This window comes from Sphingomonas yantingensis (assembly GCF_014199325.1).
Classification (GTDB): domain Bacteria; phylum Pseudomonadota; class Alphaproteobacteria; order Sphingomonadales; family Sphingomonadaceae; genus Sphingomonas; species Sphingomonas yantingensis.
The window spans coordinates 220,852-332,316 of record NZ_JACIJJ010000003.1 but is presented as its reverse complement, the minus strand read 5'-3'; the positions used below and the strand labels follow the sequence as shown (position 1 = coordinate 332,316).

At 68.4% G+C, this 111,465-nt stretch carries 110 protein-coding genes and 1 tRNA gene (1 of these 111 only partly in view); 55 read left to right on the top strand and 56 right to left on the bottom strand.

What is annotated here, in order from left to right; all coding sequences use genetic code 11:
- Window positions 1-16: 16 nt before the first annotated feature.
- Window positions 17-451 (top strand): MerR family transcriptional regulator, encoded by a 435-nt coding sequence (locus FHR19_RS11495; RefSeq protein WP_184028427.1) that lies wholly within the window; start codon window positions 17-19, stop codon window positions 449-451.
- 10 nt (window positions 452-461) lie between these two features.
- On the top strand, window positions 462-2,264 hold the full coding sequence (locus FHR19_RS11490; RefSeq protein ID WP_184028424.1) for an acyl-CoA dehydrogenase C-terminal domain-containing protein: 1,803 nt from the start codon (window positions 462-464) through the stop codon (window positions 2,262-2,264).
- 43 nt (window positions 2,265-2,307) lie between these two features.
- Here FHR19_RS11490 and FHR19_RS11485 read toward each other — a convergent pair whose 3' ends face one another.
- From FHR19_RS11485 to FHR19_RS11455, 7 genes are all read right to left on the bottom strand, one after another.
- Window positions 2,308-3,687 carry a cell wall hydrolase gene (locus FHR19_RS11485; RefSeq protein ID WP_184028421.1) on the bottom strand — a complete coding sequence of 460 codons (1,380 nt, stop codon included), beginning with the start codon at window positions 3,685-3,687 and terminating at the stop codon, window positions 2,308-2,310.
- A 70-nt stretch (window positions 3,688-3,757) separates the two neighbouring features.
- Complete coding sequence (gene cysK, locus FHR19_RS11480; protein ID WP_184028418.1) at window positions 3,758-4,678, bottom strand: cysteine synthase A; 921 nt, start codon at window positions 4,676-4,678, stop codon at window positions 3,758-3,760.
- Window positions 4,675-6,003 carry an MFS transporter gene (locus FHR19_RS11475; protein WP_184028415.1) on the bottom strand — a complete coding sequence of 443 codons (1,329 nt, stop codon included), beginning with the start codon at window positions 6,001-6,003 and terminating at the stop codon, window positions 4,675-4,677. Before FHR19_RS11475 ends, cysK begins: the two co-directional genes overlap by 4 nt.
- 88 nt (window positions 6,004-6,091) lie before the next feature.
- On the bottom strand, window positions 6,092-6,472 hold the full coding sequence (locus FHR19_RS11470) for an MmcQ/YjbR family DNA-binding protein (protein ID WP_184028412.1): 381 nt from the start codon (window positions 6,470-6,472) through the stop codon (window positions 6,092-6,094).
- A 37-nt stretch (window positions 6,473-6,509) separates the two neighbouring features.
- On the bottom strand, window positions 6,510-7,082 hold the full coding sequence (gene purN / locus FHR19_RS11465; protein ID WP_184028410.1) for a phosphoribosylglycinamide formyltransferase: 573 nt from the start codon (window positions 7,080-7,082) through the stop codon (window positions 6,510-6,512).
- On the bottom strand, window positions 7,075-8,172 hold the full coding sequence (purM, locus tag FHR19_RS11460) for a phosphoribosylformylglycinamidine cyclo-ligase (protein ID WP_184028408.1): 1,098 nt from the start codon (window positions 8,170-8,172) through the stop codon (window positions 7,075-7,077). The genes purN and purM overlap by 8 nt, the downstream gene beginning before the upstream one ends.
- Before the next feature lie 45 nt (window positions 8,173-8,217).
- Entirely contained in the window at window positions 8,218-8,403 is a 186-nt protein-coding gene (locus FHR19_RS11455; protein ID WP_184028405.1) for a hypothetical protein, read from the bottom strand.
- Between FHR19_RS11455 and FHR19_RS11450 the strand changes: the two genes are divergently transcribed.
- From FHR19_RS11450 to FHR19_RS11415, 8 genes are all read left to right on the top strand, one after another.
- Complete coding sequence (locus FHR19_RS11450; protein ID WP_246359473.1) at window positions 8,402-9,586, top strand: heavy-metal-associated domain-containing protein; 1,185 nt, start codon at window positions 8,402-8,404, stop codon at window positions 9,584-9,586. The genes FHR19_RS11455 and FHR19_RS11450 overlap by 2 nt on opposite strands.
- Complete coding sequence (locus FHR19_RS11445; RefSeq protein WP_184028401.1) at window positions 9,583-10,221, top strand: HdaA/DnaA family protein; 639 nt, start codon at window positions 9,583-9,585, stop codon at window positions 10,219-10,221. Before FHR19_RS11450 ends, FHR19_RS11445 begins: the two co-directional genes overlap by 4 nt.
- The gene (locus FHR19_RS11440) at window positions 10,218-12,446 is read left to right on the top strand and encodes an RNA degradosome polyphosphate kinase (RefSeq protein WP_184028398.1); all 2,229 of its coding nucleotides are present in this window, start codon (window positions 10,218-10,220) and stop codon (window positions 12,444-12,446) included. Before FHR19_RS11445 ends, FHR19_RS11440 begins: the two co-directional genes overlap by 4 nt.
- Entirely contained in the window at window positions 12,443-13,945 is a 1,503-nt protein-coding gene (locus FHR19_RS11435; protein ID WP_184028395.1) for a Ppx/GppA phosphatase family protein, read from the top strand. The genes FHR19_RS11440 and FHR19_RS11435 overlap by 4 nt, the downstream gene beginning before the upstream one ends.
- Window positions 13,945-14,952, top strand: a complete 1,008-nt coding sequence (locus FHR19_RS11430; RefSeq protein ID WP_425505965.1) for an aldo/keto reductase — start codon at window positions 13,945-13,947, stop codon at window positions 14,950-14,952. The genes FHR19_RS11435 and FHR19_RS11430 overlap by 1 nt, the downstream gene beginning before the upstream one ends.
- Before the next feature lie 97 nt (window positions 14,953-15,049).
- Window positions 15,050-15,847 (top strand): hypothetical protein, encoded by a 798-nt coding sequence (locus tag FHR19_RS11425; RefSeq protein WP_246359472.1) that lies wholly within the window; start codon window positions 15,050-15,052, stop codon window positions 15,845-15,847.
- 65 nt (window positions 15,848-15,912) lie between these two features.
- The gene (locus tag FHR19_RS11420; RefSeq protein ID WP_184028386.1) at window positions 15,913-17,586 is read left to right on the top strand and encodes an MFS transporter; all 1,674 of its coding nucleotides are present in this window, start codon (window positions 15,913-15,915) and stop codon (window positions 17,584-17,586) included.
- A gap of 5 nt (window positions 17,587-17,591) precedes the next feature.
- On the top strand, window positions 17,592-17,939 hold the full coding sequence (locus tag FHR19_RS11415) for an energy transducer TonB (protein WP_184028383.1): 348 nt from the start codon (window positions 17,592-17,594) through the stop codon (window positions 17,937-17,939).
- Between the two features lie 45 nt (window positions 17,940-17,984).
- Here the strand turns inward: FHR19_RS11415 and FHR19_RS11410 are convergent.
- From FHR19_RS11410 to FHR19_RS17995, 13 genes are all read right to left on the bottom strand, one after another.
- A tRNA-Val gene (locus tag FHR19_RS11410) sits at window positions 17,985-18,059 on the bottom strand.
- A 56-nt stretch (window positions 18,060-18,115) separates the two neighbouring features.
- The gene (locus FHR19_RS11405) at window positions 18,116-18,715 is read right to left on the bottom strand and encodes a hypothetical protein (protein ID WP_184028380.1); all 600 of its coding nucleotides are present in this window, start codon (window positions 18,713-18,715) and stop codon (window positions 18,116-18,118) included.
- Window positions 18,712-19,152 carry a hypothetical protein gene (locus FHR19_RS11400; RefSeq protein ID WP_184028378.1) on the bottom strand — a complete coding sequence of 147 codons (441 nt, stop codon included), beginning with the start codon at window positions 19,150-19,152 and terminating at the stop codon, window positions 18,712-18,714. The genes FHR19_RS11405 and FHR19_RS11400 overlap by 4 nt, the downstream gene beginning before the upstream one ends.
- Window positions 19,149-20,459 carry a FliI/YscN family ATPase gene (locus FHR19_RS11395; RefSeq protein WP_184028376.1) on the bottom strand — a complete coding sequence of 437 codons (1,311 nt, stop codon included), beginning with the start codon at window positions 20,457-20,459 and terminating at the stop codon, window positions 19,149-19,151. Before FHR19_RS11395 ends, FHR19_RS11400 begins: the two co-directional genes overlap by 4 nt.
- On the bottom strand, window positions 20,449-21,051 hold the full coding sequence (locus FHR19_RS11390) for a FliH/SctL family protein (RefSeq protein ID WP_184028373.1): 603 nt from the start codon (window positions 21,049-21,051) through the stop codon (window positions 20,449-20,451). The genes FHR19_RS11395 and FHR19_RS11390 overlap by 11 nt, the downstream gene beginning before the upstream one ends.
- Entirely contained in the window at window positions 21,048-21,503 is a 456-nt protein-coding gene (locus FHR19_RS11385; protein ID WP_184028371.1) for a hypothetical protein, read from the bottom strand. Before FHR19_RS11385 ends, FHR19_RS11390 begins: the two co-directional genes overlap by 4 nt.
- The gene (gene sctJ / locus FHR19_RS11380) at window positions 21,500-22,243 is read right to left on the bottom strand and encodes a type III secretion system inner membrane ring lipoprotein SctJ (RefSeq protein ID WP_246359471.1); all 744 of its coding nucleotides are present in this window, start codon (window positions 22,241-22,243) and stop codon (window positions 21,500-21,502) included. The genes FHR19_RS11385 and sctJ overlap by 4 nt, the downstream gene beginning before the upstream one ends.
- Before the next feature lie 18 nt (window positions 22,244-22,261).
- Entirely contained in the window at window positions 22,262-22,663 is a 402-nt protein-coding gene (locus FHR19_RS11375; protein ID WP_184028369.1) for a hypothetical protein, read from the bottom strand.
- Window positions 22,664-22,668: 5 nt separating this feature from the next.
- Window positions 22,669-22,989 carry a hypothetical protein gene (locus FHR19_RS11370; protein ID WP_343053247.1) on the bottom strand — a complete coding sequence of 107 codons (321 nt, stop codon included), beginning with the start codon at window positions 22,987-22,989 and terminating at the stop codon, window positions 22,669-22,671.
- A 20-nt stretch (window positions 22,990-23,009) separates the two neighbouring features.
- Window positions 23,010-24,149: a hypothetical protein gene (locus FHR19_RS11365; protein WP_184028366.1), complete on the bottom strand. Its 1,140-nt coding sequence runs from the start codon at window positions 24,147-24,149 to the stop codon at window positions 23,010-23,012.
- Window positions 24,146-26,023: a type III secretion system outer membrane ring subunit SctC gene (gene sctC, locus FHR19_RS11360; protein WP_184028363.1), complete on the bottom strand. Its 1,878-nt coding sequence runs from the start codon at window positions 26,021-26,023 to the stop codon at window positions 24,146-24,148. Before sctC ends, FHR19_RS11365 begins: the two co-directional genes overlap by 4 nt.
- Window positions 26,020-27,984, bottom strand: coding sequence for an FHIPEP family type III secretion protein (locus FHR19_RS11355; RefSeq protein ID WP_343053245.1), 1,965 nt, complete (start codon window positions 27,982-27,984; stop codon window positions 26,020-26,022). The genes sctC and FHR19_RS11355 overlap by 4 nt, the downstream gene beginning before the upstream one ends.
- Window positions 27,981-28,769 (bottom strand): transglycosylase SLT domain-containing protein, encoded by a 789-nt coding sequence (locus FHR19_RS17995; RefSeq protein ID WP_221228496.1) that lies wholly within the window; start codon window positions 28,767-28,769, stop codon window positions 27,981-27,983. Before FHR19_RS17995 ends, FHR19_RS11355 begins: the two co-directional genes overlap by 4 nt.
- 436 nt (window positions 28,770-29,205) lie before the next feature.
- Between FHR19_RS17995 and FHR19_RS11345 the strand changes: the two genes are divergently transcribed.
- The 14 genes from FHR19_RS11345 (at window position 29,206) to FHR19_RS11280 (ending at window position 36,869) form a co-directional block, all read left to right on the top strand.
- Window positions 29,206-30,345: an EscU/YscU/HrcU family type III secretion system export apparatus switch protein gene (locus FHR19_RS11345; RefSeq protein WP_184028360.1), complete on the top strand. Its 1,140-nt coding sequence runs from the start codon at window positions 29,206-29,208 to the stop codon at window positions 30,343-30,345.
- Complete coding sequence (gene fliO / locus FHR19_RS11340) at window positions 30,342-30,632, top strand: flagellar biosynthetic protein FliO (RefSeq protein WP_184028357.1); 291 nt, start codon at window positions 30,342-30,344, stop codon at window positions 30,630-30,632. Before FHR19_RS11345 ends, fliO begins: the two co-directional genes overlap by 4 nt.
- On the top strand, window positions 30,629-31,270 hold the full coding sequence (locus FHR19_RS11335) for a hypothetical protein (protein ID WP_184028353.1): 642 nt from the start codon (window positions 30,629-30,631) through the stop codon (window positions 31,268-31,270). The genes fliO and FHR19_RS11335 overlap by 4 nt, the downstream gene beginning before the upstream one ends.
- Window positions 31,271-31,537, top strand: coding sequence for a FliM/FliN family flagellar motor switch protein (locus FHR19_RS11330; RefSeq protein ID WP_184028350.1), 267 nt, complete (start codon window positions 31,271-31,273; stop codon window positions 31,535-31,537). It begins immediately after the preceding gene.
- Window positions 31,538-31,541: 4 nt separating this feature from the next.
- Entirely contained in the window at window positions 31,542-32,192 is a 651-nt protein-coding gene (gene sctR, locus FHR19_RS11325) for a type III secretion system export apparatus subunit SctR (RefSeq protein WP_184028347.1), read from the top strand.
- 12 nt (window positions 32,193-32,204) lie between these two features.
- On the top strand, window positions 32,205-32,474 hold the full coding sequence (sctS, locus tag FHR19_RS11320; RefSeq protein WP_096343020.1) for a type III secretion system export apparatus subunit SctS: 270 nt from the start codon (window positions 32,205-32,207) through the stop codon (window positions 32,472-32,474).
- Window positions 32,474-33,268, top strand: a complete 795-nt coding sequence (gene sctT, locus FHR19_RS11315; RefSeq protein ID WP_184028344.1) for a type III secretion system export apparatus subunit SctT — start codon at window positions 32,474-32,476, stop codon at window positions 33,266-33,268. The genes sctS and sctT overlap by 1 nt, the downstream gene beginning before the upstream one ends.
- Window positions 33,265-33,621 (top strand): helix-turn-helix domain-containing protein, encoded by a 357-nt coding sequence (locus FHR19_RS11310; RefSeq protein ID WP_184028342.1) that lies wholly within the window; start codon window positions 33,265-33,267, stop codon window positions 33,619-33,621. The genes sctT and FHR19_RS11310 overlap by 4 nt, the downstream gene beginning before the upstream one ends.
- Window positions 33,622-33,739: 118 nt before the next feature.
- Entirely contained in the window at window positions 33,740-34,342 is a 603-nt protein-coding gene (locus FHR19_RS11305) for a hypothetical protein (RefSeq protein WP_184028339.1), read from the top strand.
- A gap of 424 nt (window positions 34,343-34,766) precedes the next feature.
- Complete coding sequence (locus tag FHR19_RS11300) at window positions 34,767-35,030, top strand: hypothetical protein (RefSeq protein ID WP_184028336.1); 264 nt, start codon at window positions 34,767-34,769, stop codon at window positions 35,028-35,030.
- 381 nt (window positions 35,031-35,411) lie between these two features.
- On the top strand, window positions 35,412-35,666 hold the full coding sequence (locus FHR19_RS11295) for a hypothetical protein (protein WP_184028332.1): 255 nt from the start codon (window positions 35,412-35,414) through the stop codon (window positions 35,664-35,666).
- Between the two features lie 16 nt (window positions 35,667-35,682).
- Window positions 35,683-35,982 (top strand): hypothetical protein, encoded by a 300-nt coding sequence (locus FHR19_RS11290; protein ID WP_184028330.1) that lies wholly within the window; start codon window positions 35,683-35,685, stop codon window positions 35,980-35,982.
- Window positions 35,979-36,254 (top strand): hypothetical protein, encoded by a 276-nt coding sequence (locus tag FHR19_RS11285; RefSeq protein ID WP_184028327.1) that lies wholly within the window; start codon window positions 35,979-35,981, stop codon window positions 36,252-36,254. The genes FHR19_RS11290 and FHR19_RS11285 overlap by 4 nt, the downstream gene beginning before the upstream one ends.
- 177 nt (window positions 36,255-36,431) lie before the next feature.
- Window positions 36,432-36,869: a hypothetical protein gene (locus FHR19_RS11280; protein WP_184028324.1), complete on the top strand. Its 438-nt coding sequence runs from the start codon at window positions 36,432-36,434 to the stop codon at window positions 36,867-36,869.
- Window positions 36,870-36,873: 4 nt separating this feature from the next.
- Here the strand turns inward: FHR19_RS11280 and FHR19_RS11275 are convergent, their stop codons facing one another.
- Complete coding sequence (locus tag FHR19_RS11275; RefSeq protein ID WP_184028321.1) at window positions 36,874-37,656, bottom strand: ankyrin repeat domain-containing protein; 783 nt, start codon at window positions 37,654-37,656, stop codon at window positions 36,874-36,876.
- A gap of 88 nt (window positions 37,657-37,744) precedes the next feature.
- Window positions 37,745-38,575, bottom strand: a complete 831-nt coding sequence (locus tag FHR19_RS11270; protein ID WP_184028318.1) for a Tle-like phospholipase domain-containing protein — start codon at window positions 38,573-38,575, stop codon at window positions 37,745-37,747.
- Between the two features lie 157 nt (window positions 38,576-38,732).
- Here FHR19_RS11270 and FHR19_RS11265 point away from each other — a divergent pair, with 157 nt between their 5' ends.
- Genes FHR19_RS11265 through FHR19_RS11255 form a run of 3 tightly spaced genes read left to right on the top strand, consistent with a single transcriptional unit; the run spans window position 38,733 to window position 41,060 of the window.
- Window positions 38,733-40,046, top strand: a complete 1,314-nt coding sequence (locus FHR19_RS11265) for a phage tail tip lysozyme (protein ID WP_184028314.1) — start codon at window positions 38,733-38,735, stop codon at window positions 40,044-40,046.
- Window positions 40,046-40,378, top strand: coding sequence for an SH3 domain-containing protein (locus tag FHR19_RS11260; protein WP_184028311.1), 333 nt, complete (start codon window positions 40,046-40,048; stop codon window positions 40,376-40,378). The genes FHR19_RS11265 and FHR19_RS11260 overlap by 1 nt, the downstream gene beginning before the upstream one ends.
- A 25-nt stretch (window positions 40,379-40,403) precedes the next feature.
- On the top strand, window positions 40,404-41,060 hold the full coding sequence (locus FHR19_RS11255; protein ID WP_184028308.1) for a hypothetical protein: 657 nt from the start codon (window positions 40,404-40,406) through the stop codon (window positions 41,058-41,060).
- Between the two features lie 4 nt (window positions 41,061-41,064).
- On the opposite strand, the gene map is transcribed toward FHR19_RS11255, so the two are convergent.
- The 11 genes from map to FHR19_RS11200 all read right to left on the bottom strand — a co-directional run bounded on the left by map (window position 41,065) and on the right by FHR19_RS11200 (window position 51,553).
- Window positions 41,065-41,832 carry a type I methionyl aminopeptidase gene (map, locus tag FHR19_RS11250; protein ID WP_184028306.1) on the bottom strand — a complete coding sequence of 256 codons (768 nt, stop codon included), beginning with the start codon at window positions 41,830-41,832 and terminating at the stop codon, window positions 41,065-41,067.
- Window position 41,833: 1 nt separating this feature from the next.
- Complete coding sequence (locus FHR19_RS11245) at window positions 41,834-42,040, bottom strand: ParD-like family protein (RefSeq protein WP_184028304.1); 207 nt, start codon at window positions 42,038-42,040, stop codon at window positions 41,834-41,836.
- Window positions 42,041-42,073: 33 nt separating this feature from the next.
- Window positions 42,074-42,448 (bottom strand): hypothetical protein, encoded by a 375-nt coding sequence (locus FHR19_RS11240; protein WP_184028302.1) that lies wholly within the window; start codon window positions 42,446-42,448, stop codon window positions 42,074-42,076.
- Between the two features lie 127 nt (window positions 42,449-42,575).
- Entirely contained in the window at window positions 42,576-44,606 is a 2,031-nt protein-coding gene (rpoD, locus tag FHR19_RS11235) for an RNA polymerase sigma factor RpoD (protein WP_184028299.1), read from the bottom strand.
- 158 nt (window positions 44,607-44,764) lie between these two features.
- Window positions 44,765-46,642, bottom strand: a complete 1,878-nt coding sequence (dnaG, locus tag FHR19_RS11230; protein WP_184028297.1) for a DNA primase — start codon at window positions 46,640-46,642, stop codon at window positions 44,765-44,767.
- A 147-nt stretch (window positions 46,643-46,789) separates the two neighbouring features.
- Window positions 46,790-47,461, bottom strand: a complete 672-nt coding sequence (gene lexA / locus FHR19_RS11225; protein ID WP_184028294.1) for a transcriptional repressor LexA — start codon at window positions 47,459-47,461, stop codon at window positions 46,790-46,792.
- A 55-nt stretch (window positions 47,462-47,516) separates the two neighbouring features.
- Window positions 47,517-48,698 carry a molybdopterin molybdotransferase MoeA gene (locus FHR19_RS11220; RefSeq protein ID WP_184028292.1) on the bottom strand — a complete coding sequence of 394 codons (1,182 nt, stop codon included), beginning with the start codon at window positions 48,696-48,698 and terminating at the stop codon, window positions 47,517-47,519.
- The gene (moaC, locus tag FHR19_RS11215; protein WP_184028290.1) at window positions 48,698-49,171 is read right to left on the bottom strand and encodes a cyclic pyranopterin monophosphate synthase MoaC; all 474 of its coding nucleotides are present in this window, start codon (window positions 49,169-49,171) and stop codon (window positions 48,698-48,700) included. Before moaC ends, FHR19_RS11220 begins: the two co-directional genes overlap by 1 nt.
- Entirely contained in the window at window positions 49,168-49,956 is a 789-nt protein-coding gene (trpC, locus tag FHR19_RS11210) for an indole-3-glycerol phosphate synthase TrpC (RefSeq protein WP_184028288.1), read from the bottom strand. The genes moaC and trpC overlap by 4 nt, the downstream gene beginning before the upstream one ends.
- Window positions 49,953-50,948 (bottom strand): anthranilate phosphoribosyltransferase, encoded by a 996-nt coding sequence (gene trpD / locus FHR19_RS11205; protein ID WP_184028286.1) that lies wholly within the window; start codon window positions 50,946-50,948, stop codon window positions 49,953-49,955. The genes trpC and trpD overlap by 4 nt, the downstream gene beginning before the upstream one ends.
- The gene (locus FHR19_RS11200) at window positions 50,945-51,553 is read right to left on the bottom strand and encodes an anthranilate synthase component II (protein ID WP_184028938.1); all 609 of its coding nucleotides are present in this window, start codon (window positions 51,551-51,553) and stop codon (window positions 50,945-50,947) included. The genes trpD and FHR19_RS11200 overlap by 4 nt, the downstream gene beginning before the upstream one ends.
- Before the next feature lie 79 nt (window positions 51,554-51,632).
- Here FHR19_RS11200 and FHR19_RS11195 point away from each other — a divergent pair, with 79 nt between their 5' ends.
- The gene (locus FHR19_RS11195; RefSeq protein ID WP_184028284.1) at window positions 51,633-52,043 is read left to right on the top strand and encodes a hypothetical protein; all 411 of its coding nucleotides are present in this window, start codon (window positions 51,633-51,635) and stop codon (window positions 52,041-52,043) included.
- A gap of 18 nt (window positions 52,044-52,061) precedes the next feature.
- Here the strand turns inward: FHR19_RS11195 and FHR19_RS11190 are convergent, their stop codons facing one another.
- Both FHR19_RS11190 and FHR19_RS11185 read right to left on the bottom strand, forming a co-directional pair.
- Window positions 52,062-53,558 carry a chorismate-binding protein gene (locus FHR19_RS11190; RefSeq protein WP_184028282.1) on the bottom strand — a complete coding sequence of 499 codons (1,497 nt, stop codon included), beginning with the start codon at window positions 53,556-53,558 and terminating at the stop codon, window positions 52,062-52,064.
- Entirely contained in the window at window positions 53,555-55,501 is a 1,947-nt protein-coding gene (locus FHR19_RS11185) for a peptidylprolyl isomerase (protein WP_184028278.1), read from the bottom strand. The genes FHR19_RS11190 and FHR19_RS11185 overlap by 4 nt, the downstream gene beginning before the upstream one ends.
- Window positions 55,502-55,642: 141 nt before the next feature.
- On the opposite strand from FHR19_RS11185, the gene tpiA reads away from it, so the two are divergent.
- Together tpiA and FHR19_RS11175 are read left to right on the top strand one after the other, a co-directional pair.
- The gene (gene tpiA / locus FHR19_RS11180) at window positions 55,643-56,392 is read left to right on the top strand and encodes a triose-phosphate isomerase (protein WP_184028276.1); all 750 of its coding nucleotides are present in this window, start codon (window positions 55,643-55,645) and stop codon (window positions 56,390-56,392) included.
- Window positions 56,393-56,423: 31 nt separating this feature from the next.
- The gene (locus FHR19_RS11175) at window positions 56,424-57,359 is read left to right on the top strand and encodes a phosphoglycerate mutase family protein (protein WP_184028274.1); all 936 of its coding nucleotides are present in this window, start codon (window positions 56,424-56,426) and stop codon (window positions 57,357-57,359) included.
- A 93-nt stretch (window positions 57,360-57,452) separates the two neighbouring features.
- Here FHR19_RS11175 and FHR19_RS11170 read toward each other — a convergent pair whose 3' ends face one another.
- Both FHR19_RS11170 and FHR19_RS11165 read right to left on the bottom strand, forming a co-directional pair.
- Window positions 57,453-57,749: a YciI-like protein gene (locus FHR19_RS11170; protein ID WP_184028272.1), complete on the bottom strand. Its 297-nt coding sequence runs from the start codon at window positions 57,747-57,749 to the stop codon at window positions 57,453-57,455.
- On the bottom strand, window positions 57,746-59,134 hold the full coding sequence (locus FHR19_RS11165; RefSeq protein ID WP_184028270.1) for a leucyl aminopeptidase family protein: 1,389 nt from the start codon (window positions 59,132-59,134) through the stop codon (window positions 57,746-57,748). Before FHR19_RS11165 ends, FHR19_RS11170 begins: the two co-directional genes overlap by 4 nt.
- A gap of 84 nt (window positions 59,135-59,218) precedes the next feature.
- Between FHR19_RS11165 and rimO the strand changes: the two genes are divergently transcribed.
- The 3 genes from rimO to FHR19_RS11150 all read left to right on the top strand — a co-directional run bounded on the left by rimO (window position 59,219) and on the right by FHR19_RS11150 (window position 65,989).
- Entirely contained in the window at window positions 59,219-60,547 is a 1,329-nt protein-coding gene (gene rimO, locus FHR19_RS11160) for a 30S ribosomal protein S12 methylthiotransferase RimO (RefSeq protein ID WP_184028267.1), read from the top strand.
- Window positions 60,548-60,757: 210 nt separating this feature from the next.
- Window positions 60,758-64,321, top strand: a complete 3,564-nt coding sequence (dnaE, locus tag FHR19_RS11155) for a DNA polymerase III subunit alpha (protein WP_184028265.1) — start codon at window positions 60,758-60,760, stop codon at window positions 64,319-64,321.
- Window positions 64,322-64,393: 72 nt separating this feature from the next.
- Window positions 64,394-65,989 carry a long-chain fatty acid--CoA ligase gene (locus tag FHR19_RS11150; RefSeq protein WP_184028263.1) on the top strand — a complete coding sequence of 532 codons (1,596 nt, stop codon included), beginning with the start codon at window positions 64,394-64,396 and terminating at the stop codon, window positions 65,987-65,989.
- On the opposite strand, the gene FHR19_RS11145 is transcribed toward FHR19_RS11150, so the two are convergent.
- Window positions 65,976-66,800, bottom strand: coding sequence for an endonuclease/exonuclease/phosphatase family protein (locus FHR19_RS11145; RefSeq protein ID WP_184028261.1), 825 nt, complete (start codon window positions 66,798-66,800; stop codon window positions 65,976-65,978). The genes FHR19_RS11150 and FHR19_RS11145 overlap by 14 nt on opposite strands.
- A 26-nt stretch (window positions 66,801-66,826) precedes the next feature.
- Entirely contained in the window at window positions 66,827-67,897 is a 1,071-nt protein-coding gene (locus FHR19_RS11140) for a PA0069 family radical SAM protein (protein ID WP_184028259.1), read from the bottom strand.
- A gap of 185 nt (window positions 67,898-68,082) precedes the next feature.
- Here FHR19_RS11140 and FHR19_RS11135 point away from each other — a divergent pair, with 185 nt between their 5' ends.
- The 5 genes from FHR19_RS11135 to FHR19_RS11115 all read left to right on the top strand — a co-directional run bounded on the left by FHR19_RS11135 (window position 68,083) and on the right by FHR19_RS11115 (window position 73,073).
- Entirely contained in the window at window positions 68,083-69,696 is a 1,614-nt protein-coding gene (locus FHR19_RS11135; RefSeq protein WP_184028257.1) for a phosphoenolpyruvate carboxykinase, read from the top strand.
- Between the two features lie 91 nt (window positions 69,697-69,787).
- On the top strand, window positions 69,788-70,663 hold the full coding sequence (locus tag FHR19_RS11130; RefSeq protein ID WP_184028254.1) for an NAD(P)-dependent oxidoreductase: 876 nt from the start codon (window positions 69,788-69,790) through the stop codon (window positions 70,661-70,663).
- A gap of 16 nt (window positions 70,664-70,679) precedes the next feature.
- On the top strand, window positions 70,680-71,090 hold the full coding sequence (gene ligA / locus FHR19_RS11125) for a protocatechuate 4,5-dioxygenase subunit alpha (protein ID WP_184028252.1): 411 nt from the start codon (window positions 70,680-70,682) through the stop codon (window positions 71,088-71,090).
- A 1-nt stretch (window position 71,091) separates the two neighbouring features.
- On the top strand, window positions 71,092-71,988 hold the full coding sequence (locus FHR19_RS11120) for a class III extradiol dioxygenase subunit beta (RefSeq protein WP_184028250.1): 897 nt from the start codon (window positions 71,092-71,094) through the stop codon (window positions 71,986-71,988).
- Window positions 71,989-72,131: 143 nt separating this feature from the next.
- Window positions 72,132-73,073: a Gfo/Idh/MocA family oxidoreductase gene (locus tag FHR19_RS11115; RefSeq protein WP_184028248.1), complete on the top strand. Its 942-nt coding sequence runs from the start codon at window positions 72,132-72,134 to the stop codon at window positions 73,071-73,073.
- A 44-nt stretch (window positions 73,074-73,117) separates the two neighbouring features.
- Here the strand turns inward: FHR19_RS11115 and FHR19_RS11110 are convergent, their stop codons facing one another.
- A complete protein-coding gene (locus tag FHR19_RS11110) occupies window positions 73,118-73,663 on the bottom strand; it encodes a hypothetical protein (RefSeq protein ID WP_184028246.1) in 546 nt (181 codons plus the stop codon).
- Between the two features lie 224 nt (window positions 73,664-73,887).
- Between FHR19_RS11110 and FHR19_RS11105 the strand changes: the two genes are divergently transcribed.
- Entirely contained in the window at window positions 73,888-77,091 is a 3,204-nt protein-coding gene (locus tag FHR19_RS11105; RefSeq protein ID WP_184028243.1) for a TonB-dependent receptor domain-containing protein, read from the top strand.
- 57 nt (window positions 77,092-77,148) lie between these two features.
- Here FHR19_RS11105 and FHR19_RS11100 read toward each other — a convergent pair whose 3' ends face one another.
- Window positions 77,149-78,174, bottom strand: coding sequence for a hypothetical protein (locus FHR19_RS11100; RefSeq protein WP_184028241.1), 1,026 nt, complete (start codon window positions 78,172-78,174; stop codon window positions 77,149-77,151).
- Window positions 78,175-78,283: 109 nt separating this feature from the next.
- Between FHR19_RS11100 and FHR19_RS11095 the strand changes: the two genes are divergently transcribed.
- The 4 genes from FHR19_RS11095 to FHR19_RS11080 all read left to right on the top strand — a co-directional run bounded on the left by FHR19_RS11095 (window position 78,284) and on the right by FHR19_RS11080 (window position 81,565).
- Complete coding sequence (locus tag FHR19_RS11095; RefSeq protein WP_184028239.1) at window positions 78,284-78,535, top strand: hypothetical protein; 252 nt, start codon at window positions 78,284-78,286, stop codon at window positions 78,533-78,535.
- A 79-nt stretch (window positions 78,536-78,614) separates the two neighbouring features.
- Complete coding sequence (locus FHR19_RS11090; RefSeq protein ID WP_184028237.1) at window positions 78,615-79,916, top strand: aspartyl/asparaginyl beta-hydroxylase domain-containing protein; 1,302 nt, start codon at window positions 78,615-78,617, stop codon at window positions 79,914-79,916.
- 74 nt (window positions 79,917-79,990) lie between these two features.
- Window positions 79,991-81,154 carry a hypothetical protein gene (locus FHR19_RS11085; protein WP_184028235.1) on the top strand — a complete coding sequence of 388 codons (1,164 nt, stop codon included), beginning with the start codon at window positions 79,991-79,993 and terminating at the stop codon, window positions 81,152-81,154.
- Between the two features lie 39 nt (window positions 81,155-81,193).
- Window positions 81,194-81,565: a tRNA-binding protein gene (locus FHR19_RS11080; protein WP_184028233.1), complete on the top strand. Its 372-nt coding sequence runs from the start codon at window positions 81,194-81,196 to the stop codon at window positions 81,563-81,565.
- Between the two features lie 3 nt (window positions 81,566-81,568).
- Here FHR19_RS11080 and ubiG read toward each other — a convergent pair whose 3' ends face one another.
- Window positions 81,569-82,294, bottom strand: a complete 726-nt coding sequence (gene ubiG, locus FHR19_RS11075; protein WP_184028231.1) for a bifunctional 2-polyprenyl-6-hydroxyphenol methylase/3-demethylubiquinol 3-O-methyltransferase UbiG — start codon at window positions 82,292-82,294, stop codon at window positions 81,569-81,571.
- Between the two features lie 52 nt (window positions 82,295-82,346).
- Between ubiG and FHR19_RS11070 the strand changes: the two genes are divergently transcribed.
- A complete protein-coding gene (locus tag FHR19_RS11070; protein ID WP_184028229.1) occupies window positions 82,347-83,606 on the top strand; it encodes an aspartate kinase in 1,260 nt (419 codons plus the stop codon).
- On the opposite strand, the gene FHR19_RS11065 is transcribed toward FHR19_RS11070, so the two are convergent.
- Window positions 83,603-84,208 (bottom strand): DedA family protein, encoded by a 606-nt coding sequence (locus FHR19_RS11065; protein ID WP_184028227.1) that lies wholly within the window; start codon window positions 84,206-84,208, stop codon window positions 83,603-83,605. The genes FHR19_RS11070 and FHR19_RS11065 overlap by 4 nt on opposite strands.
- Before the next feature lie 91 nt (window positions 84,209-84,299).
- Between FHR19_RS11065 and coxB the strand changes: the two genes are divergently transcribed.
- Genes coxB through FHR19_RS11040 form a run of 5 tightly spaced genes read left to right on the top strand, consistent with a single transcriptional unit; the run spans window position 84,300 to window position 89,788 of the window.
- On the top strand, window positions 84,300-85,265 hold the full coding sequence (coxB, locus tag FHR19_RS11060; protein WP_184028225.1) for a cytochrome c oxidase subunit II: 966 nt from the start codon (window positions 84,300-84,302) through the stop codon (window positions 85,263-85,265).
- A complete protein-coding gene (gene ctaD, locus FHR19_RS11055) occupies window positions 85,262-87,787 on the top strand; it encodes a cytochrome c oxidase subunit I (protein ID WP_184028222.1) in 2,526 nt (841 codons plus the stop codon). The genes coxB and ctaD overlap by 4 nt, the downstream gene beginning before the upstream one ends.
- Window positions 87,784-88,164, top strand: coding sequence for a hypothetical protein (locus FHR19_RS11050; RefSeq protein ID WP_184028220.1), 381 nt, complete (start codon window positions 87,784-87,786; stop codon window positions 88,162-88,164). Before ctaD ends, FHR19_RS11050 begins: the two co-directional genes overlap by 4 nt.
- Window positions 88,161-88,754, top strand: coding sequence for a cytochrome c oxidase assembly protein (locus tag FHR19_RS11045; RefSeq protein WP_184028217.1), 594 nt, complete (start codon window positions 88,161-88,163; stop codon window positions 88,752-88,754). Before FHR19_RS11050 ends, FHR19_RS11045 begins: the two co-directional genes overlap by 4 nt.
- Window positions 88,751-89,788: a c-type cytochrome gene (locus FHR19_RS11040; protein ID WP_184028215.1), complete on the top strand. Its 1,038-nt coding sequence runs from the start codon at window positions 88,751-88,753 to the stop codon at window positions 89,786-89,788. Before FHR19_RS11045 ends, FHR19_RS11040 begins: the two co-directional genes overlap by 4 nt.
- Window positions 89,789-89,807: 19 nt before the next feature.
- On the opposite strand, the gene FHR19_RS11035 is transcribed toward FHR19_RS11040, so the two are convergent.
- The 4 genes from FHR19_RS11035 to FHR19_RS11020 form a co-directional block, all read right to left on the bottom strand.
- Window positions 89,808-92,093, bottom strand: coding sequence for an FdhF/YdeP family oxidoreductase (locus tag FHR19_RS11035; RefSeq protein WP_184028213.1), 2,286 nt, complete (start codon window positions 92,091-92,093; stop codon window positions 89,808-89,810).
- A gap of 54 nt (window positions 92,094-92,147) precedes the next feature.
- The gene (locus tag FHR19_RS11030; RefSeq protein ID WP_246359499.1) at window positions 92,148-92,999 is read right to left on the bottom strand and encodes an oxygenase MpaB family protein; all 852 of its coding nucleotides are present in this window, start codon (window positions 92,997-92,999) and stop codon (window positions 92,148-92,150) included.
- 97 nt (window positions 93,000-93,096) lie between these two features.
- On the bottom strand, window positions 93,097-93,375 hold the full coding sequence (locus FHR19_RS11025; protein WP_184028211.1) for an SWIB/MDM2 domain-containing protein: 279 nt from the start codon (window positions 93,373-93,375) through the stop codon (window positions 93,097-93,099).
- A 157-nt stretch (window positions 93,376-93,532) separates the two neighbouring features.
- A complete protein-coding gene (locus tag FHR19_RS11020) occupies window positions 93,533-96,205 on the bottom strand; it encodes a TonB-dependent receptor (RefSeq protein WP_246359470.1) in 2,673 nt (890 codons plus the stop codon).
- A gap of 218 nt (window positions 96,206-96,423) precedes the next feature.
- Here FHR19_RS11020 and folE point away from each other — a divergent pair, with 218 nt between their 5' ends.
- The gene (gene folE / locus FHR19_RS11015; RefSeq protein ID WP_184028209.1) at window positions 96,424-97,047 is read left to right on the top strand and encodes a GTP cyclohydrolase I FolE; all 624 of its coding nucleotides are present in this window, start codon (window positions 96,424-96,426) and stop codon (window positions 97,045-97,047) included.
- Window positions 97,048-97,446: 399 nt separating this feature from the next.
- Here folE and leuA read toward each other — a convergent pair whose 3' ends face one another.
- Window positions 97,447-99,114, bottom strand: coding sequence for a 2-isopropylmalate synthase (gene leuA / locus FHR19_RS11010; protein WP_184028207.1), 1,668 nt, complete (start codon window positions 99,112-99,114; stop codon window positions 97,447-97,449).
- Window positions 99,115-99,390: 276 nt separating this feature from the next.
- Between leuA and FHR19_RS11005 the strand changes: the two genes are divergently transcribed.
- On the top strand, window positions 99,391-99,786 hold the full coding sequence (locus FHR19_RS11005; RefSeq protein WP_184028204.1) for a BLUF domain-containing protein: 396 nt from the start codon (window positions 99,391-99,393) through the stop codon (window positions 99,784-99,786).
- A 22-nt stretch (window positions 99,787-99,808) separates the two neighbouring features.
- Here FHR19_RS11005 and FHR19_RS11000 read toward each other — a convergent pair whose 3' ends face one another.
- The 5 genes from FHR19_RS11000 to miaA all read right to left on the bottom strand — a co-directional run bounded on the left by FHR19_RS11000 (window position 99,809) and on the right by miaA (window position 105,026).
- Window positions 99,809-100,438 carry a YceI family protein gene (locus FHR19_RS11000; RefSeq protein WP_184028202.1) on the bottom strand — a complete coding sequence of 210 codons (630 nt, stop codon included), beginning with the start codon at window positions 100,436-100,438 and terminating at the stop codon, window positions 99,809-99,811.
- 109 nt (window positions 100,439-100,547) lie between these two features.
- Complete coding sequence (gene ilvC, locus FHR19_RS10995; RefSeq protein WP_184028200.1) at window positions 100,548-101,567, bottom strand: ketol-acid reductoisomerase; 1,020 nt, start codon at window positions 101,565-101,567, stop codon at window positions 100,548-100,550.
- A 122-nt stretch (window positions 101,568-101,689) separates the two neighbouring features.
- Window positions 101,690-102,205 (bottom strand): acetolactate synthase small subunit, encoded by a 516-nt coding sequence (ilvN, locus tag FHR19_RS10990; protein WP_096341543.1) that lies wholly within the window; start codon window positions 102,203-102,205, stop codon window positions 101,690-101,692.
- A gap of 66 nt (window positions 102,206-102,271) precedes the next feature.
- The gene (locus FHR19_RS10985; RefSeq protein WP_184028198.1) at window positions 102,272-104,035 is read right to left on the bottom strand and encodes an acetolactate synthase 3 large subunit; all 1,764 of its coding nucleotides are present in this window, start codon (window positions 104,033-104,035) and stop codon (window positions 102,272-102,274) included.
- A gap of 73 nt (window positions 104,036-104,108) precedes the next feature.
- On the bottom strand, window positions 104,109-105,026 hold the full coding sequence (miaA, locus tag FHR19_RS10980) for a tRNA (adenosine(37)-N6)-dimethylallyltransferase MiaA (RefSeq protein ID WP_184028196.1): 918 nt from the start codon (window positions 105,024-105,026) through the stop codon (window positions 104,109-104,111).
- Between the two features lie 98 nt (window positions 105,027-105,124).
- Here miaA and serB point away from each other — a divergent pair, with 98 nt between their 5' ends.
- Window positions 105,125-106,006 carry a phosphoserine phosphatase SerB gene (serB, locus tag FHR19_RS10975; RefSeq protein WP_184028194.1) on the top strand — a complete coding sequence of 294 codons (882 nt, stop codon included), beginning with the start codon at window positions 105,125-105,127 and terminating at the stop codon, window positions 106,004-106,006.
- An 85-nt stretch (window positions 106,007-106,091) separates the two neighbouring features.
- On the opposite strand, the gene FHR19_RS10970 is transcribed toward serB, so the two are convergent.
- Window positions 106,092-107,096, bottom strand: coding sequence for an SPOR domain-containing protein (locus tag FHR19_RS10970; RefSeq protein ID WP_184028191.1), 1,005 nt, complete (start codon window positions 107,094-107,096; stop codon window positions 106,092-106,094).
- Between the two features lie 171 nt (window positions 107,097-107,267).
- Here FHR19_RS10970 and FHR19_RS10965 point away from each other — a divergent pair, with 171 nt between their 5' ends.
- From FHR19_RS10965 to FHR19_RS10955, 3 genes are read left to right on the top strand one after another with little or no spacing between them, the layout of a single operon-like run.
- Window positions 107,268-107,981, top strand: coding sequence for a ParA family protein (locus FHR19_RS10965; RefSeq protein WP_184028188.1), 714 nt, complete (start codon window positions 107,268-107,270; stop codon window positions 107,979-107,981).
- A 4-nt stretch (window positions 107,982-107,985) separates the two neighbouring features.
- Window positions 107,986-108,507: a hypothetical protein gene (locus FHR19_RS10960; protein WP_184028185.1), complete on the top strand. Its 522-nt coding sequence runs from the start codon at window positions 107,986-107,988 to the stop codon at window positions 108,505-108,507.
- A 15-nt stretch (window positions 108,508-108,522) separates the two neighbouring features.
- On the top strand, window positions 108,523-109,812 hold the full coding sequence (locus tag FHR19_RS10955) for an SPOR domain-containing protein (protein WP_184028182.1): 1,290 nt from the start codon (window positions 108,523-108,525) through the stop codon (window positions 109,810-109,812).
- A 30-nt stretch (window positions 109,813-109,842) separates the two neighbouring features.
- On the opposite strand, the gene FHR19_RS10950 is transcribed toward FHR19_RS10955, so the two are convergent.
- Together FHR19_RS10950 and FHR19_RS10945 are read right to left on the bottom strand one after the other, a co-directional pair.
- A complete protein-coding gene (locus tag FHR19_RS10950; protein WP_184028180.1) occupies window positions 109,843-111,066 on the bottom strand; it encodes an amidohydrolase family protein in 1,224 nt (407 codons plus the stop codon).
- On the bottom strand, window positions 111,063-111,465 hold the end of the coding sequence (locus FHR19_RS10945; protein ID WP_184028178.1) for an aspartate carbamoyltransferase catalytic subunit. 587 nt of this gene lie beyond the right edge of the window; only the last 403 of its 990 coding nucleotides appear in the window; the start codon falls outside the window, past its right edge; it ends in the stop codon at window positions 111,063-111,065. Before FHR19_RS10945 ends, FHR19_RS10950 begins: the two co-directional genes overlap by 4 nt.

Here is a 111,465-nt window from a genome sequence, read left to right as displayed (position 1 = left end):
AAGGTATCTCGGCGACATGCTCAGCACCGTCGCCACCCACGAGGCGCTTGCGCCGATCGAGCCGCGGCACGACCGCGACGCCTTCAGCATCTCGGACCTGTGCGCCGAGTTTGGCGTGACGCCCCGCGCGCTCCGCTTCTACGAGGACGAGGGTCTGATCGGCCCCGAGCGGCGCGGGTTGCAGCGCATCTATTCGCACCGCGACCGTGCGCGGCTGGCCTGGATCCTGCGCGGCAAGCGCGTCGGCTTCAGCCTGTCGGACATTCGCGAGATGATCGACCTGTACGACATCGGCGACGGCCGCCGCGCGCAGCGCCAGGTGACGATCGAGAAGTGCCGCGCGCGCATCGACCTGCTCGAGGCACAGAAGCGCGACATCGATGCCGCCATCACCGAGCTCAACGAATTCCTCGCCGTCGTCGAGTCGGCGAGCGACAACAAGCACGTCTGAGAGGAACCCTATGCCCCAGTACAACCCGCCCGTCCGCGACACCCGCTTCGTGCTCGACCACGTCGTCGGGCTGGAGCGCCATGCCAACCTGCCCGGCTTCGCCAATGCGACCCCCGACATGGTCGACGCGGTGCTGGAAGAGGGCGGCCGCTTCGTCGCCGAGGTGCTGTTCCCGATCAACCATTCGGGCGATCAGGAAGGGTGCACCCGCCATCCCGACGGCAGCGTGACGACGCCCAAGGGCTTCAAGGAAGCCTATGACCAGCTTCGCGAGGCGGGCTGGATGACGCTCGGCGCGCCGGAGGAATTCGGCGGGCAGGGGATGCCGCACACCGTCTCGACCGCGTTCGAGGAATATATGATCTCGGCCAACATGGCGTTCGCCATGTATCCGGGCCTGACCCACGGCGCGATCGCGGCGCTGCTCGCCAAGGGGTCGGACGAGCAGAAGGCGCTCTATGTCCCGCGCATGGTGTCGGGCGAGTGGGGCGGCACGATGAACCTGACCGAACCGCATTGCGGCACCGACCTCGGCCTCATCAAGACCAAGGCCGAGCCGCAGGCGGACGGCAGCTATGCGATCACCGGGACGAAGATCTTCATCTCGTCGGGCGAGCACGACCTCACCTCGAACATCATCCATCTCGTCCTCGCCAAGACGCCGGGCGCGCCCGACAGCTCGAAGGGGATCAGCCTGTTCGTGGTGCCCAAGTTCATGGTGAACGACGACGGCTCGCTGGGAGATCGCAACACGCTGTCCTGCGGCTCGATCGAGCACAAGATGGGCATCCACGGCAACTCGACCTGCGTCATGAACTATGACGGGGCGAAGGGCTGGATGGTCGGCGAGGAGAACAAGGGTCTCGCCGCGATGTTCATCATGATGAACGCCGCGCGCCTGGGCGTCGGTTTGCAGGGCCTCGGCGTTGCCGAGGTCGCGTACCAGAACGCTGTCCAGTACGCGCACGACCGGCGTCAGGGCCGCGCGCTGACCGGCCCGGCCGAGCCCGCTGAAAAGGCCGACACGCTGTTCGTCCACCCCGACGTTCGCCGGATGCTGATGGAGGCCAAGTCGCTGACCGAGGGGCTGCGCGCGCTCTGCCTCTGGGGCGCGCTTCAGGTCGACCTGGCGCACAAGGCGCCCGACGATGCCGAGCGTCAGCTGGCCGACGACCTGATCGGGCTGCTGACCCCGGTCATCAAGGGATACGGCACCGACAAGGGCTATGACATCGCCACCAACGCGCAGCAGGTGTACGGCGGCCATGGCTACATCGCCGAATGGGGCATGGAGCAATATGTCCGCGATGCACGGATCGCCATGATCTACGAGGGCACGAACGGCGTGCAGGCGATGGACCTGGTCGGCCGCAAGCTCGCGCAGAACGGCGGCCGCGCGGTGCAGGCGTTCTTCAAGCTGATCGGCGACGAGATCGCCGCGGCCAAGCAGGAAGAGAGCTCGGCCGACTTCGCCAACCGGCTGGAGCGCGCGCTGAACGAGCTTCAGGCGGCGACGATGTGGTTCCTTCAGAACGGCATGAAGAACCCCGAGAATGTCGGCGCGGGTGCGCACAGCTACATGCACCTGATGGGGATCGTCGCGACCGGCCTGATGTGGCTGCGCATGGCGCGCGCCGCGGCCAAGCTGATCGCGGCGGGCGAGGGGGACGCGAAGTTCCTCAACGCCAAGTTGGTCACCGCGCGCTTCTATGCCGAGCGCATCCTGCCCGATGCCGGCGCGCTCCGCCGCAAGATCGAGGGCGGGGCCGAGAGCGTGATGGCGCTCGAGCCCGAGTTGTTCATGGCGGCGTGAACGCGACCGGGGTGCCGTTCCGGCGGGATCGCCGGGACGGCGCTTACGGTGTTTTCTGCATCTCACCCGCCGGAAACTGGAGCGGCGGGGTGACTGCTGGCCGGGTCGGCGGGGCGAGGGTGCCCGTCTTTCGGCGGATCCCGGATAGCTCAGCCGGCCCCTCCTTCGCCGGCACGGGCGCGGCGGCACCGGCTGCGGGCGCTTCGAGCCGGCGAAGCGCGGGAACGGGCCGCGTCGATTGCATGCATTGCGACAGTTCGCTGCGATTGAAGCGCTTGCAGTTCCAGAGCGGCTTTTCGAACCCGATGCTGCGATCGCGCAGATAGCTGAACGCCATCCGGTCCATCTGCGCAGGTTCGGCCGGCAGCTGGACCGGTGTATCGGCACGGTCGGTCCACGCCAGCAGCTTGCAATAGGCACGGTCGCCGCATGCCCGCGCGGCGACGGCGGGATAGTCGTTGGGTGCGAGCAGCGGGTCGAGCGTCAGCAGGAACACGTTGGCGTCGGCGCCGGTCGGCGCGAACGCTGCGCCGCTGACCGGATCGGAGGTGCCGGGCGCGAGACCGGCTTCCGCCATGGGCGCATCGGGCGCCGCGCCGTGCGACGCGGCGATGCCTTTAAGTTTGGTGACGAACGGCTCGGCGGCAAGATAGCGGCCGCGAAACGCCGGCGGGGTGCCCCACCACCCCGTCCAGCGAAAGAACAGGTGCGTATGCACCTCGCTGATCTTGTCGAGGCTGGCCGACCAATAGGGAACGACCCAGTTGGTATGATAATGCGTCGCCGTGCCGACCGACTTGTCGACCCGGCCCGTGAGTGCGGCGCTTGCGACTTGAGCCGCTCGCTTCCACGCGGCGTCCGAATAGCGGCGTTCGAGCGCGCCGTCACAGGTGAAGGTGAACTGACAGCCCGTGCGCCGCTCCGCTCCCTGAAACACGACCCCGCAGACGGTCTTGGGAAAGGCGGGGTGGCGCACGCGGTTGAGGATGACCTGTGCCACCGCGCGCTGGCCGACGGTGTCGTCGCCGGCTTCGTACAGCACGCCGGCGGTCAGGCAGTCGGTGGCGCGCGCGACGCTTTCGGCGTCGCCCTCGATCCGGAATGGCCGTGCGGGCAGCAGCGGCGCCTTCGAAAAGGGGATTGAGGCGTTGTAGGCGAGCGCGTCCTCGGGCGCCACGGCGACGAACTCGGCGGGTTCGACGGGCGGCAGTTCGGCCGGTGGGATGACCCGCTGCGGGGGGCGTGCCTTTGCCACCTTCTTCGCCGCGGGTACGACCTGCGGCCCACGCGCGACGATCAGCAGCGGCACCGCTATCCCGGCGAGACCCAGAAACGCGAGCAACCACAACAGTCGTCGCGACAGGCCGCTGCGTGGGGGCGCCGCGCCGATGGCGGGCGTGTGGGGGGCGGGGGGCTGGTTCATCGGCAAAACGCCCCGCGCGCACGGAGCGGCGGGGCGTTAGCGGATTTTGCCGGAAACGGCAAAGACCGGATCACTGCTCGGGCAGGAAGTCCGGCACCGACAGATACCGCTCGCCGGTGTCATAGTTGAAACCGAGCACGCGCGCGCCCTCGGGCAATTCGGGTAGCTTTTTGGCGATCGCCGCCAGTGTCCCGCCGGAGGAGATGCCGACCAGCATCCCCTCTTCGCGCGCCGAGCGGCGGGCATGGTCTTTTGCCGCATCGGCGGAAACCTGGATCACGCCGTCGATCGCCTGGGTGTGGAGGTTGGCGGGGACGAAACCCGCGCCGATCCCCTGGATCGGATGCGGGCCGGGCTGGCCGCCGGAAATGACGGGCGACGCCTCGGGCTCGACCGCATAGACCTTGAGGTCGGGCCAGGCCTTCTTCAACTCCTCGGCCACGCCGGTGATGTGACCGCCGGTGCCGACGCCGGTGATGATGACGTCGATCGGCTCGTCGCGGAAATCGTTGAGGATTTCCTGCGCGGTCGTGCGGACATGGACGTCGACGTTGGCGGGGTTCTCGAACTGCTGCGGCATCCACGCGCCGGGCGTCGCCTCGACGATCTCAAGCGCGCGCTCGATCGCACCCTTCATGCCCTTCTCGCGGGGCGTCAGATCGAAGCTGGCGCCGTAGGCGAGCATCAGGCGGCGGCGCTCGATCGACATGCTCTCGGGCATGACGAGAATCAGCTTGTAACCCTTGACCGCCGCGACCATCGCCAGGCCGACGCCGGTATTGCCGCTGGTCGGCTCGACAATCGTCCCGCCGGGCTGGAGCTTGCCGTCCCGCTCCGCGGCCTCGATCATCGCCAGCGCTATGCGGTCCTTGATCGAGCCGCCGGGGTTCGACCGCTCCGACTTGATCCAGACCTCTCGGTCGCCGAACAGGCGCTGGATACGGACGTGCGGCGTATTGCCGATCGTCGCCAGGATCGTCTCTGCCTTCATGCCAACTTCTCCTCTAGCGGGGGATATTCGAGCGTCTCGGGTGGGTCAAAGCTGCGCGCGGCGCGCAGTTCCGGAAAGAGCCGGTCCCAGAAGATCGTGACGAGCACGGCAAGCGCACCGCCGCCCGCGACCGCCACCACCGGCCCGACCGCGGCAGCGAGGAAGCCCGAGCGCGCCTCGCCCAGCTCGTTCGAGCCAGAGATGAACAGCGTCGAGACCGCGCCGACGCGGCCGCGCATCTCGTCCGGCGTATAGAGCTGGATCAGCGACTGGCGGACATAGACCGACACCATGTCGGTGGCCCCGACGACGACCAGCGCCGCGAGCGACAGCGCCACTGCGGGGGCGAAGTCGCTGCCCACCGCCGACTGGCCGAGGATGGGGACCAGCACCGGCGCGGCGAGGCCGAACACGACCGTCGCGACCCCGAAGCCGATGACCGCCGCCAGCATCTTGCCGCCGACATTGGTCTTGAGCGGTCGCCACGCGAACCACGCGCCGACTGCCACTGCGCCCACCGCAGGCGCCGCGCGCAGATGTCCGAGCCCTTCGGCGCCGACCATCAGGATGTCGCGCGCATAGATAGGCAGCATCGCCGTCGCCCCGCCCAGCAACACCGCGAACAGGTCGAGGCTGATCGCGCCCAGCACCAAGCGGTTGCGGCGGACATAATGCAGCCCGTCGACCATCTGCGCCCACGGGTTGGTCGCGCCGGTAATCTTCGCGCGCGGGATCGGCTTGATGAAGAGGAGGCATAGGAAAGCCAGGGCGAACAGCCCGGTCGAGGCGGCATAGGCGCCCCAGTCGGCCCAGGCGTAGAGATAGCCGCCCATCGCCGGCCCGACGATCGACCCCGACTGCCACGCCAGCGACGACAGCGCGATCGCGGTGGGCAGCACCGCAGCGGGGACGAGATTGGGAGCCAGCGCCTGTAGCGCGGGACTGGCAAAGGCGCGCGCGACGCCGAGCAGCGCGGCGACGGTGAACAAAGCGGGCAGCGTGATCGCGTTGGTATAGGTCAGCCACGCGAGTACGCCCGCACACCCCATCTCCAGTGCAACCGACGCGCGCGCGATGAAGCGCCGGTCGACGAGATCCGCCGCCCAGCCAGTAACAAGGCTGAGGAGCAGGAGCGGCACGAACTGTGCGATGCCAATCAGGCCGAGCTGGAACGCGGCGCCCTGTATGCCCATCGTCTCGCGAGCGATGTCGTAGACCTGCCAGCCGATGACGATGACCATCGCCATCTGCGCCAGCGTCGAGGCGAGGCGCGCGATGAAATAGGCGCGGAAACTGGAAATTCGAAAAGGATGGGGAGCCGACATGCGCCGTCAGTTGGAACCTAAAGTCCGACCATGCAACCGGGGATTGGCTTTTGCGGTCGCGAGCGGGGCTATCGGGCGGACGCAATTCCTACCGCCCGCCCATCTCCAGCAATCTTCGCGGGGCGGCGAGTTCCCAGCTGACCGCGATCCGTTCGCCCACGCGCTCCCAGTCTGGCTCAGGCCCGCCGACGCGCATCGCCACCCAGCCCGACGGGCCGAGATAAGCGGGGCGATAGTAAAGGTCGGGGTCGCCCTCGATCAGCATCGCCTGTTCGTCGGTGCCGGTGGTGCGCACCATCACCGCGGTTTCGCCGTCGCCGTGATGGTCGTGCCAGAAATAGGCGAAGAACTTGCCCTTTTCGACATGAAAGCCGGGCGAGCCGTGGCTCACTTTCTCGATCGCGGCCGGGAGGGCGAGGGCGAGGTCGCGCACGCGGGCGAGGGCGGCGTCGGGATCGGGGCTGAGCATCGGCCGAGTGTCGCGCGGCGCCGCGCCCGCGGCAAGGCTATCGCGACAGGAAGCGGTCGAGGGCCTGCGGGTAGAGCCGGTGCTCGGCGGTCAGCACGCGCGCAGCGAGCGTATCGGGGGTGTCGCCGGGTTTGACCGGCACCTCGGCCTGCGCGATGACGGGGCCGTCGTCGAGCGCCTCCGTCACCAGATGCACCGACGCGCCCGCGACCGCATCGCCCGCCGCGATTGCGCGGGCGTGGGTGTCGAGGCCCTTGTACTTGGGCAGCAGCGACGGGTGGATGTTAAGAATGCGACCTGCCCAGCGCTGGACGAAGCTGGGTGACAGCAGGCGCATGTAACCCGCCAGTGCCACGACCTCTACGCCCGCATCGCGCAGAGCCGCGTCGATCTGCGCCTCGTACTCCGCCTTTGGGCGACCCTTAGGCGAGGCAGTGAAGGTTGCGATGCCGTGTTTCGCGGCCCAGGCGAGGCCGGGCGCCTCGGGCTTGTCGCTGGCGACGAGGACAACCTCGTACCGCGAGTCGGCCTCGCGGCTGGCGGCCACGAGCGCCTGCATGTTCGAGCCGCGGCCGGACAGGAGGATGCCGACGCGCGCGCGGTCAGCCATGGTGGTGCGTCACCTCCCATGCGGCACGGGCGGACCAGGTTTCGATGCTGCCGGTGACGGTGCAGCCGCGCGCCCCGCCCTCGATCGTGCCGATGCGGTGCACGCTCTCGCCAGCGGCCGAAAGATCGGCGGCGACGGCATCGGCCGCGTCCGCCGCGACGATCGCGACCATGCCGATGCCGCAATTGAAGGTGCGCGCCATCTCCTCAGGCTCGATCGCGCCCTGCGCCTGAAGGAACGCCATCAGCCGCGGCTGCTCCCACGCATCGGCGTCGATGCGCGCGTGGGTACCTTCGGGCAGAACGCGCGGGATATTTTCCAGGAGCCCGCCGCCGGTGATGTGCGCAAGCCCCTTGATCCGGCGCGCGCGGAGCAGCGGCAACAGGCTGGCGACATAGATGCGCGTGGGGGCCATCAGCGCCTCGACCAGGATCACGTCCTGATCGAACAGCGCCGGGCGGTCGAGCTTCCAGCCCTTGTCGGCGGCGAGCCGGCGGACGAGCGAATAGCCGTTCGAATGAACGCCGGTCGAAGCAAGGCCGAGCACAACGTCGCCGGGAGCGATTTCCTTGCCGGTCAGCAGCGCATCGCGTTCAACCGCGCCGACGCAGAAGCCGGCAAGGTCGTAGTCGCCATCGGCGTACATCCCCGGCATCTCGGCCGTCTCGCCGCCGATCAGCGCGCAGCCCGCTTGACGGCACCCCTCGGCGATCCCGGCGATCACGCGCTGCGCGACCGAATTGTCGAGCTTTCCGCTGGCATAATAGTCGAGGAAGAACAGCGGCTCGGCACCCTGGACGATGAGGTCGTTGGCGCACATCGCGACGAGGTCGATGCCGACGCCGTCATGCGCGTCATGCTCGATCGCCAGCTTCAGTTTCGTGCCGACGCCGTCGTTCGCGGCGACGAGCAGCGGGTCGCTGAACCCCGCGGCCTTGAGGTCGAAGATCCCGCCGAACCCGCCCAGATCGGCATCCGCCCCCGGCCGCCGCGTGGCGCGCGCCAGGGGACCGATCGCGCGGACGAGCGCGTTGCCGGCATCGATCGAGACGCCCGCCTGGGCATAGGTATAGGGCTTGGGATCGGTCATGGCCGCCCGATAAGCCCGGCGCGCGGGCGCGTCCAGCACTCCATCTCACGTCACCCCGGACTTGATCCGGGGTCCCGCTTCTTCTTTTTCATTCCCCGGCGCGAAGAAGAAGTAAGCGGGATCCCGGATCAGGTCCGGGATGACGAGGGCATGGGCTGCTTCCCCCTTGGATTTCCGCCGCACCTTCGCCAAAAGGGCGGCGATGCGGGGCCCTGTCACCAGTTTCGCCATGTTTGCCGCCAGTGCCGCGATGGTGCTGGGCGTGACGTCCAGCCGCGCACAGGACGGCTCGGGCAGCTTCGAGGTGTCGGGCGTCACCGTCGACGTGACCGCGAAGACGGCGGAGGCGGCGCGCACCGGCGGCTGGCGGCTGGCACAGCGCAAGGGCTGGTCGATGCTGTCGCAGCGGCTGACGGGCAAGACGGGCGGTCTGCCCGACGGGACGCTCGACGGGCTGGTGACGGGCATCGTCGTCGAGAACGAACAGATCGGCCCCAACCGCTACATCGCGCGGCTGGGCGTGCTCTTTAATCGCGCGCGGGCGGCGGAGATCCTGGGCGTCACCGGGTTCATGACCCGCTCGCCGCCGCTCCTGCTGATGCCGGTGATCCGCTCGGGCGGGACCGATACGGTGTTCGAGCGCGAGACGCCGTGGCACGCCGCCTGGGGCCGGTTCCGCACGGGCAATACCGCGATCGACTATATCCGACCCGCGGGCAACGGCACCGATGCGCTCCTAATGAACGCAGGGCTGCTCGGGCGGCCCGGGCGCGGGTGGTGGCGCAGCGTCCTCGACCAGTACGGCGCGAACGACGTGCTGATCCCGCAGGTGACGCTCTATCGCCAGTGGCCGGGCGGGCCGGTGATCGGCGTGTTCCGCGCGGGCTACGGCCCCGACAATCGGGACGCGGGCAGCTTCAGTCTGCGCGTGGCGAACGGGGACGGATTGCCCGCGCTGCTCGACACCGGGGTCAAGCGGCTGGACGAGATGTATCAGGCGGCGCTGCGCGGCGGGCTGCTGCGGCCCGATCCGCTGCTCGACTTCGTCGCACCGACCGATCAGCCGGTGGCGGACGAGACGCCCGTCGTGCCCAGCGACGTGCCGCTGATCGACGACAGCGGTGCGATGACGCTACCGGCCGAGCCGGTGGCGACGGTCACGCTTCAGTTCGATACCCCCGGCGTCGTCGCGGTGAGCGCGGCCGAGGCCTCGGTCCGCGGCATTCCCGGCGTCCAGAGCGCGGTGACGAGCAGCCTGGCGCTGGGCGGCGTGTCGCTGATGCGCGTCGACTTCGCGGGCGATCCCGCAGTGCTGGCGGTCGCGCTCAGCCAGCGCGGCTGGAGCGTGGATGGCAGCGGCAACAGCCTGCGCATCCGCCGTGCCGGCCAGCCAGAGGCGCCGCCGCCGCAATGAGCCAGCTTCGCCTGCCGCTCCAACGCCCCGAAGGAGCGCGCAAGGACGAGTTCATCGTCGGCGACGCCAACATGGCCGCCGTCCATCATCTCGAACATTGGGGCACCTGGCCGGTGATGGCGGCGCTGCTGGTGGGACCGCGCAAGTCGGGGCGCAGCCTCTTGGCGCGGCTGTTCACCCGGCGCGCGGGCGGGCGGATGATCGACGATGCCGAGCGCGCGAGCGAGACCGACATCTTTCACGCCTGGAACATCGCGCAGGCCGAGCGAAAGCCGCTCCTCATCGTCGCCGACCATGCGCCGCCCGAATGGACGCCGCGGCTGCCCGACCTTCGCTCGCGTCTCGCCGCGACGCCGGTACTGCGGATCGAGGAGCCCGACGACGAGCTGTTCGCCGCGCTGCTGCGCGACCAGTTCGAGCGGCGCGAGCTCTATGCCGGCGAGGAGCTGGTCGCCTGGCTGCTCAAGCGGGTCGAGCGGACCTATCTGTCGCTCGTGCGTATCGTCGATGCGCTCGACGATGCCGCGAACGAGGCGGACAAACGGCGGATTTCGATTCCGCTGGCACGCCCCGCCTTGTCAGCGCGGGGGCTTCTGGTCCAAGGGGGCGGCGAACTTCGGCACGAGGAAGCATGACCCGTCCCGTTCGCCCCGACTTCGACGCCGCGCCCGAAGAGGCGCCGGCCCCCGAGCTTCCGACAGGACGCTATTTCAATCGCGAGCTGAGCTGGCTGGCGTTCAACAAGCGGGTGATGGAGGAGGCGTGCAACGCCGCCCACCCGCTGCTCGAGCGGCTCCGCTTCCTGTCGATCTCGGGCTCCAACTTCGACGAGTTCTTCATGGTCCGCGTCGCGGGTTTGAAGGGACAGCAGGTGCAGGAGGTCGATTCGCGATCGATCGACGGCCTCAATGCCAACCAGCAGCTAGCCGCGATCGTGGCGGAGGCCGGGCGGCTCGCCGACGAGCAGCAGGCGATCTGGCGCGACCTGTCCGGCCTGATGGCCGAGACTGGCATCCGCGTGCTGGGCGAGGATTCGATCGAGGGCGAGGCCGACGAATGGCTCGACCGGCATTTCCGCGAGCAGATCTTCCCGATCCTGACGCCGCAGGCGCTAGACCCCGCGCACCCGTTCCCGTTCATCCCCAACAAGGGATCGAGCGTGATCTTCGACCTGGTCCGCAAAGCCGACGGACAGGCGATCCGCGAACTCGTCCTGCTGCCGCCGACGCTGCCGCGTTTCGTGCGCGTGCCGGGCGAGCAGGCCTGCTACGTGCCGATGGAAGCGATGCTCAAGCGCTTCGCGCCGCAGCTCTTCCCTGGTTACGAAATCAAGGGGTCGGCGGGTTTCCGCGTCCTGCGCGACAGCGATATCGAGCTGGAGGAGGAGGCCGAGGACCTCGTCCTCTACTTCCGCACCGCGATCAAGCGCCGCCGCCGCGGCCGCGTCATCCGGCTCGAGATGGAGACCGCGATCACCGCCGAGCTCGAGGCGGTGCTGATCGACGAACTGGAGGGCAGCGAGGCGCTGCTCACCGAAAAGGTCGGCTTCCTCGGCATTACCGACCTGTCGGCGCTGGTGGATGAGGATCGCCCCGACCTCAAATTCCCGCCGTTCAGCCCGCGCTTTCCAGAGCGGATCCGCGAATATGGCGGCGACTGCTTCGCGGCGATCCGGGCCAAGGATATCGTTGTCCACCACCCGTACGAGACGTTCGACGTGGTGCTCGCTTTCCTCAAACAGGCCGCCGCCGATCCCGACGTGGTTGCGATCAAGCAGACGCTGTATCGCGCGGGCAAGCAGTCCGCGGTCATTAGCGCGCTGATCGCCGCGGCGGAGGCGGGCAAGTCGGTGACCGCGGTCGTCGAATTGAAGGCGCGGTTCGACGAGGAGCAGAACCTCCTCTGGGCCGACGCGCTGGAGCGGGCAGGCGTACAGGTCGTCTATGGCTTCATCGACTGGAAGACGCACGCCAAGGTGTCGATGGTCGTCCGGCGCGAGGGCGGCGAGTTCCGCAGCTACGTCCATTTCGGCACGGGCAATTATCACCCGATCACCGCGCGCATCTATACCGATCTGAGCTTCTTCACCGCCGACCCGGCGCTGGGCCGCGATGCGGCGCAACTGTTCAACTACATCACCGGCTATGTCGAGCCGCAGGGGCTGGAGCAGCTTCGCATGAGCCCGCGCGACCTGCGCGCCAGCCTGATCGCGCTGATCGACCGCGAGATCGGCTTCGCGCGGGCGGGCAAGCCGGCGAGTCTCTGGGCCAAGATGAATTCGCTAGTCGACCCGGCGATCATCGAGAAACTCTATGAGGCGAGCGGCGCGGGGGTCGAGGTCGACCTGATCGTCCGCGGCATCTGCTGCCTTCGGCCGGGCGTGCCGGGGCTGTCCGATCATATCCGCGTGAAGTCGATCGTCGGGCGGTTCCTGGAGCACAGCCGCATCTGGGCCTTCGGCAACGGCAAGCCGCTGCCCAACGACGATGCGCGCGTCTATATCTCGTCCGCCGACTGGATGCCGCGCAACTTCGACCGCCGCGTCGAGTTCATGCTGCCGATCACCAATCCCACCGTCCACGATCAGGTGCTGGATCAGGTGATGACCGCCAATTTGCTCGACACCGAGCAGAGCTGGGAATTGCAGCCCGATGGAACCTATGATCGCGACGAGCCGGGGTCCAAGCCCTTCAACCTCCATCGCTATTTCATGACCAATCCGTCGCTGTCGGGCCGCGGTGCTGCGCTGGCGAGCCGCGGCGCGGTCCCCAAGCTCAAGCTGCGCCGCGCGGTGCCACTGGGGCCGGTCCAGCCGCTGCCGCCGCCGCCCGAGCCGGCGCAGGACCTCGATCCAGCGTGAGCCTGTTTTTCCGCAAGCCCTCGGCCGAGGGCCGCGCGCGTACCGCGATCATCGACATCGGCTCGAACTCGATCCGCCTCGTCGTCTATGAGGGGCCGGCGCGGCTGCCCGCGACGCTGTTCAATGAAAAGGTGATGGCGGGCCTCGGCCGCGGGCTGGCCGAGACCGGCGCAATCAGTGCCGAGGGGATGGCGATCGCCAAGGCCTCGCTCGCCCGCTTCGCGATGCTGGCCAAGGCGATGGAGGTCGACGAGACGCGCACCGTCGCCACCGCCGCGGTCCGCGATGCCTCGAACGGGCCGGAACTGCTGGCGATCGCAAAGGAGCTCGGCCTCTCGGTCGAGCTGTTGCCGGGGGAGGCGGAGGCGACGGCGTCGGGCCTCGGCGTGCTGTCGGCGATCCCCGATGCCGACGGCATCGTCGGCGATCTGGGCGGCGGCAGCCTCGAACTCGTCCGCGTCTCGAACGGCGAGGTGGGGGAACGCGTTTCGTTTCCACTCGGCGTCCTGCGCATCGCCGCGATCCGTGCCAAGGGGAAGGGGGCGCTCGATCGCCACGTCCACCGCACGCTCGCCGATGCTGGCTGGCTGGGGGCGGGGACCGCGCTGCCGCTCTATCTGGTGGGTGGCTCGTGGCGCGCGCTGGCGCGGCTCGACATGCATCAGACCGCCTATCCGCTGCCGGTGATCCATGGCTATGGGCTGTCGATCGAGACGATCGAGCGGCTGATCCGCCAGCTCGGCACGCTGCCCAAAGCCAAGCTGCGGACGATCCCCAACCTGTCGGGCGGGCGCATCGCGACGCTGGACGATGCCGCGCGGTTGCTGACCGTGCTGATGAAGCATCTGGGCAGCGAGACGGCGATCACCTCCGCCTTCGGCCTGCGCGAGGGGTTGCTGCACGAGCGGCTCGACCCGGCGACGCGTGCGCTCGACCCGCTGATCGTCGCCGCACGCGAGGAGGGGCGGCGGCTGGGCCGGTTCGCCGAGCATGGCGATCTGCTCGACACATGGATCGCGCCGCTGTTCGGGCATGAGGATGCCGGCCTCGCCCGGCTGCGTCATGCGGCTTGCCTGCTCGCCGACGTGGGCTGGCTCGCCAACCCCGAGTTCCGCGCCGAACGCGGGATCGAAATCGCGCTTCACGGCAACTGGGTCGCGATCGACGCCGATGGCCGCGCGATGCTGGCGCAGGCGCTGTTCACCTGTTTCGGCGGCGGCACCGAATCGCCGGACCCGCTCGCCCGTCTCGCCAGCCCGGAGCGTCTGGAGGCGGCCGCGCGCTGGGGCCTTGCCATGCGGCTGGGCCAGCGCCTGTCGGGCGGCGTCGCGGGGCCGCTGAAGCGCACCGCTATCACCCGCGACGGCGACCGGCTGACGCTGCGCACCGAGCGCAAGCAGGCCGCGCTGTACGGCGACGCGGTCGAGCGGCGGCACAAGGCACTGGCCGGCGCCCTCGGCCTGACGCACGCCCACGTCCCCGATTTCGAGAAGGCATGATGACGCTTCCCACCCGCACGATCGGCCCGTTTCAGGTGTCGGCCATCGGCCTCGGCTGCATGAACCTCAGCCACGCCTATGGCGAGAAGCCCGACCCCGCCGATGCAGAGGCGCTGCTCAATCGCGCGCTCGACCTCGGCATCACGCTGCTCGATACCGCCGCACTCTACGGGTTCGGCGAGAACGAGCGGCTGGTCGGCCGCGCGATCGGACATCGGCGCGGCGAATATACGCTGGCGAGCAAGTGCGTGCTCGACGTGATCGACGGCAAGCGCGGCCTCGATGGCTCGCCCGCCGCGATCGCGCGCACGCTGGACGCGGCGCTGGAGCGGCTCGGGACCGATCACATCGACCTCTATTACCTCCACCGCCTCGACCGGAACGTGCCGGTCGAGGAGTCGGTCGGCGCGCTCGTCCGCGCGAAGGAAGCGGGGAAGATCGGCGCGATCGGCCTCTCCGAAATGAGCGCCGCGACGATCCGCCGCGCCCACGCCGTCCATCCGATTGCAGCGGTGCAGACCGAATATTCGCCCGTCGTCCGCAATGCGGAGATCGCGGTGCTCGATACCTGCCGCGAGCTCGGTATTGGTTTCATCGCCTTTTCGCCCGTTGCGCGCGGGCTGCTGGCGGGCGGGGTCGCCGACGATCATTATGTCGAGGGCGATATCCGCGCCGCGATGCCGCGTTTTACTGGCAAGGCGCTGGCGCACAACTTGCGCGCCGTCGCCGCATACGACGCGCTGGCCGCCGAGATCGGCTGCACGTCCGCGCAGCTGTCGCTTGCCTGGGTGCTGTCGCGGGGGGGGCATGTCGTGCCGATCCCCGGCACGCGGTCGATCGTGCACCTCGAGGAAAATGTCGGCGCGGGCGATGTGACGATCACCCCCGAGATCGCAGCCCGGATCGACGCGATCTTCGCCCCCGGCGCTATCCGCGGCCCCCGCTATGCCGCGGCGATGCAGGCGCAGATCGATACCGAGACCTTTGCGGACGAAGAACTCGCCTGACCGCCTCGCTTTGGTCGCAAATCGGGGCTAGTCGCGCGGTGTCGGTTGAAGGTTGAACGTCCGCTTGGCTTTGTCGCTTGCCCCCGTCCTTCACCGATTGCCCGAACGCCTGCGCGGTGATCGCGCGCGCCGGATCGCCGGCTTCGTGCTGGCGCTGCTGGTCGAGGTGCTGCTCGTCCTCGTCCTCTTGACGCTGAAACCCGATCTGGTCGGCCGCAAGGATGCGAAGTCGACGCCCGTGTTCACGATGGCCGCCGCCGACGATGCGGCGCCCGAGGCGGCGACCGACGACCAGCAGAAGAGCGAAGCCCCGCCGAGCGAGACGGAGACGCCGCCGACCGACACGCCCCCGGTCGAGACGCAACCCACGCCGCCGCGACCGCAGCCGCCGAGCGATGCCCCGCCCGCGCCGTCGCCGCCGCCCTATATCCTGTTGCCGCGTCAGGTGCTGGCGCAGGCTGATATCGCACGGCCAAGCGCGCCGCCCGCCGCGCCGGCAGCCCCCGCGGCGCCGGCCCGCCGCCCGACCTACGGCCCCGTCGATCGCGGCCCCGCCGGCCCACCCGACAGCGAAGTCGTCGGCCGCGCCCCCAACGGCCAGCCTCTCTACGCCGCCGCCTGGTACCGCGAGCCCTATCCGGAGGAGCTGCGCGGCTATCTGTCGACGGCCAGCGGGCCGGGATGGGGCCTGATCGCCTGCCGCACCGTGCCGAACTACCGCGTCGAGGACTGCGTCTCGCTCGGCGAATCGCCGGAGGGATCGAATATCGCCCGATCCGTGCTGGCCGCCGCATGGCAGTTCAAGGTGCGCCCGCCGCGCGTCGGCGGCGACTACAAGGTCGGTGAATGGGTACGCATCCGCATCGACTATGGCCTAGAGCGCCGCCGCCCCTGATCGCCCATTGGCATTCCCCTGAAAACATGGCTTGTTAGCGGTAAAGCAAAGCCGGGGAGGATCGAATGGCGGGATCGGCGGGCAGCGTGCCCGGACAGGGACGCGTGGGCCAGAACGAGAAGCTGGTGATCGCCGCCTCGTCGCTCGGCACGGTGTTCGAGTGGTACGACTTCTACCTCTACGGCCTGCTCGCCGCGCATATCTCGGCTCAGTTCTTCTCGGGCGTTAACGAGACGACGGGCTTCATCCTCGCGCTCGCCGCCTTTGCCGCGGGTTTCGCGGTGCGGCCGTTCGGTGCGCTTGTCTTCGGGCGGATCGGCGACCTGGTCGGGCGCAAGAACACGTTCCTCGTCACCATGGGGCTGATGGGCCTGTCGACCTTCGCGGTGGGCCTGCTGCCGTCCTACGCCACGATCGGCGTGGCGGCACCGTTCATCCTCGTCGGCTTGAGGCTGCTTCAGGGCCTAGCACTCGGCGGCGAATATGGCGGTGCGGCGACCTATGTCGCCGAACACGCGCCGGAGGGGAAGCGCGGGCTCTATACCAGCTGGATCCAGACGACCGCGACGATGGGGCTGTTCGCCGCGCTGCTCGTGGTCATCGGGCTGCGCAGCGCAATCGGCGAAGCCGACTTCGCCGCCTGGGGCTGGCGGGTGCCGTTCCTCGTGTCGATCGTGCTGCTGGCGGTCTCGATCTGGATCCGGCTTCAGCTCGCCGAAAGCCCCGTCTTCCAGAAGATGAAGGAGGAGGGGACGACGTCGAAGGCGCCCATCAAGGAGGCGTTCGGCGAGTGGAATAACCTGCGCTGGGTGCTGATCGCGCTGTTCGGGGCAGGCGCGGGACAGGCGGTGGTCTGGTACACCGGGCAATTCTACGCGCTCTTCTATCTGGAAAAGGTGCTGAAGGTCGACGGCGCGACCGCCAACATCCTGATCGCGATCGCGCTGGCGCTCGGCACGCCGTTCTTCGTCATCTTCGGCTGGCTGTCTGACAGGATCGGGCGCAAGCCGATCATCCTGGCGGGCTGTGCGCTGGCGGTCGTCAGCTACTTCCCGTTGTTCCACGCGCTGACCCGCGCGGCCAATCCCGCGCTGGCAGCAGCGTCGGCGACCGCACCGATCGTCGTTCGCACCGATCCGGCGACCTGCTCGCTCCAGTTCGACCCGGTCGGTCGTAACAAGTTCGACAGCACAAGCTGTGACGTCGCCAAGGCCTATCTGGCAAAGGCCGGGCTACCCTATGCCACCGTCGCCGCCGCGCCGGTTGCGGCACGCGGGCTTGCTGGCAGTACCGAGGTGACGGTGGGCACGCAGTCGTTCACTTTCCTGCGGCCCGGCCTTTCCACGCCCGCGCAATCGAGTGCATTTCTTGCCGATCTGGGCCGGGCGCTGGCCGATGCGGGTTATCCGGCTAAGGCAGATCCGGCGCGCATCGACCGGGCGAGCGTCGTTGCCATCCTGTTCGCGCTCGTCCTGCTGGTCACGATGGTTTACGGCCCGATCGCGGCGCTGCTGGTCGAGCTGTTCCCCAGCCGCATCCGCTACACCTCGATGTCGCTGCCGTATCATATCGCCAATGGCTGGTTCGGCGGGTTCCTGCCGACGACGGCGTTCGCGATCGTCGCGGCGACGGGAAACATCTATGACGGGCTCTGGTATCCCGTCATCGTGGCGGGCGCGACGGTGGTGATCGGGGTCACCTTCCTGCCGGAAACCTTCCGCCGCAGGATCGAGGACTGATCGCGATGTGGTGGGCGCTGTTGCTGCTGACGCAAGCTCAGGTCGAGGAGCGGCCGCGCGTCACCGTCGCGCTGGCGGATGGCGGGACGTTGAGCTTCGTCCCGGTGACGGCCGGTGACGAAGACTATCCGCCGGCGGCGAAGCGGGTCGATGCCGAGGGGGTGAGCGACCTCGAACTGACGATCGAGACCGATGGCACGGTTTCGGCCTGTCGGCTCTATGCCACCTCGGGGAACCCCGACCTCGATCGCAAGTCGTGCGAGCTGTATCGCGAGCGGGCGGCGTTCCGGGTGTCGGGCCGGACCAGGCCGGTCGTCGTCCGCGCGCCGGTCAAATGGGTGCTTCAGGAATGAAGAATCAAAAACCCCGCCAACTCGTTGAGCTGGCGGGGTTTTCGATGGTGGGCGTGGCAAGGATTGAACTTGCGACCCCTGCGATGTCAACACAGTGCTCTACCACTGAGCTACACGCCCGCCGGGAGTGGCGCTGTTAGCCGCGCCGGTTGGGGGGCGCAAGCGTAAAAAGCGGCTTATTCGGCAAAATCGATGCGATCGACGCGGTGGCCGCGTGCCTCCAGCCGGGCGCGCAGCTCGGCGCGCTGCGCCTCCGCATCGCCGTCACCGTTGGACGACAGGTCGAGCGACAGGCCACCCGCATTGTCGCGCGCGACGACCGCTTGGCTGGCAAGCCAGCGCGTGTCGGACATCGAAACCTGAAACTCGCCGCCCACTGGGTTCGTCGGCAGGTCGAGCCGTGCGGCGAACTCCGCATGGCCGGGGGAGAGCATCGGTGCGTTCTGTAGCGGGGCCGGCGCTTCGACCGCGGCGGGCGCGGCGACGGTCGGGGCGGGGCGCAGCCCGTCGAGCATCGCCAGTTCCTGATCACGCTTGCCCCGGTCGCGCTGGCCGCTGCCGCCCTGCATCAGGTCGAACGCCTGATGCGCGCCGTGGCCGAGCGGTGCGGGTTCGGGCGTCGGCTTTTCGCCGAGAGGTTCCTTGCCCTCCTGCCTGCCGTCGCGGCGCGACAGCGCATCCTCGAACCGGGAGCGTTGCTCGGGTTCGGGCGGGCGGTCCGCACGTCGGGGCTGGGGCGTGGTGGCAAGCGGGCGGTCGGTCGCGATCTGGGTCATCGGGATACGCCTGTTCGAAGGATGAGGTCGTCTTCGGCGCGCCGTTCGGCGATGCGCTGCGCGTCGCGTCGCTCGTCGTCGGCAAACCCGTGCATCGCGTCGCGGCGCGCTTCCGCGCGTAGCCAGGCGCGGCGGGCAAGCTCGACAGCGTGCTCGGCGGTGGCAAAGGTTCGGCGCGCATCGTCGAGCGCCCGTTCCGCCGCGGCCACGGCAAGGTCGCAGCGTTCGAAATAGAGCGCCACGCACTCGTCGCCGGGCCTCAGCAGGCGGCGGGCGGCGGCGGTCTCTCTAACAGAGATCGCGGTATCGAGCGCGATCCTTGCCGCATGAACCTCCGCGGCGGCGGCTTCGGCGGCTTCGGCCGCGTCGCGGGCCGCGCGCGCGGCGCGATCGACCTCGCGATCGCGCAGAGAGACGAGGGTGGCGAGCGTCGTCATCCGAAGCTCCTGAGCAGCGCCATCGTCGTCGCCGCGGAAACCGGCTGATCGTGCGGCTGCCGCAGGAACGAGTCGATCGCCTCACGCGCGGCGATGGCACGGTCGGCGGCGGTGTCCTGTCCGGGCTTGTAGTCGCCGACCTGGAGCAGGATCTCGATCTCGGCGAGCTTGGCCAGATGCGCGCGAAGCTGCGTCGCGGCGCCTTGCTGGGCGGCATCGGTCAGCTGCGGCATCAGGCGCGACAGGCTGCCGAGCACGTCGATCGCCGGATAATGGCCGCGCGCGCCGAGTTTGCGGGACAGGTGGATATGCCCGTCGAGCAGCGAGCGGACTTCCTCGCCAACGGGATCGTCGACCTCGTCCTCGAGCAGGACGGTGTAGAGCGCGGTGATCGCGCCGGTATCGTCGGCACCCGCCCGCTCGAACAGCCGCGGCAGCTCGGCAAAGACCGAGGGGGGGAAGCCGCGGCGGACGGGCGGCTCGCCGCTCGCCAGCCCGATCTCACGCAGCGCGCGAGCGAAGCGCGTGACCGAGTCCATGAGGAGGAGGACATGGCGCCCTTCAGCGCGCAGTCCCTCGGCGATTGCGGTGGCGGCGTGCGCGGCGCGCGCGCGTTCGAGCGCCGGGCGATCGGAGGTGGCGACAACGACGACCGAGCGGGCGAGCCCCTCCGCGCCCAGATTGTCCTCGACGAACTCGCGCACTTCGCGGCCACGCTCGCCGATGAGGGCGATGACGACGGCATCGGCGCGCGTCTGGCGGGCGAGGGTGGCGAGCAGCGTCGACTTGCCGCCGCCGGCTGCTGCGAACACGCCCATCCGCTGGCCGCGGCCGAGCGGCATCAGGCCGTCGATCGCGCGCACGCCGGTCTCGACCGGCGCGGTGATGCGCGCGCGAGACATCGGGTTCGGGCTGTCGCCGTAAAGCGCGCGGAAACCGTCACCCTCGACCGGCGGCCCGCCGTCGAGAGGCCGCAGCCGCGCATCGACGACGCGGCCGAGCAGGGCGGGGCCGACGGGCACGCGATCCTCGCCCACGCGGACGACGACCTCGGTCTCGCTCGACAACCCGCGCAGATCGCCGAGCGGGGAGAGCAGTACCTCGCCATCGGCAAGTCCCACGACCTCGGCCGACAGCACCTCGGCGCCGTCGCGGTCGAGCAGCGCACAGGTCTGGCCGATCCGTGCCGACAGCCCGGCAACGCGGATCGACGTGCCGATCGCACCGCGGACCCGCCCGCGCTGTTCGAAGGCGGGGGCCTCGCCCAGCGTGCGGACGAGATCCTGGACGCGTGCCTCAAGACTCATCGGCAACTCCCCAGCGTTCGGCGACGCCCGCGATCTGGCGGTCGAGATCGGCGATGATCCGGCTGTCCGGCCCGGTGACGCGGCACTGCCGCTCGCCGAGAGAGGGGTCGGCGCGAACGGTGACTTCGGCGCCGGGGTCGAGGCGGGCGAGGCCGGCTTCCACCTCTGCCGCGATGGCGGGCGCGACCTCGATCGCCACCGGCCCCTGCGGCACGACCGCGCGCGCTGCGCGAAGGGCGACGCCCTGCATGACGGCGGCGTCGCCGAGGTCCCCGGCGATCTGGCGCAGCGCGGTGAGGGCAAGCGCGGCGACTTCGGTTTCCGCCTGAACGCGGTCGGCGGATGCCTGCGCCGCCAGCGCCGCGATCGCCTCGGCGAAGGCGGTTCGGCCGGCGGCATAGCCTGCTTCGTGGCCCCGGCGACGCGCTTCGGCTTCGGCCGTCTCGCGCGCGGTGTCGGCGGCAGCGGACTCGGTGCGCAACCGCTCGATCAGCGCGAGCGCGTCGGTCAGGTGGCCGCGGTCGCGCGCCTTCACGATCGGGCGATCGGTCGCGAGCAGCGCGCCGTCGCTGCGATGAAGGACGAAGCTCATACGGCGATCGCCTCTGCCGCCGCGACGGGCGCCGGATCGCCATGGTCGGCGGGAACGTCCATCCGGGCGGCGAGCGCGGCGGGCAGCGCCGCTTCGGCGATCCGGCGTCCGGTCTCGCCCAGCCCCTCGGCCGGTGGCAATGCCGCATCCCCGCCGGGGGGCAGGTCGAGCACCGCTTCCAGCCGATCCTCGCCCACTGCCGCCGCCAGCCCGCGCAGGGTCGCGCCGTCGATCACCTCGGGCAACGTATCACGCGCGGCGATCAGGGCGGTGAGGCGCCAGACCCGCTCACGCCCCTCGTCGGGCAACGCCGGCCAGAGCGGCCAAGCCAGCAGGTCTTCGAGCGAACCTGCTCGCCCACCGGCGTCCAGCAGACGTGCGGCCCGCGTGGTCGAAACCCCCGCCGCCCGCGCCGTCGCGAGCGAGGCATAGAGGCGGTCGCGATCGCTCAAGGTTTCGGCTCCACCGTGGCGGGAACCCCCGCGGGCTTGCGGCGACGACGCAGCAGCAGGACGACGGGCCACGCGACGACGCCCAGCACCAGCAGGATGCGCATCAAGGGCGTGTCGAACTGCGCCACCGACAGGTCCCGCTGGACGGGTGCGGCCTGGCTGGGGAACATGACGACGGAAACCTTGTCGTATTGCAGCCCCTCGACGGAATTGGTGACGAGGCTCTTGATCGCGCCGGTCTGGCTGCGCAGCTCGAAGCCCGGCTGATACTTGACGAATACCGCCGCGGACGAAGGCTTGGTCTTGTCCGACAGCGGATCGACTTCCGGGATCGCCAGATGCACGCGCGCTTCGACCACGCCGTCGATCGCGCTGACCGTCCGGCTCAGTTCCTGGCTGAGGCCGTAGATCAGCCGTGCGCGCTCCTCGACGGGCGAGGAGACGAAGCCCTTCTTGGCGAACACCTCGCCCAGCGACTGGAACTCGTCGCGGGGCAAGCCCTGTGCCTTCAGCACCTCGACCGCGCGGGCGAACTGGTCCTGGCTGACCGCGATCGACCATTCGCCCTCGCCGGACGCCTGCTTGGTCGCGCTGATGTTGGCGCCGCGCAGTGCGGCGATCATCTCGTTCGCCTGCGGTTCCTTGAGCTTGCCATAGACCTCCTGCTCGCCGCAGCCCGACAGGGTGGCGGCGGCGAGGATCAGGCCGATCGGCATCAGATGGCGCGTTAGGGCGCGCATAGGCTTCTCCCGTCCGCCTCAGCTCTGCTGGCGGAACAGTTGCTGGACGCCATCCGAGCTGCGGTTGGCGATGTTGGAAGTGAGCTGGCAATGGAACATGAATTCCTGGCATCGCATCGTGAGGTTCACGATCTCGCCGGGCGTCAACTCCCCGCCGGAGGTTTCGGCGGTGCGGGCATAGTCCGACACCGACTTGGCCTCGGTATTCACCTTGTCGAGCGTGCCGAGCAGGTCCTTGACTGCGGGCGGCACGTCGCTCGCGCCGCCGACGCGCTGCGCCTGCTGCGCCGCCATGGCGTTCTCGAACTGGGCGGTAGCCTGTGGCCCCACTTGCTGCGGCATGGCGGGGGCGATGTCGAAAGACTTCGCACCCACCATTTCCGGCGATGCCGCCTGCGCGGCGATGGCTTCGATCGACACCGGCGTCAGCCCTTGCGCGCCATCGTCTCGAGCGCTTTCGAGACGCTGTCGAGCGAGGTGTGCGAGCTGTTCGACAGGAAGCTCATCTTCATCGATTCGGCGGTGAGCTGCGTGATCGCAGAGGGCGTGTCGCCGCCGTCATTCGCCATCAGGTCACTACGCTGCTCGATTGCCGACGCCTGTCGGTCGAGCGCATTGCCCCAGGCGGCGGCGAACGCCTCGAACCAGTTGCCCGATCCGTTGCGGGCGGGACGCTGCGTGTTAAGGGGGGCGGCGGCCATGTTGGACAGGTCGGTGGCGACCGGCATGCTGTTGATCTGAGTCACGGGCACTCTCCTTCAGAATTTCAAAGACGAAGTTCTTCGACGCGGCCGTCCTTTTCGAAGCGGACGAGACCGTGTTCGACGGCGATCAGGCGGTGGCCGGTGGGCAGGACCGAACCCGGAAACCAGCGCGAGCCATCGGCGGTGGCGATGTGCGGCGGATCCTCGACCACGGTGGCGAGGCCGGTGCCACTGGAGGCGAAGAGCGTTTGGAGCGGGTTGCCGCCGCGGCTGTCGTCGACGCGGAAGCTCACGCGGCGCAGGCCGGGCAGGTCGCGCGACAGGATCTGGCGAAGCTGGTCCTGCCGGTCGGCGGGCAGGTAGGGCGCCTCGATAGCGATGCCGCCCAGGCCCGAGGGTACCGCGCGCGCGTCGAGGCCCTGCGCGGTCAGGACATCGGTGGCCGCGCTCGCCAGCGACTGGGCGGAGCTCACGTCGACCATGACCGGGCCGTAAGCTTGCTGCGCAATCTCCCGCACGCGGACGATATCGCCCTCGCTCTCGACCGCACCCGCGACGACGAGGCCGCCGCTGGGATTGCGCGTCACCTCGAGCGCGCGATAGCCGGCGTCGCGGTACGCGCTTTCGAGCGCGGCGGGGCCGCCGAACTGTTCCTCGATGAACGCGCCGGTGGGGCCGGCGGCGGCGGCGACGAGCATGATCGCGGCGCTGGCGATCGCGACATGCATTACGCTCACCCGCTCGGCGACGGTGGACAGCGCAGTGCGGCCCATCGCCTCGGCCCGGTCGAGCATCGTCGGAGCGGCGAGCGGCGTGACCGGCGTCGCGATCGGTCCCGATGCCACCTCGGTCGCGTCGGTCCAGCGCGGCGAGGCCCGCTCGCCATGCGCGACCAGATGCTCGCCGAGGCGGAAGGGAAGGTAGGGCGGCAGCCGCGCTTCGTCGCCCGCCGCCAGCGTCCGCCCGAGCAGCTCGACCTGCCCCGACAGGACGCGCAGGTCGGCGGCGCCTTCGCCCAGCGTCAGTTCGACCGCGCATCCCTGACACCCCGCGCCGCGCAACACGACGTCGTTGGCAAGGCCGTGGCCGATGCAGACGCGCCGGTCGCGGGCGAGGGGATAGTCCTTCCCCGCCAGCCGCCCGCCGACGATGCGAAGGACGGCGGCAAGGTCGGTCGCCGGGGTGGCGCGATGCTGGGTCATGGCTTGCCCTTCTTCTCCTGAAGCACCGGCGGCGTTAGCGGATTGCCGGTCGGTAGCCGCGCGGTGACCTCGGCCCCGCCCGGCACCGGCAGCGCGGCCACCGCGCCGCCCGGCTGCACCTGATCGAGGCGGATGATGCGCGGGGTGATGAGGAACAGCCGCTCGGTCTGCTGGCGGTTGCGGTTGCGCGTCTTGAAAAGCTCGCCAAGGATCGGGATGTCGCCGAGAAGCGGAATCTTTGATTCCGCATCGAATTGCGCGTTGACGGTCAGGCCGCCGAGCAGCAGGCCCTCGCCCTCGTTGATCATCGCCTGGGTGTTGACGCTGGCGCGCTCGACCACCGGGATGTCGTCGACTTCCTGGTTGAGGAGCGTGCCGTCCTCGACCCCTACGACCATGCGGATTCGCGGCTGGCCGTTGTCGATCAGCACGTGCGGATTGACGCGCAGCACCGTGCCGGCGGTGATGTTGAACAGATCGACCTGCCGGTCGCCCGCGATGCGGACGTAGAAGGTGCGCGTGCGGTCGAACACCGCCTCGATGTTCGACAGCGTGACGATCTGTGGCCGCGAGACGATCTTCGCCGCGCCCTTGCGCTCTAGCGCGGAGATGCGGCCGATGAACTCGCGGTTCGCACCGATCACGCCCGACAGCGACAGCCCCTCGTTCACCGCGCCCAGCCGACTGATGTCGTTCGCGGGATTGCCCGAACGGCGCAGGATGTCGCCGCCGAACAACGCGTTGAACCCTTGGCTGCGGATGCGCCAGTCGATGCCGAGGTTGCGCAGCTTCTCGATATTGAGGTCGATGATCGTCGCTTCGAGCTCGACGATCTGCGGTGCGATGTCGAGCGCGCGGACCAGCCCTTCATAGGCGGGCATGTTTTCGGGTCGGTCGCGGACGATGACGGCGTTGAGCGACGGGTCGATCGCGATGCGCGGGCCACCCTGCGGCCCCGGCTCACGCGCGGAGGCGACGGGGACGGGCGTCGTTGGCGGCAGGCCGAGATACTCGTCGTCATAGGGGGCAAGCTGTGCCGTCTGACCCGGATCCGGCGCGGTGCTGTTCAGCCCGCGCCCACCGAGGCGCTGCGCGCTCTGGCGGAGCGTCCGGCCGCCATAGCTACCGCTGACGCCCGCGACCGCCGAGCCGTCGCCCATGATCCGGCTGAGCGAGGTGCCGACGCCCGGCACCGTCAGCTCGCGCCCGCCCGCGACCAGCTTGGTATCGTCGGCGCGCGCATAGCGCAGGTAGAAGACGCGCAGCTCGTAGGGCTCGATATAGCTCGGTCCCTGGGCCGCGGCCGGGGCGATCTGCGCCGTGTTCGGCCCGGTGCCGCCCATTCCCGGCATTGACCGGTTGGGCGCGGCGGCGGCAAGCTGCTGCACCTGGTCAAGGAAGCGCGGCACGCCGGTCGCGAGGATCGTCGCGTCGCCGGTCGGGCGCACGCGGTTGGTCGCGTCGGCGAGGCCTGCATCGGACACGCCCGCCGCCAGTTCGGGCGCGCGGCCGGCGGGTACGGACACGGTGCGGCTCTCGACCTGATCGGCCGAATAGACCGTCACCACCGACCCGTCATAATAGGCGATCAGGTTGAACGCGCGCGACACCTGGTTCCAGACCTGCGCCGGTGCACCGGAGAACCGGCCGTTGATCTTGCCCGTGACGCGCGCATCGACATTGACTGTCAGGCCGGCGGCCGAGAAGAACTCGCGGACGAAGGCGCCGACGTCCTGATTGCGGGGGGTGAGCGTCACCGGCCGCGTGCGAAAGGGCGGGTCGGCGGCGATGGTCGGCTGCGGTGCCACCAGCATCAGTGCCGCAACGGCCGCGGTGGCGGTGCCGGTCAGCGTGAAGGTCCGTGCAAGGCTCACTCAGTCGCTCCCATATCGTTGTTCTCCAGGGCGGCAGGGGTCCGGTCGAGCTGTCCCACCACGTCGAGCGGGATCGACGGCGACAGCTCGTTGAAGGCGAGGATCGGCATCTCGAACAGGTCCGGCCCGACGAGGCGGCGCAGCGGCCGGCGAAGCTCGAAAGCGGTCAGCACCGCGCGCGCGCCGGTCGAGGCGACCTGCTCGCGCAGCATCGCGATCATCTGGCGCGCATGGTCGGGCTCCATCGCCAGGCGCGCTACGCCGTCGACGGTGCGGATATTGTCGCGCAGGAACCGCTCCAGCGCAGCGCCGACGACGAGGACGGGGAAGCGCCCATCGACGACATGCGGCAGCGACAGATAGCGCTTGAGCGAATTGCGCGTGAGGTCGGCGATCGGGATCGCGTTCCGCTCCGCCTGACCCGCCTCCGCAATCGCTTCCAGCACGTCGCGCATGTTGCGAAGCGGCACTTCCTCTTCGGCAAGAAGGCGGAGCACCTCGGCGATCTTCGAGGCCGGGACCGCGCGGACGACTTCCTTGACCACGTCGGGGTAATCGGTGCCGACGCGATTGAGCAGCGCGGTCGTTTCCTGAAGGCCGAGGAAGCGGCCGATCTCGCGGCGGAGCATCGCCTCCAGCGCGGGCGCGACGTGGGACAGGTCTTCGCCCTCGATGGCACCGCTGGCGACGGGAGCGTCGTGGACGTACGCCGCCCACTTGCCCGGCTCGCCCGCGGGCAGCGCCTTGGGCTCGATCGCGGCGGTGGGGAGGGGCAGGCCGGTGCGTTCCTGCACGCGCTCGAGCATCGCGGCGATGCCGTCGGCCAGCGCCGCGACGCGCGTCGCGTCGAGACCGGGGGCGGCGACCTCGATCAGCAGCGGGCGCACCTGACGCGGGGCGGGGGCGCGGACTTCGACCTCGGTCGGCATGACCGCGGGACGATTATCGACGCGCGCCCATTTAGCATCGATCCACTTGCGCGTGACGGGATGCTGCATCGCGCCGCCGCCGAGCAGCGCCGAGGCGAGGCCGAGAAACACCAGCGTCGGGAAACCGGGGATCAGGCCCATCAGCACGCAGATGCCGCCGGCGATGAACAGCACGCGGGGCTTGCCGCCCATCTGCGCCGCGATCGCGGGGCCGAGGTCGCGCTCGGCCTCCTCGTCGGTCGTGCGCGTGACCAGCAGGCCCGCGGCCATCGCGCTGAACAGCGCGGGGAGCTGCGCGACGAGGCCGTCGCCGATCGTCAGGATCGAATAGGTCTGGACCGCGTCGCCGATCTCCATGCCCCGAGAGAACATGCCGACGGCAAGCCCGCCGATCAGGTTGACGAGGACGATGACGATCGAGGCGATCGCATCGCCCTTCACGAACTTCATCGCGCCGTCGAGGCTGCCGTGCAGCTTCGATTCGTTCTCCAGCGTGCGGCGGCGTGCCCGCGCTTCGTCCTTGGTGATGAGGCCGGAGCGCAGGTCGCTGTCGATCGACAGCTGCTTGCCCGGCATCGCATCGAGGCTGAAGCGCGCCGCGACTTCGGCCACGCGCTCGGCGCCCTTCGAGATGACAATGAACTGGACGATCGTGATGATGAGGAACACGACCAGCCCGACGACGAGTTCGCCGCCCGCCACCATCTCGCCGAACTGCTGGACGATGTGGCCGGCATGCGCCTGGGTCAGGATCATGCGCGTGGCCGCAATCGACAGCGAAAGGCGGAAGAGGGTGCTCAGCAGGAGCACGGTCGGGAACGTCGAGAAGTCGAGCGGCTTGTGGATGTAGAGCGCGCTCAGCAGCAGCAGCACGCCGATCGTGATGTTCGCCGCGATCAGGATGTCGAGGACGAGCGCCGGCAGCGGCAGGATCAGCAGCGCCACGATCGCCACCACGCCCGCGACGAGCATGACGTCGGCGGGACGCAGCCCCCCGCGCGGCAGGCGGGCCAGGAGCGCGGCGGCGCTCACCGGGTCAATCCCGCGCGGCGATACCCCTCGTACCGGGCCATGACCTTCCGCACATAGGCCTGGGTCTCGGCATAGGGGGGCACGCGATTGCCATAGCGCGCGACCGCGCCCTCACCGGCGTTATAGGCGCCGAGGATCAGGTCGAAGTTGCGGCCGTAGCGGCGTTGCAGCTTCTTGAGATGACGGGCGCCGGCATCGACGTTGACCGCCGGGTCGAACAGCGCGACCGGCTGGACGCCGAGGCCGCGGCCGGTTTCGGGCATAATCTGCATCAACCCGCGCGCGCCGACATAGCTGACCGCGCGCGGGTTGCCCGCCGATTCGGTCGCGATGATCGCGTGAAGGAAGAGCGGATCGACCTTGTAGGCGGCGGCGGTGCGGAAGATGTGCGCGTCATAGGCGCTGACGGGCGCGCGGCCGCCGCTGCGCATCGACAGGCTGACCGGCTGGCGTGCGCGGCGTTCGCGGGCGCGCTTCTTGGCCGGGCTCTCATCCTCGTCCTCGACGCCGATGATCCGCGCGACGCTGGGGTCGGCGGGAAGCGCGACGGGCGGCGCGTGGACGATCTTGTCACCGCAATTGGCGAGCGCGGCATAGCGGTCGCCGGCGCGCGGATTGGCGACGCGCACCTGACCTTCGACCGGACAATCGCCGAAGTAACGTTCGGCCTCACGCTTGATCTTCTGCGCGGTCTTGTCGGTATGCTGCGCCGAAGCGACAGTCGTCGTAAAGAAAACCGACAGCATAACGCCGGCGGCCATCATCCGAAAATCGTTCTTCTTCACGGGCTCGCCCCTCCATCGGACATGGCGTTGCCGCCAGGCCAAGGTTCGATCCGTGCAACGAGGTAGAGCCGAGATACGCCGGTCCACCCAATCCCCGTCTGGCCGCCTAGCGACCATATGTTGCTCAAATGTTGCGGTTTTCGACGAGATGAAAGTGTGGAGCGTCGACCTGATAGGAAAAATCGGACGAACCGATGCAACTGATCGATGAGAGCGATAATGGCGTCACAAGCGCTATTTCGGGTCAACGCGAGCAGGAAACCGTTCGACGCTCACCACACGAAAATGATTGACCGCCGCAATTCTGCCACGTCTTTTAAGGGCCATTACTTGTTCGTGTAGCGAAGTCCCCACTTCCAAGCGCCCCTGTTGGGCGACCCGATCAATCAGCGCCGAGCCCCCGGATCGGGGTCGCGCGGCGCCGTCGGAGTAGCGGATGGCGGACAAAGAACAAGGCGGCGACAAGACCGAGAAGCCGACGCCCAAGCGGCTGCGCGATGCGCGGCTGAAGGGCGATATCGCAAAGTCCAAGGATCTGTCGGCGGCGCTCTCCATGGTCGCCTGGGGCGTTCTGTTCATGGTCGGGGCGGGCTTCGTCGCGGCGCGAATCGCTGATTTCACAGAATTGAGCCTGGCGCATTCGACGGGTGATTCGTTCCGCGCGACGCTCCAGGGGCTTGGCACCAGTGCCTTCGTCCTCGTGCTCGTCGTTGCCGCGATCGTGCTGATCCCCGCCACAATCGCGGGGCTGGCGGGCGAGTTTCTCCAAACCGGCGCGCTCATCACGACCGAGAAGCTGAAGCCGCAGCTCACCAAGCTCGACCCCGTCGAGGGCCTGAAGCGGATGTTCAGCCCCGACAATCTGTTCGAGCTCGCAAAGACGATCCTGAAGGCCGCGCTGGTGATCGCGATCACCGCCGGGGTGCTCTACGCCTCGATCGACAAGTTCGCGGCGCTGATGCACGCGGCGGGCTGGGGGCTGGACAGCCGCGCCGGCCCGCGTCTCGCCGCCGCGGTGCTCGACCTCACCCAGTCGTTGACGCTGCAGCTTGTCGGCTGGACGGTGGCGGTGTTCCTCGTCGTCGCCGCCGCCGACCGCGCCTGGGTCCAGCATCGCTACACCAAGAAGCTGATGATGAGCCGGCGCGACATTCGCCAGGAACACAAGGATAACGAGGGCGATCCGATGCTGAAGCAGCAGCGGCGCCAGATGCACGAGGAATGGGCGAACCAGAACGCCGTCGCGGCGGCGGGGACGGCCAATGTTCTGCTCACTAACCCGACGCACCTTGCGGTCGCGCTCGACTACGACCCCGCCGACTGCCCGGTGCCCGTGATCGCGGCGAAGGGCGAGGGGCCGCTCGCCGCAGCGATGCGCGCGGAGGCGGAGGCGAACGGCGTGCCGATCGTGCGCAACGTGCCGCTCGCCCGCACCGTGTTTGCCACCTCGGGCGTGGGGGATGTCATTCCGGAGGACCAGTTCGACGTGATTGCCGAGATCATCCTGTGGGCCAGACGCGCCCGCGCCGACGAGACACCGCGCCTGCGTGAGGACGGCCATGGGGAATGGGCATGAGCGTGTGGACCGTGCTGTCGAGCCTGCTCGCCGTCGTCATCGCGCTGGCGGTGGTGCTTGGGCTGGCGTTCGTCCTCCTCAAGGGCCTGCGCCGCTGGCAGGACCGCTTCCAGACCGCCGAGAGCGAGGGCGAGCGGCCGATCCGTTTCCTGCGCGCGATGCCGCTCGGCCAAACCGAGCGCGTCGTGCTGATCGAGGCGCGCGGCGAGGTGATGCTGGTCGGCGTGACCGCAGGCGGCATCAGCCTGCTCAAGAGCTGGCCCGCGGGTGAGGAACCGCTGGCGTGAGGGCTATGCCGAACCTGCCCGCGGTCGACCCCGACGAGGCCGAGATGCGCCGTGTCGTCGTCGCGGCGCTCAGCGGCGTTCGATTGAGCGACGGCGTGCTCGCGGCCCGGATCGAGCGCGTGCCCGACCGGCGCGGCGGCTGGCTGTGCTTTGCCAACGGCGCTGCATTGGCGATCGACCGGCTGGACGGCGCGCCGCTGCGCCTCGACGAGGATGCGATCACCGCCGCGACACAGATCGAGCGCGCCGAGCCGCTGATCGCTGCGATCGAGGCGGCGCTTGGCGTCGCGCTGGTACCAGATGCGCTGAGCGCCGAGCCGCCCGCGGGGCTGATCGTCACGATCGAGCAGGGCACGGCGGCGCGGCTGCGGCTGGCGCTGCCCGTCGGCCTGTCGCTGCTGCCCGCCAGACCCTCGTTCGCGCCGGAGATCGCCGGCGCGGTCGCACTGCCAATGACCCTTGCCGTCGATGGGCCGCGCATCGCGCCGCACGATGCCGCCAGCCTTGAGCCGGGCGACCTGCTGCTCGTCGGTGGGGCGATGTTGCCCGCGCGGCTGGCGGTCGCCGGGCGTTCGATCGCCGGCCGCTACGACCCCGCCACGCACCGCTTTCACATTCATTCCATCGGAGCATCCTGAATGCAGGACCTGACCGACCGACCCGTCGCCGAGGCGGCAGCGGGATCATCCCCCGATGCGCGCTTCGCCGTGCCCGTCACGATCGAGATCGACGCGGGCGCGCTGACGCTCGCCGAGATCCAGGGCCTGCGCGAGGGAAGCGTCGTGCCCGTCGACGCGAACGAGGGGGGCGGCATTGCCGTGCGCCTGATGGCCAGCGGCCGGCCGTTCGCGCGCGGCACGCTGGTGTCGGTGGGCGACGCCTACGGCGTGCTGATCGGGGAGTAGGGCCATGGACCTTTCCGCCTTCACGCCGGGCACGGCGCTCGTCACCGTCGTCCTCATCGCGCTCGCGCCGTTCTTCGCGGTGATGGTGACGAGCTTCACCAAGATCGTCGTGGTGCTCAGCCTTGTGCGCAATGCGCTGGGGTTGCAGCAGGTGCCGCCCAATCTCGTCCTCAATGGGCTGGCGCTGATCCTGTCGCTCTACGTCATGTATCCGACGATCCAACAGATGCAGGCCGCCGCCGGGCCGAACCCGACCGGGCAGCAGACCGAGCAGATCTTCGACACCGCCGACCGCGCGAAGGAGCCGCTGCGCGCCTTCCTGATAGAGCATAGCGATCCGGGCGAGCGCGACTTCTTCGTCCGCACGCAGGCGCGTGTCGCATCGAAGACCAATACGCAGGCGGCGGCGCCGACCGACTTCATCGTCGTCATCCCCGCCTTCATCGTGAAGGAGCTGACGACCGCGTTCCAGATCGGCTTCCTATTGTTCCTGCCGTTCCTCGTCATCGATCTCGTCATCTCGAACATCCTCCTGGCGCTCGGCATGATGATGCTGTCGCCGGTGACGATCTCACTGCCGTTCAAGCTTCTGTTGTTCGTGCTGGTCGATGGGTGGGTGAAGATCAGCCACAATCTGGTCTTGAGCTATGTCTGACGGGGGCGCGGCATGACCGATTCGATCCTGTCGGTGACGACGCAGGCGCTGTGGCTGGTGCTGCTCCTGTCGGCCCCGCCGATCGTCGCGGCGTCGGCGGTCGGCCTGCTCGTCGCGATCGTGCAGGCGGCGACGCAGCTTCAGGAACAGACGCTGCAATATACGCTGAAGTTCTTCGCGGTGGTCGCGACGCTGTTCGTCACCGCCGGGCTGCTGGCGGGCAGCCTGTTCACCTTCAGCGACCAGATCTTCTCGGGCTTTGCGGGGATGGTGCGCGGCTGATGGGGGGCGGTATCGCGTCGCAACCCTGGGGGGCGCAGCTCCTGCTCGTCGCGCTGGCGTCGGCGCGGTTCGGCTTCGCTTTCGTACTGGTGCCGGTATTCGCGCGCGACGTCATCCCGCCGACCGTCCGCAACGCGATCATCCTGACGCTGGGCGGCGTCGCCTTCGTCATGCAGCCTTCGGTCGACCCCAATGGCATGGGCGCGATCCAGTGGGCGCGAATGCTGCTCAAGGAAGCCGCTGCCGGCCTCGTGATCGGCTTCTTCTTCGGCACCCTGCTCTGGGCGATCGAGGCCGCGGGCGAGATCATCGATGCCAAGGTGGGCGCGACGATCGGCCAGGTGCTGGAGCCGATGGGCGGCAACATGACCTCATTGAACGGCGCGCTGCTCGGGCGGCTGGCGAACGTCATCTTCTGCGCCAGCGGCGGGCTGCTGCTGCTGGTCGGCACGGTCATCGAGAGCTATGCGATCTGGCCGATCGCCGCCGACTGGCCCAGCCTCGACATGGGTTCGCTTGCCGTGTTCGAGAACGAGTTCGGGCGGCTGATGATGCTCGCCTTCCTCGTTTCCGCGCCGATCCTGATGGTCCTTTATGTCATTGATGCGGGGCTGGGGCTGCTCAACCGCTTCGCGCAGCAGCTCAACGTCTTCTCGCTGTCGCTGTCGCTGAAAAGCTGGGCGGCGACGCTCCTGCTCGTCATGCTGATCCCCGCGATCGCCCAAGCGGTCGTCGACGACCTCGCCGAGCGCGGTGGCGTGGTGAAGGCCGTGATCGGAGCGTTGGCACGATGAGCGACGATGCCTTCGACCCGGCCGAGGAAGCACGCCTGCGCGAGCTGATGCGCCTGCTGCGCAAGGCCGATGCGGTCGCGGCCGAGGAAGAGGAGCTGATCGGCGAGTTCCGCATTCCCAAAAGCCGCATCCCCGCGCGCCACATCGACGGTATCCAGACGCTGACCCGGACGGAGGCGGCGGTGCTGCGCTTCCTCGGCTGGGGGCGCGCCAATGCCGATATCGCGACGCTCCTGGTCATCAGCGAGAACACCGTGCGCGTCCACCTTAACAACATGTGCCGCAAGCTGGAGCTAGACGGCGTGCGCGAGCTGATCGCGCTGGCGGGCGTGCTTTTCCACCCGCTCAACTAAGCGATTCGACTAGGTGGCTAGTCGGATCGGTGAGTGTGGCGGCCGGGCGGATCGGCCAGAAGGATCGACGAAGGCGGAGGCGATCACCGCCGAGACAGATCAAGCAAGGAGACAGACGATGTTCGGTATCGGCGGTTTCAATCCGGTTTCGCTTCTCGCCACCGCGGCGCTCGGCCCAGTGGGCGGGATCGTCGCGCAGCTTGCCAGCCAGGTCATGTCGCAGGTGGGTCAGCAGATCATCCAGCAGCTTGGCCAGAACATGGGCCTTCCGCAGTCGTCGATCGACATGGCGCAGGGCGCGCTGGCCGGGCGCTACGGTGACGTGCGGGGTCAGGCGCAGAACCTGGACGAGGCGATCGCCGCGTTCGGCCAGGAAACCAACGCACAGCCGCAGGACGTCGGCAATGCGCAGCGCGAACTGCAGAGCGCGATCGACGATATCGTGCGCGACCTGTCCGATAGCCGCGAGGCCAAGGAAGCACGGGCGAGCGGGGGCAAGGGCGGCGGCTGGCTGCGCGCCATGGCCGAGGTCCTCGGGGGCAAGCTCGACGATCTGGCTCACGAGATGGAAGATCTGGCGAACCGGGTCACCAAGGACGATCCCAGCACCACGACCGATTTTTCGGTGGTTTCGAACCAGTTCAACATGCTGATGAATGCCACCTCGACCGCGATCAAGACGATCGGCGAGGCCCTCGCGGGTGCAGCCCGCAAGCAGTAACGCTCTGCCCTGAAACGAGCACGACTGGGGGAGATGCCATTGCGCATCTCCCCCAACTTGTTGCAACCTCCTGATTTGATGGAGGAGTATTATGCGAAAGTCGTCTCTCGCAATCGCTGCGTTACTCTTGTCCCTGTCGAATGCCGCATCTGCGCAGGATTACCTGTCATGGGGCTCGTCTTACGCGACGAATGTGGGCGTAAATGGCGCGGCGGAGCGCAGCGCCCGATCGACCGCGCGACGCGGCGCGCCGGCGGTTCGCACCCGATCTGCAGCACAGGCGCAGGCATGCGCGGGTCGCGGACGGTTCCGTGCGCAGTATGGCGCCCAGCATCCAAAGGTTCGGCAGCTCGAGGCGCTTTGTGCCCGCGCCGGGCTTTGAAAGAGCGATGCGCGACATCGCGTCGACAGCGGAGGTCCGATCATGATCGGGGGACTGCAACAGCGCGATATTGCTTACGTCATCAACCGGCTACCCGTCGAAACGCCGGCAGGTCATGCCTCGGAGCAACGCGGAGCAGAATTGCTCACCGATGCCTCGTTCGGCCTGGTCGACGCTGGCAATGACGCGGCGACGAAGGCTGACGATCGGGAGGCAGGACAGCAGTCAGTCGAGAAGTTCGCCAAAGTCGCCCATATCGATGAAGACGAGGCTGCTGGACGGCGACAGGCTGGTTGTGTTCGCTAGTCTTGCCGACTGGCCGTCAACCCCTAGGTACGCCGCCTGTCTGCTCTGTGCAGGGCAATCGGCTATTGACTTCGGCGGGGGAGCAACCGACACGGCCGTAAGCTCAGCGTACGGCGTCAGCGCCATTCGATAGCAACTTGATGTCCGTCCCCCGCGGGGTGCTGAGACCGAAAACCGGACGGCAAACCAGTTGAACGACGCACTATCTGGCATTGAGCGCGACCGGCGTGCGTCTGATCCGTCCGCTCGTGCGATGGTCACGGCGGGCAAGCGCGAGGAGCGTTTGGCGCTGGCGGCGGCTAGCATCTTCGCCCTGTCATGAAGCGGTCAATCGGCGACGAGTCAGGGAAGCGTATCAAATTTTCGGTTGCGATGTGTTTCGTGATCGTAGCCGCGGTCCCCGCGATCGCGCAGGACCTGCCCACCGATCAGCTCGAGCGGCACGCCGACACCGTTCGCCAGGGCAATCTGGTCCGTCAGACGGTCGGTCGCCAAACCTATGCACGATGGGGTGGGCGCGCGACCCCGGCACAGGCCCGCGCCTGCGCAAACAAGAGTCAGCTTCGCGCGCAGTACCGCGCCGGCAATCCCAAGGTGCAGCGGCTTTACAGCCTCTGTCGAAGCGTGGGCTATTGAGGTCGGGAGACACGATATGGCAGATTCTCTGATCGGCGGAGTCACCGCGGCACGTCGGGCGCTGCCGGTGCGCACGCCGCAGGACCAGAAGACCAAGGACGGCACCGATCGTGTGCAGATCGAAACCGATCAGGCGACCATCCGGGACACCCCGGTCGAGCGTGCACGCGTCCGATCGAGTGATGCCGGCAACCTCGACGACAGCAGTGCTTCGCCGAACGCGTCGCTGCTGGCGGATGAAAGCATCGGACGATTCCGAGCGACCGGACACCTGTATCGAGCGATCGGTAACCTAATCGGTGGAGCGTTGCAGTGAAGCGGTTCATGCTCGGTTTCGTTGCGCTTTCGTGCGCATCGTCGTTGGCGGCACAGGAAGTCGGGCCTGCGCTCGATCCCGGACAATTGACCGGAACGCTTGCCCAGGATCACGTGCGCTGGAGCGAAGCACGCCGAGCAGATAAATCGGCGACACGATCGGCGCGTCAGGCTTCGGCTTGTAGCAATCTGCCATCGTTTCGTCGGCAATATGGCGCCAGCCACCCGAAGGTCGTGCGCCTCGCCAAACTTTGCCGCAAGGCTGGATATTAGGTGGCGGCGGATGACCGGACCTGACGCTGCCTCAGGCCGAGTTTGCCTCAATCGCTCCGCGGGGCTGCGATTCGCCGGTCGGCCTCGCCACGGATAGTCGTTCCGACTATCCCGGCTAAGCGTTTCGCGGAGCGCTTCGGCGGGGTTGCCGGCCCATATTGCTGATCGGGAAAGACGATGACGATCGACCGCATCCACACCGGGCCGCTGGCCCCGATCGACCCCGCCGGGGGCGAGGGGCGGAGCCCCGCGACCGTCGGCGAGGCGAGCGTGCGGAGCGTCGCGTTGGCGGTGGTGGGCCGGATCGTCGACGAACTCGGTATCGGCGTCGGTGACCGGCGATCGTCGGCCGCCGACCCCTATCGCCTGCGCGAGGTCGCCGACATGGCAACGCGCGCCTTTCCCGGCAGCGCGCCGGCCGCGGAGGGTGAGCTGATGCGCGCGATCGAGTCGCTCGCGGGGGCGATCGCGGCGCACATGGCGGCGCGCGTCGACGGGAGCACCCTGGAGCGCGTCGATGACGCCCTCGACGGGCAATCCACCATGCGCGAGGGCGTCGAAGGCGTCGCCGAATTCCTGGACGGCGTGACGCAGCGGCTCGAAGCCGGGGGCTGAGGGATCAGCGCCGACGCTCGCGGATCAGCGCGAGGACGTCGGCCGGCACCGGCTTCCCCGCCGTGCCCGGGGGCGGCCAGACACCCTCGATCGCCCGCTGCGCGACGGCTCGCTCGTCAGGCACGGGTTCCGGCCAGCGAAGCGGGCGCAGGCGGTCGCGAAGCACGCGCTGCGCGGCGGCTTCCTGCGGGTCGTTGCGGGCCATCGGCGCCATTGCCGCGCTGCCCAGATTGGCGCCGCTGGCATCGATCGCGAACGGATCGGCACCCGCATCGAGCAGCCGGGCGGCAAGACCGAAGCGTTCCTGGTCGAGCGCGATGTGAAGCGCCCGCCGGCCGGTGCGCTCTTTCGCCTCCAGATCCGCACCCGCGCCGATCAGCAGATCTAGGCGGTCGGGGTCGTTCAGGCCGATGGCGGTGCGGAGCGGCAGCGTCGGTGCGCCGCGCGGATTGGGCGACGCCCCTCGCTTCAGCAGCAGCCGGGCCATCGTATCATCCTTGCCTCGGAGCGCGAGGACGAGGGGGAGGCCGTCACCCGTCCCGTCGGCAGGCGCGCCGGCATCGAGCAGGGCCATGATCGCTGGCGCGCTGCAACCGGCAACCGCAAATGCGAGCAGGTCGCCGCGCCGCGCAAGCGCCGGGTCGGCGCCGAGCAGCGCCTTTACCCTGTCGACCTCGCCACGGGTGAGGGCCCCGGCGATTTCCGGCGAAGACGACGCCTTCGGATCGGGAAGTTCGGTGTCTGGGCGGAAGCAGGCCTCCGCCGACGCCGTCGTGAAACCGCTCATGAGCGCCGCCGCAAGGAGGGGAAGGAACAGTCGCACATCGCGCCTCGCATCGTCGGGCGGGTGCGTGGGCCACCGCCTCGGGGAGTCGTCAGAGCGCGCCTGCGCCTGCCACTACCCAGTCGATGCCGTGGCGGTCGATCGGGTTCAACCCCTCGAACCAGTTGCGGTCGGCGGGGCGGACGTCGGGCAGGGCATGCTGCGTGCCGTACGCCTCCGGCGCGTCGGCCAGTGCACCGCCGGCGATGCCGCCGAGCGTGAAGCCGATGGCGCGGTCACCGCCCTCCTGAATGAGGTGCAGCGCCTCACCGGGGACGTAGAACGCATTGACGGAGGCCGCGCCGCGGCCGTTGGCGCTCGCGATCGACCGCGCGCCGTCGATCGTTCTGTCGGAAAGACCGGAGGCGTTGAAGGTCACCGCCTCCCGCCCGCTCGCCACCGCCGCTGCAGATGCCAGGCCGCCGCCGAGCGAGTGGCCCGTAAAGCTGACATCGGCATCGACACGGGCGATCGCCTTGCCGATTTCGAGCGCCTTGGCATAGCTTTCCGAATTGAGGCCGAGCGCCTGCTGGACGTTGTTCTTCCAGTCCTCGCCCGTCTGCGACCCGCGAAAGGCGACGACATACGAGTCGCCCGACACATAGACCCGCGCTCGGAACGACGAGCCGGGCTGTTCGAGCATCTCCGGCGACACCCCCAGCCGGTCGAGATCCGCCGCGCTCGCCACGCGATAGCCGGCGGGCGGGGTCGGTTCGGCGCGATAGACATCGGCGGAGAGCGCGGCGTTCGTCCGGACATGGTCGGGGGTCAGCCCGTCATTGGCCGCCGCCGTCCGCGGCGCGGCCGACGCGGCGAGCAGCGGCGCGGCGGGGGCGATCGGCTGCCAGGATGCCGGGGCGATGCGGGCTGCGGCTTCGATCATGGCGGATCCTTCCCTAAACCTGGTGGGCAAAGGCTAGGGGCGTGGCGACGGTGCCGACATAAGCGTTTCGATTAGGGCGCTAGTCGCGGCGACTATCCCGCCGGCGGGGTGACGGGCGTAGCGTCGGCCCATCAGTTCAGGTTCGGGAGAGGTCGCCATGACCCGCATTGCCGCCGCACAGGAGAACAGCGCCGCCATCTCCGCCCCATCGGCGAACTATACGGTCAAACCCGGCGATACGCTGACCGAGATCGCATCCGCGCACGGCGTCTCGCTTGGTGCGCTGCTCGCCGCCAACGGACAGATCGACAATCCCGACCTGATCCGGCCGGGTGAGCAGCTGGCGATCCCCGGCGGCGGACAGGTGCGGGGCAGCTATACGGTCGAGCGCGGCGACACGCTGTCGGGCATCGCCGAGCGGTTCGGGACCGATGTGGCGACCTTGGCGCGAAGCAATGGGATTTCGAACCCCGACCTCATCTATCCCGGACAGCGGCTCAGCCTGGGTGGCGGCAATGGCGGGACGGGCGCGGTCGGCGGCGTCGATCCGGGGCAGGGGCCGCAGGGCGGCGGGACGAGCAACGTCTATGACACCGCGCGCCAGTATCTGGGTCGGAACGCCTCCGAACTGCGGCGCGACACGACCGACGACCTGCCGATGAACCCGAACGTGCCCGCGAACGTGTGCTGCGCGAACTTCGTGTCGGGGGTGCTGATCGAGGCGGGCGTAATGGACAAGGGCCTGCGTACCGATTCGGTCGCGCAGCTCAATTCGAACCTGCGCGGCGCCGGCTGGACCGCGGTCGACCCCGCCGATGCCAAGCCCGGCGATGTCGTCATCATCCAGGGCGGCGGCGTGTCGCATACCGAAATCTATGCCGGCGGCGGCAAGATGATCGGTTCGAACAACGTCAATGCCGACGGCACGCAGAAGATCAGCGAGAACAACCTATCCTGGGCGCTCGACCACGGTGCGGTGATCCTGCGCGCGCCCGGCGGTGCGAACAATCAGGCGGCACCGGCCGATGGCGCCGGTGCCGCGGCACCGACGGGGCAGGGTACGCACCAGCAGCGCATCGACCAGGCGATCGGCTTCTTCGAGGGGCAGGGCTGGAGCCGCGCGCAGGCGATCGGCATCGTCGCGAACCTCGACGCCGAAAGCGGCATGGAAGCGAACATCCGCCAGATCGGCGGCGGGCCGGGCTATGGCCTTGCCCAGTGGGAGGGGCCGCGACAGGCCGATTTCCGCGAATGGGCGGGCAAGAATATTCGCCAGTCGACCTTTGCCGAGCAGCTCCGCTTCATCCAGCACGAACTGACCGGGAGCGAGCGCGGCGCGGGCAACGCGCTGCGCGGCGCTACCGAGGCGGGGGAGGCGGCGTCGATCGTCACGCGCCTTTACGAGCGCCCGGCGGACAGCGCGGGCGAAGCGGTGCGCCGGGCTGCGCGGGCGCGGGAGATCGCGAACTGATGCGGCTCGCGGTCGGCGCGATGCTGCTGGCGGCACCCGCGGCCGCGCAGACGCCGGAGCGGGTGCGCTGCATCGTCGACCACGGCCCGGCGCAGGACTGCCGCGTCACCTTTTCGACCGCCGCCGGCGTCCGCACGCTGCGCTTCGACATGGGGGGCGGTCGCCGTGTGACCTTTGTCGGGCGGGCGCAGACGGGCTGGTGGTCGGGCCGACTCGACGGCAAGCCGGCGATGGGCTTCGAGCGCAATCGCGGCAACGTGGCCTTTGCGACAAGCGACCTCGCGCACAGTTTCGAATGGTATTACCCTGACAGCGAGCACGGCCGCTATTGAGCGGCCGGCCGAGGAGAGCATGCTGATGTTGTGGAGCGTTATGATCGGGCTGTCGGCGATGGCGACGGGCAGTGCGGCGCAGGAAGAGACCGCGTCGCAGGCGATGGCCGAACGGTATCAGGCGGAGTTCGCCGACTGCGTCGTCCGGCGGAAAAACTACGCCGCCCCGGTCGCGACGTTCCTGCGCGCGATCCCCGACACGCCCGGTTGGGGCGAGGCGGGTCTGAAGGCCGCCGATCTGTCCTGCCTGAACGCTGCGGCGAAGCGGACGGAAAGCAAGATCACGATGAAGATGCAGCCGTCGAGTTTCCGCGATGCCATTTATCCCGCGCTCTACCGCCAGCAATTCGCCCGCGCGCCGCAGACCGCGCGAATCGGGGCACTGCCGCCGCTCGACATCGCGTCGGAGTTCGACGGGGACATCGCGTCGCTGCCGGCCGAGTATCGCCCGCGGCGCGCGCTCGGCGACTGCGTCGCGCGCACCAATCCGACCGAGGCGCATAAGATGCTGCTCGCCGGCCCAGGCAGTAAAAGCGAGACGGCCGCCGTCGAGTCGCTGAAGCCGTCGATCGCCGGCTGCCTGCCTGCCGGAACCAGCATACGCATGAACCGCCCGGCGCTGCGCGCGCATCTGGGGGAGGCGATGTACAAGCTCAGCCGCGCCGCCAGCAGCGCGGGTTGAGGAGTCAGGCCGCGGCGCGCTCGCTTTTGCGCAGCGTCAGCACCTCGACGCCGGTCGCGGTCACGGCGACCGTATGCTCGAATTGCGCGGACAGGCGGCCGTCCGCCGTCACGACCGTCCATTCGTCGTCCAGCGTGACGGTGCGCCGCGTCCCCTGATTGAGCATCGGTTCGATCGTGAACGTCATCCCCTCGCGAAGGACCAGCCCCGTGCCGGGTCGGCCGAACGCGGGCACTGCCGGTTCCTCGTGCATCTCGCGGCCGATGCCGTGGCCGCAATAGTCGCGGACGATCGAATAGCCGTGACGCTTGGCGTGGCGTTCGATCGCGTGGCCCACATCGCCGAGCCGCGCGCCCGGACGGACCGCGCCAATCCCTTTCCACATCGCCTCCTGCGTCACCTTCACCAGTCGCCGCGCCGCAGGACCGGGGTCGCCGATGACGTAGGTCTTGCTCGAATCGGCGATGAAACCGTCTTTTTCCAGCGTGATGTCGAGGTTGACGATATCTCCGTCCTTGAGCGTCACGTCGGCGCTCGGCACGCCGTGACAGACGACCTCGTTGATCGAGCAGTTGAGGACATGGCCATAGCCATATTGCCCCTTGCTCGCGGGGCGGGCCGCAAGGTTGTCGGTAATGTACCGATCGACGAGCGTATCGATCTCCAGCGTGGTCATGTCGGCCAGCGGTGCTGCGTCGAGCATCTCGAACACATGCGCCAGCAACCGGCCGGCGTTGCGCATCAGCGCGATCTCGTCAGGCGTCTTGACCATGTCAGGCGGCGGCGAGGCCGGGCATATCGACCTCGGCCGCGGCGAGTTCGCGGCGAACGATCTCGTTGAACGACAGCGTCGGATTGGCCTCCGCGAGCATGCCGATCTTCATCCAGAATTCGGCCTGTGCGTTGATCGACCGACACATCACGCCGCTGGCGCGCCGGATTTCGGCGTGCAACTGCTCGTCGATTTTCACGATACCCATATACAAAGCGTATATGGATCGTATTGTTTCGCGTCAATCGAACGCGAACACGCTTGGCGGGGCGCCATGCTTGGCGGCCCAGCCCTCCCACGCGACATCGGTGGGACCGATTGCCGCTTCGATGACCTGCCACCGACCATTTTGCCGGCGAAGGAGCGCGGCATAGGCGTGTGAGACGAGGCCGCGCCGTGCCGCCTCCGCCTTTTTCGTGCCCGCGTAATCGAACGGCTTGCCGCCGGCCGCCTGCATGTCGGCAAACAGAAAGGCCCAGTCGCCGTCGCGACGGAGAGTCTTCACGACGAACAGCGGCGGACGCCCCAACTCCTCGGCGACTGGCCGGCGCGCGGCGTCGAGGATGGCGGCGCGATCGGCGGGCGCGATCGCGGGGGCGGCGGCTTGGATCATCATCGCGGTCCATCCTGTCCAGAGCATACGCGCATCCTTCGCCGCCGATCGCGGCGCCGCAACGCGTGGGGGACGGAGCGGGCGAACCGCGCGACGAAAAAGGGCGGCCCCCCCGGGACCGCCCTTCGTCTTACTGGTCGAGGAACGAACGCATCTTGCGGCTTCGGCTCGGGTGCTTGAGCTTGCGCAGCGCCTTCGCCTCGATCTGGCGGATACGCTCGCGCGTCACGCTGAACTGCTGGCCGACCTCCTCCAGCGTGTGATCGGTGTTCATGCCGATGCCGAACCGCATGCGCAGCACGCGCTCTTCGCGCGGCGTCAGGCTGGCGAGGACGCGGGTGACCGTTTCCTTCAGGTTCGCCTGGATCGCGGCATCGACCGGGATGATCGCGTTCTTGTCCTCGATGAAGTCGCCGAGGTGGCTGTCCTCCTCGTCGCCGATCGGCGTTTCGAGGCTGATCGGCTCCTTGGCGATCTTCATCACCTTGCGAACCTTCTCGAGCGGCATCGACAGGCGCTCGGCCATCTCCTCCGGCGTCGGCTCGCGGCCCTGCTCGTGCAGGAACTGGCGGCTGGTGCGCACCAGCTTGTTGATCGTCTCGATCATATGGACGGGAATGCGGATCGTCCGCGCCTGATCGGCGATCGAGCGCGTGATCGCCTGGCGGATCCACCACGTCGCATAGGTCGAGAACTTGTAGCCGCGGCGATACTCGAACTTGTCCACCGCCTTCATCAGGCCGATATTCCCCTCCTGGATGAGGTCCAGGAACTGCAATCCGCGGTTCGTATATTTCTTGGCGATCGAGATGACGAGGCGCAGGTTCGCCTCGACCATCTCCTTCTTGGCGATCCGCGCCTCGCGCTCGCCCTTCTGCACCATGTTGACGATGCGGCGGAACTCGCCGAGCGCCATGCCGGTCGATTGCGCGATCTCCGCGATCTCGACGCGGATGCGGTCGACCGCGGCGCCCTCGTTCTCGGCGAACGCCTTCCACTTCTTGTCGAGCCCGCCGACCGAGGCCAGCCACTGCTCGTCGAGCTCGTGGCCCATATAGCGGTCGAGAAAGTCCTTGCGGTTGACCTTGTGCCGCTCGGCAAGGCGCAGCATCTGGCCGCCGAGCGCGGTCAGGCGCCGGTTGAAGCTGTAGAGCTGGTCGACAAGATACTCGATCTTGGCCTGGTGGAACTGGACGCTCTCAACCTCGGCGGTCAGTTCCTCGCGCAGCTTCTGGTACTTCTTCTCGTCCGACGCGCCGAGTTCGCCGCCCGATGCCATCGCGTCGAGCCGCTTGCCCTGCATCTTGGCGAAGGTCTTGTAGAGCGCGGTGATGCTCGCGAACTTCTCGAGCGCCTGCGGCTTCAACGTCTCTTCCATCTGAGCGAGCGAGAGGGTGTTGTCCTCCTCCTCGTCGTCCGACGGACGCGGCGCGCGCCGCTCGGTCATCGAATCCTCGTCCTCGTCAGCGGCGGCCTCCTCGGGCTCGTCCTCTTCCTTGAACGACGGGCCAGCGTTCTTCTCGGAAATCTCGCCGTCGTCCTCGCCGTCCTCGGACAGCGATTCGGGGGCGGGATCCTTCGACAGCATCGCGTCGAGATCGAGAATCTCGCGAAGCTGCATCGTCCCTTCGTTGAGGGCCGTCGACCAGTTGATGATTGCGTTGAAGGTAATCGGGCTCTCGCACAGCCCGAGGATCATCGTGTCGCGCCCGGCCTCGATCCGCTTGGCGATCGCGATCTCGCCCTCGCGCGACAGGAGCTCGACCGCCCCCATTTCGCGCAGGTACATGCGGACAGGATCGTCGGTGCGATCGACCGTTTCCTTCTTCTTCGGCGCTTCGAAGGCGGGGGCGCTGTCGTCCTGGCTGTCCGAAGACTCGTTGTCGTCGGCGCTGTCGTCCTCGGGCTCAGCGTCCTCGCCGGCTTCCTCGTTTTCGACGACGTTGACGCCCATGTCGTTGAGCGCGGACATGATGTCCTCGATCTGCTCGGAGGACATCTGATCCTGCGGCAGCATCTCGTTCAGCTGATCGACGGTGATGTAGCCACGCTTCTTGGCGCGCGCGATCAGCTTCTTCATCGACCCTTCGTTGAGGTCGATCAGCGGCGCGTCGCCCACCTCGATCGTGTCGTCACCGCCGCCACCGTTCGCCTTCGCCATCAACTGCCCTCGATTACCCGACGGCGCATTATACAACGAATGCGCCCTACATGCCTGTCAGTACGGATTTTGCAACTCGCATGAGCGCGTCGCGCCGCGATTGTTCCCGCGATATGGGGATCATGTCACATCGGTCAAGCGCATCGGGCGGCCGGCGCTCAATGCCCGGCGGATCTTGCGACCGCGGCGCCGTCCTCGTCGGCATGCGCCAACGTCTCGAGGCGCGCCTTCAAACGCTGCTGTTCCTGCAGAAGCGTCTGTTGACGGGACCAAGCCTCCTCGGACCAGCCGGCACTCATTGCCGACGTCGCATCGGTCAGAGCCGCCTCGACACGCGGCAGCGTAACCATCACCGCGATCGCCTCGTCGAGGTCGGTGGCGGCGCGATCGGGATCGGCGCCGGCATGCGTGAACGAGAAGGGCAGGGAGTCCGCCCGGAGCAGGTCGCCGGCCACCTGATCGAACCCGGAGCGCGCCAGGACGCTGACCAGTCGTGAGCTGTCGAGCGCCTGATCCTCGATCGCCAGATCGATCACCGCCTCGAACGCGCGGGCCAGCGCGATGTCGGCAAGCCGTAGCGAGCCCAGGATCTCCATGTGCCGCGCAATCTCGGCCGGGTGGCGGATCAGCCCGGCAAGCACCGCCTTGGCGAGCACGCGGTCGATCCCGCCCGTCCCCACCGCACGCGCGGTATCACCGGGGGGCGCCTCGGGCGGTTGCCAGCCGCGGCCGGCATTGCGGCCGCGCGGTCCCTGCTGGATGCGGGGCGGCGGCGCCTTTCGCGCGGCAAAGGTTTCGAAGAACCGGCGCTTGAAGTCGGCGTGATATTCCGAGCGGACGTTAGGATCGGCGATCCGGTCGGCCTGTTCGGCGAGCCGCGCGCGAAGGCCGGCGCGCTCCTCCGGCGTGTTCGTCGGCTCCTCGGCGGCATGACGCCACAGCCGCTCGACCAGCGGTTCGGGCGCGGCGAGCAGCGCCTCCATCGCACCGGCGCCCGACGTGCGGACGAGGTCGTCGGGGTCCTGTCCGGCGGGCAGCGTCACGAAGCTGAGGCTGCGCCCGGGCCCCAGCATCGGCAGCGCGCGTTCGGCGGCGCGGATGCCCGCCTTCTGCCCGGCGCTGTCGCCGTCGAAGCACAGGATCGGCACGTCGACCATCCGCCAGAGTCGCTCCAACTGCGCCTCGGTCAGCGCAGTCCCGAGCGGGGCAACCGCCTCGCCGAACCCGGCTTGGGCCAGCGCGATCACGTCCATATAGCCCTCGACCGCGATCACGCGGCCGGCCTTGCGCGCGGCGGCACCCGCGCGGTCGAGGTTGTAGAGCGTGCGGCCCTTGTCGAAGAGCGGCGTCTCCGGCGAATTCAGATATTTCGGCTCACCCGCGCCGATGATCCGGCCGCCGAACGCGATCACGCGCCCGCGCGGGTCGCGGATCGGGATCATCAGCCGGCCGCGGAAGCGGTCGTACGGCTCCTTGCCGTCGACCTGGATCAACAGGCCGCATTCGATCAGCATCGCATCGCCGAACTCGGCCAGCGCCTTGCGAAGCTGCCCGCGGCTGTCGGGCGCGAAGCCAAGACCGAACGCGCGGGCGGTGTCGGCACGGACGCCGCGCTTTTCGAGCAGCGCACGCGCTTCCTCGCCGCCCAGGCCCCAGAGCTGGTCCTCGAACCATTTGGCCGCTGCCGCCATGACGTCGTGCAGCGATTTCGCGCGCTCCGCCTTTTCGGCGGCGCGGCGATCGGGGGCGGGCATGTCGAGGCCCGCCGCCTGCGCCAGATCCTTGACCGCATCGATGAAGGGCAGGCCCTGATGCTCGGTCAGCCAGCGGATCGCGTCGCCATGGGCGCCGCAGCCGAAGCAATGATAGAAGCCCTTGTCGTCGTTGACGTAGAAGCTGGGCGACTTCTCGTTATGGAAGGGGCAGCAGGCACGATGCTCGCGGCCTGCACGCTGGAGCTTGACGGTGCGGCCGACCAGCACCGACAGCGTGGTGCGCGCGCGCACCTCGTCGAGAAAGGCAGGCGAAAGGCTCATGCCCAAGGTCGATCGCAAAGGCGGCACGCGGCGACGGGTCGCACAGAAATAGTCGATGATCCCGCCATGCCGCCCTCATGACAGAACACGCCGAGTCGCGGTAGCATCTTGAGACGGGCGGCGACGACAAATCGCCGCCCGATCCCGTCAATAGCGGCGGAGCAGCCCGGCCAGCTTGCCCTGCACGCGCACCTGATCGGGGCGATAACGCTGCGGGTCGTAGCTGCGGTTGGCGGGGTCGAGGCGGACCATCCCGCCCTCGTGCCGGAAGAACTTCAGCGTGGCCTCATGCTCGTCGATCAGCGCCACGACGATCTCGCCGTCGCGGGCGACCTCCTGACGGCGGATCAGCGCATAGTCGCCGTCGAGGATACCCGCCTCGACCATCGAATCCCCCGACACCTCCAGCGCATAATGCTCGCCCGCACCCAGCAGCGCGGCGGGCACGGGGAGCATCGATGCGCCTTCCATCGCCTCGATCGGTACACCGGCGGCGATGCGGCCGTGCAGCGGGATCTCGATCACGTCGTTGGCGGGGGTGGGCAGCGTCGCAGGGGCGCTCGGCGTGGCGGCAGGCGCCGTGCGCTTCTTTGCCGCGACCTTCGCCTCGGGCATCTTGATGACTTCGAGCGCGCGGGCGCGATTGGGCAGGCGGCGCAAGAAACCGCGTTCTTCCAGTGCGCTGATGAGGCGGTGGACACCCGACTTCGACTTGAGCTCGAGCGCGTCCTTCATTTCCTCGAAAGAGGGCGACACGCCGGTCTCGACCAGCCGGTCGGCAATGAAGCAAATGAGTTCGTGCTGCTTGCGCGTGAGCATCGCGCCTCTCCCGTAAGAACAGACGCCGAACGTTTATGGCTTGTTCTACTTGCTGTCAAGCAAGGTCTAGGATCTGCGCCGAGTCGCCCGCCGCAGCCGCCGGCGCCTGCGGTTCGCGAAGCACGAGGCAGTCTGCGCGGGCCAGCGTGCGGAGCATCGAGCTGTCCTGGATCGCGGCGACATGCACGCGCCCGTCGATCCGCCGCCCGCGCAGATAATCGGTGCGCTCGCCATTGGCGGGCAGCGGCTCGGCGAGCGTCGCGGGCGTCGGTTTGGGCAACGGATCGGCCGCGCCGGACAGGTGCGCGACCAGCGGCCGGACGAACAGCGTTGCGGTCACGAACGCGGACACGGGATTGCCGGGAAGGCCGACGACCACGCCTTCGCCTAGCCGCCCGGCGAGCATCGGCTTGCCCGGCCGCAGCGCCACGCGCCAGAAGTCGATGACTGCGCCCGCCGCCTCCAGTGCTGGCCGGACGAGGTCATGGTCGCCGACCGACGCCCCGCCGGTGGTGACGAGAATGTCCGCCTGCGCACCGGCAAAGGCGTCGCGCAACACTTCCAGCCGATCGGGCAGGATGCCGAGGTCGACGAGATCGATGGGCAGGTCGGCGAGCAGCGCCGTCAGCATCACGCCGTTGCTCTCTGGCAGGTCGCCGTCGCCGAGCGGCGCGCCCGCGGGGCGAAGTTCGTCGCCGGTCGCCGCGATCGCGACGCGGACACGGCGGCGGACGGGCAGGGCCGCGTGTCCGGCGACGGCAGCAAGCGCGATGCGCGCCGGCGTGATCCGCTCGCCTGCTTCGATCAGCACGTCGCCGACCGTGAAGTCCAGCCCGGCGCGGCGGACGTTGCGGCCGGGATGGGCGGGGCCTTCGCCCGCGAGATGCACCTGCGCGCCTTCGACCCGGGCTTCCTCCTGCACCAGCACGCAGTCGGCTCCCGCGGGCATCGCCGCGCCGGTGAAGATACGGACGGTTTCGCCGGGCGCGACAGGGCTGGCGAACGGCCGGCCGGCGGCACTTTCCCCGATCAGCCGGAACGGGCCGGGCAGCGCGGCATGCGCGATCGCATAGCCGTCCATCGCCGACAGGTCGCGCGAAGGCTGCGTTCGCAGCGCAGCGATCGGTTCGGCCGCCCAGCGGCCCGCGGCCTGGGCCAGCCGCAGCGTTTCGACTTCGACTGGATCGCGCAGGGCAAGCAGCCGGGTCTGCGCCTCGGCAACGGGGAGCAGCGGCATCAGGCGGGCGCGAACCAGTCGCCGGACTTGCCGCCGGTCTTCGACAGTAGACGAACGACCTCGATTATCATGCCCTTATCGATCGCCTTTGCCATGTCGTACAAAGTCAGGAGCGCGGTGCTGGTCGCCACCATCGCTTCCATCTCTACGCCGGTCTGGCCCGTCGTGGTGGCGGTGGCCGTCACGGCAACGCCGTCGTCCTCGATCGTCAGCGCCACCTCGACGCTGGTGAGCGGTAGCGGGTGGCAAAGAGGGATGAGGTCGGCGGTGCGCTTTGCCGCCATGATCCCGGCGATCCGCGCCACTGCGAGCACGTCGCCCTTCGCGACCGCGCCGTCGCGGATCGCGGCGGCGGCTTCGCGCGACATGGCGATGCGGCCGCCGGCGACGGCACGGCGCTCGGTCGCAGGCTTGTGGCCGACATCGACCATCCGCGCGGCGCCCGCCTCGTCCAGATGCGTCAGGTCGCTCATCCGACCAGCGCGCGCGTCGCGGCCTCGACGTCCGCCCGGCGCATAAGCGCCTCGCCGATCAGAAAGCAGCGGATGCCGTGCGCGGCCATCGCGTCGAGTTCGGCCCGGGTGTTGAGGCCGCTTTCGGCGACGAAGGTGCAGTCGGCGGGGGCCTCGCCGACGAGCTCATAGGTCTTGTTGAAATCGACCTCGAACGTCTTGAGATTGCGGTTGTTGACACCGATCAGCCGCGACTTCAGCCGGGCCGCGCGTTCCATTTCCGCTGCGTCATGGACCTCGACAAGCACGTCCATGCCGCGCTCGAACGCGGCGGCCTCGATCTCGGCCATCGCGGCATCGTCCAGCGCGGCGACGATGATAAGGATCGCATCGGCGCCCATCGCGCGCGCTTCGGCCACCTGCCACGGATCGACCATGAAATCCTTGCGCAGGACGGGCAGGTCGCAGGCGGCGCGTGCGGCGACGAGATAATCCTCGTGCCCCTGAAAGCCCGGCGCGTCGGTCAGGACCGACAGGCACGTCGCGCCGCCGGCGGCATAGGCGCGGGCGATTGCGGGCGGGTCGAAGTCGGCACGGATCAGACCTTTTGACGGGCTGGCCTTCTTCACCTCGGCGATTAGCGCGTGCCGGCCCGACGCGGCGCGCGCATCGAGCGCCGCCTTGAACCCGCGAGGAACCGACTGTTGCGCGGCGCGCGCGTCGAGGTCGGTGAGGCTCGCCTTCGCCCGCCGCTCGGCGACCTCGTCATATTTGCGGTCGATGATCGCGGTCAGCATGTTGCTCATACGCGGTCGATCCAGCGGCGAAGGAGCGCGGCGGCGCGGGCGCTGTCGATCGCTTCGGCCGCCTGCGCGGCGCCGTCAGCGAGGCTCTCGACCCGGCCCGCGACGATCAGCGCGGCGGCGGCGTTGAGCAGCACCGCGTCGCGGTACGCGCCGGCGCCGCCCGCGAGCAGGTCCTTCAGCGCCTCGGCATTCTCGGCGGCCTCGCCACCACGGATCTTGGCCAGCGGGTGGCGGGGCAGGCCGGCATCCTCGGGCACGATCGCTTCGGGCAGCGTGGCACTGCCGACGTTCGCGGCAACGCTGGGTCCGGCGCAGGAGAGCTCGTCAAGCGCATCCTCGCCCGAGACGACCGCCGCCGCCTGTGCGCCCAAAAGATCCAGCGCCTCGGCATAGACGGGCACATAATCGGGGCGGGCGATACCGACGAGCTGGCGCTCGACCCGCGCCGGGTTGGCGAGCGGCCCCATCAGGTTGAAGATCGTCCGCCGCCCGATCCGGCGCCGCAGCGGTGCGAGCCGCGCCAACGAGGGGTGGTGGTTGGCCGCGAACAGGAAGGCGATGCCGAGCTCGTTCAGCGTCGCCTCCGCACTCGCGGTCGCGGCGTCGAGGTCGAGACCCAGTGCCTCCAACGTGTCGGCCGCCCCCGCCTTGGACGAGGCGGCGCGGTTGCCGTGCTTGGCGACGGGCACGCCGCAGGCGGCGACGACAATCGCGACGGCGGTCGAGACGTTGAGCGTATGGTGGCCGTCGCCGCCGGTGCCGCACACGTCGATCGCATTGTCGGGCGCGTCGAGGGCAATCATCCGCTCGCGCAGCGCCCGCGCCGCCGCGGCGATCTCGATCGAGGTTTCGCCCCGCTCGGTCAGGCCGATCAGAAATGCTTCGATCGACGTATCCTCGGCGCGGCCGTCGAGAATGTCGGCGAACGCACGCGCGGCGCTGTCGTGCGACAGCGGTGTCACCGGATCGGGCAGCAGCGTCGTCACCGTCATGCCGCCAGTCCCTTCGGCAGATCGGCGGGCATCGTCGCGGGCAGGCCGGCGTCGCGCAGGAAATTGGCGAGCATCGCATGGCCATGCTCGGTCGCGATGCTTTCGGGATGGAATTGCACGCCGTGGATTGGCAGCTCGCGGTGACGGAAGCCCATGACACTAGCATCGGCGGCCGTCGCGTTGACCACCAGCGCCTCGGGTACGTCGGTGACGATCAGCGAGTGATAGCGCGTCGCCGTGAAGGGCGAGGGCAGGCCGGCGAACAGCCCGGTACCGTCATGCTCTACCGGACACGTCTTGCCGTGCATCAACCCGCCGCGCACCACCTGGCCGCCGAAATGCTGGCCGATCGCCTGATGGCCGAGGCAGACGCCGAGCAGCGGTTTGCGCATTTCGGCGCACGCGGCGACGAGGTCGAGGCTGATCCCCGCCTCGTTCGGGGTGCAGGGACCGGGCGAGATCAGGAACGCCTGCGCGTTCGTCTCGATCGCGTCGCGCGCAGTCATGGCGTCGTTGCGCTCGACCCGCACCTCGACCCCCAGTTCCATCAGATAATGGACGAGGTTCCAAGTGAAGCTGTCGTAATTGTCGATGACGAGGAGCATATCGCACCCCATCTAGCCCTCGTTCAGCCATGCGCAAGCTTGGCGGGCGGATGGACGGACGAACTGCCGGAGAATTGCCATGCGCCGCTTGACCCTGGGCCTGATCCTGCTCGCGACCGCCGCGCCGTCGCTGGCGCAGGAGCCGCCGCAGGGCGCACGCTCGGGCACGCCGCAGCGTATTCGCAACGTGATGCTCAAGCCGGGCGAGAAATGTCCCGAGGCGCAGGGCGACGAGATCGTGGTCTGCGGCCGGATCGACCCGGAAGAACAATATCGTATCCCCAAGGAGTTCCGCGACGCGCCGGTGGTCGCGGGCAACCAGTCCTGGACCAATCGCGCGCAGACGATGATGGACGCGAACCGGGCCGGCCTGCCCAACAGTTGCTCGCCGGTCGGGACCGGCGGTCAGACCGGCTGCAATCAGCAGTTGATCGACCAGTGGTTCGAATGGCGCCGCGCCCAGCGCGCGGAGGCGGCGAAAGTGCCCTGACACCGGCGAGACGTGGGTCTACTGACCGAAGCCTGCTTCGCCCGCCCGAGCCACCGCCTCGCGCGCGGCGGCCAGCAGTGCCCCGGCCTTCGCCTCGCACTCGCGCTGTTCATAGGCGGGGTCGCTGTCGGCGACGATGCCCGCACCCGCCTGGACGTGCATGACGCCGTCCTTGACGATGCCGGTGCGCAGGACGATGCACGAATCCATCGACCCGTCGGGCGAGAAATAGCCGACGCCGCCGGCATATGCCCCGCGCGCCTCCGGCTCCAGTTCGCCGATGATCTGGCAGGCGCGGACCTTAGGTGCGCCGCTGACCGTGCCCGCGGGGAAGCCGGCGAACAGCGCATCGATCGCGTCGCGGTCGGGGTGCAGCCGGCCCACCACGTTGGACACGATGTGCATGACATGGCTGTAGAGCTCGACGGTATAGCTGTCGGTCACGCGCACGCTGCCCGCGGTCGAGACGCGGCCGACATCGTTGCGGCCGAGGTCGAGGAGCATCAGGTGCTCGGCGCGCTCCTTGGGATCGGCGAGCAGGCTGTCGCGGTTTGCGGCATCCGCTTCGGGCGTCGCGCCGCGGGGGCGGGTGCCGGCGATCGGACGGATCGTCACCTCGCCGTCGCGGACGCGCACGAGGATCTCGGGGCTTGATCCGGTGAGCGAGAAGCCCGGCAGGTCGAGGTGATATAGGAACGGCGACGGGTTGATCCGCCGCAACGCGCGATAGAGCTCGATCGGCGGCAGCGCGAACGGGGCGGTGAAACGCTGGGCGAGCACGACCTGAAAGATGTCGCCGGCGGCGATATATTCCTTCGCCGCCGCCACCATTTCGCCATAGCGGCCGGGTTCGAGGACGGGGGTGAAGATCGGCGGCTCGGCTTCGCTGCGCGCAGGGGCGGGGAGCGGCGCGGCGGCGAGGCGGGCGGCGGTCGCCTCGATCGCCTCACACGCGCGGTCCACGGCCTGGCCGCCATGCTCGGGCCAGGCGGGGGCGACGATGAATAGCGCGTCGGCAAGCCGGTCGAAGACGAGCAGCACGCTCGGTCGCACGAACAGCATGTCGGGAATGTCGAGCGCGCGCGTCTTGGGCGCGGCCAGTTTCTCGACCAGCCCGATCGTCTCATAGCCGAAATAGCCGACGAGGCAGGCAAGCGCGCGCGGCAATGCGGCGGGCACGTCGGCGCGGCAATCCTCGACCAGCGAGCGGAGCGCCGCGAGGCTGTCTGCCTCGCACGGCTCGAACGCCTCGCGATCGGTCAGCCAGCGGCGGTTGATCTCGGCGTCTGCACCCACGGCGCGGAACACGAGGTCGGGGGCAAGGCCGATCAGGCTGTGCCGCCCACGCACCGCGCCGCCCTCCACCGATTCCAGGAGGAAGTCGCCGCGCCCCGGCTCGATTAGCTTGAGCGCGGCGGCGACCGGCGTCTCGGTATCGGCTAGTTGGCGGCGCCAGACGAGCGCCGGCCGCCCGGCGGCAAGCGCGGCGCGGGCGGCGTCGATCCCCTCGATCACTCTGCCGCTGCGCCCTGACCGGCGAGGTCGGCCTTCAGCTTGGCGAGGCCGGCGGCGTTGCGCGTCGCGCCGAGCTGCTTCCTGGCGGCGTTGGTGAACTGCTCGGCATATTCGCGGCCGATGACGGAGCCGAGGCCCTGGCGCGTCGACTGGATCGCGCCCGGCGCCTTGCGCGCGTCGCCGGGGGTGATGCCGGTGACGGTCACGACGAACCAGCCGCCGCTGTTGGGCGCCTCGATCAGCTTGGCGCCGCCCTGCTTCAGGTTGAACATCAGCGCGACCGGCGGCGGCAGCTGTACGCGGCGCGCGGCAAGCTCGGCGCGCGACACGTCGATCGTCTGGATGCCCGGCCCGCCGGTGACGCCCGCCGCACCCAGCGCCTGCTGAAGCGCGGTGCCGCGCCCGACATTGGCGACGACGGCATCGGCGATGCGGCGCGCGGCGAGCTTGGCCTGCTGGCGGCGCCAGTCCTGTACCACGGTATCTCGGATCGACTGGAGCGGGCGCGCGGCGGCGGGCACGGTGCGGCCGAGCGCGACGATCGCGAACGTGCCGTCCTGACCGATCGGCACGATCTGCGGCGCGTCGCCGTCCTGCGCGGCGAAGCCGGCCTGCATGACGGTGGCGATACGCGGATCGGGTGCCTGGGTCGGCGCGTCGGGGTTCAGGCCCTGCGCGGTCAGTGCGGGCGTGGTCTGCGCCGAGAGCTTCTGGTCGGCAATCAGCTCGTCGAAGGTCGCGCCGTCGGCGATGCCGCCGTCGAGCTTCTGCTGCGCGTCGGCGATCGCCTCGGCTTCCTTGCGCTTGCGGACTTCGGCGGTCAGTTCGTCGCGCACCGCCGCCAGCGGGCGACCCGCCGACTGGCTGATGCCGGCAACCTTGATGATGTGAAACCCGAGCGGCGAGCGAACCGGCCCGACGACGCTACCCTCGGGCGCGGCGAACGCGGCCTTCGCCACGTCGGCGGAGGTCTGCGTCGCAAAGGCCGACTGCTTGGCGTTGCTGGCGGTCGTCGCCTCCAGCCCGGCGGCGCGCGCGGCGGCGGCGACGGCGGTGCCGCCCTTCACCTGCGCCGCGATCTTGGTCGCCAGCGCCTGGTCGAGAACGATGACCTGTTCCAGCGTGCGCGTGGCCGAGGGGGCGTATTTGTCGCCCGCCGCCTTGTACGCCGCCTGAAGGTCGGCGTCGGTCACCTGAACGCGCGCGGCATAGGCGTCGGGCGTCACGATCGCATAGCGGACGACGCGCCGCTCGGGGATCATGTAGCGCGCACGGTTGTCGCTGTAGAAGCCGGAAAGCTGCTGGTCGGTCGGGTTCGCCGATGCGTTTACCGCCGCCGGGATCAGCGCGATCTGGCCCTTGCGCCGCTCCAGCAGCAAATTGGCATAGGGGAGGGCAAGCTGGTCGCCGACCTGGCCCGCGCCGATCGTCGGCGTCAGCAGCCACTGGGCATAGGTTTCACGCGCGATGTCGGTGCGCAGCTGCTCGGGCGTGATCTGCCGCTGGGAAAGCGCGCGCTCGAAATTGGTCTGGCTAAACTTGCCGTCGAAGCCCTGAAACGCCGGGATGCTGGCGATCTGGCCGTCGACGAGCGCCTTGGACGCGAGCATGCCGCTCTTTTGCGCGAACTGTTCGAGCACGAGGCCGTTCTCGACCCGCGCGACGACGCTTTCGAACCCGCCGGCATTGAGGAACCCGGCCATGTCGATGCCCTGCTGCTCGGCGCGCACCGCATCGAGCGCGAGGCGGGTGCGCTGGCGCAGGTCGATTTCGCTCACCCCGTCGCCCGCGACCTCGATCAGCGTCGCGCCCGACGCCGTGCCGCCCTGGCGCATACCGTTGATGTCGGCGACGCCGAAGCTGATCGCGATGATCGCGAGGGCCGCGAGCGTGAAGATCACGCCGAACTTCGACTTGACCACCCGGCGGAAGAAATTGAGCATCGAAGCGTCCGTTCGTTCGCGAAGCACCGAAAAGGCAGGAGCGGCGCGCTTTAGGGGGCGATGGGCCCCGCGACAAGCTTGTGCGCGCGGGCTCGGGCTGGCACGGGCTGCATACGAATGCAGGTTGATGCGGGGATTGTGATGACACGGCGGAAGTTGGTGGCGGGAAACTGGAAGATGCACGGACTGCGCGATGCGGTCGTGGAGGTCGAGGCGATCGCTGCCGCCGCCGCCGCGCATCCGGGCGTGGACGTGGCGTTGTGCGTGCCCACCACGCTGCTCGCGCTAGCGGCGGAACATGCCGGTGCGCTGGCGATCGGGGCGCAGGACGTGCACGAACGCGATTCGGGCGCGCACACCGGCTGCATCTCCGCGCCGATGCTGAAGGAAGCGGGGGCCACAACGGTGATCGTCGGCCACAGCGAGCGGCGCGCCGACCAGAACGAGACGAGTCACGACGCCTGGGCGAAGGCCGCCGCCGCGCGCCGTCACGGGCTGTCGGTCATCCTGTGCTGCGGCGAGACCGAGGCCGAGCGCGACGCCGGCCGTGCCGAGCGCGTTGTCCAGGCGCAGATCGAGAAATCGGTGCCCGAGGATGCAAGCGGCGACTGGTTCACACTCGCCTACGAACCGCGCTGGGCGATCGGCACGGGCCGCACGCCCACGGTCGAGGAAATCGCCGCGATCCACGCCATCGCCCGCGCCAAGATGCGCCAGATGGTGGGTGAGGCGGCGGACGGCATCCGGATCCTCTATGGCGGATCGGTGACGGGGGCGAACGCCGACACGATCCTCGCCGCGCCGCACGTCGACGGCGCGCTGGTCGGCGGCGCGAGCCTGACCGCGGAGAAGTTCGTGCCGATCATTGAAGCGGCGGCGGCGCTCGGTTAAGCGCGGGCACCAGGAGGCCGAAGGGATCGCGATGTCGATCAAGCTGTTGGGCGAACTGCTCGCATTCTCGGCCATACAGTCCGCCGCGCCCGTTCCGACCTTTTGCGAGCGGGTGGCGCCCCAGATCGAGCTGATCCCCGTTGAAAGGGGGCGTCAGGGTCAGACGACGGGCGAATTGCTGCGCGACATGGCGACGCTCGGCTTGTCGCTGGTCGGCGGGACGCTTGGCACGTCGATCTCGCTTCGCCCGATTGGCGACAACGTGACGATGGCCGAGGCCGAGGCGATCATCGACAAGGTGTGCATGAGCACCAAGGCCGGCGTGCGCTGCCGCTTCGAAGGGCCGCTTCGCATCAAGCTGGGCACGCGCAAGGGCGAGGTCGATATGACGGCCGCCCCCGGCGAGCGGGCCGAGGTCGAGATCAAGGGCACAAGGTCTTCTGCCGCGACCCGCGCGCATTCGCCGATGGCTGAGGCCCATCGCGCCTGGCGACGACGCCGGGTCCTCGGCCTTGCGGCAGCGCTGGCGCTGGCCAGCTGTGCGGGCAAGCCTGCGCCGCAGACGATCTACGTCGTCCGCCATTTCGACACGCCTGAGGGGGTGAAGGACGCCCGGCTGACGGCTGTCGGCGAGGCGCGCGCCCGGTCGCTGGTCCGCTGGTTCGAGGGCAAGTCGCTGGCGGCGATCTATGTCACGCCGTTCGCCCGGACGCGGGCGAGCGCCGCTCCGGTGGCTGCGGCGAAGGGCCTGAAGCCGATCGACTATGACTGGACCGACGCCGCGCGGCTGGTCGGGGCGGTGAAGGCGCAGCCGGGGGACGTTCTGATCGTCGGGCACAGCAACACCGTGCCCGAGATCGTCGAGTGCTTCGGCGGCACCCGCCCCGGCCCGCTCGTCCATGCCGATTTCGGCGACCTGTGGATCGTGCGCGAGGGGAAGAGCGAGCGGGTTTGGGTCGAGCCCTGACCCCCGAACGTCATCGCAGCGAAGGCTGGGATCGTTCATTGAGGGCACGCCGGAGATGCGGCGAGCGGCCTCAGCCTTCGCCGGGGCGACGACTCAGGGTCGGACCGGCGTCGCCGCAAGCGCACCGACCACCGTCGCCCATGGCTTGAGCGTCCAGTCGAGCACCAATCCTTCCGCCACATAAGGGTCCGCCGCCGCGAACGCCTGTGCCGCGGCGCGCGTCGTGAACACCAGCAGCCCCTCGTCCGGCGGATCGCCCGCCGCGCCGCCGAGGATCAGCGTCCCCTCGTCGGCGACCTCCCAGGCGAGGCGCAGATGCTCGGCGCGGAACGCTCCGCGCCGTCCGAGATAATCGGGCGCGAAGCGATAGCGGAGCAGCCAGTGCGTCATGCGCCGTACCGTGCCCGAAGCATTGCCCAGGCCGCGCGCAGGCCATAGGCGTCGCCGCCCTTGGGCCGCCCCGGCTTCGTCGCGGGCCGCCAGGCGAACACGTCGAGATGCGCCCAGGGCGTCGCGGGGGGCACGAAACGCCGCAGGAACAGCGCGGCGGTGATCGCGCCGGCAAAGCCGCCCTCGGGCGCGTTCACCATGTCCGCGATGTCGGACTTGAGCATGTCGTCATATCCGTCCCACAGCGGCATCCGCCACAAGGGGTCGCCGGTCCGCTCGCCCGCCGCCAGCAGATCGGCGGCCAGCCCCTCGTCATTGGCGAACAGCGGCGGCAGGTCGGGGCCGAGCGCCACGCGCGCGGCGCCGGTCAGCGTCGCATAATCGAGGATCAGCTCGGGCTTCTCCTCGACCGCGCGGGTCAGTGCGTCGCACAGGATCAGCCGCCCTTCGGCGTCGGTGTTGGTGTTCTCGACGGAGAGGCCCTTGCGCGTCCTCAGCACGTCGCCGGGACGGAAGGCCGCGCCCGACACCGCATTCTCGACCGCGGGTATCAGCAGGTGCAGCCGCACCGGGAGCCGCGCCGCCATGACGAGTTCGGCGAGCGCCAGCGCGTGTGCCGCACCGCCCATGTCCTTTTTCATCAGCCGCATCGCTGCCGAGGGCTTGAGGTCGAGGCCGCCGGTATCGAAACACACGCCCTTGCCGACGATCGCGACGCGCGGATCGCCGTCGCGGCCCCAGTCGAGCTCGATCAGCCGCGGCGCGCGCGCCTGAATGGCCGCGGCGCCGACAGTGTGGATCATCGGATAACCGCGCTCGAGATCGGCGCCCTTCGTCACCGTCAGCCGCGCGCCGTGTGCCGCGCCGATTTCCGCCACTGCAGCCTCGAGCTCGGCGGGGCCTAGGTCGCCGGCGCCGGTGTTGACCAGATCGCGGACGCGCATCATCGCCGCCGCCTCGCGCAGCACCGGCTCGATCCGCCCCGGCTCGCTCGTCAGCAACGTGCGCGGCCCCGGCGCCTCCTCGCTCCGATACCGGTCGAAGCGATAATGCGCGAGGACCCAGCCAAGCATCGCGTCGCCCGGCTCGCGTGCGTCGAGGCGATAGACGCCCTCGGGCAGCGCCTCTGCCGCGCGGGCGAGGCACCATGGGCCCAGCGCGCCCGCATCCTTGACCGCGACGACCGCCGACCAAGCCTCCGCCGCTTCGCCCGGCAGGATCGCGAAGGCGCCTGGCGTCGGCTTGAACCGATGCGCCAGCAGCGCAGCGCGGTGGCGGGGCGGCTGCTGGCGCAACCAGTCGTCGTGGCCGGCCGCATCGACGAGGTGAATGGCGCGCGCGGGCTGGCCGCGATCGGGGGCGAGGGTTGCCTTGAGATCGATCATCGCCGGCGAAGCTAGGGGCTGCGCGCCCCCCGCGCCAGCGCCTCTCGCTTTTTCGCCCCAAAGACCTTATCTGCCCGCCCGATCATGGCAACGCGACTTCCCGAATCCCCCAAGGTGGGGATGGTCTCGCTCGGCTGTCCCAAGAACCTGGTGGACAGCGAGCGTATCCTGACCAAATTGCGATCCGAGGGCTATCGGATGTCGGCGGACTATGCCGGCGCCGACGTGGTGCTCGTGAACACCTGCGGCTTCCTCGACAGCGCCAAGGAAGAATCGCTGGAGGCGATCGGCGAGGCGTTGGCCGAGAACGGCCGCGTCATCGTGACGGGCTGTATGGGCAAAGAAGCCGAGGCGATCCGCACCCGCTTCCCGCAGGTGCTGGCGATCACCGGCGCGCACGAATACGAACAGGTGGTCGAGGCGGTGCACGAAGCCGCGCCGCCGATCCCGTCGCCGTTCGTCGACCTGGTGCCCGAGGCGGGCCTCAAGCTCACGCCGCGTCACTACAGCTATCTGAAGATCTCGGAGGGCTGCAACCACCGGTGCAGCTTCTGCATCATCCCGAGCTTGCGCGGCGACCTCGTCAGCCGACGCCCCGACGCGATCCTGCGCGAGGCGGAGAAGCTGGTCGCGGCGGGCACGCGCGAGCTGCTGGTCATCAGCCAGGACACCTCCGCCTACGGCATCGACATCCGCAAGCAGCCGCGGATGTGGAAGGGGCGCGAGGTCGTGCCGCACATGACCGATCTAGCGCGCGAACTGGGGCAGCTCGGGGCGTGGGTGCGGCTTCATTACGTGTACCCGTACCCGCACGTGGATCAGGTGATCCCGCTGATGGCGGAGGGGCTGATCCTCCCCTATCTCGACATTCCGTTCCAGCACGCCGCGCCCAATGTGCTGAAGCGGATGAAGCGCCCCGCGAACGAGGCCAAGGTGCTCGAACGGCTGAAGGCATGGCGCGCGATCGCGCCCGACATCACCATCCGCTCGACCTTCGTCGTCGGCTTCCCCGGCGAGACCGACGCCGATTTCGAGTATCTGCTGGATTGGCTGGACGAGGCGCAGCTCGACCGCGTCGGCGCGTTCCGGTTCGAGCCGGTAGAGGGCGCGGCGGCCAACGACCTCGACGGCGCGGTGCCCGAGGCCGTGAAGGAAGAACGCTACGCCCGGATCATGGAGCGTACCGCCGCCATCTCCGCCGCCAAGCTTCGGGCCAAGGTCGGGCGCGAGATCGACGTGATCCTCGATGCGGTGGACGAAGAGGGCGGCGCGACCGGCCGCTCGATGGCCGACGCGCCGGAGATCGACGGCGAGGTGTTCCTGCGCGACGTGGTGGGGCGCGAGGTCGGCGACATCATCCGCGTGCGGGTGGAGGATGCCGACGACCACGACTTGTACGGCGCGCCGGTTTAGTCACTTCGTCACCCCGGCCTTGTCTCGGGTCCACCTCGCAGCGCGCGGTAGGCGTTATTGGCGACCGCGTTTCGCTGGCAGCGAGCGTCGGCAGCGCGGCCAAGTGGATAAGGCAACAAGTCCGGGATGACGGTGAACGCTGGGTCGTTTGCTGTGGATAAACTGATCCGTCGCCTTCCACGAACCGCCTCCAAGGCCTAGCCTGCACCCATGCCCCACGCCGAATACGTCCCGCTTCGCGTCTTCTCCTGCTACACGATGCTCGACGGCGCGATCGAGCCGAAGGCGATCGCCAAGCAGGCGCGCAAGCTGGGCTTTCCCGCGGTCGCGCTGACCGACCGCAACGGGCTCTACGCGGCGATGGCCTTTTCCGACGCATGCAAGGGCGAGGGGGTGCAGCCGATCATCGGCACGATGCTGTGCGTCGCGCGGCCCGGCACGATCGAGAGCCGCGTGCCGACGCTCGACTGGCTCTCGCTCTACGCGCAGGACGAGCGCGGTTACGACAACCTCTGTGCGCTGGTGTCGGAAGCGCATCTCGGCCGCCCGGTCGAGCTCGACGCGCATGTGCCGCTGGAGGCGCTGGAGGGCCGGACCGACGGCCTCCTCTGCCTGACCGCGGGCGGCGAGGGGGGGCTCACGCGGCTACTGGCGGAGGAGCAGGCGGGCGAGGCGGCGGCCTATCTCGACCGGCTCCAGCATCTGTTCCCCGACCGGCTCTATATCGAGCTCGCGCGGCGCGGCGATGCGGTGGAGACGGCGGCAGAGGCGGCGCTGATCGACCTCGCCTATGTCAACGACCTGCCGCTGGTCGCCACCAACCCCAGTTGCTTCGCCGAGGCCGATTTCCACGACGCGCACGACGCCATGCTGTGCATCGCGCATTCAAGCTACGTCATGTCGGAGGATCGCAAGCGTTCGTCGCCCGAGGCGTGGATCAAGCCCGCGCCGGTGATGAAGGCCGACTTCGCCGATTTGCCCGAGGCGATCGCCAACACCCTCGTCGTCGCGCAGCGCTGCGCCGTCGCCGCGCCAAAGCGCAAGCCGATCCTCCCCAGCCTGGCCGGTGACCGCGAGGGTGAGGCGCGGATGCTGCGCGAGACCGCGCGCGAGGGGCTGAAGCATCGCCTGCGCCGCATCGCCGAGCTGGAGGGGCGCGAACTCGCCCCCGGCTGGGACCGCCCGCACCACGGCGACGTCGCCCCCGATCAGGTCGCGCCGACGCCCGAGGAGCTGGAAAAGGCCGATGACTGGACTGCGATCTACTGGACGCGGCTGGATTACGAGCTCGACATCATCATCGCGATGGGATTTCCGGGCTACTTCCTGATCGTCGCCGACTTCATCAAATGGGCCAAGGATCATGACATTCCGGTGGGGCCGGGGCGTGGTTCGGGTGCGGGTTCGGCAGTCGCCTGGGCGCTAACCATCACTGATCTCGACCCGATCAGGCTGGGCCTGCTGTTCGAGCGGTTTCTGAACCCTGAGCGCGTGTCGATGCCCGACTTCGACATCGACTTCTGCGAAACCCGGCGGGGCGAGGTGATCCGCTACGTGCAGGCCAAATACGGCCACGACACGGTGGCGCAGATCATCACTTTCGGTAAGCTCAAGGCGCGCGCGGTGCTCAAGGACACCGGCCGCGTGCTCCAGATGAGCTACGGCCAGGTCGATCGCCTCGCCAAGCTCGTCCCCAACCACCCCACAGACCCCTGGACGCTCGACCGCGCGATCAATGGCGTCAGCGAGCTGCACCAGATGTACGAGCGCGAGGATGACGTCCGCCGCCTGCTCGACCTCGCGATGAAGCTGGAGGGGTTGCCGCGGCACTCCTCGACCCACGCGGCGGGCGTGGTCATCGGCGATCGACCGCTGGCGCAGCTCGTCCCGCTCTATCGCGATCCGCGATCGGACATGCCCGTCACGCAGTTCGACATGAAATATGTCGAGGGCGCGGGCCTGGTGAAGTTCGACTTTCTCGGCCTCAAGACGCTGAGCGTGCTGCGGAAAGCCGTCGACCTGCTCGCCAAGCGCAATATCACCATCGACCTCGACGGCCTCGCCTGGGACGACGAGGGGGTCTATGCGCTCCTCCAGCGCGGCGACACGGTGGGCGTGTTCCAGCTGGAATCGGAAGGGATGCGGCGCACGCTGTCCGCGGTCCGCCCGTCGAACTTCGGCGACATCATCGCGCTCGTCTCGCTCTATCGGCCGGGTCCGATGGACAACATCCCGAGCTTCGGCGCGCGGAAGAACGGGCGGGAGGCGGTGACGTACCCGCATCCGCTGCTAGAAGGCATCCTATCCGAAACCTACGGCATCTTCGTCTATCAGGAACAGGTGATGCAGGCCGCGCAGATCCTGGCGGGCTATTCGCTTGGCGGCGCCGACCTGCTGCGCCGCGCGATGGGCAAGAAGGTGAAGGCGGAGATGGACGCGCAGCGCGCGATCTTCGTCGCCGGCTGCGCCGAGCACAACGCGATCCCCGCGGCCAAGGCGAACGAACTGTTCGACTTGATCGACAAGTTCGCCGGCTACGGCTTCAACAAGAGTCACGCCGCCGCCTATGCGCTGCTCGCCTACCAGACCGCGTGGCTGAAGGCGCATTACCCGCACGAGTTCTTTGCAGCATCCATGTGCTTCGACCTCGCGCTCACCGACAAGCTGGCGATTTTCGTCGACGACATGAAGCGGCTGAACATCCCGTGCCTCCCCGCCGATCTCAACGCGAGCGAGGCCGAGTTCGACGTGCAGCCGCATGAGGACGGGTTCGCGGTCCGCTATGCGCTGGGCGCGCTCAAGGGCGTGGGCGAGCGGGCGATGGAGCAGGTGGTCGACGAGCGAAAGGCGAAGGGGGTGTTCAAGAGCCTCGACGACTTCGCCCGCCGCGTCGACCCGCGCCTCCTCAACAAACGACAGGTCGAGACGCTGGCGGCGGCAGGCGCGTTCGATGCGATGAACGACAACCGGCCGGGCGTCCATGCCGCGGCCGAGACGATCCTTGCGACCGCGCAGCGCATCCACGCCGGCCGCGCGAGCGGGCAGGGCGGCCTGTTCGGCGACGGCGAGGCGAGCGAGCCGCCGATCCGCCTGCCGTCGAGCGCGACGTGGACGCTGGCCGAGCGCATCAACGCCGAGAAGGAGGCGTTCGGCTTCTACTTCTCCGCCCATCCGCTCGACCGCTATGCGCACCTTGCCAAGGTCCACGCCGCGCGTCCGATCGCGGCGCTGGGCGAAGTGCAGATCGCCGAGGGCGCGCGCGCCGGCGCCACGATCGCCGCGCTGGTCGAGGATGCGCGCTGGCGCACCTCCGCTCGGGGCAAGCGATACATGATGGCGACGCTGTCCGACGCCAGCGGTCAGGTGGTCGCCACCTGTTTCGAGGATATGACCGCTGAGGCGCTCGAAGAAGCCGCGCGCGCAGGCGGCTGCGGCCTGATGCAGGTCGAGCTCGACCGCCGCGCGGGCGAGGATACGGCCCGCGTGACGGTCAAGACGATCCAGCCGTTCGAGACGCTGTCGAACAATGCCCGCCTCGTCCTCACCATCTGGGTGGACGAGGTCGCGGCGATCGAGCCGCTCGCCGGATTGCTCCGCCACGAACGCGGCGGGCGCGGGCGGGTGCGGATCGTCACCCCGATTGACGGCGGCGAGGCGGAAGTGTCGCTGGGCGAGGACTTCCTGATCGATGGCGAGCGCGTCGATGCCATCCGCGCCATTCCCGGTGTTCGAGAGGCGGAACTGCTCGCCCCCAAACTCCAGCTGGCGGGCTAGCAAAACTTCGACACTTTACGCATCGAGCGGCTGCGCTATTCTCCATACCCAAAGATCAAAATGGAGAGTGCGATGCTGGGCAAGATGCAGGAGTTCGAGCTGCGCGTGCCGCGTCTGGTCGAACATGCCGAGCGCGAATATCCGACGCGCGAGATCGTCACCCGCTGGTTCGACGGCCGCGAGACGCGCACGAACTGGGCGACGATCGGCCGCGATTCGCGCCGGCTGGCACAGGCGCTGGAGCGCGCGGGGCTGAAGCCTGGCGACCGCGTCGCGACGCTGGCGATGAACCACTCCCGCCACCTCGTCGCCTGGTACGGGACGATGGGGATGGGCGGCATCCTCCACACGATCAACCCGCGGCTGTTCCCCGACCAGCTCGCCTTCATCGCCAATCACGCGAGCGACCGCGTGATGCTCTACGACCGGATGTTCGCGCCCATCGTTGAGAAGATGAAGCCGCACTGGACGACGATCGAACATTATATCTGCTTCGACCCCGCCGAGGGCGAAGACGGGTTCGAGGACTGGATCGGCCGCGAGACCGGCGATTACACCTGGGTCGAGGGCAGCGAGCGCGAGCCGTGCATGCTCTGCTATACCAGCGGCACGACGGGCAATCCCAAGGGCGTGCTCTATTCGCACCGCTCCTCGCTGATCCACGCGATGTCGGAGGTGCAGCCTTCGGTGTTCGACCTGTCGACGCGGGCGGTGGGCATGCCGATCGTGCCGATGTTCCATGCGGTCGGCTGGGGCATTCCGTTCTCGGCGCCGATGGTGGGGATGAAGCTCGTCTTCTCCTGCGTCAACGAGCCGAAGATCCTGTGCGACCTGATGAACCGGGAGAAGGTGACGCATTCGGCGGGCGTGCCGACCGTCTGGTTCGCGATGTTCCAGTATATGGACGCGACCGGCGCCGCGCCCGAGCATCTGGAACTCGTTACCATCGGCGGGTCGGCGGCGCCGCGCTCGATGATCGAGCGGCTGATGAGGATGGGCATCCGCGTCAACCACGCCTGGGGCATGACTGAAACCTCGCCGATCGGGACGGTGGGCGCACGCAGCCACGACTGGGACGAACTGAGCTTCGAGCAGCAGCTCGATCAGGTAAGCCGTCAGGGGCGCGCGCCGTTCGGCATCGACATGCGGATCGTCGATGACGCAGGCCACGTCCTGCCCCGCGACGGCGAAAGCTCTGGCCGCCTGATGGTGCGCGGACCATGGGTGGTCGACCAGTATTTCGAGGAGACCGAACGCTGCGTCGATGCCGAGGGCTATTTCGACACCGGCGACGTGGCGATGATCCATCCCGACGGCACGATGCAGATCACCGACCGCGCCAAGGACGTCATCAAGTCGGGCGGCGAATGGATCAGCTCGGTCGACCTCGAGAACGCCGCGGTCGGCTGTCCGGGCGTGGCGGAGGCCGCTGCGATCGGCGTCCATCATCCGCGTTGGGAAGAGCGACCGATCCTGCTGGTTGTCAGGAAGCCCGGCGAGGAGGTGAGCCCCGACGCGATCATGGCGCACCTATCAAACCACGTCGCCAAATGGTGGCTGCCCGACGAGGTGCATTTCGTCGACGAACTGCCGCACACCGCGACCGGCAAGCTTCTGAAGACCGCGCTGCGCGAGCGGTTCAAGAATTACAGCCTCAAGGCCGCTTGAACCGGAGCGTCGCGATCACCGGGAAATGGTCGGAGGGGTAGCGCCCGCCGACCGTCTGCCGGTCGGCCGCCACTGCCTTGATATTTAACCCGCGCGTCAGGACCCAGTCGATCCGCTTCTCCGCCTTGCCGGTGAAGCCGTGGAACGTGCCCACCTCGGGCCTGCGCAGCGCGGTCCAGCTATCGGTGAGGCCGGCGGTAAGGTTGCGATAGGCACCGCTGCCCGGCACGTCGTTGAAGTCACCGGTGACGACCACTGGCTCGCCCTTTGGTAGCGTCGCAACGAACGCCGCGACCCTCGCCGCCGCCTTCTCTCGCGCCGGGCCGTCCTCGTCGCGATACGGAAAATGCGTGTTGACGAGCGTGAAGCGGCGGCCGTCACCCAACCGCTCGAACCGGCCCCACGTCACCATCCGGGGGAAGGGGTGGCCCCAACTGATGCTGCCCGGCACCTGCGGCGTGTCGGACAGCCAGAAGTCGCCCTGCGCCAGGAGCTTCAGCCGGTCGCGGCGATAGAAGACGCCCATATGCTCGTCCGCATGGCCGCCGCGCCGGTCGCGCCCGAACCAGGCATAGCGCGGGTCAGCGGCGACGATCGCGTCGGCCTGTCGCTGGAACAATTCCTGTGTGCCGACGACATCGGCGCCGATCCGCTTCCATACTTCGATCAGTCGAGCGGCGCGGCTGTCCCACTTGTCGGGCCCGTCGCCGTTCGACGGATAGCGGACGTTGAACGTCATTACCTGGAGTGGCGCTTGCGCGGCGGCGGGGACGGCGGACAAGAGCGCGAGCAGGGCGAGGAAGCGGAGCATATGCCTGCCTAGCCCGGCCGCCATGGTCAGAACAACTCGCCCTGCGCGCCCGCGGGCGGGCGGAACAGGTCGGTGCGAAGCTGCATCCGCTCGCCCTCCAGCCCGTATTTGCGGCACGCCTTGTGAAAGCGCGTCGAGAGCAGCGCGGCCCATGGCCCTTGCCCCTGCATCCGCGTGAAGAAGCCGGGGTCGTTGTCGCGGCCGCCGCGCAGCGACTGGGTGATCGCCATCACCTTGCCCGCCCGCTCGGGATAATGCGTGTCGAGCCACGCGCGGAACAGCGGCGCGACTTCGTGCGGCAAGCGCACCGGGATGAAGAACGCGCGCCGCGCGCCCGCCTCGGCGGCGAGTTCGAGGATATGCTCCATCTCGTGATCGGTGATCGCGGGGATGACCGGGGAGATCGAGACGAAGGTCGGCACCCCCGCCGCCGCCAGTTCCTGGATCGCCCGCAGCCGCCGCGCCGGCGCCGCCGCCCGCGGCTCCAAGGTCATCGCGATCTTCGGGTCGAGCGTCGTGACCGAGATCATCACCGCCGCCAGGCCTTTTGCAGCCATCGGCGCGATCAGGTCGAGGTCGTGCAGCACCCGATCGGACTTGGTGGTGATCGTGATCGGATGGTTCGTCTCCGCCAGCACCTCGATACACCCGCGCGTGATCCGCCAGTCGCGCTCGATCGGCTGATAGGGATCGGTATTGGTTCCAAACGCGATCGGGCGGCAGACATAGCCGGGCTTGGCCAACTCGGCGCGGAGCAGAGAAGGGGCGTCGGGCTTGGCGAACAGCCGCGTCTCGAAATCGAGGCCCGGCGACAGGTCGTGATACGCATGGCTGGGCCGCGCGAAGCAGTAGATGCAGCCATGCTCGCAGCCGCGATAGGGGTTGATCGATCGGTCGAACGGTACGTCGGGCGACTGGTTGCGCGCGATGATCGTGCGCGGGTGTTCGACGGTGACGGTGGTGCGCACAGGCGCGGCTTCCCCGTCGATCGCGGTCCGCTCGTCGAGCCAGTCGCCGTCCGCCTCACGCTCGGCAAGGTTGAAGCGCGTGCTCCCGCGATTGAGCGTGGCGCCGCGCGCTGGGCGAGTCGAGGGCATAAACCCTGATAGAGCCAGGATGAGAACGCATCAAGAACATCATCGGACGCGACGTCGGAGCGATATCGTGCCGGACGGCGCCGGGTTGATCCACGCATTTGACGAAAGCGCGCCCCCGGCATATGCGCAGCCATATTCTGCATACGTATGCGGCGGCGCAGCATCCGCCCACAGGAGAGACCGACGTGACCGATCGCACCCCCCGCCACGGCCTCGACGCGCAGGGCATTTCGACCAACGCGACGCTTTACTGGAACCTCGGCACCGCGCCTCTGGTCGAGCAGGCGGTGGCGCGCGGCGAGGGGCGGCTGGCCAAGGACGGCCCGCTGGTGGTTGAGACGGGCCGCCACACCGGCCGCTCGGCGCAGGACAAGTTCATGGTCCGCGATGCCGAGACCGAGAACAGCGTCTGGTGGGGCAAGTCGAACAAGCCGATGACGCCTGAGGCGTTCGCCGCGCTCAAGGCCGACTTCCTCGCCGAGGTCGCCAAGGCCGACGAACTGTTCGTCCAGGATCTGTACGGCGGATCGCAGGCCGAGCACCGCGTGAACGTGCGCGTCATCAACACGCTCGCCTGGCACAACCTGTTCATCCGCACGATGCTGGTCCGGCCGAACGCGGACGAATTGGCCGACTTCGTCCCCGACTTCACGATCATCGACCTGCCCGATTTCCGCGCCGATCCCGCGCGCCACGGCTGCCGCACCGAGACGGTGATCGCGGTCAATATCAGCGAGAAGATGATCCTGATCGGCGGCACCAAATATGCCGGCGAGATGAAGAAGTCGGTCTTCGGCCTGCTCAACTATCTCCTCCCTGAAAAGGGCGTGATGCCGATGCACTGCTCGGCGAACATCGGCGCCGAGGGCGGCAGCGCGGTGTTCTTCGGCCTGTCGGGCACCGGCAAGACGACGCTTTCGGCCGATGCCAGCCGCACGCTGATCGGCGACGACGAGCATGGCTGGTCGGACACCAACGTCTTCAATTTCGAGGGCGGCTGCTACGCCAAGATGATCCGCCTGTCCGAAGAGGCCGAGCCCGAAATCTTCGCGACGACCAAGCGGTTCGGCACGGTGCTCGAGAATGTCGTGATGGACGCGGGCACGCGCGAGCTCGATCTCGACGATGCGACGCTGGCGGAGAACAGCCGCGGCGCCTATCCGATCGACTTCATCCCCAATGCCAGCGCCGACAATCTGGGGCCGGTGCCGAAGAACATCGTGATGCTCACCGCCGACGCGTTCGGCGTGCTCCCCCCGATCGCCAAGCTGACGCCCGAACAGGCGATGTACCATTTCCTGTCGGGCTACACGTCGAAGGTAGCGGGGACCGAGATTGGCGTGACCGAGCCCGAGCCCGTTTTCTCGACCTGCTTCGGCGCGCCGTTCATGCCGCGCCACCCCTCGGTCTACGGCAATCTCCTCAAGGAGCGGATCGCCAAGGGCGGGGTCGATTGCTGGCTGGTCAACACCGGCTGGACCGGCGGCAAGTATGGCGTTGGCAAGCGGATGCCGATCAAGGCGACGCGCGCGCTGCTCAACGCCGCGCTCGACGGCAGCCTCAAGGATGCGGAGTTCCGCCGCGATCCGAATTTCGGTTTCATGGTGCCGGTCGAAGTGCCCGGCGTCGACGCGTCGATCCTCGATCCGCGCTCGACCTGGGCGAACCCCGCCGAATATGACGAGGCCGCCGCGCGGCTGGTCGACCTGTTCGTCGAAAACTTCGCGCCGTTCGAGGCGCATGTCGAGGACGGCGTGCGTCAGGCGGCCCCCGCACGCTTCGCCGAGGCGGCCGAATAAGCGGGCGCTTTCGACGCCCACTTCCGCAAATCGAATAGCCGGCGGCGGCTTTCGATTTGTGGCGTGGGGGCAGGGTCGGCAGAGTCCGGCCATGGTCGACAGGATCGCCACGATCGGGTTCGGGGAAGCGGCGGGCGCCTTTGCCGGCGCATGGTGCGTTCCGACCGTCGCTTATGACCTGAAGCTCGACGATCCCGCGGGGCGCGAGGCGATGCTGGCGCGTATGGCGGCGCACCGCGTCGTTGCCGCGCATCACGTCGCCGCGGCGATCGAGGGTGCCGACCTCATCCTATCGCTCGTGACGGCCGGGAGCGCGTTGGACGTGGCGAGAGCCGTCGCGAATGCGATCGCGCCCGGCCAGCTTTATTGCGATCTGAATAGCGTCGCGCCCGATACCAAGCGCGCGGCACAGGCCGCGATCGAGCGCGCGGGGGGACACTATGTCGATGTCGCCGTCCTCGCGCCGGTGTTTCCGAAGCAGCTTGCCGTCCCGCTGCTGGTGAGCGGTACGCACGCAGCCGACGCTGCCGCGGCGCTGGGCAGCGCGGGCTTCACGAATGTCTCCCTGCTCGATGGCCCGGTGGGTGCGGCATCCTCGGTCAAGATGATCCGCTCGGTGATGGTCAAGGGGATCGAGGCGCTGACCGCCGAATGCGTCCTTGCCGCCGAAACCGCGGGCGTGCGGGATGCGGTGATCGCCTCGCTCGACGCCAGCCCGGCGCCGCGCGGCTGGGCGGCGACTGCCGATTACAATCTCGACCGCATGATGCTCCACGGCCGCCGCCGTGCCGAGGAAATGCGCGAGGTCGTCAAGACGCTCGACGCGCTCGGCACCGGCAGCGCGATGACGCGGGCAACGGTCGAGCGGCAGGATGCGCTCGCCCGGCCCGGCGCGCCGGTGCCCGATGGACTGGCCGCCAAACTCGACATGCTGCTCGGCCGTTCGCGCGCCGAAGCCGCGGAATAGCCAAGGAGAGGCAAAGATGACCGGACCGCGTGACATCCACGCCTATCTCGCAGAGTTCGAGGACATTCCCGGAACCCGCGTCTTCACCGCGGCGCGCGCGCGCCAGGGCTATCATATGAACCAGTTCGCGATGAGCCTGATGAAGGCCGAGAACCGCGAACGGTTCAAGGCGGACGAGGCGGCCTACATGGCCGAATGGCCGCTGACCGACGAGCAGAAGCAGGCTCTGCTGGATCGCGACTACAACCGCTGCCTGGACCTTGGCGGCAACGTCTATTTTCTCTCGAAACTGTTCTCGACCGACGGCCTGCCCTTCGCAAAGGCGGTGGCGACGATGACCGACATGGATTTCGACCAGTACACGCAGATGATGATGCAGGGCGGCCGCTCGCCTGAGGGCGTTCGCAGCATCAAGGAGGGCCGCTAAGATGGCAAAGATTACCGCAGGCGTCGCCTCCAGCCATGTGCCGCTGCTGGGCGTCGCATCCGACCAGAACAAGGACGCGGACGGCTATTTCGGCCCGATTTTTGACGGATACGAATGGACGCGCGCGTGGGAGAAGGCGGAGAAGCCCGACGTCGTCATCCTCGTCTATAACGACCACGCCTCTGCCTTCGACATGAAGATCATTCCGACCTTCGCGATCGGCTGCGGCGAGCGGTACAAGCCGGCGGACGAAGGTTGGGGGCCGCGACAGGTGCCCGATGTTGAGGGGCATCCTGACCTTGCATGGCACATCGCCCAGAGCCTGATCCTCGACGAATTCGACATGACGATCATCAACGAGATGGACGTCGATCACGGCCTCACGGTTCCGCTGTCGATGATGTTCGGCAAGCCCGACGTTTGGCCGTGCAAGGTCATTCCGCTGGCGGTCAACGTCGTCACCTATCCGCCGCCTTCGGGCAATCGCTGCTGGGCGCTGGGCGAGGCGATCGCGCGCGCGGTCGACAGTTTCGAGGGCGATCTCAACGTGCAGATCTGGGGTACCGGCGGCATGAGCCACCAGCTTCAGGGCCCGCGCGCGGGGCTCATCAACAAGGAATGGGACAATCGCTTCCTCGACGGCCTTGTCGGCGACAGTGATCACCTGCGCCGCATTCCGCATATTGAATATCTGCGCGAGACTGGGTCCGAGGGGATCGAGATGGTCATGTGGCTCGTGATGCGCGGCGCGCTGGGAAAGAGTACGCGGCTGCTGCACCGGCATTACCACGTGCCTTGCTCGAACACCGCGATCGGTCATGCGGTGCTGCGGCCCGATAATGGCGAGGGCTTCGACATGACCGGCAGCGACGCGATCCACGCGGTCGCGGCGGCATAGCTATTCTCCCCTCCCTGGAAGGGAGGGGCCGGGGGTGGGTCGGTAGCCGCGATACGGCATCGGCAACTCCCAAAAGATCGGTCGTACCAAGACCAGACCACCCCCGACCCCTCCCTTCCAGGGACGGGAATAAGGAGCTCCCCATGAAAATCGCGCTCGCCGGTGCCGGTGCCTTCGGCGAAAAGCACCTCGATGCCCTGAAACAGATCGACGCGGTCGAGGTGATCTCGATCGTCGGCCGCAACCTCGACCCGACGCAGGCCGTGGCCGCGAAATACGGCATCGCCCATGCCTGCACCGACCTTGCCGAAGCGCTCGAGCAACCCGGCCTCGACGCGGTGATCCTCGCCACGCCGACGCAGATGCACGCGGCCCAAGCGATCCAGTGCATGGAGGCCGGCAAGCATGTCGAGGTCGAGATTCCGCTCGCCGACAGCTGGGCCGATGCCGAGGCGGTGATGGCCAAGCAGCGCGAGACCGGCCTCGTCTGCATGGTCGGGCACACGCGCCGCTTCAACCCATCGCATCAGTATGTCCACGACCGGATCAAGGCGGGCGAGTTCAACGTCCAGCAGATGGACGTCCAGACCTATTTCTTCCGCCGCAAGAATATCAACGCGAAGGGCGAGCCGCGGTCGTGGACCGACCACCTGCTGTGGCACCACGCCGCGCATACCGTCGACCTGTTTGCCTATCAGGCAGGGCCGATCGTTGCCGCACAGGCGATGCAGGGGCCGATCCATCCCGAACTCGGCATCGCGATGGACATGTCGATACAGCTGAAGGCGGAGAGCGGGGCGATCTGCACGCTGTCCTTGAGCTTCAACAATGACGGGCCGCTCGGCACCTTCTTCCGTTATATCGGCGACAGCGCGACGTACATCGCGCGCTACGACGACCTGGTGACCGGCAAGGAAGAGCCGATCGACGTCAGCGGCGTCGCGGTTTCGACCAACGGCATCGAGCTTCAGGACCGCGAGTTCGTCGCCGCGATCCGCGAGGGGCGCGAGCCCAATTCCAGCGTGGCGCAGGTGCTGCCCTGCTACCGCGTGCTCGGCGAGCTGGAGCGACAGCTCGCCGGCTGAAAGGCGAGGGGGGCGGGCGCCCGTGCGGCGGCGCCCCCGGTTCGTCAGCGGACCCGCTTGGCCTTGACCGAGCGGTTGGAGCCCGCGACCTTCAGATTGTAGCTGCCGAGGATGCCGACCTCGATCTTCACCGCCTCGTCGCGGCGCGGGACGAAGTTTGTCCGGCCCTCGGTCGTCTGCCAGGTCGATCCATCCGCCAGGCCGAGTATGTAGGTGCCGCCGCCGGCGGAAACGACGCGGGTGATCGTCGAATCGATCTCCTTCACCTCGGGCTCGCCCTTGCCCTCGTCGTCCTTGCCGTCGCCGAACAGGCCGAGGCGGGGGAGCTGGAAACCGAAGACGCGGCGCTTCGCACGGCGCATCCCCTCGCGGTCGAGGATGACGACCTGGCCGTCGTCCTTCGCAGTCAGGAGCGCGGCGGCGGCCTTGTCGAAGCAGGCGAGCCGCTCGGTATCGCCGCCGATCGCGCGGCACGCGGCCAGCGCGCCCGCCAGCCCGTCCGCGCGTGCTTCACCGCGCCCGTCCTGTGCCGCGGCGGGCGCACCCGCCACCGCCGCCAGGGTGATGCCCAGAATCAACGCTCCCCGCATATCGTCCTGCCCTTCGTCCGTGTCTTGGTCGCTGCTAGCTGATCGCGGGGCGTGACAGAACTGTGACTATAATGCCACCGTTTCGTTCGAAACCGCGCACGACCATGGAATCTCGTTGCTCGCGGAACGAAGCTGGCCTTAGATTTTGACCATGCCGGTTTCAGGGACCGGTGAATCGCGTCGTGTCGGAAAACGGCGCGAGGTAAAAAGGGAAAGCGCAACCAATGAAGAAGCTGACTCGCCAGAGGCTGCTGGCCTCGACGCTGATTATCGGCTCGGCCTTCGCCGCCACGCCGGCCTTCGCACAGGCCGTGCCCGCGACGCCGGAGACGACCCCCACCGTCAACCAGGACACTGCGACGCCCAGCGAGCAGGCCGCTGAGGCGACCAACACCGGCGAGGACATCGTCGTCACCGGCTCGCTGATCCGCAACCCCAACCTCGTCTCGTCGAGCCCAGTGAACGCCGTCGGCGCCGACGAAATCGATCTTCGTCAGACCAACACGGCCGAGCAGCTGCTGCGCGAACTGCCGGGTGCGGTTCCGTCGATCGGTTCGGCGGTCAACAACGGCAACGGCGGTGCGTCGTACGTCGATCTTCGCGGCCTCGGCTCGAATCGTAACGTCGTCCTCCTCGACGGCGTGCGTCTGGCCCCGTCGGAACTGGTCGGCCGCGTCGACCTCAACAACATCCCGCTCGCGATCGTCCAGCGCGTCGACTCGCTGACGGGCGCCGCCGTGACGACCTATGGTGCGGACGCCATCACCGGCGTCGTGAACTTCGTCACGCGCACCGACTTCGCCGGCCTCGAGGTCAACGCCTCGGAGCAGATCACCGAGCGCGGCGACGGCAACATCTTCCGCATCGACGCGACGATCGGCGCGAACTTCGCCGACGGCCGCGGTAACGCCGTGCTGAGCATCGGCTATCAGGAAGCCGATCCCGTCTATCAGGGCGATCGTGACTTCTCGATCACGCAGGTCGACAGCTACACCGGCCGCGGCGGCGGTTCGGGCACCTCGGTGCCCTCGACGATCTCGGGCACGCGTCCGGTCGTGAACGGCGTCATCAACACGACCCCGGCGTTCGTCCAGACGGGCGTGACGGCGGCCGGCGTGCCGATCCTCGCCCCGGTCACCGGCGGCGTCGCCAATGGCGGCAACCGTCAGATCGATCCGGCGACCGGCTTCGCACGCGCCGCTTACGCGCCGTTCAACTTCAACCCGTACAACATCTTCCAGACGCCGTTCGAGCGCTACAACATCTTCGGCTCGGCGCGTTACGAGATCTCGGACGCGATCGAAGTCTATTCGCGCGGCATCTTCTCGAAGAACACCGTCGAGACGATCATCGCGCCGTCGGGTTCGTTCGGTTCGTCGGTCACCGTCAACCTCAACAACCCGTTTCTGCCCGCGAACCTGCGCAACCAGCTTTGCGCGTTCAACGTCGCGCCGACCGTCACCGGCGTGAACGCCGCCGGCGCCTCGGTCTCGGGCCAGGCGACCTACACGCCGCGCTTCACGCCGGCGCAGTGCGCCGCCGCCGCGACCGCGACGGGCCGCACCGACCCGAACTACCGCGAGGTCACGTTCAACCTGTCGCGTCGTACGACCGAGGCAGGTCCGCGTACCTCGACCTTCCAGACGACGTTCTTCGATTACCGCCTCGGCTTCCGCGGCGCGCTGACCGACAACCTCGACTGGGATATCGGCGGTTCGTACGGCGAGAGCGAGAACATCCAGACGCTGGGTGGCTACATCCTCACCTCGCGCGTCCGCCAGTCGCTGCTGGTCGACGGCACGGCCGCTGCGCCGGTTTGCCAGAATCAGAACGGCGGCTGCGTCCCCGCGAACTTCTTCGGGCCCGAGGGCTCGCTGACGACCGCGGCGACCAACTTCCTGTCGGCTGCCAGCAGCACGACGAACCGCACCTCGCTGGGCCAGGTTCGCGGCACGGTCAGCGGTGACCTCGGCTTCTCGCTCCCGTGGGCGACCGAAGCGGTCGGAGTCGCCATCGGCGGCGAGTTCCGCGAGTACACCGCGCAGCAGGCGTCGGACACGCTGGCGCAGACGCCGGGCGAGCTCGGCGGTGCGGGCGGTGCGGCCCCGAACATCAACGGCGGCTTCAACGTCTGGGAAGCGTTCGGCGAGCTCATCGTGCCGCTCGTCAGCGACAAGCCCTTCTTCAAGAGCCTGACGATCGAAGGCGGCGCACGCTATTCCAGCTACAAGGTCAACTCGCCGGGCAACCCGACGTTCGAGACCACGACCTGGAAGGCCGGCGGCACCTGGGAGCCCACCGACGGCGTCCGCATCCGCGGCAATTACAACCGCGCGGTTCGCGCGCCGAACATCAGCGAGCTCTTCTCGCCGCTGAACACGGTGCTCACCAACCTGTCGATCGATCCCTGCGCCGGTGCGGCGCCGGTCGCCAACGCCAACCTGCGCGCGGTCTGCCTTGCGCAGGGTGCGCCGGCGGGCACGATCGGTTCGATCAACAACCCGACTGCGGGCCAGGCCAACATCACCAGCGGTGGTAACCTGAACCTTCAGCCGGAAACCGCCAGCACGTGGACGGCGGGCGCGGTGCTGACGCCTTCGTTCATCCCGGGCTTCACGCTGTCGGCCGACTATTACAACATCAAGGTCAAGGATGTTGTCGGCGCGCCGCTGCCGGGCGATCTGATCGGTGCGTGCTTCAACAACCTGTCGGCGGCCAGCGCGACGAGCACGGCCTGCACCGTGATCCGTCGTAACTCGGTCACCGGTGCGCTCGACGGCGCGCCGGACCTCGCGCCGGGCCTGTTCGCGCCGCTCAGCAACCTCGGCAAGCTCGAGACCGACGGCGTCGACGTGACGATGAACTACACCACGGGTCTGGGCAGCTTCGGCCGCCTGTCGCTCGGCTTCGTCGGCAACTGGACGCACTCGTCCAAGTACCAGGCGACCCCGACCGGCCTCGATCGCGAGTGCGTCGGCTTCTACAGCGTGAACTGCTCGTTCACGGGCTCGATCCAGCCCGAGTTCCAGTTCTCGCAGCGCACCACGCTCACCGTGGGCGACGTCGACGTCTCGCTGCTGTGGCGCTTCATCGACTCGGTCCAGTACGAGCCGGCGGCGTTCGCCGACGACCTCGCGGCTGCGGTTGGCGCAGGCTGCGCGGACCCGCAGGGTGCGGATCCGGACGGCTGCATCGTCAACCCCGAGTTCCGCCGTATTCCGGAGGAGCATTATTTCGACCTGACGATGCGCTTCAATGCGACCGACAACCTCGCGTTCTCGATCGCGGCGATCAACCTGTTCGACAACCAGCCCACCGTGGTCGGCAACACGGTTGGCGCCACGACGTACAACAGCGGCAACGTCTATCCGTCGACCTACGACGCGCTGGGCCGTCGCTTCTCGGCGAGCGCTCGCCTGAAGTTCTAATCTTCGGATTAGGCCAGAAAATGGGGGGTCGGACTTCGGTCCGGCCCCCTTTTTTCGTCAATCGATCAGGCTGGCGCCGAGCATGAGGGGGATGCCCGCGGCCTTCGCCGTCGCCTCTGCCCAGACGACGACCTTGGCAATCTCGTCGCCGTGCAGGTCGGCGGCGTTGCGATGCTCGGCGGCGCGCTCGACCGCGCCGAACTCGGCCGACAGCTTCGAGTGGCGGGTGAACGCAGGGCCAGCGACGATCGCGTCGATGCCGACCGCGTCGATCGACAGGCCGTAGAGGCGCACCAGCGCGCCCATCGCCTCTCGCGGGCGGGCCACCAGCGTCTCGCTGTCCAGCGTCGCGACGCGCGCGGGGCCGTATCGCGCGACGGTGCGCGCGAACAACGCGTGCTGCGCCAGCCAGCCCACTGCCGCGACCTGAAGATCGGTGAGCCCGAGATAGCCTTCGGTATCGAAGCCGAGGTCGACGAGCCCGTCCTTCAACAAGCCGATCAGCAATTCGCGAACCCAGAGCCGGCCCCACATGTCCTTCTTCGCGATCGAGCGAAGATAGGCGGGGAGCGGCGCGTGGAGCAGCAAGGCCTTCGCCTCCGGCCGCAATGCGAGGATGACGGGCGCAAGCGCGTTGACCACGTTCGACGGCTTGACGACGACGGCCTCGCCCGGCGCGAACGGACGCGCGAGCAGCGCCAGCGTCCGATCGAGCACCTCGGCCACCCGCGCCGGTTCGCCGCCGCGCCGCCGCCAGCCCACCATGTCGTTGAGCAGCAGCGGTTCCTTGAGCGCCATCGAAGTGCCCGGGGCGTCGAACGCCCGCGCGAGCATCGTCGAACAGCAATAAGCGGAATGGAAGATGAAATGGAGCGGCGCGGTGGCTGGCGGCGCCGTGTCCGCGCGCGCAACGGGGACGGGCCCGGGCGCATCGGCCAGCGCCTCCTCGGTCAGGAACGTCGTCGCCGCGTGACGACTGCGGTCGACCCAGCGGAAATGGAAGGCGTCGTGACCCGGATCATAGCGATGCGCGAGCCAGGCGGGGTTGCCGATCAGATCGGCGAGCGTGTCGGGAACTTGCATGCGGCATCTGCTGCGCCGTCGCCGCCGCCGACGCAAGCCGTCGGCCCTTGTATCGCCGACAGGTTCGGTTAGCTTCCCGCGCGGGCCTAGTGCTTGGGAGGCAGGGATAATGCGTGGTTTGAAGACGATGGCGGCGCTCGCCGCGTTGGGGATGGGGACGGCCGCGATCGCGCAGACCCCGGCGGCGCAGCCCGACCCGGAGAAGAAGATCTGCCGCAAGACGCTGGAGACCGGCTCGCTGGTCAAGAAGAAGCGGCAATGCTTCACCCGTACCGAATGGGCGCGGATTGCCGAGGCGGCGCGCACGAACCTGCAATATATTCAGGACAACCAGATGGGACGCCCCGCCGGCGGTCCTTGACGGAAGCGCTGCTCGACGCCTTGTCCACCAATACTTTGGGGTGGTTGTCGGCCGGCCTGCCGTCGCTAACCTCAGTTAGATGGACGGGGCAGCGGCGGCGATTGCGCAACAACTTCAACAGGCTCGCGGGACGCTGAGCCGCGGCGACGTGGCCGGCGCCGTGCGCGAGTTCGAGGCGGTGCTCGCACGCTCGCCCGAGGAGCCGCTGGCGCTCAACGCGCTCGGCATGATCGCGCTCGAGAGCGACCGGGCGGGCGAGGCCGAGTCGCTGTTCGAGCGCGCGGCGCGCAGCGATGCGAACGCGCCCGAATTGTGGATGAACGTCGCTACCGCCCGACGCCGCCTCGGCCGCGACGATGGGGAGCGCGATGCGCTGCGCCGGGCGCTCGACCTCAACCCGCACCATCTGGGCGCCAGCATCCGGCTCGCGGAGCTGCACGAGCGGCGGGGCGAGGCGCCGCTCGCCATGTTGCGCTGGTCGCAGGTGCTGGAGGTGTCGCGCGGCATCACCGACCCGGCGCCTGCGTTTCAGCGCGTGCTGGACCATGCGCGTGAATATGTCGCGAGCGAGGGCGGGCGGCTCGCCAGTTCGATCGAGAGCGGGATCGCCAGCCTTCGCGATCCGCTAGACCGGCGGGACCGTCGCCGGTTCGATGCCTGTATCGATCGCATGTTCGGCCGCCGTCAGATCTATCAGAACGAGTGCCATGGGCTGCACTTCCCGTTCCTGCCCGCCGACGAGTTCTTCGACCGCCAGCACTTCCCCTGGATGCCCGCGCTGGAGGCACAGGCGCCCGCGATCCGCGAGGAGGCGGCGGCGCTTTTGCGGGACGGGGTGGAGGGGGTCGAGCCCTATGTCTCGATGGAGCGCGGGGCGCCGCAGAGCAAATGGTCGCCGCTCGACCGGTCGATGGACTGGAGCGCGTTTCACCTGTGGCGGTTCGGCGTGCGCGACGATGCGCATTGCCGCCGCTGTCCCGCGACCGTCGCCGCGCTCGAGGCGATCGTGCCGCTGGCCCAGATGGGGCGGCGGACGCCCAACGTGTTCTTCTCGATCCTGCGCCCGCATACGCGCCTGCCCGCGCATACCGGGGTCAGCAATGCGCGGGCGATCATCCACCTGCCGCTGATCGTGCCCCCCGGCTGCGGCTTCCGGGTCGGCGGCGAGACGCGCGAATGGCGGGAGGGGGAGGCCTTCGCCTTTGACGACACGATCGAGCATGAGGCGTGGAACGACAGCGATCAGCCGCGCGTGATTCTGATCCTCGACGTCTGGAACCCGCACCTGACGGAGATCGAGCGGACGCTGCTGACGCGCTATTTTGACGTTGCCGATGCCAGCGGGTTCGACCCCGCTGCGGTGGCAGCGGTCGCCGATTGAGGCGGCTTGCAAGCGGCATTTCGGCGATTTAGCCCTGTCTTTGCCGCAACGGGCGGCAAAGGGGGAAGTCGCCGTTGTTCGCTTCGCTTGCCGCGCTCGCGCTTGTCGCGGGCCAATCCACGCCTGCGCCCAAGCCGCCGGAGGACACGCCCGAGGAAATCGCCGCCGATGCCGCGCGCGACCTGAAGGACAGCCGCTTCTACAATCGGCCGGGGGCGACGCGCGCCGATTACGATGCGGCGTGGCAGGCGTGCCGGCTGATCGCGCGCGGATCGCGCACCCCCACGGGCAGCGTGCCGATGTTCTACAACCCGGCGATGATCTCGCCCGTCGCTGCGGGCCTTGCGGGCGGGATCGGCGGGCTGATCGGCGGCGCGATAGCGCAGGGGCAGCAGCGGCGGGAGAACCGGCGCGAGTGCCTGATGGCGCGCGGCTGGCGGCTGGTCGAGGTAAGCGATGCCGAGGCGGCTCGGGTCGGCACGATGAGCGACGCCGACCGCAGCGCCTATTTCAACGGCATCGTCGGTGCGACCGAGGTGCAGGGCAAGACTACGGTCTGGCACAACGGGTTCGCCGAACCGGCGCCCTATGACCTGCGCAAACCGGTGGCGATCGCCGCGCCCGGCGGGCTGGTAACGGGCAAGAAAGTCGATCCGAAGGTCCCCGTCACGCTGGAGCCCGGCGCGGCGGCGATCCTGATCGGGTTTCGCCGGCCCGACGACGAAAGCGCGGGCAAGTCCGCCTCGGTCGCGATCGCGCGTTACGACGCGGCGGGAAGCGACCTTGCCTATCGCCCGCGCGACTGGAAGAAGACCGGCGACAAGACCAGCTACGGCCTTACCGTGAAGAGCGCGGACAAGAAGCTGCCGCTCGAATATCACCTGATCCGTGTGACGCCGGGCGATTATGTCGTCGCGGGGGCGGCGCCGGGGGCGGTTGCGATCACCAACAGCTTCTGCCTCGGCGCGCCGCGTTTCTCGGTCGCGGCGGGGGAGGTCGCCTATCTCGGCGAGTTCGCGCCCTATACGACGACGGCGATGCCCGGCGGCGAGCGTGGCCCGGCGATGGCGTGGTCGCGAAACGAGGGCGATGCGCGCGCGACGCTGGCGGCGCTCCAGCCGGCACTCGTCCCGGCGATGAAGGCGGCGCAGCTGACCAATGGCGCGACCTATGCCTGTTCGGCGATGCAGATGACGATGTACCGCGTGCCCGACGGGACGGACACCGCGGCGCGTTGAGGGTGACGGCCGGCGGGGGCGTGGGGTAGGGGGGCTGCCATGCACCTGAACCACGACCCCGCCGCCCCGCCCGCGCCGACGATCGGCTTCGACGATTTCCTGGCGGTCGATATCCGCGTCGGGACGATCGTCGCCGCCGAACCCTTTCCCGAGGCGCGAAAGCCGGCGTTCAAGCTGACGATCGACTTCGGCCCGACGATCGGCACCAAGCGGTCGTCGGCACAGATCACCGAGCATTACGCGATCGAGGATCTTGTCGGGCGACAGGTGGCCGCGGTTGTCAACTTTCCGCCGCGCCAGATCGGCCCGATGATGTCGGAGGTGCTGACGCTCGGGTTTCCTGATGCCGAGGGGCGCGTCGTGCTGGCCGCGCCGTCCAAGCCGGTGCCGAACGGCGGCCGGCTCTTCTGACCGTCAGTCGGCGCGCGCGCTCAGGAGATAGTTGAGCTTGCGATCTTCGCCGAGCGTGAACCCGCGCGCGGGGGAGAAGGCGAGGCCGGTCACGTCGGTGACGGTGAGGCCCGCCGCCTGAAGATGCGCGGTCAGTTCATCGGGCGTGAGGAACTTGTCCCAGTCGTGCGTGCCGCGCGGGATCATGCCGGTCATTTCGGCGACCCCGACCAGCGCCAGCTTCGACAAGGGCGTGCGGTTGGGCGTCGACATAAGGAGCAGGCCGCCCGGCGCCAGCGCGGCGGCGAGGCCCGCGACGAAGCTGGCGGGGTCAGTCACGTGCTCGACTACCTCCATCGCGGTGACGAGATCGTAGCGTCCACCCTCAAGCCCCTCCAATTCGCCGGCGAGATACCGAATGGCGAGCCCGGCTTCCTCGGCATGGGCCGCGGCGACGGCGGCGTTCTCGGGCGCGGCGTCGATGCCCGTCACCGCGGCGCCCATCCGCGCCAGCGGCTCGGTCAGCAGTCCCGCGCCGCAGCCGACGTCGAGCGCGGTCTTGCCCTCAAGAGGCTTGAAGCTGGCCGAATCGCCGTCCCAATGGCGGTCGATCGCTTCACGGAGATAGCGCAGGCGCACGGGGTTCAGCCGGTGGAGCATTGCCGAGCTGCCGCGCGGGTCCCACCATTCCGCGGCCATCCTGCCGAAATGCGCTGCCTCGCCGGGGTCGATCGTCGTTGCCTTTGCCATGCGCTCCCCCTATCAGCCGCCCCCAGCGGACCCAAGGGGGGATTAGGGCACCATGGCGCGCATCGTGATGAAGTTCGGCGGTACCTCGATGGCAGGCATCGAGCGCATCCGGACCGTCGCGAAGCTGGTGAAGCGCGAGTGGGAAGCGGGCAACCAGATCGCCGTCGTCGTTTCCGCCATGGCCGGCGATACCGACCGGCTCGTTGGCTTCTGCCGCGAGGCCTCGTCGCTTTACGATCCGCGCGAATATGACGTGGTGGTCTCGTCGGGCGAGCAGGTGACGAGCGGCCTGCTCGCGATCGCGCTGCAGGCGGCGGGCGTGCCGGCGCGAAGCTGGCTCGGCTGGCAGTTGCCGATCAGGACCAGCGACGTCCACGCCTCCGCCCGGATCGAGGATATCGATACGACCGAGCTCGACCGCAGCCTGGCGGCGGGCGAGATCGCGGTGATCCCCGGTTTCCAGGGCGCGACCGAGGGCAATCGCGTGACGACGCTGGGGCGCGGTGGCTCCGACACCTCCGCGGTCGCGATGGCGGCGGCGATGAAGGCCGATCGCTGCGACATCTATACCGACGTGGACGGCGTCTATACGACCGACCCGCGCATCGTGCCGCGCGCGCGCAAGCTGCAGAAGGTCACGTACGAGGAAATGCTCGAGCTCGCGAGCGTCGGGGCCAAGGTGCTCCAGACGCGCTCGGTCGGGCTGGCCATGAAGGAAGGGGTGCGCGTGCAGGTCCTCTCGTCCTTCGTGGGAGAGGACGGTGTGGTGCGCCCCGGCACGCTGATCGTGGGCGAGGAGGAGATCGACGATATGGAACGCCAGCTCATCACCGGCATCGCGCACGACAAGAACGAGGCGAAGGTGACGCTCGTCGAGGTGCCCGACCGCCCCGGCGCGGTCGCGGCGATCTTCGGCCCGCTGGCGGCCGGCGGCATCAACGTCGACATGATCGTCCAGAACATCGCCCATGCGACGGGTTCGACCGACGTGACGTTCACAGTGCCCAAGGCGGATCTTGCGCGTGCGATCGACCTGCTTGAAAAGGCGCGGGGCGAGATCGGCTATACCAAGCTCATCCACGATACGCGGATCGCCAAGATCACTGTCGTCGGCGTCGGTATGCGCAGCCATGCGGGCGTCGCGGCGACGATGTTCGCGACGCTTGGCGCGCGCGGCATCAACATCCTCGCGATCACGACCAGCGAGATCAAGGTGAGCGTGTTGATCGAGGAGGACTATACCGAGCTCGCGGTGCGCGTCCTCCACACCGCGTACGGGCTGGACGCGGCGGAAGAGCCCGAGGCGGCCTAAGCTGTTTCGCCGCGTCTGAACGTGGCGACGCGATATACATAGTATAGTGCGATCCCGGCCATGATCGCGGTGCTGACCGGCCCCATCCAGCGCTCGACGCTGTCGAACTTCGCGCCGAGGACGTAGCCCGCGGTCCCGAGCGCTGCGGTCCATGCGCCCGCACCGAGCGTGGTGAGCAGCACGAAGGGCAGGGGCTTCATGCCGAACAGCCCCGCGGGGATCGAGATCAACGTGCGGATGCCCGGGACGAGGTGGCCGACCGGCACCGCCCAGCGGCTGTGGCGGTCGAACCAGTCGTCGATGCGGTCGATCTCGCGCGGATGCAGCGTGATCCAGCGGCCGTAGCGGTTCGCCAGATGCTTCAGCCGCTCCTCGCCCAGCCATCGGGCGACGGAATACCAGAACAGCGCGCCCAATACGGTCCCCGCCGTCCCCGCGACGACCACGCCGACGATGCTCAGTTCGCCGCGGCTGGCGGTGAAGCCCGCCATCGGCATGATGACTTCCGAGGGCAGCGGCGGGAACAGGTTTTCGAGGAACATCAAGAGCATGATTCCGAGATAGCCGGTGCTTTCGATCAGGTTGGTGATCCAGTCGGTCATGCCGTCTCCGTTCCGAGCCTCAGAAACGAGGGAACCGTTCAGCGACTGAAGGTTTCCGTCGTCGGGGCCAATAAAGGGGGACGACGGGCGAATGCGGCGAATAGGGGCGAGTCTGGCCGCGTCAGCGCTGCTATCTGCATGTAATCGCCACCAATCCGCGCTCGCGACGTTCGGCGCAGAGGCCACGAACATCCGTACGATCACGATCGCGCTCGTCGTCGGTGCGGCGGTCATCGCCGCGATCATGATCGGTGTCTATTGGCGGGCCGTGCGCGCGCCCGAGGGTCAACTGACGCACAAGCAGGGGATGCGCCTGGTCCTCTGGCTCGGCGGGATCGGGCCGGCGATCGTCCTCACCGTCATCCTGATCTTCGCGCTGCCCGCCATGCGCCCGCGCGTGACCGGGGCGGGCGACCTCACCATCCATGTCGAAGGCGAGCAGTTCTGGTGGCGGGTCGGTTACGAGCGGCCGGGCGGCGGCGTACTCGTCTCCGCCAACGAGGTGCGCGTGCCGGTGGGGCGCACGGTCGCGTTCGAGCTGACCGGGCGGGACGTGATCCACAGCTTCTGGATTCCCGGTCTCGCCGGCAAGATGGACATGATCCCCGGCCGCACCAACAGCCTTGTCGTCCGCGCGGACAAGGCGGGGCGCTATCGAGGCGTCTGCACCGAGTTCTGCGGATTGAGCCACGCGCTGATGGCGTTCGACGTGGTCGCGATGGAGCCGGCCGCCTTCGATGCGTGGCTCGCCGGTCAGGCACGGCCCGCCGCCGGGGCGGGGCAGGGCGAGGGCGAGCGGCTGTTCGCGGCCAATGGCTGCGGCGGGTGCCACGCGATCCGCGGGACCGAGCACAATTCGCGCATCGGCCCCGACCTCAGCCGCTATGGCGAGCGGTTGACGTTGGGTGCTGGCATCCTGCCGCCCACCGTCGAGCGCACCGCCCAATTCATTCGTGCACCGCAGGAGGCCAAGCCCGGCGTCCGCATGCCCGCTTATCCGCAATTGTCGAACCAAGAGGCCCGCGCCATTGCCGTCTATCTGAAGGGCCTGAAATGAGCCTCCACGCGCAGGACGATCCCGAGCTTCGCGCCGCACAGGAAGCAAGGCTCCGCGAGGTATGGAAGCCGCCATCGGGTCTGTTCCTTCGCTGGACCGACACCAACAATGACCGGGTGGGCGTCTGGTATACGCTGACCGCGTTCGGGTTCATGCTGTTCGCCGGCGTGCTGGCGATGATCATGCGTACGCAGCTCGCCGTGCCCGACAACGACCTCGTCAGCGCAAACACGTTTAATCAGCTGTTCACGCTGCACGGCTCGATGATGATGTTCCTGTTCGCCGTGCCGATGTTCGAGGCGGTGTCGATCATCCTGTTGCCGCAGCTTTTGGGCGCCCGCGACCTGCCGTTCCCCCGGTTGTCGGCGTTCGGATATTGGTCGTTCCTGCTGGGCGGCGTGTTCGTCGCGGGGTCGATCTTCTTCAACGAGGCGCCCGATGGCGGCTGGTTCATGTATCCGCCGCTTACCACGCGCACCGACCTGTCGGGGCTGGGTGCCGATATCTGGATGCTGGGTCTGAGCTTCATCGAGGTGTCGTCGGTCGCGGCGGCGGTCGAGTTGATCGTCGGCGTGCTGAAGTGCCGGCCACCGGGGATGCGGCTCAACCTGATGCCGCTCTATGCGTGGTACATCCTCGTCGTGGCGGTGATGATCCTGTTCGCCTTCCCGCCGCTGATCGCGGGCGACCTGCTGTTCGAGATGGAGCGGCTGCTCAACTGGCCGTTCTTCGATGCCTCGCGCGGGGGCGATCCGCTGCTGTGGCAGCACCTGTTCTGGATCTTCGGCCACCCGGAGGTCTACATCATCTTCCTCCCCTCGATCGCGCTGTTCGCGATGCTGGTGCCGACCTTCGCCAAGCGGCACCTGCTGGGCTATCCGTGGATCGTGCTGGCGGCGGTGGGGACCGCGTTTTTGAGCTTCGGCCTGTGGGTCCACCACATGTTCACCACGGGGCTGCCCAAGATCAGCCTCGCCTTCTTCTCTGCCGCATCGGAGGCGGTGGTGATCCCTACCGGCGTGCAGATCTTCGTGTTCATCGCGACGCTGTGGGCGGGCCGCGTCACCTGGTCGACGCCGCTCCTCTATGCGACGGGAAGCCTCGCGATCTTCGTCATCGGCGGTCTCACAGGCGTGATGGTCGCGGTCGCGCCGTTCGACTGGCAGGCGCACGATACTTATTTCGTTGTCGCGCATCTGCACTACGTGCTGATCGGCGGCACGCTGATGCCGCTGTTCGCGGGCCTCTATTACTACTGGCCGCTCATCACCGGAAAGAAGCTGTCCGACCGCCTGGGCCGCATCGCGTTCTGGATGCTGTTCGCGGGTGCCAACATCACCTTCTTCCCGATGCACTTTTCGGGGCTGGAGGGGATGCCGCGACGCGTGTTCACCTATCCGGCGGAGCTGGGTATCGGCGGGCTGAACCTCGTGTCGACGCTCGGTGCCTATCTGTTCGCCGCGGGCGTGGCGGTCGTCTGCCTCGACCTCGCGCTGTCGCCGCGGCGCAAGACGGGTGCGCGCAATCCATGGGGGGCGGGGACGCTCGAATGGCTGGAGGATCCGGCCGACGACGCGCATTGGGGCGTCCGCTGCGTGCCGCTGATTTCAAGCCGCTACCCAATCTGGGACCAGAAGGACTTCGTAAAAAAGGTCGATGAGGGCCGCTTCTTCCTGCCCGATGCGGAAGAGGGGCGGCGCGAGACGATCATCACCTCGGTACTCGATGCGCGGCCGGTGTCGGTGATCCGGCTGGGCACGCCCAGCTTCAAGCCGATGCTGACCGCGATCGCGCTGGGCGGGGTGTTCATCCTGACCACTTTCCACCTCTATTGGGCGGCGCTCGCCTGTGCCTTCGCGACGCTGTTCATGGTCCTGCTGTGGCTGTGGACCGGCACCGCGGAAATCCCGGAAAAGGAATGCAAGCCGATCGGCCACGGGATCAAGCTGCCGCTCTACGTCTCGGGGGCAAAGGCGCCGGGGTGGTGGGCGATGTTCATCACGATGATGGCGGATGCGACGGCGTTCTCGGGCCTCGTCTTCGGCTATTTCTTCTTCTGGACGCGGCATCCCGATTTCCCCCCCGCCGACATGGCCGCGGCACCGGGGGCGTTCTGGCCGATGGTGGCGCTGGCGGTGGCGCTTGTCAGTTGGACACTGACGGTAGCGGCGCGGCAGCTCAACGCGGCGGGGTCGGTAGGCGCCGCCCGCATGGCGCTGGCGGCCGGCGCGGCGTTCAGCGCGTACGGCGTCTATGCGGGGCTCGCCGGGCCGTGGCTGTCGGGCATGGACCCGGAAGCGCACGTCTACCCGGCGATCGTCTGGACGCTGGCGATCTGGACCGCGGCGCATTCGGGCGTCGCGATCATCATGCAGGGCTATACGCTGGCGCGCAGTATCGCCGGGCGGATGACGCCGAAATACGACGCTGACGTGCGCAACATCACCGTCTACATGCACTTCTTCGCGCTGACCGCGATCGTCACCTACGCGACGATCGGCCTTTTTCCGGGGGTGTCGTGAAGCGCGGGCTGCCCGGTTGGGCCTTGCGCCTGCGCGTCACCTTGTGGACGCTGATCGTGCCGCCGACGACCTGGGCGGCGCACTTCCTGTTCGCGTACCTCTGGGCGGCGATCAATTGCGCCAAGGTCGGTCAGTTCGCGACGTTTCCGTGGCTGTTCGTCGGGGGTACCGTCGCGGCGCTGCTCGTCATCCTCGCGTCGGGCTGGATCGCGTGGCACCAGTCGCGCGTGCCGGGCGATGCACCGCCGCATGAGGAATCGACCGATGTCGACCGGCTGCGCTTCCTCGCCAAGTCGACGCTGCTCCTGTCCGGCCTCAGTTTCGTCGCGGTGATCTTCACGGCGTTGCCGGTCGTCTTCATCGGGGATTGCCGGTGAGGCGGGGGATGCTCGGCCTGGGTGCGGCGACGCTGCCGTTCGGCTGGTGGCTCGCCGCGAGCGGGCTCGGCATGACGGGGCACATGGCGGGCCACATGCTGGCGGTTGCGGTCGCCGCGCCTCTGATCGCCGCGGGGCTTTCGGGCACCCGCGCCGATCCTGTGCGACGCTGGCCGCGGCTGGTCACACCGATGGGGTCGATGCTGGCGGAGCTCGTCATCGTCTGGGCTTGGCATCTGCCCGCCGCACGCGAATGGGCCGCAGTGTCGCGCGGCGCGATGGTGCTGGAGCAGGCGATGTATCTGGGCGCCGGCTTCGCGCTCTGGAGCGCCGCGTTCGCCGCGGGCAACCGTGCGAGCGGGATCGGTGCGTTGCTTCTGACGTCGATGCACATGACGCTTCTCGGCGCGCTAATCGGCCTGGCGCCGCGGCCGCTCTATCAGGACATGACGATGCACCACGGGCTCGATCCGCTCGCCGACCAGCAACTGGGCGGTGTGGTGATGCTGATGATCGGCGCGGCCAGCTATATGGCGGGCGGCCTCGCGCTGCTCGCCCGGCTGCTGATGGGCCGAGAGGCGCGAGCATGACGATCCGCATCACCTGGAAGCGGGTCGTCCTGGCGCTGCTGGCGATCTTCGCCGCCGGCATGGCATTCGCCTGGTCGGGGCTGTTCCAGATCGCCGCCTCGTCGGGGCACTGGAAGGTGACCGAATGGTTCCTGCACTGGGTCATGCGCAATTCGGTCAAGACCTACAGCGCGTTCCAGACGCCGGAGCGCGTCCGCGACGACAGCGGCCTCGTCAGCGCCGCCGGCCATTTCAAACAGGCTTGCGCGAGCTGTCACGGTGCCCCTGGCGTCCGACCGAACCCCGTGATGCAAAAGGCAATGCCGCCCGCGCCCAGCCTGTCGGTCAATGCCAAGCAATGGACCGACCGCCAGATCTTCTGGATCCTGGAACACGGCGTCAAATATTCGGGCATGCCCGCCTGGGGCGCGGAGGGGCGGCCCGACGAGATCCGGCGGATGGTGGCTTTCGTGCGCCGCCTGCCGACGATGACTCCGGCGCAGTACCGCGCGCTGACCGAGGTTCGGCGCGTCACGCCGGTCGCGGCATTGCGGCCCGGCCTGATCGAAAGCTGTGCCGGGTGTCATGGCACCAATGGCCTCGGGCGCGGGCCGGACGTGCCGGTGCTTGCCGGGCAAAAGGCCGCGTATCTGGAGGGGGCGCTTCGCCGCTATGCCGCCGGCCACCGGGCGAGCGCGGTAATGCAGGTCGCAGCCGCCGCGCTGACGCCCGCCGAGATGCGCGCGCTCGCTGGGCATTACGCGGCGATGCCGGGGCTGCGCGACGTAGCGCTGCCGGCGACGCATCCGCTGCTGATCGCCGGGCGGCGTGACGATCAGTTGCCTGCCTGTTCGAGCTGCCATGCGCCGGGCAAGTCGTATCCGCTGATCGCCGGGCAGAAGGCGACCTATGTTGCCGATCGCCTGACGAACTGGCGCGGGGACGAAAAGATCGTCGATGCGCGCAAGCCGCACGCGACAATGCCGGTGATCGCACGTCGCATTCCCGAGGAACAGATCGACCCGCTCGCAAAGGCATTGGCGTCGGCGCGCTGACCGCGCCGACGCCCATCCGTCAGGCGACGATCCGTACCGGCACCGACTTGGCCGCGAGGACGTGGCTGACCTCGGCATTGTGGTCGAGGGGGATCAGCACGTTCGCCTCGGGGTAGTAGGCGCCCAGGCATCCGCGCGGAATGTCGTAGGGCGTGACGAGCAGGTTATCGAGCCGCCGCTCCACCCCGTCGCCATAGTCGGTCGCCAGCGCCACGCGCTGTCCCTCGGCCAGCCCCTGTGCCGCCATGTCCTCCTTGTTCATCATCAGCACCTCGCGCGTGCCTTTGATCCCGCGGAAGCGGTCGTGATAGCCGTAGACGGTGGTGTTGAACTGGTCGTTCGAGCGGAGCGTCATCAGCCGGAACAGTCCCTCGGCATCGTCGAAACCGGTGGCGTTGAGCGTGGTCGGCACGAAGAATTCGGCCTTGCCGCTCTCCGTCTGCCAGACGCGCTCCGCCGCCTTGTTGCCCTTCCAGAAGCCGCCCGGTTGCCACATGCGCTTGTTGAAGTCCTTGAACTTCTCCGGATAGGTTCGCTCGATCGCGTCGCGGACGAGCGAATAGTCGGCCACCCACGCATCCCAGTCGACCGCCGGATTGGGCGGCAGCAGCCGCTTGGCGATTGCACCGACGATATAAGGCTCCGACTTCAGATGCTCGCTGGCCGGATCGACGCGGCCGTAGGACCCGTGGATGCAGCTGGTCGAATCCTCGACGCTGACGGACTGCGGGCCGGTCGCCTGTTCGTCCCGCTCGATCCGGCCGAGACAGGGCAGGAGGTACGTCACCTCGCCGGGGAACAGATGGTTGCGGTTGAGCTTGGTCGCGATCTGTACCGACAGGCGCAGCTTGTGCCACGCCGCCTCGATCGGGCCGGTGTCCGCAACCGCGCGGATGAAGTTGCCGCCCAGGCCGATGAATGCGCGCACCGATCCGTCCATGATCCCGTGGCACGTCTCGACCGTATCCAGCCCCTTTTCGGTCGGCGGGTCGAAGCCGTAGAGTTCCTTGAGCTTCTCGACCGGCGCGAGTTCGGTCTTTTCGGTAATGCCGACCGTCCGCTGCCCCTGCACGTTCGAATGGCCGCGGACCGGCGTCGGGCCGGCGCCGGGCTTGCCGATATTGCCGCGCAGGAGGAGGAGGTTGACGACCAAGCGGACGTTGTCGACCCCTTTCACATGCTGTGTCAGGCCCATGCCGTAGATCGCCATGACCGCCTTCGACCGGGCATAGACCTTTGCCGCTTCCTCGATCGCCCATTTGTCGAGGCCGCTTTCACGGACGATCTCGTCCCAGTCGGCAGCGCGGACCGCGTCGAGGAACGGCTCGACATCGTGGCAATGCTGGTCGAGGAACGGCCAGTCGAGCACGCGCTCGCCGTCCGACGCCTTGGCGGCATCATCCCACTCGACCAGCAGCTTGGCGATGCCGGTCATCGCGGCAATGTCGCCGCCGGCACGAAGCTGGTGATATTGCGTGGCGATCCGCGTTTCGTCGCGCATCAGCATCTCGCGCGGGTTCTGCGGATCGGTGAAGCGCTCCAGCCCACGCTCGCGCAGCGGATTGAACACGACGATCTCGCAGCCGCGCTTGCGCGCATCGCGCAGCGGATGGAGCATTCGCGGCGCGTTCGACCCGACATTCTGGCCGAAGAAGAAGATCGCGTCGGCATGCTCGAAATCCTCGAGCCGGGTCGGGCCGACCGCCTCGCCGATCGCCGCCTTCAGCCCGACCGACGTCGACTCGTGACACATGTTCGAGCTGTCGGGCAGGTTCTGATTGCCGTACATGCGCGCCATCAGCGCCCACATGTATGAAGTCTCGAGGCTTGCGCGGCCGGACGCGTAGAACACCGCCGACTTCGGATCGATCGCCTTCAGCTCGGCGGCGATATGGTCGAACGCCTCATTCCAATCGCAGGCGACATAGCGGTCGGTGGCGGGATCGTAACGCAGCGGGTGGGTGAGCCGGCCATGCTGCTCCAGCTCGTAGTCGGTCCAGCCGCGCAGGTCGGTCAGGCTATGCTCTCGGAAGAAGTCGGGCGTCGTGCGATGGCTGGTCAGCTCCCACGCCGTCGCCTTGCCGCCCTCCTCGCAGAACTCGAACGTCAGCGGCTTGTCCGACTTGGCCCAGGCGCAGCTCGTGCACTGGAAGCCGTCGGGTTTGTTCTGGCGGGCAAGCTCGGCAAGCGCGGACGGCTTCACCCGCTCGCGCGGCAGGATGTCGGCAAGGCTGCGCACCGAGCCCCAGCCACCGGCAGGCCCCTCGAACGGCTCGATCTCAGGCTTGTCGTCGTGCTGCTTCATCGGCCGTTCCTTCAATCACTTGTCCGCAGGACAACGGCCAGTCTGGCCGAAGGTTCAGGCAGTTCGCGTGCGAAATGCCCAGCGCAGTGCCCCTGCCACGGCATCGATCCCACCGGCAACAACTGGGCGTGCAATACCGGAGCGGCGAAGACCGTGCATCGCACGTGCCCAGTCTGGCAACAGGTCGATGCCTGCCTGTACCGCCAGGCGCTGGACCGGGCGTTCGGCGAGCGTGCGGGACGGTGCCTCGATCACGCGGCGGGCGACGTCGCGTGTGCGGTGGTCGACGCGCAGGGCCGGGCGCATGTCGTTAACGAAAGCCAGCATCCCCGCGCGGGTCGTCGGCACGGGATCGGCGCCGAGCGCGCGGGGAACGACCGCCGCTTCTTCGAAATATCGCTCCTGATCGGCGATGCTCATGTCCGGCTCGCCGTGCGCGATCCACGCGTCGAGGAAGCACAGCGCCTCGCATGCATGGACCCAGGCGAGGCTGGCGGGATCGTCGGCGCGATACGGCGTGCTGTCGGGCAGTGTCCCCGAAACCTTGGCATGGATGCGCCGCACCCGGTCGATCGCCGCCTCAGCGGAAGCGGCATCAGCATAGGTGGTGATGGCGATGAAACGCGCGGTGCGGCGCAGGCGGCCGAGCATGTCGGTGCGAAAGTTCGAATGGTCCCACACGCCCGCCAGCACCGCCGGATGCAGCATCTGCATCAACAGCGCGGCGATCCCGCCAACCATCATCGTCGTCACGTCGCCGTGGACGCGGGCGATCACGCTGTCGCCGGGAAACAGCGCATCGTCGCTGCGCATCACCGGCGCTTCGCCGCGCGACTGGTCGTTGAACGTCGCACGGACACGGCCGATCAGGGCGGTACGGGCGGCGTCGGCAAGGGGGCGGGGCAGGCTGGGCACGCCCCCGACATCGGGGCGGCGGGCCCCGGACGCAAGACGGCCCGGCGGTCAGGGGACCGCCGGGCCGTTCGAAGCTCGCGTGGGGCGATCAGGCCTTGAGGTGCGCGCTCAGGTGCTTGTTCATCTCGAACATGCTGGCCGACTTCTTGCCGAAGATCTTTTCGAGCTTGTCGTCGGCGAGGATTTCGCGCTTGTCCTTCGGGTTCTGAAGGTCGTGCTTCTTGATGTATTCCCAAACCTTGCTGACGACCTCGCTGCGCGGCAGCGGGCCCTTGCCGACGATCTCGGCGAGTTCGGGCGAAGGCGTCACCGGCGCCGCGATCCCGCCACGCGCTCCGCCCTTCGATGCAGTCGTTTCCTTGGCCATACGCCCCCCTTATTCACGCTACGTCCCGCGACACTGCGGTCGTCACGCCTGCGACTGTTCCGGGCTATTCACCCAAGATCAAGCGGTTTTCGACGCAGCGAGGGCGGTCAAAGCCCCCGTCGCCGCGACGTTGTTGCCCGGACGCAACAGCTTCGCCTCAGAAGCCGACGCGCGCCCGCACGCCGTAGAAGCGCGGCATACCCGGATAGCCGGCATAGGTGCCCGTCTGCTCGGGCACCGCAAAGCCGGTGATGTAGTAGAACTGGTTGGTCAGATTCTCGACGAAGGCCTCGAGGCTCTTCGACCGGTCCTCCGTCTGGACGCCGACGCGCGCTGAGATCAGCGGATAGCCCTGATTATAGAGCGCGGTGCGGCCGGTCACGGGGTTAGGCGGGCCGGACGGGATGCTGACCTCGCTGTTGTAGCGCATGTCGACATGGAACAGCGCGTTGAGGCGATCGGTGAGCTTCGGCGTCCACGTCGTCGCGATGCTGACGGTATGCTTGGGCTGGTTCTGGACCTGAAGTCCTTCCTGGCCCTGAAGCGGGGTGCCGGTGAAGTCGTTGCTGCTCGAATAGGCCGCGTCGATATAGCTGTAGCCGAGCCGCATCACGAGTTCGCGGACGGGCTGGATGATCGATTCGACCTCGACGCCCTTGCTGATCGTCTTGGGCACGTTCTGCACGACGAAGTTGTTGCCGGCGAACACAAGCGACTGAAGGTCGTAGAACTTCTGGTAGAAGCCGGCGATGTTGAACGTGAACTTGCGCGTCAGCTGAGTCTTAAGGCCGATTTCGAACGCATCGACCGTCTCGCCGCCGAAGCCAAGGTCAGAGCCCTGCGCGCCGTTGCCGCCGAGCGTGACCGAATCGAACGTCGCCTGGTCGAGGTTATAGCCGCCCGATTTGTAACCGCGGTCGTAGCTGGCATAGCCCAGCACGTCGCGGCTGAACTTGTAGGCGATCTTGGCGGTGCCGGTGACGCGGCTCTCCGAACGGTCGTCGGTGTAGTTGCCGTTGAACTCGGGGTTCACCGCCGGATTGCAGCTCAGGAGGAACAGGTTGGTGAACAGGGTCGGGCTGGCACTGCGGATCGCGTTGCGCAGCGTCACCGCGCGCGGATCGTTCGAGGAATAGAGCCCGCACGCCGCGATGTTGTTGTTGATCGAGGCGGTGAGGTCCTTCTTCTCGTAATTGTAGCGCGCACCGAGCGTCAGCGACAGCTTGTCCGTCACGTTTATGATGTTGTGCGTGAAGATCGCGAAGGCGTTGGTCTTCACCTCGAAATTGTCGTCGTTGTTGCCCTGGCCCGAGGCGTTGCCGGTCAGCGGCGTGTTGAAATAGGCAAGCAGCGCGGGGTTCGCGAGCGCGGCCTGAAGGAGCTGCGGGCTCTGGAAGAGGAGAAGCTGGCTGAACAGCGGCACCGTCCCCTGCGGGAGGGCGGGGCCACCCTGTAGCGCGACGGCGAGCTGCTGGAACGTCGGGACGGGCGAGGTGCCGAAGAACTGCGCGCGCCGGCCGATGCCGCCCTGCGCGGGCGGCGCGGCGAGCGCCCCGCCAAGCAGCGTGTCGACATAGAGGTTGGCGTCGTCGCCGACGCGCACCGTGTCGCGCAGCTTGTTCGATTCGTTAAGGTAAAAGCCTCCGATCAGCCAGTCGAGTTTGCCGCCAAACGCCGATCCCTGAAGCCGGACTTCCTGCGTGAAGTCCTTGAGCTGAGTGCGGTATCCGTCGCGATACGCGCGGTCGATGCCGGAGAAGTCGATGTCCTGATTGCGCAGCGCGCGCCACTGGCGGTACGCGGTGATCGAGGTGAACTTGGCGTCGCCGATCTCGGTATTGAGCTCGCCCGAGACGCCCCAGTCGCGCACCCGCTCCGAATAGTCGCGGTTGGGGCTGATCGCCTGGATGCGGTCCGAGGGCGCGCCGGTATAGAGGCCAACGCGGCCGCGAGCGGCGGCGATCGCCTGGATCGCCGGAGCGGTCGCGCCGCGGACCACGCTGACCGCGCCGCAGCAATTCTCGTCGGTCTCGTAATAGTCGCCGATCAGGCGGAACGTCGTCGCGCCGCCGTCGAACAGCGCCTGACCGCGCGCGTACCAGCGGTTGATGTCGTTGATCGAGCGGTCGCTGTTGGCGTCCTTGATATAGCCGTCGCGCTTGCGATAGCCGCCGTCGAGGCGCAGCGCGATCTTGTCGGAGACCGGGCCGGTCAGCCCGCCCTTGACCTCATAGGCGTTGTAGTTGCCGTAGCTGCCCTCGACATAGCCCTTGAGGTCGAACTGCGGCTGCGCGGTGAAGATGCTGAGCGCGCCGGCAGAGGTGTTGCGGCCGAACAGCGTCCCCTGCGGCCCGCGCAGGATCTCGACCCGTTCGAGCTCCGGCAGCTCGGCGACGGCAATGCCGGCGCGGGCGCGGAACACGCCGTCGATGAACACGCCGACCGCCGGCTCGAACCCTGGATTGTCGCCGCCCGTGGTGATGCCGCGGATGTAGATCGTGCTGCCCGTCGCCGACGACTGGCCGGTCGAGGTCTGGAGCGACGGCGCGAGTTGCTCCAGCCCGCGAATATCGGTGACGCCGGCATTGTCGAGCAGCTCGCTGCCGACCGCGGTGACGGCGATGGGCACGTCCTGCACCGTTTCGTTCCGGCGTGTCGCGGTGATGACGATGTCGTTGGCGGATTGGTAATCGTCGGCGTTCGTCTGGTCCACGGACGCGGCGCCGGTGGCGTCGCTGGCGGCGCGGTCGCTCGACTGGGTGGTCTGCGCCATCGCGGGCAGGGCGGGCAGCAGCGCAAGCGCAGTGGCGGCGAGCAAACGAGCCTTCATCATCATCCCCTCTTGAATCGCGACCCCCGGCTTTGGCCGATCGGTTCTTCGTCCATATTGTGGCGATAGCGTAATGCGCCGATTTCGCGCTGGTCAATGGCGCATCATGTTGTTTCCGCAGCTTTCGAGCGGTTTTCGAAAATCGGGTCCGGCCTGTGCGCCGCCGTGACCATGCTTGCCGTAGCGTTTGCGACGTCCGCCGCCTAAAGGACCGTCCCATGATTCACGAACACGACGACGCCGAAGACGGCGACCTAGTTGCCGGTCCGCCGGAAGTTGAAGTGCCCGACCATGTCGCCGAGGCGATTCGTACGCTGATCCACTGGGCCGGCGACGACCCCACGCGAGAGGGGCTGGTCGACACGCCGCGGCGCGTCGCCAAGGCGTGGCGCGAATATTGCGCGGGCTATGCCGACGATCCGGGCCATCATCTGGAACGCGTGTTCGAGGAGGTCGGTGGCTACGACGACATCGTCCTCCTTCGCGACATTCCGTTCCAGTCGCATTGCGAGCATCATATGGCGCCGATCATCGGTCGCGCACACATCGCCTATCTGCCCAAGGACCATGTCGTCGGCATCTCGAAGCTGGCGCGCGTGCTGCACGGCTTCGCCCGCCGGCTTCAGGTGCAGGAGCGGCTGACCGCAGAGGTCGCGGACTGCATCTGGAAGCACCTTCGCCCACGCGGCGTCGCGGTGGTGATCGAGGCGACGCACGGCTGCATGACGTCGCGCGGGGTGCGCACGCCCGGCGTGACGATGACGACCAGCCGGATGATGGGCGTGTTCCGCGACGACGAGCGCAGCCGCAAGGAAGTGCTGGCGCTGATTGCGAAGGGGTGAGCCTTCGATCCTCCCCTTGAAGGGGGAGGATAGCGTAGCTTGCCGCTCTAGCGGCTAGCGCAGCTTGGAGAGGGTGAGCGGCGCCTCAGCGCCGCGGGGCCCCACAGCGGGCGCGCCCCCCCACCAAAAACCACAAGGCGGGACCCCCCCCACACGAAGTATACAACCCCACCCCAGGGGGCCAAACACAACAAACAAACAAAACCCCCCCCACCCCCCGTCGGCGGGCGCCCCGCCCCGCCCCCCCCCCCCGCCCCCCGCCCCCCCCCCCCCGCCCCGCGCCCCCCCCCCCCCCCCCCGCGACCGCACAGCGGTCGCTCCCCCTCTCCAACTCCGACTAGGCGGCACGCCGCCAAGTCTCTGTATCCTCCCCCTCCGATGGGGAGGATGCTGTGCTTGCTAGCTTCTCGCCGCGTTCGCCGCAGAGAGCACCGCACGCACGCTGGCGGTGGCGACGTCCTCGTCGATGCCGATGCCCCAGTGCGTCCGCCCCTCAGCGTCGCGACATTCGACATAGGCCGCCGCGCGCGCGTCGGAGCCGGTGCCGATCGCGTGTTCGCTGTAATCCACGACCTCGAGCGCGATACCGAGGCCGCCGCCCAGCGCGTCGAGCACGCTGGAAATAAGGCCGTTGCCGCGTCCGCTGATCGACCGTGCTTCACCGCCGGCATCGACATGCCCGGCGAAGATCCGGTCGCCGTTGGCGCCGCGCGTCTCCTCATAGGCCTGAAGCGTGAAGTGCTGCTCGCCGGTCAGGCGATAGGCAGTCTCGAACGCCCCCCAGATATCGGCGGCGTCGAGTTCGCGGCTGGTGGCGTCCGCCAGCGCCTGCACGTGGCGGCTGAAATCGGCCTGAAGCCGCTTGGGCAGCTTCAGCCCCTTGTCCTGCTCGATCACCCAGGCGACGCCGCCCTTGCCCGATTGCGAGTTGACGCGGATCACCGCTTCGTAGCTGCGGCCGAGATCGGCGGGGTCGATGGGGAGGTAGGGCACCTCCCACAATTCGTCGTTGCGCGCTGCCTGTGCTGCGAAGCCCTTCTTGATCGCGTCCTGATGGCTGCCCGAAAAAGCGGTGAAGACCAGCTCGCCGGCATAAGGGTGGCGCGGGTGCACCGGGAGCGCGTTGCAATATTCGACCGTCTTGATGACCCGGTCGATGTCGGAAAAGTCGAGGCCCGGATCGACCCCTTGCGTATAGAGGTTGAGGCCCAGCGTCACGAGATCGACATTGCCCGTCCGCTCGCCATTGCCGAACAGGCAGCCTTCGACCCGGTCGGCGCCCGCCAGCAGGCCGAGTTCGGACGCAGCGACGCCGGTGCCGCGATCGTTGTGGGTGTGCAGGGACACGATCACAGCGTCGCGGTTCGGCACGTTGCGACAGAAATACTCGATCTGGTCAGCATAGATGTTTGGCGTCGCTGCCTCGACCGTCGCGGGCAGGTTGAAGATGATCGGGTCTTCGGGCGTGGGGCGCAGCACGTCCATTACCGCGGCGCAAACCTCGAGGCTGAAATCGAGTTCGGCGGTCGAGAAGGTCTCCGGGCTGTATTCGAACCGCCAGTGCGTGTCGGGGCGCTTGCCCGCCTCGTCGCGCAGCAGCTTGGCACCGGTGATCGCGATCCCGCGCACCTCGTCCCGGCTCATGCCGAAGACGATCTTGCGCCACGCGGGGCTGACGGCGTTGTAGAGGTGGACGATCGCGGTGCGCGCGCCCTCGAGGCTCTCGAAGCTCTTTTCGATGAGGTCACGGCGCGATTGCGTGAGGACCTGCACCGTCACGTCGTCGGGCACGCGGCCCGAGCGGACGAGACCCGAGATGAAGTCGAACTCGGTCGCGCCGGCCGAGGGGAAGCCGACCTCGATCTCCTTCAGCCCTACCTCGACCAGCAGGTCGAAGAAGCGGTGCTTCTTTTCGGCATCCATCGGGTCGATCAGCGCCTGATTACCGTCGCGCATGTCGGTCGACAGCCAGATCGGCGCACGCTCGATCGTCCTAGACGGCCATTGCCGGTCGGGCAGGGCGACGGGCGGGAAAGGTCGGTATTTCGAGGAAGGATCGCGCAGCATCGGTTCGTCTCTCACGCGCGCGGGCCGGGCCTGTCGCCCGTGCGCCGCCAAGGGGAAAATAAGGCCGAAGTCACCCTTAGGGGCGCGCGAAAACGCCGACGCCCCTAAGGGCGGATAAGTCGCAGGATGAGGGCGCGGCGCGCGAACATGGCGCTGCCATGCCACGGTGCCTGTCCCGCGTCCAGTACGCCGACAATTGCCCGCGCCCACTATTCGGTAAGGTTTTGCGATTAGCCAGAATTTCGCGTCGGGGGGCGTGAGCGAGAGAAGATGGCGATGTTTCAATTGGTTTATGTGAGTAGCGTCGCCAGCGGGCGGACCATCGACGTGCGCGAAATCCTGGCCGTGTCGCGCCGGAACAATCGCATCGCGGGCCTGACGGGCATGCTCTACGCCGACAGCCGCCGCTTCCTTCAGGTGCTGGAGGGCGACGAGCGCGACGTGATGGCGACGTTCGAGCGGATCAAGGCCGATCCGCGCCACCGCGCCGTCGTCGTGCTGTCGCGGCGCGAGATCGCCGAGCGAGAGTTCGGCGCATGGGAAATGGCACATGCCGAACCCGGCCATGACGCCGACGCCCTGCTCGCGCGGGTCGATGCGCTGGCATCGGGGGCCTCGGCCGCGGTCCGCGCGACCTTTGCCGGGTTCGTCGAGGCGCGCCGCGCGGCCTGAGCCGGCGCGGCGCACACCGGGATTACTGCTTTTCGAAAGCGACGGTGATGTCGAGGTTGACCTCGTCCGACACGACGGGCAGCGCGGCCATCACGCCGAACTCGCTGCGCTTGATCTTCGCCATCCCGTGGAAGCCGACGGTCTGCTTCTTGCTCATTGGATTGGCGCCGGCGCCGATGAACTGCGCCTCGACGGTCACGGGCTTGGTGACGCCGTTGAGCGTCAGGTTGCCGTGGATCGTGGCGTTGGTGCCTTTCACGACGATGTGCTGCGAGACGTAGCGCGCGTCGGCAGGGCTGGGGCCGAAGAAATCGGGCTTGCCGCCGTCCTTGCCCTCACGCAGCAGATGGGCGGTGAGGCCGGGGCTGGCCGTCACGACCTTCGACACCGGGATCGTCACATCGAGCTTGGCCGCGGCGGGGTTCTTCGGGTCGAGCACCAGCGTGCCAGCGACGTCGCCGAACAGGCCGAAATAATCGTTGAAGCCGAAGTGGTTGACTTCCCACTTGATGAGCGAGTGGTTGGGATCGGTCTTGTACGTGCCGGCGGTCACGCGGGCGGCATCCTTGACCCCCGGCAGCTGCGGTGCGGCCGATTGCGCGGCTAGCGGCGCGGCAACGGCGATGGCGAGAATGGCGAGCGTCTTGCGCATTGGACTTCCCCTTTTGTGGACGCGGCGAAGGTCGTCGCGGGGGCGTAGGAAGTCAAATGCCGGGGACGGGAACGATGCGTTTCCGAAACGCATCGTTCCCGCGCGTACCTTAGTTCTTCGTCTGGTCAACGAGCTTATTGGCGCCGATCCACGGCATCATCGCGCGCAGTTCGCTGCCGACCTGCTCGATCTGGTGGCGCTTGGCCGCACCGCGGCTCGCCTTGAGCTCGGGCTGGCCGGCGCGGTTGTCGAGGACGAAGTCGCGCACGAAGCGGCCCGACTGGATGTCGGCGAGGACGCGCTTCATTTCCTTCTTCGTCTCTTCGGTGATGATGCGCGGGCCGGTCTTGATGTCGCCGAATTCGGCGGTGTTCGAGATCGAGTAGCGCATGTTCGCAATGCCGCCCTCGTACATCAGGTCGACGATCAGCTTGAGTTCGTGCAGGCACTCGAAATAGGCCATTTCGGGGGCGTAGCCCGCCTCGACCAGCGTCTCGAACCCGGCCTGGACGAGCGCAGTCGTGCCGCCGCACAGGACGGCCTGCTCGCCGAACAGGTCGGTCTCGCATTCCTCACGGAAGTTGGTCTCGATGATGCCCGACCGGCCGCCACCGACGCCGCTGGCATAGGCGAGCGCCACATCATGCGCGTTGCCGCTGGCATCCTGATGGATCGCGATCAGGCAGGGGACGCCGCCGCCGCGCAGATATTCGGATCGGACAGTATGGCCCGGCCCCTTGGGCGCGATCATGATGACGTCGATATCGGCGGGTGCCTCGATCAGCCCGAAGTGGATGTTGAGGCCATGCGCAAAGGCGAGCGCGCTGCCGGGGCGCATATTGCCCTTGAGGTCGTTCTCCCAGATCGCCGCCTGATGCTCGTCGGGGGCGAGGATCATCAGAATGTCGGCCCACTGCGCCGCTTCCTTGTTCGGCAGCACCTTGAAGCCCGCCGCCTCTGCCTTCGCCGCCGAGGCGGAGCCGGGACGCAGCGCGATCGCGACCTCCGCAACGCCCGAATCGCGCAGGTTCTGCGCATGGGCATGCCCCTGCGACCCGTAGCCGAGGATGGCGATCTTCTTGCCCGTGACCAGGTTCAGGTCGGCGTCGCGATCGTAATAGACACGCATGATAAGATAGTCTCCCTTCCGTCACCCCGGACGTGGAGCCCGGGGTCCCGCTTTCTGTCTGCCCGCTGCGAGGTGAAGCGGGACCCCGGATCAAGTCCGGGGTGACGTTGAATGGTGTAGGTTCAGGCCGCCTCGGTCCCGCGGGCGATGGCGACGATGCCGGTGCGCGCGACCTCGATCAGGCCGACTTCGCGCATCAGCTCCACGAACTTGTCGATCTTGTCGGTGCCGCCGGTCACTTCGAAGACGAAGCTCGTCGTCGTCGCATCGACGACGCGCGCGCGATAGACGTCGGCGAGGCGCAGTGCCTCGATCCGGTGGTCGCCGGTGCCCTTGACCTTCACCAGTGCCAGCTCGCGCTCGACATGCGGGCCGGCGGCGGTCAGGTCGACCACCTTGTGCACGGGCACGAGGCGGTCGAGCTGGGCGATCACCTGTTCCAGCGTCGCCGGGCTGGCGGAGGTGACGATGGTGATGCGGCTGACGCTCTCGTCCTCCGACACGTCGGTGACGGTCAGGCTCTCGATATTGTAGCCGCGGCCCGAGAACAGCCCGGCGATGCGGGCCAGGATGCCGGGTTCGTTATCGACCAGAACCGCCAGCGTATGGCGTTCGCGTTGTTCTTCGCGGATGTGCATGTTCGTTCGTCATCCCGGTCAGGCCGGGATCTCCCTGTTATCGAGCGGGCGGCGGGACGGGCGCGGTCAGACCAGCGCCTTGGCCTCGTCGTCCATCGTCCCCGACACTTCGTTGGCCTGGAGGATCATGTCGGTGTGCGCGGCGCCGCTCGGGATCATCGGGAAGCAGTTGGCGAGCTTTGCCACCATGCAGTCGACGATCACCGGGCCGTCATGCGCCAGCATCTCGGCGATCCCGGCATCCAGCTGGTCGGGCCGCTCGATGCGGATGCCCTTCCACCCGTACGCCTCGCCCAGCTTCACGAAGTCGGGCAGGCTGTCCGAATAGCTCTCCGCATAGCGGCTCTCGTAAGTCAGCTCCTGCCACTGGCGGACCATCCCCATATATTCGTTGTTGAGGATGAAGATCTTGACCGGGAGGCGGTACTGCGTCGCGGTCGCCAGCTCCTGGATGTTCATCTGGATCGAGGCTTCGCCAGCGATGTCGATGACGAGCGCTTGTGGGTTACCGATCTGCGCGCCGATTGCGGCGGGCAGGCCATAGCCCATCGTGCCAAGACCGCCGCTGGTCAGCCACTTGTTCGGCGCCTCGAACCCGAAATGCTGAGCGGCCCACATCTGGTGCTGGCCCACCTCGGTCGTGATGATCGGGGCCTTGGCCTTGGTCGCCTCATAGAGTGCGCGGATCGCCCGCTGTGGCATGATCTCGGTGCCGCTCTCGGGGAAGTCGAGGCAGCGGACCGCGCGCCAGCCGTCGATCCGCCGCCACCATTCTGACAGGTCGGGCTTTGGATACTGACGTGACTTCCAGACATGCACCATGTCCTCCATCGCGCGGCCGGCATCGGCGACGATCGACAGGTCGACGCGGACGATCTTGTTGATGCTCGACCGGTCGATGTCGATGTGGATCTTGCGGCTGTTCGGCGCGAAGGCGTCGAGACGCCCCGTCACGCGGTCGTCGAAGCGCGCGCCGATCGCCACCACCAGATCGGCTTGGTGCATCGCGTGATTGGCCTCGTACGTGCCGTGCATCCCCAGCATCCCCAGCCATTGCGGGCTGGTGGCGGGCAGGGCGCCGAGGCCCATCAGCGTCGAGGTGACGGGTGCGCCGGTGATGCGGGCCAGCTCGCGCAACATCTGCGACGCTGCGGGGCCCGCATTGATGATGCCGCCGCCGGTGTAGAGGACCGGGCGCTCTGCCGCCGCCAGCATGTCCACCGCCGCCTCGATCAGCGAGCGTTCGGCCTTCACCTGCGGGCGATAGGTCTTGTGCTGGATCGGGCCGGGCTTGCGATACTTCGCGGTCGCGACCTGCACGTCCTTGGGAATGTCGATCACCACCGGGCCGGGACGGCCGGACGTGGCGATGTGGAACGCCTCGTGCACCACGTCACCCAGGCGGGCGGGGTCCTTCACCAGGTAGTTGTGCTTGGTGCAGTGGCGAGTGATGCCGACGGTATCGGCCTCCTGGAACGCGTCCGAGCCGATCAGCGTCGTCGGCACCTGGCCGGTGATGACGACCATCGGGATCGAATCCATCAGCGCGTCGGTGATGCCGGTGACGGCATTGGTCGCGCCGGGGCCGCTGGTGACGAGCACCACGCCGGGCTTGCCCGTCGAGCGGGCATAGCCCTCCGCCGCGTGGGTCGCCGCCTGTTCGTGGCGGACGAGGATGTGGCGGATCGCGCGGTCGCCGCGGGCCTTCCCGTTCTTGAACAGCGCATCATAGATGGGAAGCACCGCGCCGCCCGGATAGCCGAAGACGACTTCCACGCCGAGGTCGGTCAGCGCCTCGACAAGGATATCGGCTCCACTTTTCTCGGTCACGATACGTCTCCGTCTCTGCTGCGCTGCGATAGCACTGCGGGAGCGGCGCTGCTACCCGCATGAAAAATACACGTCAACCCGCAAAAGAGAAATAATCTAACAATTCGGTGGGTGGCGTGTTGGTTTCGCGCGGCCAGTCGGCGGGTGGCTGGTTGCGGAACCAGGTGTACTGGCGCTTGGCATATCGGCGGGTCGACAGGCGTGCGTGATCGAGGGCTTCCTCGCGGTCGATCTGGCCCGCGAGCATCGCTGCAATCTCGGGTACGCCGATCGCGCGGCGGACGGGGGCGTCGTTCGGAACCTCGGTCCGGGCAAGGAGCGCGCGGACCTCCTCGATCCCGCCCTCGTCGAACATCGCCGCGAGGCGCGCGTCACAGCGCGCGAACAGCCATTCGCGGTCGGGCAGCAGGATCAGCGGGGCGAGCGTCACGTGATCGGCGATCCCACCCTCGCGCGCGGCCTGCCACGCCTTCAACGCCCGGCCGGTCGAGCGCACCACTTCCAGCGCGCGGGCAACGCGGGTGGTGTCAGCGGGGGCGAGCCGGCGGGCGGCGTCGGGATCCTCGCGGGACAGGGCGGCGTGCGCCTCCGCCACGGGCAGCGCGCGGACGGCCTCGCGGATCGCCTGGTCGATCGCAGGGACGGGCGCGATGCCGTCGAGGAGCGTGCGGAGATAGAGCCCGGTGCCGCCGACCAGGATCGGCAGCGACCCCGCCGCGTGCGCCGCCGCGATCTCCGCCCGCGCATCGGCCGCCCACTGCGCGGCGGAGCAACTTTGCGCGCCGTCGATATAGCCGAACAGGCGGTGCGGCACGCTCGCTTCTTCCTCGGTCGAGGGGCGGGCGGAGAGGATGCGCAGGTCGCGATAGACCTGCGCCGAATCGGCGTTGATGACCGTGCCGCCGGTCCGCTGCGCCAGCGCGATCGCCAGCGCGGACTTGCCGCTGGCGGTGGGGCCTGCAATGAGCGCGAGCTTGGGATTATCGGTCATCGTCTTCACCGCTCGCCCCTCGCTTGTCGAAGGGCCGTCTTTACTTCCTCTGAAGAAAGGCCGGTGCTTCGACAAGGTCGACACGAACGGGGATGGGAATGGACGCAGTTGCAACGCTGATCGGCAACGGGCTGAACAGCGACATGCTCCTGGCCGCGCTGGCGCGCCTTGACGACCTGGGGCTGGCGGGGGCGGACGCCGTGTGGCTCGACGACGGAATCGCCGCCGACATTCCGTTTGCTGGCGATATCAACGCTGCGCGTGGCGCGCTTGAGGGCGTGTTTGAGGGCGTCGACGTCTTCGTCCAGCCTGCCGCGAACCGCGCAAAGCGGCTGATCGTCGCCGACATGGATTCGACGATGATCCCCGTCGAATGCATCGACGAGTTGGCCGACTATGCCGGGCTCAAGCCGCAGATTGCCGAAGTGACCGAGCGAGCGATGCGCGGCGAGCTCGACTTCGCCGCGGCGCTCGATGCGCGAGTCGCGCTGCTCAAGGGGCTGGAGGAAAGCGCGATCGACCGTTGCCTGGCGGAGCGGGTGACGCTGATGTCGGGTGCTCGGACGCTGATCGGCACGATGCGGGCGCGGGGCGCGACGGCAGTGCTCGTCTCCGGCGGTTTCACGCGGTTTGCCGAGCCGGTCGGGGCCGAGATCGGCTTCGACCGGGTGATCGCCAACCGGCTGCTGATCGAGGACGGCGCGCTGACCGGCGCAGTCGCGAAGCCGATTGTCGATTCGGCGACGAAAGAGACGACGCTGCGCGGAGTCGCGGCCGAACTTGGCCTCGACCTGTCGCAGACGCTGGCGGTGGGCGACGGCGCCAACGACCTGCCGATGATCCGCGCGGCGGGGCTGGGCGTCGCCTATCACGCCAAGCCGATCGTCGCGGCGGCGGCGGGCGCGCGGGTCGATTACGGCGACCTCACCGCGCTGCTCTATGCGCAGGGAATCGCGCGGGCGGATTGGGTACAAGGCTAAGCCGTGCTCCCGCGAAAGCGGGAGCCCAGAACCAAACAGGATGCCGCTTGTGGCCCTAGACTTCCGCTTTCGCGGGAGTACGCGGTCAGCCCCGCGTCGGCAGACAGGCGATGCCGGCGCGCTTGACTGCGGCACAGGCCTTTGCCGCCTCGGCGCTGGAGCCATAGGGGCCGGCAAGGAGGCGCGTCACGGCCCCTGCCTTGACGTAATAGGGCTGCGCACCGGGTAGGCTGCCTGCCGCCTTTCCCCACTGGTCGCGAGCGTTGCCGGCATCGCGGAACGCGCCGAGCTGGACGCGCCAACCGCCGTCCTTGCGAGCAGGCGCCGCGGCGGTGGGCTTCGGTGCCGGCCTCGCGGCAACCGGCGTCAGCGCGGGGACGGGCTTCGGCGCAGGGGCGGGAACACGCGGCGTCGGGCGCGGCTGTGGTTGAACCGCTGCGGGACGCGGGGCGGGGGGCGGCACCTCGGCGCTCGCGACCGTGCCGGCGGCGGGGCCGCTCGCCACCGCGGTGCCGCTTTCCAGCTGCCGCGCGAGCGCGAGGCCCTGCTGCCGCTCCTGCAACCCGATATAGCGGTCCATCTGTGCCAGCGTATTGCCCGCCTGGGGCAGGCCGGTCGAATTGGCGCGCACCATCAGCGCATAGGCGCGCACCCAGTCCTTTTGCACCACGTCGCCGTTGAACAGCATCGTGCCGAGCACGAACTGCGCGCGCGGTTCGCCGCGCGCGACCGACTTTTCCAGCCATTTCACCGCTTCGGACCGCTTGTTGTTCTGAAACAGGGCGAGGCCGTAATTGTCCTCCGCCTGGCGGTGACCTTGTACCGCCGCCTTGCGATACCATTCCTCGGCCAGGCCAAGATCGGTGGGGACGCCGCGGCCGAGCTTGTACGCCTGACCCAGGTTGAACTGCGCGTCGGCATCACCGGCGACCGCGGGCGCCCGCCACAGCTCGACCGCCTTCTTGTATTCGCCGCGCGCCCAGGCATCGACGCCCGACTTCACGACGTTGGCGGGGGCCGATTGCTGGATCGGCGCGGCGGCGACGAGCGGCGCGAACAGAAGAGCGGCAACGAACAACGGTTTGCGCATGACGACGAACCCCAACCCTGAACGATCCTAAATAACGTCGATAAGCCATCGCCTGCAAAGCTTTCCGCATCTTTAACCCTGTCTCGCCGCCGTCATCCGGGGCGTTAACCACTCCTTATCCGATCCGGTGGCATCCATGACGCTGAAGTGGTGGGCTATTCAGGGGATCACATGCGCGTTCTGGCGATGGCGTCGCAGAAAGGCGGCTCGGGCAAGACCACGCTGTCGGGGCATCTGGCGGTGCAGGCGCAGCGCGCTGGCGCCGGCCCGGTCGTGCTGATCGACATCGACCCGCAGGGCAGCCTTGCCGACTGGTGGAACGAGCGCGAGGCGGAGTATCCGGCCTTTGCCCAGACTACGGTCGCGCGTCTGGCCGCCGATCTGGAGGTGCTGCGCCAGCAGGGCTTCAAGCTGGCCGTCATCGACACGCCCCCCGCCATCACGATGGCGATCCAGAGCGTCATTCAGGTCGCCGAACTGATCGTCATCCCGACCCGGCCGAGCCCGCACGACCTTCGCGCCGTCGGCGCCACCGTCGATCTGTGCGACCGGGCGGGCAAGCCGCTGATCTTCGTCGTAAACGCGGCCACGCCCAAGGCGCGGATCACCAGCGAGGCCGCGGTCGCGCTGTCGCAGCACGGCACCGTAGCGCCGATCACGATCCACCACCGCACCGATTTCGCCGCGTCGATGATCGACGGCCGCACGGTGATGGAAGTCGATGCGCGCAGCAAGTCGGCCGCAGAGGTCGAGGCGCTCTGGACCTATGTCTCCGACCGGCTGGAGAAGAATTTTCGCCGGACGGTCTTTTCGGCGCCTGCGATCAATGGCGCTGGCTTTGCCGCGCGGCCCATGGGCGGCTTCGGCCGCCGCGTGGTGAGCTGAGGCGATGGGCATGTTCGGCACGCCAAAACCGCTCGCTTCTCTCTCCTCGGGGCTGCTGGCCCGCAAGGGACAGGCGCGGCCCGCCATGCGCCCGCAGGGGTTCGTCGGCCTGACCTCGCCGCTCGAGGATCTCGGCTGGAACGACACGGGCGAGGCGTCGGCGCCGGCGCCGGCCGAGGTCGCCCCGCTGACGCCCGAAATGCCGGTGCCGGCCACGGCCCCCGAGCCTGCCGTCATCGCGCAGCGCGAGGCGCTTTCGCGCGAAGTCGCGGCGGTGGAGCCTGCGTCCGAGCCGGTGCCGGTCGATTTCACCCGCCTGAGCGCCGCCGTTTCGACGCGTCGTGGCCGGGCTGCCTTCACGCTTCGCCTCGATCCCGAGCGACACCTGAAACTTCGCCTCGCCACCGCGGTCGAGGGCCGTTCGGCGCAGCTGATCGTGACCGAGGCGCTCGACAATTATCTGAACAACCTCGCCGGGGTGGAAGTGCTTGCCGCGCAGATCCGTCCCGACGACGGCAATCGCTGAACCGGGGGACGGACGATGCATTGGGGCAAGCGGATCGGGCTTGGAATGGCGGCAGTGACCGCGATCGGCGGGATCGCCGTTGGCGGCGTGGCGCTACAGTCGGCCGCGGCGGTCGCGGGCAATCGCGACCTAGAGGCGCAGATGCGCGCTGCAGGAAAGCAGGCCAGGCTCGCCGAGAAGGCGATGAAGGCCGGCAAGCATGACGAGGCGATCGGCCGCGCCGAACAGGCGGTGTTGCTGGTGCCCGACAGCGCCGAACATCGCACGCTGCTCGGCCGGACCTATCTGGGTGCCGGCCGCTTCGCCTCGGCCGCGCAGGCGTTCGAGGACGCGCTGAAGCTCGACGGCAAGGACGGGCGCATCGCCCTCAACCTCGCGCTCAGCAAGATCGCGCTGGGCGACTGGCAGGCCGCGCGCAAGCTGATCGACGACCACGGCGGCGACATGCAGCCCGCCGATCGCGGCCTCGCGATCGCACTGGCGGGCGACCCGATGGGCGCGGTCGCGGTGCTGGGCGAGGCGGCACGCGATCCAGCTGCGACGTCGAAGGTGCGCCAGAACCTCGCCCTCTCGCTGGCGCTCGCCGGCAAGTGGCAGGAAGCGCGCACGATCGCGGGCATCGACCTGTCGCCGGCCGAGGCGGACCAGCGGATCATGCAATGGGCGCAGTTCGCGCGCCCCTCGCGCGCGTCGGACCAGGTGGCCTCGCTGCTCGGCGTGACCGCGGTCGAGGATGGCGGCATGCCCGTCCAGCTCGCGCTGCGCGACCGGAACGAGGCGGTGGCGATGGCATCGGTGCCGACGCCGATCGCGGCCTATGCCCCGGCGCTCGAGTCCGAGGCGCCCGCGCCCGAGCCCAAGCCGGTCGTGGCGACCGCCGAGGTGCCGCGCGCCGCGGCGATCGTCTTTGCCGAGCGGCGGGAGATCGTTCAGGCGATCCCGGCGTCGCTCGTCGCCGCACCGGTTCGCATGGCCGCGGCGCCGATGCACGCCGCCCCGCGGATCGCGGCGAAGGGGAATTACGTCGTCCAGCTCGGCGCGTTCGAGAATGCGGGCGTCGCGCGTGACGCGTGGGGCCGGATCAGCCGCCGCGTCCCGGCGCTGAGCAACCAGATCCCGCGCGGCATGTCGGCCAGCGTCGGATCGGCGAACTATTATCGCCTGTCGGTCGGCGGCTATTCGCGCGGCGAGGCGGTTTCGCTCTGCGCGACCGTGCGCGCCAAGGGTGGCCGCTGCTTCGTGCGCACCGCGCTCGGCGAGCAGACCGCAAGCTGGGCGCGCGGGCCGATGATGGCCTCGCGCTAAGCATTTCGAGTTTGGAGAGCGGGGGCGGCGTCAGGCGGTAAGCCGGACGCCGCCCTTGATCGTTTGCAGGACGCGGCCCTCGACCGGCAGGCCGTCGAAAGGCGTGTTGCCCGCACGCGCGACCATCGCGTCGGCGACGATCTGCCACGGCGAATTGGCATCGAAGAGGACGAGGTCGGCGGCCATGCCGGCTTCCAGCGTGCCGCAGTCGAGCCCCATCAGCTTTGCGGGCTGACGCGACAGGCGATCGAACACTTGTGCCAGCGACAGATCGGCCGAGCGCGCGGCGGTGAGCGACAGGGCGAGCAGCGTCTCGGCCCCCGACATGCCGGGGGCTGCATCGACGAAGGGCAGGCGCTTCTCCTCCGGCCCGCGCGGATCGTGACCGGAGCACAGGACGTTGATCGTGCCGTCCGCGAGCGCAGTAAGTGCCGCCACGCGGTCACTCTCGTCGCGGAGCGGTGGCGACAGGCGGGTGAAGGTGCGGAAGTCGCTGACCGCCTTGTCGGAGAGCAGCAGATGCGCGGGCGTGATGCCGCAGGTGACGGCGATCCCGCGCGCCTTGGCCCGGCGAATGAGGTCGAAGCCCGCCGCGGTCGTCACCTGCCGGAAATGGATGCGTGCACCCGATTGCTCGGCGAGCATCAGGTCACGGGCGATCGCCAGCGCCTCCGCGACCGCGGGCGCGGCGGGGAGGCCGAGGCGGGTCGCCGTCTCGCCCGCGGTGGCGACGGTGTTGGCGGCGAGGCCGCTATCCTCGGCGTGGGCGATGACGGCGAGGCCGAGATCGCGAGCATAGCCAAGGACGCGGGCCATGACCCCCGAATCGGCGATCCACCCGCGGCCGGTGGCGACGCCGCGCGCGCCTGCCTCTGCATTGATCGCCATTTCGGCGAGGTCGATGCCCTTCAACTCGCGCGTCGCCGCGGCGATGGGGTGGACCCACAGTTCGGGCTTGCCGCTGGCTGCCGCGCGCTGGACGATGCCGGGATCGTCGAGGATCGGCGACTGGTCGGGCATCAGGCCGACGCGCGCGATGCCGCCGGCGATGCACGCCGCCTTGTCGACCGCGAATACACCCAGGTCGACGATCGCGGGCGCAAGCCACTTGCCGCGGCAGTCGACGATCGCGGCATCCGCGGGCGCCTCGACCACGCCGGTCGCGGCGATGCGGTCGCCCTCGACCAGGAGGCTGCCGTCGCGCTCGCCGGTTGCGGGACAGACGAGGCGGGCATTGCGGTAGAGCGTCTTCATGCCCAGCCCTCCACCCCGCGCGACCTTCGCGTCAACACGTCGAGACAGGCCATGCGGACCGCCACCCCCATCTCGACCTGCTCGGTGATCGCCGATCGGCCGGGCAGGTCCGCGACCGACGAGGTGATCTCGACCCCGCGGTTCATCGGGCCGGGGTGCATGACCAGCGCATCGGGCTGAGCGCGCGCCAGCCGCTCGGGCGTCAGGCCGTAGCGGCGGTGATATTCGCGGGTCGAGGGGATATAGGCGCCCGACATCCGCTCGTTCTGAAGGCGGAGCATCATCACCACGTCCGCGCCCTCCAGCGCGGCATCGAAGTCGGTGAACGGCGTCACGTGCATCGCCTCGATCGCCGGGGGCATGAGCGTGGTGGGGGCGACGACGCGCACATCCGCGGCG

Bases quoted from the DNA above. Each gene is read 5' to 3' on its own strand.
- FHR19_RS11275 (WP_184028321.1), bottom strand. From the start codon at position 37,656: ATGAGCGGTTTCACGACGGCGTCGGCGGAGGCCTGCTTCCGCCCAGAC.
- FHR19_RS11245 (WP_184028304.1), bottom strand. From the start codon at position 42,040: ATGGGTATCGTGAAAATCGACGAGCAGTTGCACGCCGAAATCCGGCGC.
- FHR19_RS10970 (WP_184028191.1), bottom strand. From the start codon at position 107,096: ATGCGCAAACCGTTGTTCGTTGCCGCTCTTCTGTTCGCGCCGCTCGTC.
- purN (WP_184028410.1), bottom strand. From the start codon at position 7,082: ATGGCTGACCGCGCGCGCGTCGGCATCCTCCTGTCCGGCCGCGGCTCG.
- sctT (WP_184028344.1), top strand. From the start codon at position 32,474: ATGGGGGGCGGTATCGCGTCGCAACCCTGGGGGGCGCAGCTCCTGCTC.
- map (WP_184028306.1), bottom strand. From the start codon at position 41,832: ATGGTCAAGACGCCTGACGAGATCGCGCTGATGCGCAACGCCGGCCGG.
- FHR19_RS11405 (WP_184028380.1), bottom strand. From the start codon at position 18,715: ATGACCCAGATCGCGACCGACCGCCCGCTTGCCACCACGCCCCAGCCC.
- FHR19_RS11130 (WP_184028254.1), top strand. From the start codon at position 69,788: ATGGTCGACAGGATCGCCACGATCGGGTTCGGGGAAGCGGCGGGCGCC.
- miaA (WP_184028196.1), bottom strand. From the start codon at position 105,026: ATGACCGATAATCCCAAGCTCGCGCTCATTGCAGGCCCCACCGCCAGC.
- dnaE (WP_184028265.1), top strand. From the start codon at position 60,758: ATGCCCCACGCCGAATACGTCCCGCTTCGCGTCTTCTCCTGCTACACG.
- sctS (WP_096343020.1), top strand. From the start codon at position 32,205: ATGACCGATTCGATCCTGTCGGTGACGACGCAGGCGCTGTGGCTGGTG.
- FHR19_RS10960 (WP_184028185.1), top strand. From the start codon at position 107,986: ATGGGCATGTTCGGCACGCCAAAACCGCTCGCTTCTCTCTCCTCGGGG.
- purM (WP_184028408.1), bottom strand. From the start codon at position 8,172: ATGACCGATCCCAAGCCCTATACCTATGCCCAGGCGGGCGTCTCGATC.
- FHR19_RS11390 (WP_184028373.1), bottom strand. From the start codon at position 21,051: ATGAGCTTCGTCCTTCATCGCAGCGACGGCGCGCTGCTCGCGACCGAT.
- FHR19_RS11420 (WP_184028386.1), top strand. From the start codon at position 15,913: ATGGCGGGATCGGCGGGCAGCGTGCCCGGACAGGGACGCGTGGGCCAG.
- FHR19_RS11120 (WP_184028250.1), top strand. From the start codon at position 71,092: ATGGCAAAGATTACCGCAGGCGTCGCCTCCAGCCATGTGCCGCTGCTG.
- FHR19_RS11175 (WP_184028274.1), top strand. From the start codon at position 56,424: ATGTCGATCAAGCTGTTGGGCGAACTGCTCGCATTCTCGGCCATACAG.
- tpiA (WP_184028276.1), top strand. From the start codon at position 55,643: ATGACACGGCGGAAGTTGGTGGCGGGAAACTGGAAGATGCACGGACTG.
- FHR19_RS11040 (WP_184028215.1), top strand. From the start codon at position 88,751: ATGACGATCCGCATCACCTGGAAGCGGGTCGTCCTGGCGCTGCTGGCG.
- FHR19_RS11265 (WP_184028314.1), top strand. From the start codon at position 38,733: ATGACCCGCATTGCCGCCGCACAGGAGAACAGCGCCGCCATCTCCGCC.
- FHR19_RS10965 (WP_184028188.1), top strand. From the start codon at position 107,268: ATGCGCGTTCTGGCGATGGCGTCGCAGAAAGGCGGCTCGGGCAAGACC.
- rimO (WP_184028267.1), top strand. From the start codon at position 59,219: ATGGCAACGCGACTTCCCGAATCCCCCAAGGTGGGGATGGTCTCGCTC.
- FHR19_RS11150 (WP_184028263.1), top strand. From the start codon at position 64,394: ATGCTGGGCAAGATGCAGGAGTTCGAGCTGCGCGTGCCGCGTCTGGTC.
- sctR (WP_184028347.1), top strand. From the start codon at position 31,542: ATGGACCTTTCCGCCTTCACGCCGGGCACGGCGCTCGTCACCGTCGTC.
- FHR19_RS11395 (WP_184028376.1), bottom strand. From the start codon at position 20,459: ATGAGTCTTGAGGCACGCGTCCAGGATCTCGTCCGCACGCTGGGCGAG.
- ligA (WP_184028252.1), top strand. From the start codon at position 70,680: ATGACCGGACCGCGTGACATCCACGCCTATCTCGCAGAGTTCGAGGAC.
- FHR19_RS11170 (WP_184028272.1), bottom strand. From the start codon at position 57,749: ATGACGCACTGGCTGCTCCGCTATCGCTTCGCGCCCGATTATCTCGGA.
- rpoD (WP_184028299.1), bottom strand. From the start codon at position 44,606: ATGGCGAAGGCGAACGGTGGCGGCGGTGACGACACGATCGAGGTGGGC.
- FHR19_RS11200 (WP_184028938.1), bottom strand. From the start codon at position 51,553: ATGCTCCTCGTCATCGACAATTACGACAGCTTCACTTGGAACCTCGTC.
- trpC (WP_184028288.1), bottom strand. From the start codon at position 49,956: ATGAGCAACATGCTGACCGCGATCATCGACCGCAAATATGACGAGGTC.
- FHR19_RS11260 (WP_184028311.1), top strand. From the start codon at position 40,046: ATGCGGCTCGCGGTCGGCGCGATGCTGCTGGCGGCACCCGCGGCCGCG.
- FHR19_RS11145 (WP_184028261.1), bottom strand. From the start codon at position 66,800: ATGCTCCGCTTCCTCGCCCTGCTCGCGCTCTTGTCCGCCGTCCCCGCC.
- leuA (WP_184028207.1), bottom strand. From the start codon at position 99,114: ATGCTGCGCGATCCTTCCTCGAAATACCGACCTTTCCCGCCCGTCGCC.
- FHR19_RS11185 (WP_184028278.1), bottom strand. From the start codon at position 55,501: ATGCTCAATTTCTTCCGCCGGGTGGTCAAGTCGAAGTTCGGCGTGATC.
- FHR19_RS10955 (WP_184028182.1), top strand. From the start codon at position 108,523: ATGCATTGGGGCAAGCGGATCGGGCTTGGAATGGCGGCAGTGACCGCG.
- FHR19_RS11095 (WP_184028239.1), top strand. From the start codon at position 78,284: ATGCGTGGTTTGAAGACGATGGCGGCGCTCGCCGCGTTGGGGATGGGG.
- moaC (WP_184028290.1), bottom strand. From the start codon at position 49,171: ATGAGCGACCTGACGCATCTGGACGAGGCGGGCGCCGCGCGGATGGTC.
- FHR19_RS11270 (WP_184028318.1), bottom strand. From the start codon at position 38,575: ATGATCGAAGCCGCAGCCCGCATCGCCCCGGCATCCTGGCAGCCGATC.
- trpD (WP_184028286.1), bottom strand. From the start codon at position 50,948: ATGACGGTGACGACGCTGCTGCCCGATCCGGTGACACCGCTGTCGCAC.
- FHR19_RS11115 (WP_184028248.1), top strand. From the start codon at position 72,132: ATGAAAATCGCGCTCGCCGGTGCCGGTGCCTTCGGCGAAAAGCACCTC.
- FHR19_RS11490 (WP_184028424.1), top strand. From the start codon at position 462: ATGCCCCAGTACAACCCGCCCGTCCGCGACACCCGCTTCGTGCTCGAC.
- ilvN (WP_096341543.1), bottom strand. From the start codon at position 102,205: ATGCACATCCGCGAAGAACAACGCGAACGCCATACGCTGGCGGTTCTG.
- serB (WP_184028194.1), top strand. From the start codon at position 105,125: ATGGACGCAGTTGCAACGCTGATCGGCAACGGGCTGAACAGCGACATG.
- FHR19_RS11475 (WP_184028415.1), bottom strand. From the start codon at position 6,003: ATGTCGGCTCCCCATCCTTTTCGAATTTCCAGTTTCCGCGCCTATTTC.
- fliO (WP_184028357.1), top strand. From the start codon at position 30,342: ATGAGCGTGTGGACCGTGCTGTCGAGCCTGCTCGCCGTCGTCATCGCG.
- FHR19_RS11415 (WP_184028383.1), top strand. From the start codon at position 17,592: ATGTGGTGGGCGCTGTTGCTGCTGACGCAAGCTCAGGTCGAGGAGCGG.
- FHR19_RS11195 (WP_184028284.1), top strand. From the start codon at position 51,633: ATGCGCCGCTTGACCCTGGGCCTGATCCTGCTCGCGACCGCCGCGCCG.
- FHR19_RS11220 (WP_184028292.1), bottom strand. From the start codon at position 48,698: ATGCCGCTGCTCCCCGTTGCCGAGGCGCAGACCCGGCTGCTTGCCCTG.
- FHR19_RS11110 (WP_184028246.1), bottom strand. From the start codon at position 73,663: ATGCGGGGAGCGTTGATTCTGGGCATCACCCTGGCGGCGGTGGCGGGT.
- FHR19_RS11240 (WP_184028302.1), bottom strand. From the start codon at position 42,448: ATGATGATCCAAGCCGCCGCCCCCGCGATCGCGCCCGCCGATCGCGCC.
- FHR19_RS11485 (WP_184028421.1), bottom strand. From the start codon at position 3,687: ATGAACCAGCCCCCCGCCCCCCACACGCCCGCCATCGGCGCGGCGCCC.
- FHR19_RS11100 (WP_184028241.1), bottom strand. From the start codon at position 78,174: ATGCAAGTTCCCGACACGCTCGCCGATCTGATCGGCAACCCCGCCTGG.
- FHR19_RS11140 (WP_184028259.1), bottom strand. From the start codon at position 67,897: ATGCCCTCGACTCGCCCAGCGCGCGGCGCCACGCTCAATCGCGGGAGC.
- sctJ (WP_246359471.1), bottom strand. From the start codon at position 22,243: ATGCGCGCCCTAACGCGCCATCTGATGCCGATCGGCCTGATCCTCGCC.
- FHR19_RS11165 (WP_184028270.1), bottom strand. From the start codon at position 59,134: ATGATCGATCTCAAGGCAACCCTCGCCCCCGATCGCGGCCAGCCCGCG.
- FHR19_RS11280 (WP_184028324.1), top strand. From the start codon at position 36,432: ATGACGATCGACCGCATCCACACCGGGCCGCTGGCCCCGATCGACCCC.
- FHR19_RS11445 (WP_184028401.1), top strand. From the start codon at position 9,583: ATGAGCCAGCTTCGCCTGCCGCTCCAACGCCCCGAAGGAGCGCGCAAG.
- FHR19_RS11400 (WP_184028378.1), bottom strand. From the start codon at position 19,152: ATGACGACGCTCGCCACCCTCGTCTCTCTGCGCGATCGCGAGGTCGAT.
- FHR19_RS11470 (WP_184028412.1), bottom strand. From the start codon at position 6,472: ATGCTCAGCCCCGATCCCGACGCCGCCCTCGCCCGCGTGCGCGACCTC.
- ctaD (WP_184028222.1), top strand. From the start codon at position 85,262: ATGAGCCTCCACGCGCAGGACGATCCCGAGCTTCGCGCCGCACAGGAA.
- FHR19_RS11255 (WP_184028308.1), top strand. From the start codon at position 40,404: ATGTTGTGGAGCGTTATGATCGGGCTGTCGGCGATGGCGACGGGCAGT.
- FHR19_RS11020 (WP_246359470.1), bottom strand. From the start codon at position 96,205: ATGAAGGCTCGTTTGCTCGCCGCCACTGCGCTTGCGCTGCTGCCCGCC.
- FHR19_RS11035 (WP_184028213.1), bottom strand. From the start codon at position 92,093: ATGAAGCAGCACGACGACAAGCCTGAGATCGAGCCGTTCGAGGGGCCT.
- FHR19_RS11365 (WP_184028366.1), bottom strand. From the start codon at position 24,149: ATGACCCAGCATCGCGCCACCCCGGCGACCGACCTTGCCGCCGTCCTT.
- FHR19_RS11005 (WP_184028204.1), top strand. From the start codon at position 99,391: ATGTTTCAATTGGTTTATGTGAGTAGCGTCGCCAGCGGGCGGACCATC.
- FHR19_RS11440 (WP_184028398.1), top strand. From the start codon at position 10,218: ATGACCCGTCCCGTTCGCCCCGACTTCGACGCCGCGCCCGAAGAGGCG.
- folE (WP_184028209.1), top strand. From the start codon at position 96,424: ATGATTCACGAACACGACGACGCCGAAGACGGCGACCTAGTTGCCGGT.
- FHR19_RS11455 (WP_184028405.1), bottom strand. From the start codon at position 8,403: ATGGCGAAACTGGTGACAGGGCCCCGCATCGCCGCCCTTTTGGCGAAG.
- FHR19_RS11000 (WP_184028202.1), bottom strand. From the start codon at position 100,438: ATGCGCAAGACGCTCGCCATTCTCGCCATCGCCGTTGCCGCGCCGCTA.
- FHR19_RS11025 (WP_184028211.1), bottom strand. From the start codon at position 93,375: ATGGCCAAGGAAACGACTGCATCGAAGGGCGGAGCGCGTGGCGGGATC.
- FHR19_RS11080 (WP_184028233.1), top strand. From the start codon at position 81,194: ATGCACCTGAACCACGACCCCGCCGCCCCGCCCGCGCCGACGATCGGC.
- FHR19_RS11290 (WP_184028330.1), top strand. From the start codon at position 35,683: ATGGCAGATTCTCTGATCGGCGGAGTCACCGCGGCACGTCGGGCGCTG.
- FHR19_RS11305 (WP_184028339.1), top strand. From the start codon at position 33,740: ATGTTCGGTATCGGCGGTTTCAATCCGGTTTCGCTTCTCGCCACCGCG.
- ilvC (WP_184028200.1), bottom strand. From the start codon at position 101,567: ATGCGTGTCTATTACGATCGCGACGCCGACCTGAACCTGGTCACGGGC.
- FHR19_RS11070 (WP_184028229.1), top strand. From the start codon at position 82,347: ATGGCGCGCATCGTGATGAAGTTCGGCGGTACCTCGATGGCAGGCATC.
- FHR19_RS11105 (WP_184028243.1), top strand. From the start codon at position 73,888: ATGAAGAAGCTGACTCGCCAGAGGCTGCTGGCCTCGACGCTGATTATC.
- FHR19_RS11330 (WP_184028350.1), top strand. From the start codon at position 31,271: ATGCAGGACCTGACCGACCGACCCGTCGCCGAGGCGGCAGCGGGATCA.
- ubiG (WP_184028231.1), bottom strand. From the start codon at position 82,294: ATGGCAAAGGCAACGACGATCGACCCCGGCGAGGCAGCGCATTTCGGC.
- FHR19_RS10950 (WP_184028180.1), bottom strand. From the start codon at position 111,066: ATGAAGACGCTCTACCGCAATGCCCGCCTCGTCTGTCCCGCAACCGGC.
- FHR19_RS11300 (WP_184028336.1), top strand. From the start codon at position 34,767: ATGATCGGGGGACTGCAACAGCGCGATATTGCTTACGTCATCAACCGG.
- dnaG (WP_184028297.1), bottom strand. From the start codon at position 46,642: ATGAGCCTTTCGCCTGCCTTTCTCGACGAGGTGCGCGCGCGCACCACG.
- FHR19_RS11065 (WP_184028227.1), bottom strand. From the start codon at position 84,208: ATGACCGACTGGATCACCAACCTGATCGAAAGCACCGGCTATCTCGGA.
- FHR19_RS11495 (WP_184028427.1), top strand. From the start codon at position 17: ATGCTCAGCACCGTCGCCACCCACGAGGCGCTTGCGCCGATCGAGCCG.
- FHR19_RS11430 (WP_425505965.1), top strand. From the start codon at position 13,945: ATGACGCTTCCCACCCGCACGATCGGCCCGTTTCAGGTGTCGGCCATC.
- lexA (WP_184028294.1), bottom strand. From the start codon at position 47,461: ATGCTCACGCGCAAGCAGCACGAACTCATTTGCTTCATTGCCGACCGG.
- FHR19_RS11345 (WP_184028360.1), top strand. From the start codon at position 29,206: ATGGCGGACAAAGAACAAGGCGGCGACAAGACCGAGAAGCCGACGCCC.
- FHR19_RS11310 (WP_184028342.1), top strand. From the start codon at position 33,265: ATGAGCGACGATGCCTTCGACCCGGCCGAGGAAGCACGCCTGCGCGAG.
- cysK (WP_184028418.1), bottom strand. From the start codon at position 4,678: ATGAAGGCAGAGACGATCCTGGCGACGATCGGCAATACGCCGCACGTC.
- coxB (WP_184028225.1), top strand. From the start codon at position 84,300: ATGCGGCGAATAGGGGCGAGTCTGGCCGCGTCAGCGCTGCTATCTGCA.
- FHR19_RS11450 (WP_246359473.1), top strand. From the start codon at position 8,402: ATGTTTGCCGCCAGTGCCGCGATGGTGCTGGGCGTGACGTCCAGCCGC.
- FHR19_RS11090 (WP_184028237.1), top strand. From the start codon at position 78,615: ATGGACGGGGCAGCGGCGGCGATTGCGCAACAACTTCAACAGGCTCGC.